This window comes from Bradyrhizobium sp. HKCCYLRH3061, assembly GCF_051168015.1.
Taxonomy (GTDB): Bacteria; Pseudomonadota; Alphaproteobacteria; order Rhizobiales; family Xanthobacteraceae; genus Bradyrhizobium.
The window spans coordinates 1-114438 of sequence record NZ_JBNPUE010000018.1 but is presented as its reverse complement, the minus strand read 5'-3'; the positions used below and the strand labels follow the sequence as shown (position 1 = coordinate 114438).

106 protein-coding genes and 1 pseudogene (1 of these 107 only partly in view) are annotated in these 114438 nt (G+C 65.9%); 82 read left to right on the top strand and 25 right to left on the bottom strand.

All coding sequences use genetic code 11. The features are described from left to right. From ACQR2C_RS25935 to lpxB, 16 genes are all read left to right on the top strand, one after another. Positions 1-432 carry the 3' portion of an FHA domain-containing protein gene (locus ACQR2C_RS25935; protein ID WP_434882418.1) on the top strand. 531 nt of this gene lie to the left of the window's left edge, so the window shows 432 of its 963 coding nt (coding positions 532-963); the start codon falls outside the window, past its left edge; its stop codon occupies positions 430-432. A 90-nt stretch (positions 433-522) separates the two neighbouring features. Further along, positions 523-1044, top strand: coding sequence for a hypothetical protein (locus ACQR2C_RS25930; RefSeq protein ID WP_434846892.1), 522 nt, complete (start codon positions 523-525; stop codon positions 1042-1044). Positions 1045-1198: 154 nt separating this feature from the next. Further along, a complete protein-coding gene (locus ACQR2C_RS25925; protein WP_315799728.1) occupies positions 1199-2188 on the top strand; it encodes a 30S ribosomal protein S2 in 990 nt (329 codons plus the stop codon). 128 nt (positions 2189-2316) lie between these two features. Continuing rightward, positions 2317-3240, top strand: coding sequence for a translation elongation factor Ts (gene tsf / locus ACQR2C_RS25920; RefSeq protein WP_315711597.1), 924 nt, complete (start codon positions 2317-2319; stop codon positions 3238-3240). 74 nt (positions 3241-3314) lie between these two features. Next, entirely contained in the window at positions 3315-4031 is a 717-nt protein-coding gene (pyrH, locus tag ACQR2C_RS25915; protein WP_316181314.1) for a UMP kinase, read from the top strand. A 163-nt stretch (positions 4032-4194) separates the two neighbouring features. Continuing rightward, positions 4195-4758, top strand: coding sequence for a ribosome recycling factor (frr, locus tag ACQR2C_RS25910; protein ID WP_315799731.1), 564 nt, complete (start codon positions 4195-4197; stop codon positions 4756-4758). A gap of 12 nt (positions 4759-4770) precedes the next feature. Beyond that, complete coding sequence (locus ACQR2C_RS25905) at positions 4771-5529, top strand: isoprenyl transferase (RefSeq protein WP_315799732.1); 759 nt, start codon at positions 4771-4773, stop codon at positions 5527-5529. Next, positions 5526-6413, top strand: a complete 888-nt coding sequence (locus ACQR2C_RS25900; RefSeq protein ID WP_434882417.1) for a phosphatidate cytidylyltransferase — start codon at positions 5526-5528, stop codon at positions 6411-6413. Before ACQR2C_RS25905 ends, ACQR2C_RS25900 begins: the two co-directional genes overlap by 4 nt. A 41-nt stretch (positions 6414-6454) precedes the next feature. Then, entirely contained in the window at positions 6455-7678 is a 1224-nt protein-coding gene (gene dxr, locus ACQR2C_RS25895) for a 1-deoxy-D-xylulose-5-phosphate reductoisomerase (RefSeq protein WP_316181312.1), read from the top strand. Between the two features lie 39 nt (positions 7679-7717). Further along, positions 7718-8869 (top strand): RIP metalloprotease RseP, encoded by a 1152-nt coding sequence (rseP, locus tag ACQR2C_RS25890; RefSeq protein ID WP_434840118.1) that lies wholly within the window; start codon positions 7718-7720, stop codon positions 8867-8869. Positions 8870-9043: 174 nt separating this feature from the next. Next, positions 9044-11584 (top strand): outer membrane protein assembly factor BamA, encoded by a 2541-nt coding sequence (gene bamA / locus ACQR2C_RS25885; RefSeq protein WP_316217877.1) that lies wholly within the window; start codon positions 9044-9046, stop codon positions 11582-11584. Between the two features lie 135 nt (positions 11585-11719). After that, positions 11720-12787, top strand: a complete 1068-nt coding sequence (gene lpxD, locus ACQR2C_RS25880) for a UDP-3-O-(3-hydroxymyristoyl)glucosamine N-acyltransferase (protein ID WP_434882416.1) — start codon at positions 11720-11722, stop codon at positions 12785-12787. Continuing rightward, positions 12787-13245, top strand: coding sequence for a 3-hydroxyacyl-ACP dehydratase FabZ (gene fabZ / locus ACQR2C_RS25875; protein WP_315799738.1), 459 nt, complete (start codon positions 12787-12789; stop codon positions 13243-13245). Before lpxD ends, fabZ begins: the two co-directional genes overlap by 1 nt. Positions 13246-13274: 29 nt before the next feature. After that, complete coding sequence (lpxA, locus tag ACQR2C_RS25870; RefSeq protein ID WP_434882415.1) at positions 13275-14084, top strand: acyl-ACP--UDP-N-acetylglucosamine O-acyltransferase; 810 nt, start codon at positions 13275-13277, stop codon at positions 14082-14084. A gap of 4 nt (positions 14085-14088) precedes the next feature. Then, the gene (locus ACQR2C_RS25865; protein WP_434882414.1) at positions 14089-14943 is read left to right on the top strand and encodes an LpxI family protein; all 855 of its coding nucleotides are present in this window, start codon (positions 14089-14091) and stop codon (positions 14941-14943) included. Continuing rightward, complete coding sequence (gene lpxB, locus ACQR2C_RS25860; protein WP_434882413.1) at positions 14940-16133, top strand: lipid-A-disaccharide synthase; 1194 nt, start codon at positions 14940-14942, stop codon at positions 16131-16133. Before ACQR2C_RS25865 ends, lpxB begins: the two co-directional genes overlap by 4 nt. 572 nt (positions 16134-16705) lie before the next feature. Here the strand turns inward: lpxB and ACQR2C_RS25855 are convergent. The 3 genes from ACQR2C_RS25855 to gltX form a co-directional block, all read right to left on the bottom strand. Continuing rightward, on the bottom strand, positions 16706-17383 hold the full coding sequence (locus ACQR2C_RS25855; RefSeq protein WP_434882412.1) for a phosphatase PAP2 family protein: 678 nt from the start codon (positions 17381-17383) through the stop codon (positions 16706-16708). Between the two features lie 361 nt (positions 17384-17744). Continuing rightward, on the bottom strand, positions 17745-19049 hold the full coding sequence (gene gltA / locus ACQR2C_RS25850) for a citrate synthase (protein ID WP_315799743.1): 1305 nt from the start codon (positions 19047-19049) through the stop codon (positions 17745-17747). Between the two features lie 301 nt (positions 19050-19350). Further along, a complete protein-coding gene (gene gltX / locus ACQR2C_RS25845) occupies positions 19351-20775 on the bottom strand; it encodes a glutamate--tRNA ligase (protein WP_434874397.1) in 1425 nt (474 codons plus the stop codon). A 136-nt stretch (positions 20776-20911) separates the two neighbouring features. Here gltX and ACQR2C_RS25840 point away from each other — a divergent pair, with 136 nt between their 5' ends. After that, a complete protein-coding gene (locus tag ACQR2C_RS25840; protein ID WP_434840113.1) occupies positions 20912-22600 on the top strand; it encodes a glutamine--tRNA ligase/YqeY domain fusion protein in 1689 nt (562 codons plus the stop codon). A 30-nt stretch (positions 22601-22630) separates the two neighbouring features. Here ACQR2C_RS25840 and ACQR2C_RS25835 read toward each other — a convergent pair whose 3' ends face one another. Beyond that, entirely contained in the window at positions 22631-22843 is a 213-nt protein-coding gene (locus tag ACQR2C_RS25835) for a hypothetical protein (RefSeq protein WP_315799746.1), read from the bottom strand. A 142-nt stretch (positions 22844-22985) separates the two neighbouring features. Between ACQR2C_RS25835 and ACQR2C_RS25830 the strand changes: the two genes are divergently transcribed. Next, complete coding sequence (locus ACQR2C_RS25830) at positions 22986-25289, top strand: ComEC/Rec2 family competence protein (RefSeq protein WP_434882411.1); 2304 nt, start codon at positions 22986-22988, stop codon at positions 25287-25289. Here the strand turns inward: ACQR2C_RS25830 and ACQR2C_RS25825 are convergent. The 5 genes from ACQR2C_RS25825 to ACQR2C_RS25805 all read right to left on the bottom strand — a co-directional run bounded on the left by ACQR2C_RS25825 (position 25244) and on the right by ACQR2C_RS25805 (position 29667). After that, on the bottom strand, positions 25244-25501 hold the full coding sequence (locus ACQR2C_RS25825) for a hypothetical protein (RefSeq protein WP_434874394.1): 258 nt from the start codon (positions 25499-25501) through the stop codon (positions 25244-25246). The genes ACQR2C_RS25830 and ACQR2C_RS25825 overlap by 46 nt on opposite strands. 169 nt (positions 25502-25670) lie before the next feature. Further along, the gene (locus ACQR2C_RS25820) at positions 25671-26111 is read right to left on the bottom strand and encodes a hypothetical protein (RefSeq protein WP_434882410.1); all 441 of its coding nucleotides are present in this window, start codon (positions 26109-26111) and stop codon (positions 25671-25673) included. 275 nt (positions 26112-26386) lie between these two features. Next, positions 26387-27085 (bottom strand): transcriptional repressor LexA, encoded by a 699-nt coding sequence (gene lexA, locus ACQR2C_RS25815; RefSeq protein ID WP_006611089.1) that lies wholly within the window; start codon positions 27083-27085, stop codon positions 26387-26389. 205 nt (positions 27086-27290) lie between these two features. After that, positions 27291-28502, bottom strand: a complete 1212-nt coding sequence (locus tag ACQR2C_RS25810) for a molybdopterin molybdotransferase MoeA (protein WP_434882409.1) — start codon at positions 28500-28502, stop codon at positions 27291-27293. 211 nt (positions 28503-28713) lie between these two features. Then, positions 28714-29667: a LysR family transcriptional regulator gene (locus tag ACQR2C_RS25805; RefSeq protein ID WP_434874391.1), complete on the bottom strand. Its 954-nt coding sequence runs from the start codon at positions 29665-29667 to the stop codon at positions 28714-28716. An 84-nt stretch (positions 29668-29751) separates the two neighbouring features. On the opposite strand from ACQR2C_RS25805, the gene ACQR2C_RS25800 reads away from it, so the two are divergent. The 3 genes from ACQR2C_RS25800 (at position 29752) to ACQR2C_RS25790 (ending at position 32139) form a co-directional block, all read left to right on the top strand. Next, positions 29752-30684 (top strand): MBL fold metallo-hydrolase, encoded by a 933-nt coding sequence (locus tag ACQR2C_RS25800; RefSeq protein ID WP_434874390.1) that lies wholly within the window; start codon positions 29752-29754, stop codon positions 30682-30684. Positions 30685-30696: 12 nt separating this feature from the next. Continuing rightward, positions 30697-31686 (top strand): alpha/beta hydrolase, encoded by a 990-nt coding sequence (locus tag ACQR2C_RS25795; protein ID WP_434864045.1) that lies wholly within the window; start codon positions 30697-30699, stop codon positions 31684-31686. 93 nt (positions 31687-31779) lie between these two features. Further along, a complete protein-coding gene (locus ACQR2C_RS25790; RefSeq protein ID WP_434882408.1) occupies positions 31780-32139 on the top strand; it encodes a hypothetical protein in 360 nt (119 codons plus the stop codon). Positions 32140-32426: 287 nt separating this feature from the next. On the opposite strand, the gene ACQR2C_RS25785 is transcribed toward ACQR2C_RS25790, so the two are convergent. After that, positions 32427-33056 (bottom strand): HAD family hydrolase, encoded by a 630-nt coding sequence (locus tag ACQR2C_RS25785; protein ID WP_434874389.1) that lies wholly within the window; start codon positions 33054-33056, stop codon positions 32427-32429. Between the two features lie 45 nt (positions 33057-33101). Continuing rightward, complete coding sequence (locus ACQR2C_RS25780) at positions 33102-34238, bottom strand: alpha-hydroxy acid oxidase (protein ID WP_315799755.1); 1137 nt, start codon at positions 34236-34238, stop codon at positions 33102-33104. A 420-nt stretch (positions 34239-34658) separates the two neighbouring features. Between ACQR2C_RS25780 and ACQR2C_RS25775 the strand changes: the two genes are divergently transcribed. Next, on the top strand, positions 34659-35993 hold the full coding sequence (locus ACQR2C_RS25775) for a S41 family peptidase (RefSeq protein WP_315799756.1): 1335 nt from the start codon (positions 34659-34661) through the stop codon (positions 35991-35993). Between the two features lie 250 nt (positions 35994-36243). Here ACQR2C_RS25775 and ACQR2C_RS25770 read toward each other — a convergent pair whose 3' ends face one another. The 5 genes from ACQR2C_RS25770 to ACQR2C_RS25750 all read right to left on the bottom strand — a co-directional run bounded on the left by ACQR2C_RS25770 (position 36244) and on the right by ACQR2C_RS25750 (position 43383). After that, on the bottom strand, positions 36244-38955 hold the full coding sequence (locus ACQR2C_RS25770) for a bifunctional diguanylate cyclase/phosphodiesterase (RefSeq protein WP_434882407.1): 2712 nt from the start codon (positions 38953-38955) through the stop codon (positions 36244-36246). Positions 38956-39107: 152 nt separating this feature from the next. Beyond that, positions 39108-39602 (bottom strand): cyclic pyranopterin monophosphate synthase MoaC, encoded by a 495-nt coding sequence (moaC, locus tag ACQR2C_RS25765; protein WP_434840507.1) that lies wholly within the window; start codon positions 39600-39602, stop codon positions 39108-39110. 2 nt (positions 39603-39604) lie between these two features. Then, positions 39605-40423, bottom strand: coding sequence for an indole-3-glycerol phosphate synthase TrpC (gene trpC, locus ACQR2C_RS25760; protein WP_316236376.1), 819 nt, complete (start codon positions 40421-40423; stop codon positions 39605-39607). Positions 40424-40439: 16 nt separating this feature from the next. Beyond that, complete coding sequence (trpD, locus tag ACQR2C_RS25755; RefSeq protein ID WP_316236377.1) at positions 40440-41453, bottom strand: anthranilate phosphoribosyltransferase; 1014 nt, start codon at positions 41451-41453, stop codon at positions 40440-40442. A gap of 22 nt (positions 41454-41475) precedes the next feature. Continuing rightward, a complete protein-coding gene (locus ACQR2C_RS25750) occupies positions 41476-43383 on the bottom strand; it encodes a peptidylprolyl isomerase (RefSeq protein WP_316236378.1) in 1908 nt (635 codons plus the stop codon). A gap of 222 nt (positions 43384-43605) precedes the next feature. Between ACQR2C_RS25750 and tpiA the strand changes: the two genes are divergently transcribed. Further along, positions 43606-44361: a triose-phosphate isomerase gene (gene tpiA, locus ACQR2C_RS25745; protein ID WP_434882406.1), complete on the top strand. Its 756-nt coding sequence runs from the start codon at positions 43606-43608 to the stop codon at positions 44359-44361. Between the two features lie 37 nt (positions 44362-44398). Here tpiA and ACQR2C_RS25740 read toward each other — a convergent pair whose 3' ends face one another. Both ACQR2C_RS25740 and ACQR2C_RS25735 read right to left on the bottom strand, forming a co-directional pair. Beyond that, on the bottom strand, positions 44399-44923 hold the full coding sequence (locus ACQR2C_RS25740; protein ID WP_434882405.1) for a GNAT family N-acetyltransferase: 525 nt from the start codon (positions 44921-44923) through the stop codon (positions 44399-44401). Positions 44924-44925: 2 nt separating this feature from the next. Continuing rightward, positions 44926-45492, bottom strand: a complete 567-nt coding sequence (locus tag ACQR2C_RS25735) for a helix-turn-helix domain-containing protein (protein ID WP_316183671.1) — start codon at positions 45490-45492, stop codon at positions 44926-44928. Between the two features lie 210 nt (positions 45493-45702). Here ACQR2C_RS25735 and secG point away from each other — a divergent pair, with 210 nt between their 5' ends. The 7 genes from secG to ACQR2C_RS25700 all read left to right on the top strand — a co-directional run bounded on the left by secG (position 45703) and on the right by ACQR2C_RS25700 (position 53513). After that, entirely contained in the window at positions 45703-46086 is a 384-nt protein-coding gene (gene secG / locus ACQR2C_RS25730; RefSeq protein WP_315799765.1) for a preprotein translocase subunit SecG, read from the top strand. 167 nt (positions 46087-46253) lie between these two features. Further along, on the top strand, positions 46254-47885 hold the full coding sequence (locus ACQR2C_RS25725) for a CTP synthase (RefSeq protein ID WP_316183673.1): 1632 nt from the start codon (positions 46254-46256) through the stop codon (positions 47883-47885). 201 nt (positions 47886-48086) lie between these two features. Further along, on the top strand, positions 48087-48413 hold the full coding sequence (locus ACQR2C_RS25720) for an NIPSNAP family protein (protein ID WP_315756696.1): 327 nt from the start codon (positions 48087-48089) through the stop codon (positions 48411-48413). 117 nt (positions 48414-48530) lie between these two features. Beyond that, complete coding sequence (kdsA, locus tag ACQR2C_RS25715) at positions 48531-49394, top strand: 3-deoxy-8-phosphooctulonate synthase (protein ID WP_434882404.1); 864 nt, start codon at positions 48531-48533, stop codon at positions 49392-49394. Continuing rightward, positions 49394-50605, top strand: coding sequence for an MFS transporter (locus tag ACQR2C_RS25710; protein WP_316217896.1), 1212 nt, complete (start codon positions 49394-49396; stop codon positions 50603-50605). Before kdsA ends, ACQR2C_RS25710 begins: the two co-directional genes overlap by 1 nt. A gap of 937 nt (positions 50606-51542) precedes the next feature. Further along, positions 51543-52136, top strand: a complete 594-nt coding sequence (locus tag ACQR2C_RS25705) for a DUF416 family protein (protein WP_434882403.1) — start codon at positions 51543-51545, stop codon at positions 52134-52136. A 327-nt stretch (positions 52137-52463) separates the two neighbouring features. Continuing rightward, the gene (locus ACQR2C_RS25700; protein WP_434882402.1) at positions 52464-53513 is read left to right on the top strand and encodes a hypothetical protein; all 1050 of its coding nucleotides are present in this window, start codon (positions 52464-52466) and stop codon (positions 53511-53513) included. A 412-nt stretch (positions 53514-53925) separates the two neighbouring features. Here ACQR2C_RS25700 and queF read toward each other — a convergent pair whose 3' ends face one another. Beyond that, positions 53926-54402, bottom strand: coding sequence for a preQ(1) synthase (gene queF / locus ACQR2C_RS25695; protein ID WP_434882401.1), 477 nt, complete (start codon positions 54400-54402; stop codon positions 53926-53928). A 196-nt stretch (positions 54403-54598) separates the two neighbouring features. Here queF and eno point away from each other — a divergent pair, with 196 nt between their 5' ends. The 33 genes and pseudogenes from eno to ACQR2C_RS25530 all read left to right on the top strand — a co-directional run bounded on the left by eno (position 54599) and on the right by ACQR2C_RS25530 (position 87314). Then, the gene (gene eno, locus ACQR2C_RS25690) at positions 54599-55882 is read left to right on the top strand and encodes a phosphopyruvate hydratase (protein WP_316178488.1); all 1284 of its coding nucleotides are present in this window, start codon (positions 54599-54601) and stop codon (positions 55880-55882) included. Positions 55883-55914: 32 nt separating this feature from the next. Further along, entirely contained in the window at positions 55915-57054 is a 1140-nt protein-coding gene (locus tag ACQR2C_RS25685; RefSeq protein WP_434882400.1) for a zinc-binding dehydrogenase, read from the top strand. A gap of 120 nt (positions 57055-57174) precedes the next feature. Next, positions 57175-58170: an MBL fold metallo-hydrolase gene (locus tag ACQR2C_RS25680; RefSeq protein WP_434882399.1), complete on the top strand. Its 996-nt coding sequence runs from the start codon at positions 57175-57177 to the stop codon at positions 58168-58170. A 211-nt stretch (positions 58171-58381) separates the two neighbouring features. After that, positions 58382-59551, top strand: a complete 1170-nt coding sequence (locus tag ACQR2C_RS25675; RefSeq protein ID WP_434882398.1) for a serine hydrolase domain-containing protein — start codon at positions 58382-58384, stop codon at positions 59549-59551. A 144-nt stretch (positions 59552-59695) separates the two neighbouring features. Further along, on the top strand, positions 59696-60253 hold the full coding sequence (locus ACQR2C_RS25670; RefSeq protein ID WP_316178495.1) for an NADPH-dependent FMN reductase: 558 nt from the start codon (positions 59696-59698) through the stop codon (positions 60251-60253). A 134-nt stretch (positions 60254-60387) separates the two neighbouring features. Further along, positions 60388-61179, top strand: coding sequence for an aldolase (locus ACQR2C_RS25665; protein WP_434882397.1), 792 nt, complete (start codon positions 60388-60390; stop codon positions 61177-61179). Positions 61180-61205: 26 nt separating this feature from the next. Further along, entirely contained in the window at positions 61206-61916 is a 711-nt protein-coding gene (locus tag ACQR2C_RS25660) for a GNAT family N-acetyltransferase (RefSeq protein ID WP_434882396.1), read from the top strand. Between the two features lie 78 nt (positions 61917-61994). Further along, positions 61995-62312 (top strand): FtsB family cell division protein, encoded by a 318-nt coding sequence (locus ACQR2C_RS25655; RefSeq protein ID WP_316175304.1) that lies wholly within the window; start codon positions 61995-61997, stop codon positions 62310-62312. Between the two features lie 198 nt (positions 62313-62510). After that, the gene (gene pdhA, locus ACQR2C_RS25650; protein ID WP_316178501.1) at positions 62511-63533 is read left to right on the top strand and encodes a pyruvate dehydrogenase (acetyl-transferring) E1 component subunit alpha; all 1023 of its coding nucleotides are present in this window, start codon (positions 62511-62513) and stop codon (positions 63531-63533) included. A gap of 30 nt (positions 63534-63563) precedes the next feature. Next, the gene (locus tag ACQR2C_RS25645; protein WP_315799783.1) at positions 63564-64961 is read left to right on the top strand and encodes a pyruvate dehydrogenase complex E1 component subunit beta; all 1398 of its coding nucleotides are present in this window, start codon (positions 63564-63566) and stop codon (positions 64959-64961) included. Between the two features lie 13 nt (positions 64962-64974). Then, positions 64975-65280 carry a DUF5076 domain-containing protein gene (locus ACQR2C_RS25640; RefSeq protein WP_015666657.1) on the top strand — a complete coding sequence of 102 codons (306 nt, stop codon included), beginning with the start codon at positions 64975-64977 and terminating at the stop codon, positions 65278-65280. Between the two features lie 2 nt (positions 65281-65282). Next, positions 65283-66641 carry a pyruvate dehydrogenase complex dihydrolipoamide acetyltransferase gene (locus ACQR2C_RS25635; RefSeq protein ID WP_434882395.1) on the top strand — a complete coding sequence of 453 codons (1359 nt, stop codon included), beginning with the start codon at positions 65283-65285 and terminating at the stop codon, positions 66639-66641. 39 nt (positions 66642-66680) lie between these two features. Then, the gene (locus tag ACQR2C_RS25630) at positions 66681-66920 is read left to right on the top strand and encodes a hypothetical protein (protein ID WP_315799785.1); all 240 of its coding nucleotides are present in this window, start codon (positions 66681-66683) and stop codon (positions 66918-66920) included. A gap of 32 nt (positions 66921-66952) precedes the next feature. After that, positions 66953-68374, top strand: coding sequence for a dihydrolipoyl dehydrogenase (lpdA, locus tag ACQR2C_RS25625; RefSeq protein ID WP_434882394.1), 1422 nt, complete (start codon positions 66953-66955; stop codon positions 68372-68374). Between the two features lie 136 nt (positions 68375-68510). Further along, positions 68511-69752, top strand: a complete 1242-nt coding sequence (locus ACQR2C_RS25620) for a threonine synthase (RefSeq protein WP_316178511.1) — start codon at positions 68511-68513, stop codon at positions 69750-69752. A gap of 90 nt (positions 69753-69842) precedes the next feature. Further along, positions 69843-70815: pseudogene (locus ACQR2C_RS25615) on the top strand (tripartite tricarboxylate transporter substrate binding protein BugD). Positions 70816-71051: 236 nt separating this feature from the next. Then, positions 71052-72776 (top strand): dihydroxy-acid dehydratase, encoded by a 1725-nt coding sequence (ilvD, locus tag ACQR2C_RS25610; protein WP_434872875.1) that lies wholly within the window; start codon positions 71052-71054, stop codon positions 72774-72776. A gap of 103 nt (positions 72777-72879) precedes the next feature. Beyond that, positions 72880-73596 carry a tetratricopeptide repeat protein gene (locus ACQR2C_RS25605; protein ID WP_409977886.1) on the top strand — a complete coding sequence of 239 codons (717 nt, stop codon included), beginning with the start codon at positions 72880-72882 and terminating at the stop codon, positions 73594-73596. Positions 73597-73643: 47 nt separating this feature from the next. After that, on the top strand, positions 73644-74120 hold the full coding sequence (locus tag ACQR2C_RS25600) for a GNAT family N-acetyltransferase (RefSeq protein WP_434872874.1): 477 nt from the start codon (positions 73644-73646) through the stop codon (positions 74118-74120). A 199-nt stretch (positions 74121-74319) separates the two neighbouring features. Further along, on the top strand, positions 74320-75369 hold the full coding sequence (locus ACQR2C_RS25595; protein ID WP_434882393.1) for a substrate-binding domain-containing protein: 1050 nt from the start codon (positions 74320-74322) through the stop codon (positions 75367-75369). 100 nt (positions 75370-75469) lie between these two features. Further along, positions 75470-76708 carry an urea ABC transporter substrate-binding protein gene (locus tag ACQR2C_RS25590; protein WP_316236396.1) on the top strand — a complete coding sequence of 413 codons (1239 nt, stop codon included), beginning with the start codon at positions 75470-75472 and terminating at the stop codon, positions 76706-76708. A 65-nt stretch (positions 76709-76773) separates the two neighbouring features. Then, a complete protein-coding gene (locus ACQR2C_RS25585) occupies positions 76774-77640 on the top strand; it encodes a branched-chain amino acid ABC transporter permease (protein WP_315711674.1) in 867 nt (288 codons plus the stop codon). Beyond that, positions 77640-78695, top strand: coding sequence for a branched-chain amino acid ABC transporter permease (locus tag ACQR2C_RS25580; RefSeq protein WP_434882392.1), 1056 nt, complete (start codon positions 77640-77642; stop codon positions 78693-78695). The genes ACQR2C_RS25585 and ACQR2C_RS25580 overlap by 1 nt, the downstream gene beginning before the upstream one ends. Before the next feature lies 1 nt (position 78696). Continuing rightward, positions 78697-79425, top strand: coding sequence for an ATP-binding cassette domain-containing protein (locus ACQR2C_RS25575; RefSeq protein ID WP_315711676.1), 729 nt, complete (start codon positions 78697-78699; stop codon positions 79423-79425). Further along, positions 79422-80123 (top strand): ABC transporter ATP-binding protein, encoded by a 702-nt coding sequence (locus ACQR2C_RS25570; protein ID WP_316178519.1) that lies wholly within the window; start codon positions 79422-79424, stop codon positions 80121-80123. Before ACQR2C_RS25575 ends, ACQR2C_RS25570 begins: the two co-directional genes overlap by 4 nt. Positions 80124-80209: 86 nt before the next feature. Next, entirely contained in the window at positions 80210-81724 is a 1515-nt protein-coding gene (locus ACQR2C_RS25565; RefSeq protein WP_316178521.1) for an amidase, read from the top strand. Beyond that, positions 81724-82026 (top strand): putative quinol monooxygenase, encoded by a 303-nt coding sequence (locus ACQR2C_RS25560; RefSeq protein WP_434839826.1) that lies wholly within the window; start codon positions 81724-81726, stop codon positions 82024-82026. The genes ACQR2C_RS25565 and ACQR2C_RS25560 overlap by 1 nt, the downstream gene beginning before the upstream one ends. 265 nt (positions 82027-82291) lie before the next feature. Continuing rightward, positions 82292-82741 carry an urease accessory protein UreE gene (ureE, locus tag ACQR2C_RS25555; protein ID WP_316178523.1) on the top strand — a complete coding sequence of 150 codons (450 nt, stop codon included), beginning with the start codon at positions 82292-82294 and terminating at the stop codon, positions 82739-82741. Next, positions 82734-83411, top strand: coding sequence for an urease accessory protein UreF (locus tag ACQR2C_RS25550; RefSeq protein WP_434882391.1), 678 nt, complete (start codon positions 82734-82736; stop codon positions 83409-83411). The genes ureE and ACQR2C_RS25550 overlap by 8 nt, the downstream gene beginning before the upstream one ends. Positions 83412-83422: 11 nt before the next feature. Continuing rightward, on the top strand, positions 83423-84121 hold the full coding sequence (ureB, locus tag ACQR2C_RS25545; RefSeq protein ID WP_434882390.1) for an urease subunit beta: 699 nt from the start codon (positions 83423-83425) through the stop codon (positions 84119-84121). 3 nt (positions 84122-84124) lie between these two features. Continuing rightward, positions 84125-85831: an urease subunit alpha gene (gene ureC / locus ACQR2C_RS25540; RefSeq protein ID WP_434882389.1), complete on the top strand. Its 1707-nt coding sequence runs from the start codon at positions 84125-84127 to the stop codon at positions 85829-85831. Next, positions 85828-86472 (top strand): urease accessory protein UreG, encoded by a 645-nt coding sequence (gene ureG / locus ACQR2C_RS25535; protein WP_434882388.1) that lies wholly within the window; start codon positions 85828-85830, stop codon positions 86470-86472. Before ureC ends, ureG begins: the two co-directional genes overlap by 4 nt. Further along, the gene (locus ACQR2C_RS25530) at positions 86469-87314 is read left to right on the top strand and encodes an urease accessory protein UreD (protein WP_434882387.1); all 846 of its coding nucleotides are present in this window, start codon (positions 86469-86471) and stop codon (positions 87312-87314) included. Before ureG ends, ACQR2C_RS25530 begins: the two co-directional genes overlap by 4 nt. Here the strand turns inward: ACQR2C_RS25530 and bla are convergent. Both bla and xth read right to left on the bottom strand, forming a co-directional pair. Continuing rightward, positions 87269-88138 carry a class A beta-lactamase gene (bla, locus tag ACQR2C_RS25525; RefSeq protein ID WP_434882386.1) on the bottom strand — a complete coding sequence of 290 codons (870 nt, stop codon included), beginning with the start codon at positions 88136-88138 and terminating at the stop codon, positions 87269-87271. The genes ACQR2C_RS25530 and bla overlap by 46 nt on opposite strands. Positions 88139-88152: 14 nt before the next feature. After that, positions 88153-88944, bottom strand: coding sequence for an exodeoxyribonuclease III (gene xth, locus ACQR2C_RS25520; RefSeq protein WP_434882385.1), 792 nt, complete (start codon positions 88942-88944; stop codon positions 88153-88155). Positions 88945-89120: 176 nt separating this feature from the next. On the opposite strand from xth, the gene ACQR2C_RS25515 reads away from it, so the two are divergent. Continuing rightward, positions 89121-90143, top strand: coding sequence for an aldo/keto reductase (locus tag ACQR2C_RS25515; RefSeq protein WP_434882384.1), 1023 nt, complete (start codon positions 89121-89123; stop codon positions 90141-90143). 476 nt (positions 90144-90619) lie between these two features. Here ACQR2C_RS25515 and ACQR2C_RS25510 read toward each other — a convergent pair whose 3' ends face one another. Both ACQR2C_RS25510 and styA read right to left on the bottom strand, forming a co-directional pair. Continuing rightward, positions 90620-91147, bottom strand: a complete 528-nt coding sequence (locus ACQR2C_RS25510) for a flavin reductase family protein (RefSeq protein WP_434882383.1) — start codon at positions 91145-91147, stop codon at positions 90620-90622. A gap of 16 nt (positions 91148-91163) precedes the next feature. Further along, entirely contained in the window at positions 91164-92411 is a 1248-nt protein-coding gene (styA, locus tag ACQR2C_RS25505) for a styrene monooxygenase subunit StyA (RefSeq protein WP_434882382.1), read from the bottom strand. Between the two features lie 98 nt (positions 92412-92509). Between styA and ACQR2C_RS25500 the strand changes: the two genes are divergently transcribed. The 4 genes from ACQR2C_RS25500 to ACQR2C_RS25485 all read left to right on the top strand — a co-directional run bounded on the left by ACQR2C_RS25500 (position 92510) and on the right by ACQR2C_RS25485 (position 98490). After that, on the top strand, positions 92510-93427 hold the full coding sequence (locus ACQR2C_RS25500; protein WP_434882381.1) for a LysR family transcriptional regulator: 918 nt from the start codon (positions 92510-92512) through the stop codon (positions 93425-93427). A 388-nt stretch (positions 93428-93815) separates the two neighbouring features. Then, positions 93816-94475 (top strand): hypothetical protein, encoded by a 660-nt coding sequence (locus ACQR2C_RS25495; RefSeq protein WP_434847741.1) that lies wholly within the window; start codon positions 93816-93818, stop codon positions 94473-94475. 200 nt (positions 94476-94675) lie between these two features. Then, positions 94676-95416 carry a metallophosphoesterase family protein gene (locus tag ACQR2C_RS25490; RefSeq protein WP_434882380.1) on the top strand — a complete coding sequence of 247 codons (741 nt, stop codon included), beginning with the start codon at positions 94676-94678 and terminating at the stop codon, positions 95414-95416. 758 nt (positions 95417-96174) lie between these two features. Beyond that, complete coding sequence (locus ACQR2C_RS25485; RefSeq protein ID WP_434839837.1) at positions 96175-98490, top strand: ATP-binding protein; 2316 nt, start codon at positions 96175-96177, stop codon at positions 98488-98490. A gap of 17 nt (positions 98491-98507) precedes the next feature. Here ACQR2C_RS25485 and erpA read toward each other — a convergent pair whose 3' ends face one another. Next, positions 98508-98849 (bottom strand): iron-sulfur cluster insertion protein ErpA, encoded by a 342-nt coding sequence (erpA, locus tag ACQR2C_RS25480; protein WP_434847744.1) that lies wholly within the window; start codon positions 98847-98849, stop codon positions 98508-98510. A 112-nt stretch (positions 98850-98961) separates the two neighbouring features. On the opposite strand from erpA, the gene ACQR2C_RS25475 reads away from it, so the two are divergent. From ACQR2C_RS25475 to surE, 12 genes are all read left to right on the top strand, one after another. After that, positions 98962-100128: a deoxyguanosinetriphosphate triphosphohydrolase gene (locus ACQR2C_RS25475; RefSeq protein ID WP_434882379.1), complete on the top strand. Its 1167-nt coding sequence runs from the start codon at positions 98962-98964 to the stop codon at positions 100126-100128. Between the two features lie 8 nt (positions 100129-100136). Then, positions 100137-101933 (top strand): arginine--tRNA ligase, encoded by a 1797-nt coding sequence (gene argS, locus ACQR2C_RS25470; RefSeq protein WP_434882378.1) that lies wholly within the window; start codon positions 100137-100139, stop codon positions 101931-101933. Positions 101934-102028: 95 nt separating this feature from the next. Next, positions 102029-103591 carry an SPOR domain-containing protein gene (locus tag ACQR2C_RS25465; protein ID WP_434882377.1) on the top strand — a complete coding sequence of 521 codons (1563 nt, stop codon included), beginning with the start codon at positions 102029-102031 and terminating at the stop codon, positions 103589-103591. Between the two features lie 42 nt (positions 103592-103633). Then, positions 103634-104662, top strand: coding sequence for a beta-N-acetylhexosaminidase (nagZ, locus tag ACQR2C_RS25460; protein WP_434882376.1), 1029 nt, complete (start codon positions 103634-103636; stop codon positions 104660-104662). Next, positions 104659-105498, top strand: a complete 840-nt coding sequence (locus tag ACQR2C_RS25455; RefSeq protein WP_315751001.1) for a segregation and condensation protein A — start codon at positions 104659-104661, stop codon at positions 105496-105498. The genes nagZ and ACQR2C_RS25455 overlap by 4 nt, the downstream gene beginning before the upstream one ends. Positions 105499-105517: 19 nt before the next feature. Beyond that, a complete protein-coding gene (gene scpB, locus ACQR2C_RS25450; RefSeq protein WP_434882375.1) occupies positions 105518-106615 on the top strand; it encodes an SMC-Scp complex subunit ScpB in 1098 nt (365 codons plus the stop codon). A gap of 281 nt (positions 106616-106896) precedes the next feature. Then, positions 106897-107130 (top strand): twin-arginine translocase TatA/TatE family subunit, encoded by a 234-nt coding sequence (locus tag ACQR2C_RS25445; RefSeq protein ID WP_006614346.1) that lies wholly within the window; start codon positions 106897-106899, stop codon positions 107128-107130. A 112-nt stretch (positions 107131-107242) separates the two neighbouring features. Then, positions 107243-107770: a Sec-independent protein translocase protein TatB gene (gene tatB, locus ACQR2C_RS25440; RefSeq protein WP_315799819.1), complete on the top strand. Its 528-nt coding sequence runs from the start codon at positions 107243-107245 to the stop codon at positions 107768-107770. Further along, positions 107767-108582 (top strand): twin-arginine translocase subunit TatC, encoded by an 816-nt coding sequence (gene tatC, locus ACQR2C_RS25435; protein WP_316178562.1) that lies wholly within the window; start codon positions 107767-107769, stop codon positions 108580-108582. The genes tatB and tatC overlap by 4 nt, the downstream gene beginning before the upstream one ends. 130 nt (positions 108583-108712) lie before the next feature. Beyond that, the gene (gene serS / locus ACQR2C_RS25430; RefSeq protein WP_434882374.1) at positions 108713-110041 is read left to right on the top strand and encodes a serine--tRNA ligase; all 1329 of its coding nucleotides are present in this window, start codon (positions 108713-108715) and stop codon (positions 110039-110041) included. A gap of 103 nt (positions 110042-110144) precedes the next feature. Further along, on the top strand, positions 110145-110504 hold the full coding sequence (locus ACQR2C_RS25425; protein WP_316178943.1) for a hypothetical protein: 360 nt from the start codon (positions 110145-110147) through the stop codon (positions 110502-110504). A 95-nt stretch (positions 110505-110599) separates the two neighbouring features. Continuing rightward, on the top strand, positions 110600-111367 hold the full coding sequence (gene surE / locus ACQR2C_RS25420; RefSeq protein WP_315799823.1) for a 5'/3'-nucleotidase SurE: 768 nt from the start codon (positions 110600-110602) through the stop codon (positions 111365-111367). A gap of 8 nt (positions 111368-111375) precedes the next feature. Here surE and ACQR2C_RS25415 read toward each other — a convergent pair whose 3' ends face one another. After that, complete coding sequence (locus ACQR2C_RS25415; protein ID WP_315799824.1) at positions 111376-111759, bottom strand: response regulator; 384 nt, start codon at positions 111757-111759, stop codon at positions 111376-111378. A 267-nt stretch (positions 111760-112026) separates the two neighbouring features. Between ACQR2C_RS25415 and ACQR2C_RS25410 the strand changes: the two genes are divergently transcribed. Together ACQR2C_RS25410 and ACQR2C_RS25405 are read left to right on the top strand one after the other, a co-directional pair. Beyond that, positions 112027-112674: a protein-L-isoaspartate(D-aspartate) O-methyltransferase gene (locus tag ACQR2C_RS25410; RefSeq protein ID WP_434882429.1), complete on the top strand. Its 648-nt coding sequence runs from the start codon at positions 112027-112029 to the stop codon at positions 112672-112674. Between the two features lie 107 nt (positions 112675-112781). Beyond that, the gene (locus ACQR2C_RS25405) at positions 112782-114233 is read left to right on the top strand and encodes a LysM peptidoglycan-binding domain-containing M23 family metallopeptidase (RefSeq protein ID WP_316218778.1); all 1452 of its coding nucleotides are present in this window, start codon (positions 112782-112784) and stop codon (positions 114231-114233) included. Positions 114234-114438 lie beyond the last annotated feature (205 nt).

The following is a 114438-nucleotide window of genomic DNA, read 5'->3' as shown; positions in this document are numbered from 1 at the left end:
TCGCATTTTCTGCGCCACCTCCTGATCGCGCAGGCGGGTCTGATCGCGTTCTGGGTCTACAGCGAGTTCGCCCAGATTGCCTCGTTCGCCCTGACCTGGACCGCTGTCTTCACCTACGGCTACCTCGTCTCGTGGATCGTTCTCGCCGCGACCTGCTTGCTGCATCTGCGTGAGGTCGGACGCAGCCATATGCTCGCCAAGGGCGTGGTGGTCGGCCTTCTGCTGGTGGTCGCGATCGCGATCCAGACCGTGCAGCGGTCGGAGGCGCTGGCGAATTCCGGCCGTCCCAATGTGAGCCACGTGCTGATGCCGCCGTCCCTGCGCCTGGTTCCGGTGCAGGACGAGGGAACCTTCTTCGAAGACGCCGCGCGGCTGAGGACGAAGCTCGATGCCGACCGTGCCGCGCTGGCGCCGGCCGGTGTGGAGCGCTGACCACAGTTCCATTGTCTTTGCTCCCCGAGATTGAAAGTTCCCTGGTTCCCGTCATAGCCTTGAAGCCCGGGTTTCTACGGGGAGGGGGCGATGAACAGGCGAGCGCTGCTGGGACTGGGAGCGGCATTTCTGGTATCAGGATGCCTGACAGGCAAGGAAGGCACCGAATACGCCGTGGTGTCACAGAAGATCGGGGCGCCGCGTCCCGGGCAGTCCCGCATCATCATCATGAGCTTGAAGGATGCCTGGCTGGACAGGACCACGTGCGACGCCAAGGTCGACGGCGTCGCGCTGAGCCGCCTGATCCCCGGGACCTATGTCTACATCGACCGGCCGGCCGGTCCGCACCACCTCGTCGCCACCCAGACCCTGTTCCCGGGCGACTCGGTGCTCGATTTCAATACCGAACCGGGGCGGACCTATTTCTTCTCGATCAGGCCCAGCGACCGGTCCAGGGCGATGCAGGGCGGCGGCATGGCGTTCGGTCTGCTCGGCATGGGCGTGATGGCCGCGGCCTCGTCCGGCGCCGACAACAAGGGCCCGGTCGACTTCGTTCCGCTCCAGGAGGGCCAGGCCCGGATGGTGATGGCCGAGCTTCTGCAGGCGGAATGAGCCCATTTTCCTTGCGTTGCGCCAAAATCCGGCTATATAGCGCGCCATCTCACACGGAAACTTGGCTCTCTTAGAGGGCGTCCGGTGGCAAGCCGGGCCTTGACGGCCCGTTTTTGCTCACGCGTTTCCGGAGGAATCAACCGGAGAATATCCAATGGCGCTGCCTGAATTCACGATGCGCCAGCTGCTCGAAGCTGGCGTTCACTTTGGTCACCAGTCTCACCGCTGGAATCCGAAAATGGCCGATTTCATTTTCGGAGCCCGCAACAACATCCACATCATCGACCTCGCCCAGACCGTGCCGATGCTGCACACGGCGCTGCAGGCCGTCAGCGACACCGTCGCCAAGGGCGGCCGCATCCTGTTCGTCGGCACCAAGCGTCAGGCACAGGACAACGTGGCCGACGCAGCCAAGCGCTGCGCCCAGTACTTCGTCAATTCGCGCTGGCTCGGCGGCACGCTGACCAACTGGAAGACGATCTCGGCCTCGATCAAGCGCCTGCGCCATCTCGACGAGGTGCTGTCCTCGGGCGAAGCCAACTCCTACACCAAGAAGGAGCGCCTGACCCTGCAGCGCGAGCGCGACAAGCTCGACCGCTCGCTCGGCGGCATCAAGGACATGGGCGGTCTGCCCGACATGATCTTCGTGATCGACACCAACAAGGAAGACATCGCGATCCAGGAGGCCCAGCGCCTCAAGATCCCGGTGGCCGCGATCGTCGACACCAATTGCGACCCGAAGGGCATCACCTATGTTGTGCCCGGCAATGACGACGCCGGCCGCGCCATTTCGCTGTACTGCGACCTGATCGCGCGCGCCGCCATTGACGGCATCTCGCGCGCGCAGGGCGAGCTCGGGATCGATGTCGGCGCCTCGGCGGCTCCGCTCGAGGAGGATCTTCCGGCTGCGTCCGCTTCGACGTTCCAGGGGTTGCCTGGTCCGCGCGGCACGGCCGACGACCTCAAGAAGCTCACCGGCGTGTCCGGTGCGATCGAGAAGAAGCTCAACGACCTCGGCATCTTCCACTACTGGCAGCTCGCCGAGCTCAACCACGACACCGCGCACCAGATCGGCGAAGAGGTCGGTCTCCCGAGCCGGGCCGATGCCTGGGTCGCGCAGGCCAAGTCGCTCGCCGACGCGTAAGACGACACAACACCATTCTGGCCGGCGTCGCACGCCGGCCATCGCGACTGAGATAGGTTTTCCTGGCAGCGGGCGGCGGCGAGCCATCCGCTGCGTCGCGCTTTGGACAGGCAAAAGGACGTTCAACAATGGCGAATATCACCGCAGCGATGGTGAAGGACCTGCGCGAGTCGACCGGCGCGGGCATGATGGACTGCAAGGCCGCGCTCACCGAGAACGGCGGCGACATGCAGGCCGCGCAGGATTGGCTGCGCAAGAAGGGCCTGTCGAAGGCCGCCAAGAAGGCCGGCCGCGTTGCGGCTGAAGGCCTGATCGGCGCGCTGACCTCGGGCAAGAAGGGCGTGGTCGTGGAGGTCAACTCCGAGACCGACTTCGTCGCGCGCAACGAGCACTTCCAGGGCCTGGTCAAGATGATTGCCCAGGTCGCGCTCGACGTCGGGGCCGACGTGGAGAAGATCAAGGCCGCCAAGGTCGGCAGCATCACGGTCGAGGCCGCGATCGCCGATTCGATCGCCACCATCGGTGAGAACCAGACGCTGCGCCGTGCGGCCTCGCTCGAAGTGAGCCAGGGCGTCGTGTCGAGCTACGTCCATGGCGCTGTCATCGAGGGCGCAGGCAAGCTCGGCGTCATCGTCGCGCTGGAGTCGCCCGGCAAGACCGACGAGCTCGCCGTCCTCGGCCGTCAGCTCGCGATGCATGTCGCAGCCGCCAACCCCCAGGCGATCGATGCGGCCGGTCTCGATCCGGAGCTCGTGAAGCGCGAGAAGGACGTGCTTGCCGACAAGTATCGTCAGCAGGGCAAGCCGGAAAACGTGATCGAGAAGATCGTCGAGTCCGGCCTGAAGACCTACTACAAGGAAGTCACCCTGCTCGAGCAGGCCTTCATCCACGACAGCGGCAAGTCCGTTGCTCAGGCGCTGAAGGAAGCCGAAGGCAAGGTCGGTGGTCCGATCAAGGTTGCTGGCTTCGTGCGCTATGCCCTCGGTGAGGGCATCGAGAAGGAAGAGACCGACTTTGCGGCCGAAGTCGCCGCTGCGAGCGGCAAGAAGTAACGACTGGGCACGGTCACGATCCGGCGCGGCGTTCGCGCCGGATCTCAACGCGCGGGATAGGAGAGCATTGGCACATGGCTGAGCCGGTCTATCGTCGCGTCGTGGTCAAGCTGTCCGGCGAATATCTCGCGGGCCCTCATTCCTTCGGCATCGACCAGCCGACCGTCGACCGCATCGCCGACGACCTCATCGCGGCCCAGAAGCTCGGCATCGAGATCGCCGTCGTGGTCGGCGGCGGCAACATGGTGCGCGGCGTCGAGGTCTCGTCGCAGGGCGTGTCGCGTCCGACCGGCGACACCATGGGCATGCTGGCCACCGTCATGAACTGCCTGGCGCTGGAAGCCGCCATCCAGCGCAAGGGCACCCCGGCGCAGGCGCTCTCGGCGTTCGTCATGCCGGAGGTGTGCGAGCTGTTCACGCGTGCTGCGGCGCACAAGTCGCTCGCCGAGGGACGCATCGTCGTGCTCGGGGGCGGCACCGGCAATCCCTATTTCACGACCGATACCACGGCGGTGCTGCGTGCGGCCGAGATCGGTGCCCAGGCCGTGCTCAAGGCCACCAATGTCGACGGCGTCTACAGCGCCGATCCCAAGAAGGATCCGGCCGCCAAGCGCTTCGACCGGCTGACCCATTCGCAGGCCATCGAAGGCGGCTACAAGGTCATGGATGCGACCGCTTTCGCCCTTGCCCGGGAGACGTCGCTGCCTATCATTGTGTTCTCCATTGCCGAACCGGGCTCGATCGGCGCGATGTTGCGGGGCGAAGGGCGCGGCACCATCGTCGCGGGGTGAGCCGCGGTACCGTCGGCGGCCGGTGTTGGACCGATCCCGTGGCTGCGGTAGAAGCGTAAGCGAGACAGGAATTCGTCCGGGAGTCGCCCGAGTCCGACCGCAGGCCCTTCAAGGCCCGGCAGAGCCGGCCGCAGGCCCCCCGGATTGCAGAAAGGAAAGCGTGATGAGCACGGGCAATTTCGACCTCAACGAACTGAAGCGCCGCATGCAGGGCGCGACCCAGGCGCTGAAGCACGAGCTCGGCGGCCTGCGCACCGGCCGCGCCTCGGCATCGATGGTGGAGCCAGTCCAGGTCGAGGCCTACGGCTCGCACATGCCGCTCAACCAGCTCGCGACCGTCTCCGTGCCCGAGCCGCGGCTGCTCTCGGTGCAGGTCTGGGACCGCTCCATGGTCAAGGCCGTCGAGAAGGCGATCGTCGATTCCAACCTCGGCCTGTCGCCCGCGACCGAAGGCCAGGTGATCCGGCTGCGCATTCCCGAGCTCAACCAGGAGCGGCGCAAGGAGCTGGTCAAGGTCGCGCACAAATATGCGGAAGCTGCCCGTGTCGCCGTGCGTCACGTGCGCCGCGACGGTCTCGATACGCTGAAGAAGCTCGAGAAGAATCACGAGATGTCCGAGGACGATCAGGAGCGCTTCGCCGGCGACGTGCAGAAGGCGACCGACAGCGTGATCTCCGAGATCGACCAGTTGCTGGCGGCGAAGGAAAAGGAAATCCTCACCGTCTGAAGGATGCGCTTGATGTCGAAAGCCGCGGCCCCGGTGACGGAGGCGCCGGACCGGTCCGACGCACCGGCCCATGTTGCCATCATCATGGATGGCAATGGCCGCTGGGCTGCGGCCCGCGGGCTGCCGCGCGCGGAAGGGCATCGCCGCGGCGTCGAGGCGTTGCGCCGCGTGGTGCGTGCCTCGCATGAGCTCGGCATCCGCTATCTCACCATCTTCTCGTTCTCGTCCGAGAACTGGTCGCGTCCGGCCAGCGAGATCGGCGACCTGTTCGGCCTGTTGCGCCGCTTCATCCGCAACGATCTCGCGACCCTGCATCGCGACGGCGTGCGTGTCAGGGTGATCGGCGAGCGCGACGGGCTCGAGCCCGACATCTGCGCGCTTCTCAGCGAAGCCGAGGATCTCACCCGGGGCAACACCAAGCTGACGCTGGTGGTTGCCTTCAACTACGGCTCGCGCCAGGAGATCGCGCGCGCGGCGCAGCGGCTGGCGCGCGAGGTCGCTGAGGGCCGGCGCGATCCGGCGTCGATCGATGCCGATGCCATCGGCGCCCATCTCGATGCGCCCGACATTCCCGATCCCGACCTCATCATCCGCACCAGCGGCGAGCAGCGGCTGTCGAACTTCCTGATGTGGCAGGCCGCCTATAGCGAGCTGGTGTTCGTGCCGATCCATTGGCCCGACTTCGACAAGGCGGCGCTTGAGGGTGCGATCGCCGAGTTCGGCCGGCGTGAACGCCGCTTCGGCGGCCTCGCGGCGAAAACCGCCTCGTGACCAAACCGGATACCGCAGCCGTGGGAGACGCCGCCAACGCCGCGCAGCGCAACGAGTGTGCGCAACCCACAAAGGCTGCGGCCAGCAATCTAGTGATGCGGGTCGCGGCAGCGCTGGTGCTGGTGCCGCTGGCGCTCGGCGCCGCCTATGTCGGCGGCATGTTCTGGACCGCACTGGTCACGGTGGTCGCGGTCGGCCTGTATCTCGAATGGTTGATGGTGGTAGGCGAGATCCGCACCGCCAGCGTCGGCACGGCCGGGGCCCTGGCCATCGGCATTGCCGGCGTCTGCTGCGCCTATGGCTTGATCGACTTCGCCGTCGTCGTGCTCGGGCTCGGTCTGGCCGCCGCTACGGCGCTTGCTGCGGGGCGTCGCACCTGGGTGGCCGCCGGCTTCGCCTATGCGTCGGCGGCCGAGCTCGGCTCGGTGCTGGTGCGCTTCGATGCCGCCGAGGGATGGCACGCGCTGGTGCTGGTGTTTCTCGTCGTCTGGGCCAGCGATATCGGCGGCTATGTTGCCGGCCGCAGCATCGGCGGGCCGAAGCTCGCGCCGCGGATCAGCCCGAACAAGACCTGGGCCGGCGCAGTCGGCGGCTTCGTCGCCAGCCTCGTCGCCGCGGCCGCCTGGTCGATGGCCGGCGCCGGCGGACTGGTGACGACGCTCATGCTGGCCGCGACGCTGTCGGTGGTCTCGCAGCTCGGCGACCTCGCCGAATCTGCGGTGAAGCGGCACTTCGGGGTCAAGGACTCCAGTCACATCATTCCCGGCCATGGCGGCCTGTTGGATCGCCTGGACGGCTATGTCGCGGCCATCGTCGTCGCCGCATTGCTCGGTTTGCTGCGCGGCGGCCTCGATGGGGTCGGCCGCGGTCTTCTGGTTTGGTGACCGTCGGCGCAGCCGACCGGTCGATAATGTTTGGTGAGAACATGAGCGCAGTGCCATTGCGGAACAACAAGGCCGGTGTCGCGGAGATGCGCAGCGTCACCGTGCTCGGCGCCACCGGCTCGATCGGCGATTCGACCATGGACCTCGTGCGCGGCGCGCCGGAGCGCTACCGCGTCGAGGCGCTGACCGGCAACAGCAACGTCCAGGGCCTGGTGAAGCTGGCCCGAGAGTTCAACCCGCGCTTCGTGGCGGTGGCCGATCCGGCCGGCCTCGACGAGCTGCGCGATGCGCTGGCCGGCACCGGGATCGAATGCGGGGCAGGGGAGAGCGCCATCATCGAGGCGGCAGCCCGTCCCGCCGACTGGGTCATGGCCGCCGTCTCCGGCGCTGCCGGCCTCAAGCCGGCGCTCGCCGCGGTCGACCGCGGCGCGACCGTGGCGCTCGCCAACAAGGAATGCCTGGTCTGTGCCGGCGATTTCTTCATGGAGCGGGCCGCCCGGGCCGGCGCCTGCATCCTGCCGGCCGATTCAGAGCACAACGCACTGTTCCAGGCGCTGTCCTCGGGCAATCGCGAGGAGCTGGTGCGGGTGATCATCACCGCCTCCGGCGGCCCGTTCCGCACCTGGGCGCCGGCCGATATCGAGCAGGCGACCTTGGCCCAGGCGCTGAAGCATCCGAACTGGAGCATGGGCCAGAAGATCACGATCGATTCCGCCTCGATGATGAACAAGGGCCTCGAGGTGATCGAGGCGTCCTACCTGTTCGCGCTGGCGCCAGACGAGATCGACGTGCTGGTGCATCCACAGTCGATCGTCCACGGCATGGTCGAGTTCTCGGACCGGTCGGTGGTGGCGCAGCTCGGCGCGCCGGACATGCGGATCCCGATCGCCCATTGCCTCGGCTGGCCGGAGCGCATCAAGGGTCCGTCGGCCCGACTCGATCTCGCCAAGATCGGCACGCTGACCTTCGAGGCCCCGGACTTCGAGCGGTTCCCCGGTCTGCGGCTGGCCTATGATTCGCTGCGCACCGGGCGCGGCGCGACGACGGTGTTCAATGCCGCCAACGAGGTCGCCGTCGCGGCCTTCATCGGCGGCCACATCCGCTTTGGTGCGATCGCCCGCCTGGTCGAGGCGACCCTCGAGAGCTGGACGCGTTCAGGTAATTTGGCACCTCTGACGTCCGCGGACGACGCCATCGCCATTGACCATGATGCGCGAAAAAGGGCCGCCGGCCTCTTGCCTCAAATCGCCGCAAAAGCATCTTAACGGGTTGGATGGGCCGCTGGCCCGTCGGGAAGGTCATCGATGTCCGAATTTTTCCACCATATCTTCAATACCTTGAGCCACGGCCTTCTCGGCTACATCGTCCCGTTCCTGTTCGTGCTGACGATCGTGGTGTTTTTCCACGAGCTCGGCCATTTCCTGATCGCGCGCTGGGCCGGCGTGAAGGTGTTGACGTTTTCGCTCGGATTTGGCCCAGAACTGATCGGTTTCAACGACCGACACAACACCCGCTGGAAGATCTCGGCGATCCCGCTCGGCGGCTACGTGAAGTTCTTCGGCGACGAATCCGAGGCCTCGACGCCGTCGGCCGAGGCGCTCGCGAAGATGACGGCCGAGGAGCGCGCCGACAGCTTCCACCACAAGACCGTCGGCCAGCGCGCCGCGATCGTCGCGGCCGGCCCGATCGCCAACTTCATCCTGGCGGTCATCATCTTCGCCGGCATGGCGCTGTATTTCGGCAAGCCGAACACGACCCCGCGGGTCGATGCGGTGCAGCCGGACAGCGTCGCGGCCGCCGCCGGCTTCAAGGACGGTGACATCATTGCCGCCATCGACGGCCGGTCGATAGAGACCTTCGCCGACATGCAGCGCGTCGTCTCGGTCAGCGCCGGCACGGAATTGTCCTTCCTGGTCAAGCGGGACGGCACGGAACTCACCCTCAAGGCGACGCCGGCGCTCAAGGAGGTCAAGGACCTGTTCGGCAACAGCCACCGGATCGGCGTGCTCGGCATCCAGTACAACGCCAAGCCGGACGAATCGCGCTCGATCCCGGTCGGGTTCCTCGAATCGATCAAGATCGGCTTCGAGCAGGTCTGGTTCATCATCTCCACGACCTTCAAGTTCATCGCCTCGCTGTTCGCGGGCGCCGGGAGTGCCGGCGACGTCGGCGGTCCGATCCGAATCGCTCAACTCTCGGGACAGGCGGCCAGCCTCGGCTTCCAGTTCGTTGTGCAACTGTGCGCGACGCTGTCGGTCTCGATCGGCCTGCTGAACCTGTTCCCGGTTCCGCTGCTCGATGGCGGACACCTGTTGTTCTACGGGGTCGAGGCCGTCCGCGGCCGGCCGCTGTCGGAGCGGGCGCAGGAGATGGGGTTCCGAATCGGCCTCGGGCTGGTCCTCATGCTCATGGTCTTTGCAACCTATAACGATATCCTTCACCTCGCCGGGTCCTGAGCGCGGCTTTTTTACGACGTGGCCGTTAGGCAACGTTTTGAAACGAATTTGAAAATTCAGAGAGATCCGGCGTTTGCCGTCGGGTCCAAATTGGCTACAAGCGAACGACAAATGGGAATCTGTCGGGTTCGTAGGGGTACGGAACCGGCAACGGAATATAAGGGCGCGTAGCGCATGAAGTTCGGATTGCGGGTGCGGGGGGGCTTGGCGGCCGCCTTTATCATGTTCGCCGGACCGGTGGCTTTGCCGCTGGCGAGCGTGGTTCTTTCGTCGCCAGCTGCGGCGCAGACGGTCAACTCGATCGAAGTGGTCGGCAACCGCCGTGTCGAGCTGGAGACCATCCGCTCGTACTTCAAGCCGGGCCCCGGCGGGACGCTCGACGCCGGCCGGGTCGATGACGGCCTCAAGGCGCTGATCGAGACCGGCCTGTTCTCGGACGTGAAGATCAACCGCCAGGGTGGGCGGCTGATCGTGACCGTCGTCGAGAACCCGGTGATCGGCCGCGTCGCCTTCGAAGGCAACAAGAAGGTCAAGGACGAGCAGCTCCAGGCGGAAGTGCAGTCGAAGCCGCGCGGCACGCTCTCGCGCCCGATGGTGCAGTCCGACGCCCAGCGCATTGCGGAGATCTACCGCCGTTCGGGCCGTTACGACGTGCGCGTCACGCCGGAGATGATCGAGCAGCCGAACAACCGCGTCGACCTGATCTTCACGATCGAGGAAGGCGCCAAGACCGGCGTGAAGTCGATCGAGTTCGTCGGCAACAACGCCTTCTCGTCCTATCGCCTCAAGGACGTCATCAAGACCCGCGAGACCAACCTCCTGAGCTTCCTGGGCTCGGGCGACGTCTACGATCCGGACCGTGTCGAGGCCGATCGCGACCTGATTCGCCGCTTCTACCTGAAGAACGGTTATGCCGACGTGCAGGTCGTGGCCGCGCTCAGCGAGTACGATCCGGAGCGCAAGGGCTTCCTCGTGACCTTCAAGATCGAGGAAGGCCAGCAGTACCGGGTCGGTTCGGTCGACTTCCAGTCGTCGATCGCGACGCTCGACGGCAACACGCTGCGCGGCTATTCGCGCGTCAGCGTCGGCTCGCTCTATAATGTCGAGAACATCGAGAAATCGGTCGAGGAGATGCAGATCGAGGCCTCGCGGCGCGGCTACGCGTTCGCGGTGGTCCGCCCGCGCGGTGATCGCAACTTCGAGGCCCACACCGTGTCGGTCGTGTTCGCCATCGACGAGGGCCCGCGCACCTATATCGAGCGCATCAACATTCGCGGCAACACCCGCACCCGCGACTACGTCATTCGCCGCGAGTTCGACATCTCCGAGGGCGACGCCTACAACCGCGCCCTGGTGGACCGTGCCGAGCGCCGCCTGAAGAACCTCGACTTCTTCAAGGACGTAAAGATCGTCACCGAGCCGGGCTCGTCGAGCGACCGGGTGGTCCTGAACGTCAACCTGGAAGAGAAATCCACGGGTGACTTCTCGATCTCCGGCGGCTACTCGACCACGGACGGCGCGCTGGCCGAGGTCTCGATCTCCGAGCGCAACTTCCTCGGCCGCGGCCTGTTCGCCAAGGCGTCGGTGACCTACGGCCAGTTCGCCCGCGGCTACTCGCTGTCCTTCGTCGAGCCCTATCTGCTCGACTACCGGGTTGCGCTGGGCCTCGACCTGTATCAGCGCCAGCAGCTCGCCAACAACTTCATCTCCTACGGCACCAAGACGCTCGGCTTCAGCCCGCGCCTCGGCTTCCAGCTGCGCGAGGACCTGTCGCTGCAGCTGCGCTACTCGATCTACCGCCAGGAGATCTCGCTGCCGGCGACGCTGTCGGACTGTAACAACGTTGCCGCCGGTTCCATGATCGGCAACCGCTTCGTGCCGTTCAACCCGACCCCGGCCTTCATCAATGCCAATGGTATCGCCGATCCGAACGGCGGCCTCGGCTGCTTCGCCAACGGCGAGGCCTCGCTGCCGGTCCGTCAGGAGCTGGCGAACGGCGCAACCTTGACCTCGGCGCTCGGCTACACGCTGAACTACAACACGCTCGACAACACCAAGAACCCGACCGACGGCCTCTTGGTCGACTTCAAGCAGGACTTCGCGGGTGTTGGCGGCGACGTGTCGTACCTGAAGACCGCCTTCGATGCGAAGTACTTCACCCCGCTGGTGTCGGACATCGTCAGCATCGTCCACCTCCAGGGCGGTATCCTGAACAAGATCGGCAACACGCAGTTGCGCATGCTCGATCACTTCCAGATGGGTCCGAACTTGGTTCGTGGTTTCGCTCCGAACGGCATTGGTCCGCGTGACATCAATCCGTTCGGCACCCAGGATGCGCTGGGCGGCACCAAGTACTGGGGCGCTTCGCTCGAATTGCAGATGCCGTTCTGGTTCCTGCCCAAGGAGACTGGTCTGAAGGGTGCCGTTTACGCCGACGCTGGTGGCCTGTGGGGCTACCAGGGGCCGACGTCGTGGGCCCAGACCGGCGAGGTCAATGTGGCCGGCTGTCAGCCGCCGTCGCGTAATCCGAACAATGCCGGCACCTGCCTCGGCCTGCAGTTCAACGACCAGAATACGGTCCGGACCTCGGTCGGTGTGGGTCTGGTGTGGGCGTCGCCGTTCGGTCCGCTGCGCTTCGACTACGCGATCCCGCTCACCAAGGGCCAGTTCGACCGGACGCAGGAATTCCGGTTCGGCGGCGGTACCTCGTTCTGAGCCTGGGCCGATCGAATCCGGGTTGGCGTCGACCAACCCCGCCGGTGTAAGAGATGGGAGCTCGGTTCCGGGACACCGGAGCCGGGCTCTGACTTTTTGTCCTGAGAGTACGACTTGTCCCGAGAGTACGACGGAATGGCCCAGCCGACCTTCTTCCAATCGCCGCCGCCCACGACGCTGGCGGCGATCGCAACCGCCGCCAAGGCCACCCTGGTCGACCCGTCCCGCGGCGAGCAGGTGATCAAGGGACTGGCGTCGCTCGACGAGGCCGGCCCGATGCATCTGGCGTTTTTCGACAACCTCAAATACGCCGACCAGCTCGCCGGGACCAAGGCGGGCGCCTGCCTGGTCAGTCCCCGATTCGAGGCGCGCGTGCCGTCCCATGTCGCGGTGGTCCGCGCCAATCAGCCGTTCCGCGCCTTCGTGCAGCTTGCGCGTGAGTTCCATGCCGACGCACTGCGGCCGCAGCCCTGGTTCGGCGACGACGGACTCTCGCCCCAAGCCATCATCGATCCCACCGCGCGGCTGGAGGACGGCGTCATCGTCGAGCCGCTGGCGGTGATCGGCGCCCATGTCGAGATCGGCTCGGGGACGATCGTTGGTGCGGGTGCGGTGATCGGCCCCCACGTCAAGATCGGTCGCGACTGCAATGTCGGCGCCCGCACCGTTATTCAGTGCGCGCTGATCGGCAATGACGTCCTGATCCATCCCGGCTGCAGCATCGGCCAGGACGGCTACGGCTTCATCTTCTTCGGCGCGGATGGGCACACCAAGGTGCCGCAGACCGGGCGGGTGCTGATCCAGAACCACGTCGAGGTCGGCGCCGGTACGACGATCGATCGTGGCAGCCTGCGCGACACGGTCATCGGCGAGGGCACCAAGATCGACAACCAGGTGCAGATTGGCCACAATGTCACAATCGGGCGGCATTGCCTGCTGGCGGCCCAGATCGGGCTGGCAGGCAGCCTCACGATCGGCGACAACGTCGCGCTTGGAGCGAAAGTCGGTATCAACAATCACCTGACGATCGGCGATGGTGCCCAAGTGACCGCGATGAGCGGCGTCAAGGACGACATTCCGCCGAACGGCCGGTGGGGCGGCTTCTTCGCCAAGCCGACCAAGCAGTGGTTCCGCGAGATCGTCGCCGTGGAACGGCTGGTGCGCGATCAGACGGCGGCGAACAGGGACGAGGGGCGGGAGTGATGGACGAGTCACCCATCAGGTTTGCGGACATCGACATCAACGAGATTCTGAAGACGCTGCCGCACCGTAACCCGTTTCTCCTGATCGACCGCGTGAAGAACATCCGGGCCGACTACAGCGGCATCGGCGTCAAGAACGTCTCGTTCAACGAGCCGTGCTTCCAGGGCCATTTTCCGGAACGGCCGGTCTATCCGGGCGTGCTGATGATCGAGGGCATGGCGCAGACGGCGGGCGTGATCGGCATCAAGTCGGTCGAGGGCACGGAAAAGCCGCGCGCGGTGTATTTCCTCACCATCGACAAGTGCAAGTTCCGGAAGCCCGTGCTGCCCGGCCAGACCATCGAGTACCACATGCGCTCGATTGGCCGGCGCAAGACGATGTGGTGGTTCCACGGCGATGCCAAGGTCGACGGCGTCGTCGTCGCCGAGGCCGATGTCGGCGCGATGCTGACCGACTGACGGACTGGTAGAAAGTTGATTGCGTCGAAATGAGCAAGATTGATCCCACCGCACGCGTCGAGGATGGCGCCGTCATCGGTGAGGGCACCGTGATCGGTCCTTACTGCATCGTCGGCCCCAACGTCGTGATCGGGGCCAACTGCAAGCTGATCAGCCACGTCCAGATCATGGGCCACACCACGCTCGGCGATGACAACGTGATCTCGCCCTTCGTCGTGCTCGGCGGCGCGCCGCAGGATCTCAGCTATCGCGGCGAGCCGCATCGGCTCGAGATCGGCTCCGGCTGCACCTTCCGCGAAGGCGTGACGATGAACATCGGCACCACCAAGGGCGGCGGTCTCACCAAGGTCGGCAATGCCGGCTTCTTCATGAACAACGCCCATGTCGCCCACGATTGCGTGGTCGGCGACAACGTCATCTTCGCAACCTCGGCCACACTTGGCGGCCATGTCGAGGTCGGCGATTCCGTCTACATCGGCGGCCTGTCCGCGGTGCATCAGTTCACCCGCATCGGCCACGGCGTGATGGTCGGCGGCGTCTGCGGCGTACGCGGCGATATCATTCCGTATGGCCTCGCCAACGGCCAGTATGCCGCGCTCGAAGGTCTCAACGTCATTGGCATGAAGCGCCGCAAGTTCACCCGTGAGCGCCTCGCCACGGTGCGGGCGTTCTATCAGAAACTGTTCCACGGCCCCGGCGTGTTCGCCGAGCGGCTGGCGGCCGTGCGGCCAATGGCCGGCGAGGATCCCGCCATCGCCGAGATCCTCGCCTTCATCGATGGCGGCCGACATCGCGCCTTGTGCCTGCCCGAGATCGGCAGGCCGGCCATCGAGCCGTAGCGCCATGGCGCCCGCCGCCGACACCTCTCCGCCGATCGGCATGATCGCCGCGGGCGGGGTGCTGCCTTTCGCGGTCGCCGACGCCATCGTCGCGCGCGGCCAGACGCCGGTGCTGTTCGCCCTGAAGGGCATCTGCGATCCAAAGCCGCTAGCGCGCTTCCGGCATCACTGGATCGGCCTCGGGCAGCTCGGCAATGCCCTGAAGCTGCTGAAGGCCGAGGGCGTCCGCGATCTCATGTTCATCGGCAATCTCGTTCGTCCGGCCGTGTCGGAGATCCGCTTCGACTGGGGCACGCTGCGCGAGCTGCCCTACATCTGGTCGGCCTTTCGCGGCGGTGACGATCATCTGCTGTCCGGCGTCGGCCGCATCTTCGAGCGCCACGGCTTTCACATGATCGGCGTCAAGGACGTCGCCCCCAATCTGCTCGTGCCCGAAGGGCGGCTGACGCGGAGCGGGCCCAACGATCTGGTGACCGGAGACATCGCCAAGGGAATGTCCGTGCTCCGCGCCATGGCGCCGTTCGATGTCGGTCAGGCGGTGGTCGTGATCGACGGCCACGTCGTTGCGCTCGAGGATATCGAGGGCACCGACGGGCTGCTGGCCCGCGTGGCGCGGCTGCGCGCCGATCGCCGCATTCGCGCCGCCGCCGGGCGCGGCGTGCTGGTGAAGGCGCCCAAGGCCGGCCAGGACCTCCGCTACGACCTGCCGACCATCGGGCCGCGTACCGTCGAGGGACTTGCGGCCGCAGGCCTTGCCGGCGTGGCGGTGGCTGCCGCCTACACGCTGCTCGCCGATCCCCAGGAGACGGTGGCGGCCGCCGACCGGGCCGGCGTGTTCATCACGGGTGTCACGGCGTGACGCCCCTGCCTCCGGCAGGCCCGGCGATGCGCAGGATCTGCCTGGTCGCGACCGAAGAGTCCGGTGATCGCCTCGGCGCCAGCCTGATGAAGGTGCTGCGCCAGCGGCTCGGCGACGGCGTCGAGTTCTCCGGCGTCGGCGGTCGCGGCATGACACGCGAGGGGCTCGCCTCGCTGTTTCCGATCGAGGAGCTCTCGATCGTCGGTTTCGCGGCGGTGCTGAAGCAGCTGCCGAAGATCCTGCGCCTGATCCGCGGCACGGTAGACGCGATCGTTGCAGCTCAGCCCGACGTGCTCGTCATCATCGACAGCCCGGATTTCACCCAGCGGGTGGCGAAGAAAGTTCATGCCCGCGATGCCGCGATTCCGATCGTGAACTACGTGGCGCCGACCGTGTGGGCCTGGCGTCCCGGCCGTGCCAGGGCGATGCGCGGCTATGTCGATCACGTGCTGGGTCTGCTGCCGTTCGAGCCGGAGGCGTTCCGCAGGCTCGGCGGCCCGCCCTGCACCTATGTCGGCCATCCCCTGATCGAGCAGCTTGCAACGCTCCGGCCGAATGCGGCCGAGCAGCAGCGCCGTGACGCCAAACCCCCGATTCTTCTCGTGCTGCCGGGAAGCCGGCGCAGCGAGGTCGCGCGTCACATCGCCGTGTTCGGTGAGACGCTGGCGCGGCTGCGGGCGCAGGACGTCGCGTTCGAGGCCGTGGTGCCCACCACGCCGCATCTCGAAGCGGCGGTGAGGGCAGGGGTAGCGAACTGGGAGGTCGCGCCGCAGATCGTCACCGCCGAGGCCGAGAAGCGGGCCGCTTTCAGGAGCGCCCATGCGGCGCTCGCCAAATCCGGCACGGTCACGCTGGAGCTCGCGATCTCCGGAGTGCCGATGGTCACGGCCTATCGCGTCGGCGAGGTCGAAGCCTTCATCCTGCGCCGTCTCATCAAGGTCCAATCCGTCATCCTCGCCAATCTCGTGATCGGCGACAACGTCATCCCGGAATTCCTGCAGGAAGCCTGCACCGCCGACAATCTCGCGCCCGTGCTGGCGGATCTGCTGAGCAACGGCCCGATCCGCGCGCGTCAGGTCGAGGCGTTCAATCGCCTCGACGCCATCATGTCGACCGGCGCATCGTCACCGAGCATGCGCGCCGCCGATATCGTGCTGGAGACGATGCGCGGGGGACGGGCAGGGAACTAATCAGGTCGAGTCCGAGCTACAGTCTAAGCGCCGCGAGAGGTGTAAAACGATAGTCGACCAAGACGATCTCCCCTGGGAGGGACAATGCGCCGATGCCGCGTACACGTTCGCATTGCGATGCGCGGAATTGTCTGCGCGAAACCCTCACAGTTTGCCTGCGCCGCTGAACGAGATCATCGGCACCTTGATGACAGAGCTATGGGACCGGAATTTCAGCCAAACTGACATCCGTGTGGCCTTGGACGCAGCCGTGCGAGGTATGCCGCGTTACGCCGCGGGATCAGAGCGACGCAGCCCGACGTCCACAAGGTTGGCGACCGACGATTGGCGTGCCGCCGACGGATAGGCGATGAGTCCAGCGGACTCGCCGACAGAACGCGCCGCGCGACGGTGGGCCTGCTGCCGCCTTGCGGCGACCGCTTTGCCCACCTACGGCGGCTCGCCGAGTCGCTCACTTCAACTGCTCCACAAGAAAGCTGGTCGTTCGTGTGAGCGCGTCCGTTGCCTTGGACACTTTCAACGGGCTGTCGCGGCTCAATCGGCTGCTGGCATTTGTTCCGCGGCTCGAAGCTCTACGAGTGCACCATTCGCACGAGATCTTTTCCGAGCTGTTCCAAGCTCAGAAACAAATTTGAGGCTTCGGCCAAAAAGACGAAAAGGAATGCATGCACCAGATACATGCGGTTGCCGAGCGTAACGAGCATACGTTCGATGACGACGCGCGGATATGAAGGCCTGCCGAAAAGCATGACGAATGCTACGCCAAGGACCAGCGAGCCGATCACGTCGCTTGGATAGTGAAACGCAAAGGCGACCCTGGATAGCGCAACGACGACGGTCGCCCAAAGAAAGCAAAGCCATCCAGCCCATCTGTTCTCGATGAACACCACCGTCGCGAGGCCGAAGAACAACGTCGCGGTGTCGCTGGGAAACGAACTCTGGCGGTCCCAGCTCCAGGGTACGGCGACGGAGTTCACATGAAGCGCCGGGTCCAGGAGAGGACGCGTGTGGACAAAGACGTGAAACTGGAGCCAGACAGACAGCATCGTCGCCAAGCAGACTCCGAACAGTCCTGCCAGCATACGACTCCGGCGCTTTGCACAATCGTCCACGAACCACAGCGCGACAAGCGAGCCGAATATCGGAATTCCTCTGAACAGGGAATTGGTCGCAAGCTCATAGAGACCGGCATGCGTTCCGGCGAGCGCGTTCATTCCAAGCAACAGGTCCTGATCCAAATTGCCAGTCATCTCCTTAGCCAAGTCTAAATATAACTGCGGGACAGCCATCCCTCGCAGACTGCGTCAATCGGCAGCAAGCAGAACATGCGATTTTGGTTAACCCTGCCGCCCGCGGCGTCGTCGTATGCCCGGTCCCCACATGATCATGTCTCCGGCATCAGCCCGAGACGGTCCTCGTCGAGAGGCTACGCCGTGGCGCCGTCCCCCCGTCTTGCTGATCGGTTAGCCGATCGACGGTTGGGACTGCCGCGTTGCCGATCTTTGCGACGCATCCCAAGCTTCGGCGCAAGAGCATCCAGCCGTAACGAAAAAGGCCCATCCAGCGTGCTGGACGGGCCTTTGGTGATTTGATGTCTCGCGGCGGGCGCGATCAGCCGCGCTTGTCCATCTCGACGTAGCTGCGCGTGGTCACGCCGGTGTAGAGCTGGCGCGGACGGCCGATCTTCTGCTGCGGATCCTCGATCATCTCGCTCCACTGGCTGATCCAGCCGACGGTGCGGGCGACCGCGAACAGCACGGTGAACATGGAGACCGGGAAGCCCATCGCCTTCAGCGTGATGCCCGAGTAGAAATCGACGTTCGGGTAGAGCTTGCGGTCGATGAAGTACTGATCGCTGAGCGCGATCTTCTCCAGCTCCAGCGCGACCTTGAGCATCTGATCGTCGGCGTGGCCCGTCTCCTTGAGCACCGCGTGACACATCTTCTGCATGATCTTGGCGCGCGGATCGTAGTTCTTGTAGACGCGATGGCCGAAGCCCATCAGGCGCACGTCGCTGTTCTTGTCCTTCACCTTGGCGATGAATTCCGGAATCTTGTCGACGGTGCCGATCTCAGCCAGCATGTTCAGCGCAGCCTCGTTGGCGCCGCCATGCGCCGGGCCCCACAGGCAGGCGATGCCGGCGGCGATGCAGGCGAACGGGTTGGCGCCCGACGAGCCGGCGATGCGCACCGTGGAGGTCGAGGCGTTCTGCTCGTGGTCGGCGTGCAGGATGAAGATCTTGTCGAGCGCGTCGGCGAGCACCGGGTTCGGCTTGTACTCCTCGCACGGCACGGCGAAGCACATGTTCAGGAAGTTCTCGGCGAAGGACAGCGAGTTCTTCGGATAAACGAAGGGCTGGCCGATGGTGTATTTGTAGGCCATCGCCGCCAGCGTCGGGATCTTCGCGATCATCCGCATCGACGCGATCATGCGCTGCTTCGGATCGTTGATGTCGGTGGAGTCGTGGTAGAACGCGGCGAGCGCGCCGACCGAAGCGACCATGACCGCCATCGGATGCGCGTCGCGGCGGAAGCCGTGGAAGAAGCGCGACATCTGCTCGTGCACCATCGTGTGGTGGGTCACGCGATAGTCGAAATCCTGCTTCTGGGCCTTGGTGGGGAGCTCCCCGTACAGCAGCAGATAGCAGGTCTCCAGGAAGTCGCCCTTCTCGGCGAGCTGCTCGATCGGATATCCGCGGTATTCGAGGACGCCGGCGTCGCCGTCGATATAGGTGATCTTGGACTGGCAGCTGCCGGTCGAGGTGAAGCCGGGATCATAGGTGAACATCCCGGTCTGGGCGTAGAGCTTGCCGATGTCGATGACGTCGGGACCCACGGTGCCGCTCAGGATCGGAAGATCGAAATTCTTGTTGCCGACGGTGAGCGTCGCGGTCTTGCTTGCGGATTTTGCGTCCATCGTTTGTCCCCGATGAGATCGTTAGGCTTGGCCCTTGTTCTTTGTGAGAGATGGCAGGGCGGGTGGACTTTATCTAGTGCGGTGGCTTTGACATTCGCGTCACTGTCGCTGCCAACAGCTTAAGAAGGTCAAATCCGAAACCGTACTGGAATCTTATGCTTACTAGTGTCCTTCGGCCCAAACATCGCTCAACGAGCCCGCCGCAACGTGTGAAGAATGTCCGAGCCGGGAAAACCAGCGGGTGCCGCGCAAATGCGTATCGTATTGCCCTGTGCGCTGCAAGATGGGGGTCCATGAGACCTTATGAGGTGGTCTGGTCCTCCAGGCGGCCCAAGGATTCATCACGCCCCAGGATCGCCAGAACGTCGAAAATGCCGGGTGAGGTGGTTCGGCCGGTCAGCGCCGCACGCAGTGGCTGCGCTACCGCGCCCAGCTTGAGATTGTTGGCCTCGGCAAACGCACGCAGCGCGGCTTCCGTGGCCGGTCCGCTCCAGGACTCGACAGCGGCCAGCGCCTCATGCAGCCGGCCGATCAAGGCGCGGCTGTCCGGCGTCAGCAGGGCGGCGGCCTTGGCGTCGATCGGAAGCGGCCGGTCGGCAAAGATGAAGGCGGCGCCGTCGATCAGCTCCAGCAAGGTCTTGGCGCGCTCCTTGAGGCTCGGCATCGCCAAAGTGAGCTGCGCCCGCGTGGCGTCGTTGAGCTTCGTCTTCAGCGCCGCGCCGTTCGGCACGTAGTTCAGTACGTCCTCGAATTGCCGCACCAGCGCCGCATCGTCGCTGTGACGGATGTAGTGGCCGTTGAGGTTCTCGAGCTTGGCGAAATCGAAGCGCGCTGCCGAGCGGCCGATCGCCGGCAGGTCGAAAGCTTCGATCATCTCCTCGGTGGAGAAGATCTCCTGGTCGCCATGGCTCCAGCCGAGCCGTACCAGGTAATTGCGCAGCGCCGACGGCAGATATCCCATCGCGCGGTAAGCGTCGACGCCGAGCGCGCCGTGACGCTTCGACAGCTTCGAGCCGTCGGGCCCGTGAATCAGCGGGATGTGCGACATCGACGGCACCGTCCAGCCGAGCGCATCGTAGATCTGCTTCTGGCGCGCGGCGTTGATCAGATGGTCGTCGCCGCGGATGATGTGGGTGACGCCCATGTCGTGGTCGTCGACGACCACCGCCAGCATGTAGGTCGGATTGCCATCGCCTCGCAGCAGCACGAGGTCGTCGAGGTTCTCGTTCTGCCAGACCACGCGGCCCTGCACCTGATCCTCGATCACGGTCTCGCCGGTCAGGGGCGCCCGCAGCCGGATCGTCGGCTTGACGCCTTCGGGCGCCTCCTTGGGATCGCGGTCGCGCCACAGCCCGTCATAGAGCCGGGTGCGCCCTTCCGCGCGCGCCTTCTCGCGCATCGCCGTCAGCTCCTCGGCGGTGGCATAGCAGCGATACGCCATGCCGCTGGCGAGCAGTTGCTCGGCGACCTCGCGATGGCGCGCGGCGCGGCTATATTGGTAGATGACCTCGCCGTCCCAACCGAGCTCGAGCCATTTCAGCCCGTCGAGGATGGCGTCGATCGCCGCCGTCGTCGAGCGCTCGCGGTCGGTGTCTTCGATTCTGAGCAGCATCTTGCCGCCGCGGCCCCGCGCATACAGCCAGTTGAACAGGGCCGTCCGGGCACCTCCGATGTGGAGAAAGCCGGTCGGAGAGGGGGCAAAGCGTGTGACGATCGGGGAGGTCATGGGCGGCAGCACGAAATCCAGGCAGGGGCTATGAAGGGCGGGGGGTGTATAGCAGGCCTATCGCATAACTAAAGCCTTCCTTGGGGGAGGCGGATTTGGCAGATAGGCTGCCAAATTCCGGAGCAGGATATTCTTGATGACCACGACGACAGACACGGCGGCGACGGCAGAGGCAGGGCGCGACTTCATCCGCGACATCGTCCAGGCCGATCTCGACAGCGGCAGGCACAAGACGGTCGTCACCCGGTTCCCCCCGGAGCCGAACGGCTATCTGCATATCGGCCATGCCAAGTCGATCGGTCTCAACTTCGGCATTGCCCAGGAGTTCGGCGGCCGCTGCAATCTGCGCTTCGACGACACCAATCCGACCAAGGAAGAGCAGGAATACATCGATTCCATCCAGGCTGACGTGCGCTGGCTCGGCTATGACTGGGGCGACAACCTGTTCTTCGCCTCGGACTATTTCGAGCGGCTCTACGACTGGGCCGAGGGCCTGATCAAGGCCGGGCTCGCTTACGTCGACGACCAGACGCAGGAGGAGATCCGGCTGTCGCGCGGCACGCTCACCGAGCCCGGCAGGAACAGCCCGTTCCGCGACCGCTCGGTCGAGGAGAATCTCGACCTGTTCCGGCGCATGAAGGCCGGCGAATTTCCCAACGGCGCGCGCGTGCTGCGCGCCAAGATCGACATGGCCGCGGGCAACATCAATCTGCGCGACCCCGTGCTGTACCGGATCTTGCACGCCCATCATCCCCGCACCGGCGACACCTGGAAGATCTATCCGAGCTACGACTACGCCCACGGCCAGTCGGATGCGATCGAGGGCGTGACGCATTCGATCTGCACGCTGGAATTCGAGGATCACCGGCCGCTCTACGACTGGTTCTTGGACAAGCTGCCGGTGCCGTCGCATCCGCATCAGTACGAATTCGCGCGCCTCAATCTGACCTACACCCTCTTGTCCAAGCGCGTGCTGACGCGGCTGGTGCAGGACGGCCACGTCTCCGGTTGGAACGATCCGCGCATGCCGACCATCGCCGGGCTGAAGCGCCGCGGCGTGCCGCCGGCGGCGGTGCGCGAGTTCATCAAGCGCATCGGCATCGCCAAGGCCAACAGCATCGTCGATGTCGGCATGCTCGAATTCTGCATTCGCGAGGAGCTCAATCGCACGGCGCAGCGCCGGATGGCGGTGCTGCGGCCCTTGAAGGTGGTTATCGAGAACTACCCGGAAGGCCAGGTCGAGGAGCTCGAGGCGATCAACCACCCCGACGACGCTTCCGCCGGCACGCGCAAGATCGCCTTCGGCCGCGAGCTCTATATCGAGCAGGACGACTTCATGGAGAACCCGCCCAAGAAGTTCTTCCGCCTGTCGCCCGGCAACGAGGTGCGGCTGCGCTACGCCTATTTCATCAAGTGCCGCGACGTGATCAAGAACGATGCCGGCGAGATCGTCGAGCTGCGCTGTACCTATGATCCAGCGACCAAGGGCGGCAACGCGCCGGACGGACGCAAGGTCAAGGCGACGATGCACTGGCTGCCGGCGGCGCAGTCGCTGAAAGCCGAGATCCGCATCTACAATCAGCTGTTCGCCAATCCGAGTCCGAACGCCGCCGACTTTACGGCCGACCTCAATCCCAACTCGTTGGAAGTGCTGACCGACGCCCGCATCGAGCCGGCGATCGCCGCGAGCAATTCGGACGCGCCGATGCAGTTCGAGCGCCAGGGCTACTTTGTGCGCGATCCGGACTCGACGCCCGACAAGCTCGTGTTCAATCGTACCATCGGCCTGCGCGACACGTTTGCGAAGGAGGTCGCCAAGGGCTGAGGCGAGCGGAAGCCGCGGGACGCTTGCAGCTCAGCTGATCGCGTCCTGGCCGGCGTTCGTCAGGGTCGGCACACCGTCGGTGAGCTCGACGAGCCCGCGCTCGGCGAGGAGCGAGAGGTCTTCCTCGGCGACTGGGGACAGCGTGAGCCGGTGGGCCTTGATGTCCCGGAGAGTCCAGCGGAGGTGGATCGCCCTCTCGAGCGCGAGATCGGCGAAGGGGTCGTCAATACCTTTAGCGTCCATACCCCGATAAGCGCGTGCGACGCGAAAAGTTCCAAGCCAAGTGCGCGTGCAGAAAGCCAGGATTCCCGTTCCGTTCTGCTAGGCGGCCTCGCGCAGCTTCCGATAGCCTTCCCGCCCGGTCGGGTCACGGGTGGTGTTGGCAATGGCGGAGCCGGTCAGGCCGCCAGCAGGACGTCCAGGAGGGCGGCGCGGGATCGCGGGCGTGATGGCCGACGTCTGGCCGCCGCGGGGCGCGCTGGCCGGCGGCTGGCCCGCGATCCGGCCCGGCGCGTCATCGGCATTCGCCGCGCGCCTCAAGATCTGGGCGGCCGAGGAGGCCGGGGCGGGCCGGCTGCTGCCCTGGGTGCCGGTGGCATTCGGGGCCGGCATCGCGCTGTATTTCACCGCCGATCACGAGCCTGTGCTCTGGATCGCCGCGATCGCGGCGGCGCTGCTCTGCCTCGTCGCCATCATGATGCGGCGGCATCGGCTGTTTCCGGCGGCCGTGATGATCGCGGCGGCGGCGTGCGGCTTTGCCACCGCGACCATCAAGACCGCGCGGGTGGCGCATCCGGTGCTGGCGCGGCCGCTCTATTCGGTGGCGCTGTCCGGCTTCGTCGAGGCGCGCGACATCCGCGAGCGCAGCGACCGCATCGTGCTGCGCGTCACCGCGATGGAGAGCCCGCGCAACGCGATCACGCTGGCGCGGGTGCGGCTCGCGGTGCGCAAGGGCACGGCGCCCGAGGTCGGCAGCTTCGTGCAGCTCAAGGCGCGGCTGCTGCCGCCGATGGCCCCGGTGCGGCCGGGCTCCTACGATTTCGCGCGCGACATGTTCTTCCAGGGCATCGGAGCCTCCGGCTTCGTGATGGGCGCGATCACGACGGCGCCGCCGCCCCAGGCCGCCGGCTTCGGCCTGGGCTATGCGGCGGCCATGCAGGGCCTGCGCGACGCGATCGACGCACGCATCCGCGCCCGCCTGTCGGGCGACGAGCGGGCGATTGCCACCGCGCTGCTGACAGGCCGGCGCGACGCCATCACGCCCGATGTCAACGACGCGATGTTCGTCTCCGGTCTCGGCCATGTGCTGTCGATCTCAGGCTATCACATGGCGGTCGTGGCCGGCGTCGTGTTCTTCGCCGTGCGCGCGCTGCTGGCGCTGATCCCAGGCCTTACCGTCAGCCACCCGATCAAGAAATGGGCGGCGGCCGCGGCGCTGGTCGCGGCGGCGTTCTATCTGTTGCTCTCAGGCGCGGAGGTCGCGACCCAGAGATCGTTCTTCATGACGGCCGTGGTGCTGATCGCGGTCATGGTCGACCGCCGCGCCGTCACTTTCCGCACGCTCGCGGTCGCGGCGATGATCGTGCTGATCGCAGCCCCCGAGGCGCTGGTGCATCCGAGCTTCCAGATGTCGTTCGCGGCAACGCTCGGCCTGGTCGCGCTGGTGCAGTTCGGCCTGCCCAGGCTGTTCGCGACGCCGGACAGCTCCACGACGCAGCGCGTCGCGCTGTGGGGCGGGCGCGAGCTTGCGATGCTGCTGCTGGCCTCGCTGATCGCCGGGCTCGCGACCACGCCCTATGCCGCCTTCCATTTCCATCGCGTGACGCCCTATGGCGTGCTCGCCAATCTCGCGGCGATGCCGGTGGTCTCGGCGCTGGTGATGCCGGCCGGCCTGATGGGCTTGCTGGCGGCGCCGTTCGGCCTGGATGGCGTCTGGTGGTCGCTGATGGGCCTCGGCATCGACTGGATGATCGCGGTGACGCGCTGGGTGGCGGCGCTGCCCGGCGCGGTCGGGCGCATCCCGGCCTTCGGCATCGGCTCGCTGATCCTGGCCAGCCTGGGCGTCATCGTGATCGGCCTGCTGCGCACACCCCTGCGCTGGTCGGGCGCCGTGGGGCTCGTGGTGGCCACCGCGTGGGCCGCCACGACGCCGCTGCCCGATGTGCTGATCGCCGGCGATGGGCGCGCGGTGGCGGCGCGCGGCCGTGACGGGCGCCTGCATGTGATGCGCACCGGCAAGGATGTGTTCGCCACCAAGGAGTGGCTCGCGGCCGACGCCGATGCCCGGCTGCCGACGGATCCGTCGCTCGCCGATGGGGTCTCCTGCGACGAGGCGGGCTGCGTGGTCGCGATGGCCGACGGCCGCTTCACCGCCCTGACCCTGCGCGCCGAGGCGCTCGCCGATGATTGCACCCACGCCGCGCTGATCGTCACCGCGCGCGCCGCGCCGTCATCCTGCGCGGCGGCCGTCATCGATCGCGAACGGCTGCGGCAGCAGGGCGCCTTGTTGCTGGTGCAGCAGGGCATAGGCTTCGCCGTGACGCCGGCGCGCGCCGGCGGCACTGACCGCCCATGGTGGCCGGCACCCGCCGAGGCCGGCGCGTTCGACACGACGCTGACGCCGCGTGCGCCGGCCGCGCCGCTTCAGGACGCGACGCCGCCGGAGACCGAGCAGAGCGAGCAGGATTGAGTGCCGGGCAGCTCGAACGTGCCGCGATGATACTCGGTGTCGTCTGGTCCATCGAACAGCGATGGACCTTCGACCAGCGTGAACGCGGCGCCCGGATAGCGTTGCCAGATGGCGACGTCATCAGCCGTGACCGTCAGCCATCCGAACGCAAGCATGTAGCGGCCGGGCTCGGTGATCCGTCCGGCCTTGTTCCAATCGATCTTGTTGACCACGGCGGCAAGCTCCCCCGGCAAACAATGCCGGCCGAGGGATGTCGTTCCTATCCGATGCGATGCCGGACGTTCGCCCGAGAGGACTTTGCGCTTGCAGAACCCAAGTTGACCAAGTCTCCCACCGTCGAAAGCGCGCTCACGACCGACAGAAATGCCGACGCGCAGGCCCTCAGGTGATGCTGATGCGGCGAATCGGTGTGGCATGCGACGTCGGCACGTCCTCGCCGATGTCCGGGCGACGCTCTGCCGGCTGCTTGCTGACCGGCAATTGCAGCACGGTGACGCGCTGGCCCTCGCAGAGCTGGGTCACCAGCACGTGGCGGCCGTCGGCGAACTCGATCGCGTCGTGATGGCGATCGGGAATGTGGGTCTCGATGCTGTTGAACTTTGCGACGCGCTCGCGGATCGTCCGGGTCCAGAGCCAGCGGCTGTCGTAGCGGACGTCCTCGGCGAAGGCCAACTCGGTGCCGGGCATCATGCAGACTGCGACGGTCGGCTCGCTCTCCAGGGCGAAGCCGCGGGTGGCGGTGCCACGGAAGGTCATCGAGATCAACGTCTCGCCGACCTTGGCGGGACGGGACGCAACCGCATGGAGGCTGTAGTCACACATCGGATCGCTCCTCGTTGAGAGATAGCCGACCCACGCTCCCCCCGGACAGGCGCAGGCCTCTATCAGAGTGGACATCGATGGTGATGTTAGCGCGCGCTTCGCGGCAATTCTGCGCTGATCTGCATCGCGTGTGCCCGCGGCCGATCACAAGCGTTTGAGCATGCCGCGCTGCACATCATGAGGTGCATTCGCGCGTGACGTATTTTGCTGGGCAGCCTCCAGCTCGGCGGCGAAAGCGCGTGCGCCCGCCGCCGATCGACCGATCCCATTCGCGATCAGTACTTGCGGTACAGCCCGACCAGCTTGCCTTGGATCTTCACCCGGTTCGGCGGCAGGATGCGCACCTCGTAGGCGGTGTTGGCCGGCTCGAGCGCGATCGATGCGCCGCGACGGCGGAAGCGCTTCAAGGTCGCTTCCTCATCGTCGATCAGCGCCACCACGATGTCGCCGGTGTCGGCGGTCTCGTTGCGCTGGATCAGCGCCATGTCACCGTCGAGGATGCCGGCATCGACCATCGAGTCGCCGCGCACCTCGAGCGCATAGTGATCGCCGTTGCCGAGCATGTCCGCAGGCACGCTGATGGTGTGGCTGCGCGTCTGCAGCGCCTCGATCGGGGTACCGGCGGCGATGCGGCCCATCACCGGCACCGCGACAGGGCGCTCGCCATCGTCCAGCGCGGGAGTGCTGGTGCGCACCTTGCCGAGATTGCCTTCGATCACCGACGGCGTGAAGCCGCGACGGTTGCCCGCGGCCTGCGACAGCTCGGGCAGCTTGATCACCTCGATCGCGCGGGCGCGATTCGGCAGCCGGCGGATGAAGCCGCGCTCCTCGAGCGCCGTGATCAGGCGATGAATGCCGGACTTTGAACGCAGATCGAGCGCATCCTTCATCTCGTCGAAGGACGGCGGCACGCCGGCTTCCTTGAGCCGCTCGTTGATGAACCGCAGAAGTTCGTACTGTTTGCGCGTCAGCATTTCGACCTGGTCCCCGGTTTGTTGTTGTCCGAGTCCAGGAGCTGCGCCTTGAGCACAAGCCGGCTGAGAGCGCCCTGGAGTCGGACCGTCATCGCGTCGCCCGCAACATACTAAAAACAAATCATGAACGGACACTATATGTTCGATGTGTGTTCCGCAATCCTAAAAATATGATGAACGGACCGGGCTTTACCGGGGAAGCGGCTCAGTTCGGCAGGCGCAGGATTTCGCACGGGCTGCCGGCAGGCGCCTTCGGCGCAAACGCCGGCCGGATCACCAGCGCCTGCGACAGCGCGAGATTGCCGAGCAGCGACGAATCCTGCTGCGTCACCGGTGTTGCGACCAGGGTGCCGTCGGCGCGCTCCTTGAGCTGCGCCCGCAGATAGTCCTCGCGCGAATCGTTCGCCCCCAACTCGCGGCCGAGCAGGGCGGTCTCGCGCAGCATCACGGCCTCGTCGCGGCCGAGCAGGTGCCGAATCAGCGGCACCATGAACAGGATGGCGCAGACATAGGACGACACCGGATTGCCGGGCAGTCCGATCACCCTGATGTCGCCGAGCCGTCCGTGCATCATCGGCTTGCCCGGCCGCATCGCGATCTTCCAGAACGCCATTTCGACGCCCTCGGCCTCCAGCGCCTGCTTGACCAGGTCGTGATCGCCGACCGAGGCGCCGCCGGTCGTGATCAGGACGTCGGCCTCGGCCGCGCGGGCGCGCCGGATTCCAGCGACCGTCGCCTCCATCGTATCCGCGGCGATGCCGAGATCGATCGGCGTCGCGCCCTCGCTGCGCACCAGCGCCCGCAGCGCGTAGCCGTTGGAATAGACGATCTGCCCCGGGCCGGGCGTCGAGCCCGGCATCACCAGCTCGTCGCCGGTGGCGAGCAGCGCCACCTTCGGCCGCCGCCGCACCGGCAGCGCCGGATGATTCATGCTGGCCGCCAGGGATAGGTCGCGGTCGCTGAGTCGGCGCCCGGCCTTCAGCAGCACCATGCCCTGGTGGAAGTCGACGCCGGCCGGCCGGATGTGCCGGCCTGTGATCGCGGCCTCGGTGATCACGACATGGCCGTCCTCGGCGATCGTGTCCTCCTGGATCACCACCGCGTCGGCGCCTGCGGGGACAACGCCGCCGGTGAAGATCCGCGCCGCCTCGCCGGGCCCGACCACGCGATCGAACGGCCGTCCCGCCGCGACCTCGCCGATCACCTTCAGCCGCGCCTTGGCCTTGGCTGCGTCGGCCGCGCGCACCGCATAGCCATCCATCGCCGACATCGCCTCGGGCGGCTGCGTCCGCAGCGCCGCGAGGTCGCGGGCCAGGATGCGGTGATAGGCCTCGTCCAGCCCGACCATTTCCTCAGCCAGCGGCTCGGTGCCGGCGAGCACCGCGGACAACGCATCGGAGACCGGCATCAGGGCCATGGGATTACCTTCGGACGAAGACGGGCAGATCGACTGAATCGCCTTCTAACCGAACGCGCACGGGGTGGCCAAGAGCCTAAGCCGCTCCCGGCTTTCCGATCGTCTGAAGGTGCGTCGCGTGGCCCGCCGCCTCACGATCGCGCGAGAAACTCTGCAATCATGCCGGGGGGCAGTCGCGATCTGCTCACGTGCACACGGAGTCCAGACGGAGCTATCCGGCAGCCGCGCGACAGGCGGCGCGCTCGGTGGTGTGCAGGATGTTTGCCACCATGTTCCGCAGCCAGACCGATGCGGCATCGCGGTCGAGCTGCAGCGGCCAGACCATCGAGACCGCCGGCAGCCGCAACTTCAACGGCGCCGGACAGAGCGCCAGTCCAAACCGCGGGCCGTAGAGCCTTGCCATCCGGGTCGGGATCGTCGTGATCACCGGTGAGGCGGCCACCGTCGCCAGCACGCTGAGGAAATCCGAGGAGGCCGAGACCACGTTGAGCTCGGTCCCGATCTCATCCAGCGCCGCCTCCAGGCAGCCCTGCAGGCTGTTGGTCAGCGTCACCAGTGCGTGCGGAAGCGACAGATAGGCATCCAGGCCGATCGGTGTTTTCATCGCGATGCGCTTTGGATTGTAGACGCAGCTCAGCGCCTGCTCGAACAGGAACTGGGATCGGTGCCGCAGCGCCACCGCCTCGAAGCAGCCGACGCCGACATCCAAGGCGCCCTCGTCGAGCAGACGATGCACCTCGTTGCGTTCGGTCGGACGGCTGAGAAGCCGCACGCCGGGCGCCGTTCGACGCAGCTCCGCCGTGAGTTCGGGGATCAGCAGCAGCTCGACCTCGCTCGAGAATCCCAAGCGGATGGTGCGCTGCTCGGTCGCTGGGTCGAACTCCGGTGCGGCGTGCAACGCAGCCTGCATCTGGGCCAGCGCCGCCCGAACCGGTCCGGCCAGCACCGCAGCCTTGGGGGTCGGCTGCATGACCGTGCCGACGCGGACGAACAGCTCATCCTGCAGCAGCACGCGAAGCGTCGACAGCGAATGGCTCATCGCCGGCTGCCCGACCTTGAGGCGCGCCGCCGCGCGCGTCACGCTGCGCTCCTGCATCAGTGCGTCGAATGCGACCAGCAGGTTGAGGTCGAAGGAACGAAGATCGAAGTGGTCGATGGACTGCATGAGTTGGATCGATTTGAGGAATGTATGACCTAATCGTAGATGTCGGCCCAGACAAGATCACCGTTCGGATCGAGGCCGCCAAACATGCAGGACATCACGACCTATCGCGTCGGGGACGCCACCATCAGCAGGATTTTCGAGATCGGTCTCGATGCGGTCGAGGGGGAGTTTCTGTTTCCAGGCGTGGACGCCGCCAGCATTGCCCGCGAACGCGGCCGTTTCGGGCCGGGATCGGTCGATCCGCGCACGGGATCGCTGCGCCTGAGCATCCATAGCTGGCTGGTGCGGACGCCGGAGCGGGTGGTGCTGATCGACACGGCCACCGGCAACGACAAGGAGCGGCCCGGCGCGGCCGTTCTGCATCGCCTGAACGAGCCGTTCCTCGACCGATTGCGGGCGGCCGGCGTCGCCCCCGACGATGTCGACCTCGTCCTGATGACGCATTTGCATGCGGATCACGTGGGCTGGAATACGCAGCTTGCCGATGGCCGCTGGATGCCGGTGTTTCCGAACGCCCGGCACGTTTTCTCGGGCCGAGAGCGCGCCTATGTCGCCGCCCTCTCGGCTGGCGACGGCTCCGATGCGGCGATCAGGGACATGGCCGGGCTCGGACCCATGCTGCATCCACCGATGCCGGGGGTCTACGAAGACAGCGTGCTGCCGATCGTCGAGGCCGGCCTCGCGCGCGAGATCACGGTCGATGGCAGCGAGGTCGTCGACGGCTTCCGTTTTCTGCCGAGCCCCGGTCACAGCATCGATCACGCCTGCATCAGCTTCAGCTCGCGTGGCGAGCGCGCGCTGTTCTGGGGCGACGTGATGCATCATCCGCTGCAGGTCGCGCATCCCGACTGGAATTCGGTCTATTGCGAGTTCCCGGATGCGGCGCGGACGTCGCGCCGATGGGCGATGAACCATGCCGCCGAGTCCGGCTCGCTGGTGTTCACGACGCATTTCGCCGAGTCCTCGGCCGGGCGTATCAGTCGCGACGGCGACCGGTTTGCCTGGGACTTCGCCTGATCTGAGATGACCATGACCGACAACGCTCCGTCTTCATCGCACGTCGTGTCCGAGCGCCACCTGATCGCAGGCCCAGCGCCCGACGTGCAGCTTCAGCTCATCAACAAGCGCCGGAACGATCTGCAACGCTTTTCAGCCGAGCGCACGCTGGTGATGATGCATGGCGCCACCTTCTCGTCCGCAAGCCTGTTCGACGTCGCGGTCGGCGGCGCCTCCTTCATGGATGTTCTGGCGCAGGCCGGCTACGACGTCTGGGCCGTCGACGCGCGCGGCTATGGCGGCTCCTGCCGGCCGCCGGAGATGTCGCGCGCGCCGGAGGAAAGCTCTCCATTGGTCAACGCGCGGACCGCCGTGGATGATTTCTCCGCCGCGGTGGACTTCATCCGCTGGCATCGCGACATCTCGCGCGTCAACGTGCTCGGAATGTCCTGGGGCGCCACGATCGCCGGCATGTTCGCGAGCGCGGCGGGCGACAAGCTCGAGAAGCTGATCCTGGTGACGCCGCTCTGGCTGTCGAGCGAGCCGCTGCGCATCGACGCCGGCGGACCGCTCGGCGCCTATCGGATCGTCAGCCCGCGCGCGTTCGAGGCGGCTTGGCGCGGCGCCGCTCCGGAGCGTGCGCGGGACAAGCTCATTCCGGACGGCTGGTTCGATGCCTGGGCGGAGGCGACGCTCGCGACCGATCCGGACTCGCCGTACCCCGGCGCGATCCGCGCGCCTTCCGGCGCGGTGCAGGACGTGCGCGAGCATTGGACTGCGGCCAAGCCGACCTATGATCCCGGGACGATCAAATGCCCGGTTCTCGTGCTCTCGGCGGAATGGGATGTGGATGTCAGCTTCGAGATGGCGCACGACCTGTTCGTTCGCCTCGGGAGCGCGCCATACAAGCGCCTGGTCGAGATCGGGCAGGGCACGCACATGATCCTGATGGAGCGGAATCGGCGGCAGGCGTTCGATGCGGTGATCGGATTCCTGGACGAGCGCGTCGTGCCGGCGAGTTGATCGTCGCGCGGACGATCTGCAGCGGCTCGATGGCTTTCGCGCGGTCCGTTAGAGCGGATGTCGAATCCAGACCTTGGGCTGAACGTAGGCGGCATGGCCGTGCGCGACCGAGGCGAGCGGCGGCGCGAATTTAGGATTCGCTTTTTCGGAATAATCTGCTATGCTGATTTGGTCCCGTGCTCGACAGGAGGGGCGCTTCGCGATCGTCACGAGACGTGGAGCGCGGGATGCGGTGGCCGCGACGTGTCGCAGCGTGCCCTCGGGCATGCGGACGAACGGCATGGCGCGGACGCGAAGTCGCGTGGTCCTGGCATCCCGACGCTGATGCCAAGCCGGCGGGCGCTGATGATCCTGTCGGCGACGGTGGCCAACAAGCCGGGCACCGGGGAGATCGCGTATAAGCGTGAAGACCATCGCGCAGGGAATGCCGGATGTCGGCTGGACCTGTGGTGACTGCCGCCTGCTTTTTTTCTGCAGGCGGGCCATGGGTTGCGGCCTGCAGCCCGGCATTCCCTGCGCCCTCCGACCTGGAGGGTGAACGACAGCAGCATCACTCGGGCATGTCATGCCGCGAGAACGAATTTGCATGATTGAACGGCATTGCTAGGAAACACCGCACTGGCGTTACCCTCCACTGTCGTCCCCGCGCACGGACGACGGCGGAGCTTCGGGCTTGTTCGCGGGCCACGAGAGACAACGACGGCAGCAGGTCAGCCATGACACGTCATGGCGAAACGCGATCAGATCCCCAGCGCCGCCATTGCCGCCGCAACGTCATCCGTCGAGCGCACCAGCACCGCTTGCAGCCCGCTGGCGCGCGCGCCGTCGATGTTTTCCGAGAGATCGTCGAAGAAAACGATCCGCTCTGCCGGCACGCCGATCGCTTTCACGACGTGATCGTAAGCCTCGGCATCCGGCTTGCGCAGGCCGATCGACGACGACAGGAAGATCTCGCGAAAGTGACCGAGCAGATCGGCGTAAACAGGCGAGAAGTGATCGATGTGCGGCTGGTTGGTGTTGGAGAAGGCGTAGAGCGGCAGCTTTTCCGCCGCGCGTGCGAGCAGCGCGGCGATGCCCGGCATCGCGCCGACGAAGATCGCGTTCCAGCCCTCGAGAAACTGCGCGTCGGTGATGTCGATGCCGAGCTGCTGGCGCAGGTTGGCGAAGAACGCGGCGTCGGAAACGGTGCCACGCTCATGGCCGTGATAGATCTCGTCGCGCACGAAGCGCGCCGCGATCTGCTCGGGCGGACAGCCGGCATGCGCCGCCCAGCGCGAGACCACCTGGACGAAATCGATGTCGATGACGACGCGGCCGAGATCGAACAGCAGCGCATCGGCCGCGCCGGGGTGGAGAGCGGAGGAGGGCATGGACAGCGGCGGCGGTGCCTGGTGTGGAAGCGACGGAGCGCCTCCTTAATAGCGATAGGGCTCGATGTCGACCAGCGGAAACGCGCTGACCACGCTCGGCAGGTTGGTGGCGGTCGCCGGATGCAGATAGGATGCGTTCAGCTCCGCGAACGAGGTGACGCCGAGCAGGCCGAGCGCGCGGATGACCTCGTCCTCCAGCAGCTCGAGCATGCGCAGGATGCCGTCCTCGCCGGCGGCCGCCAGCGCCCAGCATTGCAGCCGGCCAATGCCGACGAGATCGGCGCCGGAGGCGATCGCCTTGACGATGTCGGTGCCGCGGCAGAAGCCGCCGTCGACCATGATCCTGGCCCGGCCCTTCACCGCCGCGACGATCTCCGGCAGCACGTGCATCGCGCCGCGGCCATGATCGAGCTGGCGGCCGCCATGGTTGGAGACGTAGATCCAGTCGACGCCGTGATCGACCGCGATCTGCGCGTCCTCGGCGGTCGCGATGCCCTTGATGATCAGCGGCAGCTTGAACTTGTCCTTGATCAGCTTGACGGTGTGCCAGCTCAGCGCCTTCTGATGATCGCCGCCGGTCGCGCGCAGCCGGCTTTCGCGCACATAGCGCTTGGCGATGTCGCGCTCGCGCCGGCTGTAGTGGGCGGTGTCGACGGTGAGGCAGAACGCCGTGTAGCTGTTGGCGACGGCGCGGCTCACATAGTCCTCGACGAAGGCGTCGTCGCCGCGGACATAGAGCTGGAAGATGCGCAGCGCGTCGGGAGCGGCCTCGGCGGTCTTCTCCAGCCCGGGCTCGGACACCGAGCTCAGCATATGAGCGGCCCCGAATCGTCCGGCACCACGGGCGACGCTGGCGGCCCCTGCCGGATCGAAGATTTCGAGCGCGCCGACCGGGGCCAAGACCACCGGCAGGCGCAGCCTGCGGCCGAAGGTTTCGACCGAGGCATCGACCCTGGAGACGTCGCGCAGCACGCGCGGACGGAACGCGATCTCGTCGAGCGCCATCCGGTTCCGGCGCAGCGTGGTCTCGGTTTCGGCGCCGCCGATGATGTAGTCCCAGGCATTCTGGTTGAGCTGGGCGCGGGCCTTGCGGATGAACTCGTGCAGGTTCTGGAACTTCTCGTCGCTCGAGCCGAGCTCGACGTTCCGCCACCCGGCCTCGATCGGGGTCTGTTGGTTCATGGTTGCCTCCCAGCGACTGTCATGTTTCCCGGTTTTGCCGCGGAGCATCGCCCATCGTGCGGTCCGGGTGCAAGCCATTCCGAACTGGAGTTCGCCGGGCGTGCAAAGGCGGTCGCCGCAGCCGCCGGCGGTCAAATCGCGTCATCTTCCGCGGCTCGTCGAAATGTGATGAGGGGTGCCCGTGAAAGACCGGATATGTGCAGTCGGTCCCTGGAGGACAGGCGCAGCCCTGATCTTGATTTCAGCCTGCGAACGTCCATTTCGGATGCGGGCGCCGGCGGTCGGGCTCCGGTACGGCGGCGCAATATCGGCCTTGAAGAAACCGGAAATGTGGTGTGAGTTCGCAACACAAATCGCGCCGGCGACGCGTGCGGACCCTGTGATCGACCGGCCATCCAACAAACGCTCGGGAAGCAAACAATGCGGAAAAACTGGCTGTTCTTGGCGGGCACGATGACCGGCGTCGGTCTGACCCTGATGGTGACGGGTCCCGACGGCGCGCAACTCGTGGCGAAGGCCAAGGCCGCGGCCGGCATGGCCGACACCTATTCGCAGCTCAATTTGTTCGGTGCGGTGTTCGAGCGTGTCCGCGCCGACTATGTCGAGAAGCCCAGCGATCCCGCGCTGATCGAAGGCGCCATCAACGGCATGGTGTCGTCGCTCGATCCGCACTCGCGCTACATGAATGACAAGTCCTGGCGCGACATGCAGGAGACGACGTCCGGTGAGTTCGGCGGACTCGGTCTTGAGGTCACCATGGAAGAGGGCCTGGTCAAGGTCGTCGCGCCGATCGATGACACGCCCGCGTCCAAGGCCGGCATTCTCTCCGGCGATCTCATCGCCAAGATCGACGGCGAAGCCGTGCAGGGACTGACGCTCGAGCAGGCCGTCGCCAAGATGAAGGGCGGCGTCAACACCAAGACCAAGCTCACGATCATGCGCAAGGGCAAGGAGTCGCCGCTCGACGTCACGCTGACGCGCGAGATCATCAAGGTGCGCCCGGTACGCTATCACACCGAAGGCGGCGACATCGGCTATATCCGCATCACATCCTTCAACGAGCAGACCACCGAGAGCCTGCGCAAGGCCGTCGCCACCATCTCCAAGGAGATCCCGCAGGAGAAGCTCGCCGGCTACGTGGTCGACCTGCGCAACAATCCGGGCGGCCTGCTCGACCAGGCGGTGTCGGTCTCCAGCACGTTCCTGCCGCGCGGCGAGGTGGTTTCCACCCGCGGCCGCAATCCGGAAGAGACGCAGCGCTTCACCGCCCGCGGCGGCGATCTCACCAAGGGCAAGCCGCTCGTGGTGTTGATCAATGGCGGCTCGGCCTCGGCCTCGGAGATCGTGGCCGGCGCGCTGCACGATCACAAGCGTGCGACGCTGGTCGGCACGCGCTCGTTCGGCAAGGGCTCGGTGCAGACCATCATTCCGCTCGGCGCCGGCAATGGCGCGCTGGCGCTGACCACGGCGCGCTACTACACGCCGTCGGGCCGCTCGATCCAGGCGCAGGGCATCGCGCCGGACATCGAGGTCAAGCAGGACGTGCCGGACGAATTCAAGGATCGCGGCGATCTCAAGGGGGAGGCCGGCATGCGCGGCCATCTCTCGGCCGCCGACGGCACCGAGCAGACCGGGTCGCAGTCCTACGTTCCGCCGGACGAGAAGGACGACAAGGCGCTGCACGCCGCATTCAACGTGCTGCGGGGCGTCACGGTGAACGCCGATGTCCGCGCCAAGGCGGCGGTGCCGAACTGATCTGCGAAGTGGGCGGGTGCGCGGCTTGCGACGCTCGATGCTCACACCCGACGGGGCGGCCCTGAGGCCGTCCCGCCGTGGTTTTCGACCAGCGTGTATTGGCGGACACGGAGCATGTCCGTCTGTGTCCGATAGATCATGGCGGAGCTGTGGACTTCAAGCGGCGAACGGGACGACTGGTCGGCAGGGTTTGAATCTGGCTTGCGGAAACGCCTCAAATTGCAACGGTATTTATCGGTTCGGAACCGGCTCAGGCGGCGTCCGAGCGCGAACGGCGGCCGGATGAGCGATTGGTGCGCTGCGCGCCGAACAATTGCCGCACGTCGGCCGCCGGCTTCGGAGGGCTGAAGAGATAGCCCTGCATCTCCGAGCAGCCGAGCCGTTTCAGCACCTGGCGCTGCGCCTCGGTCTCGACGCCCTCGGCGGTCGTCGACATCTTGCGGATGGCGGCAATGTTGACCACGGCCTGCACGATCGCCGCGGAGCCCTCGCTCTCGGTGATGTCCTGGACGAAGCAGCGGTCGATTTTGATCTTGTCGAACGGAATACGCTGGAGATAGCTGAGGCTCGAATAGCCGGTGCCGAAATCGTCGAGCGCGATGCGGACGCCGAGCGCGCGCAACTGGTGCAGGGTGTCGAGCGCGTCGTCGTCGCGGATCAGCACCGCTTCGGTGATCTCGAGCTCCAGCCGATGCGGCGGCAGGCCGGAGGTCGCAAGTGCGTTGGCGACCTTGAGCGCCAGGGTGCCGCTCTTGAACTGCACCGGCGAGACGTTGACGGCGAGCCGGATGTCGTCCGGCCAGCTCACCGCCTCGGTGCAGGCGACCTGGAGGACGCGTTCGCCGAGCAGGTTGATGAGGCCGGTGTCCTCGGCGATCGGAATGAACTCGGCCGGCGAGACGCTGCCGCGCACCGGATGCTTCCAGCGCACCAGTGCCTCGCAGCCGACGATGCGGTCGTCCTGCAGGCTCAGGCAAGGCTGGTAGTAGACCTCGAGCCGATCGTCGGCGATGGCCTGGCGCAGGTCGACCTCGAGCTGGTGGCGCGCCTTGACCTGGGCGTCCATCTCGGGCTCGAAGAAGCGCCAGGTGCGCCGTCCCGCGCCCTTGGCGGCGTACATTGCCAGATCGGCGTTCTTCATGATCTGGTCGAGATCGGTGCCGTGCTCGGGGATCAGCGCCACGCCGATCGAGGCGTCGGCGGTGAGCTGATGGCCGAGGCAGTCGCGCGGCGCGCGGATCGCGCCGAGAATGTCCTCGATCAGCTGTTCGACGTCCTCGCGGTTGCGGATCGCCGTCTGAACCACGGCGAACTCGTCGCCGCCGAGGCGGGCGACGAATCCCGTGGTGCCGACACAGGCGCTCAGGCTCGCCGCGACGGACTTCAACAGCTCGTCGCCGACGAGATGGCCGAGCGAATCGTTGACGCCCTTGAACTCGTCGATGTCGATGTAATGCAGCGCGAGGCGCCGGCCTTGGGGGACGCCGGTCAGCTCCTCCTTGAGGCGCTCGTGGAACAGGGTGCGGTTCGGCAGATCCGTCAGGGCGTCGTAGTGCGCCAGATGCGTGATCTGCTCCTCGGACCGTTTGCGCTCGGTAATGTCCTCGTGGGTGGCGAGCCAGCCGCCGCCCGCGATCGGCTCGTTGACGATCTGGATCCAGCGACCGTCCGTGGTCTCGATGATCTGCGAGGTCTTGCGGCCGATGTCGCGCAGCACCGCATCGGCATATTCGCCGTCGTCGCCCGCGAGCGAGCCGGTCGCCTTGCGGTGCGCGATCAGCTCGCGGAACGTGCAGCCTGGTTTCACGACGTCGGCCGACAGGCCGTACATGTCGACGTAGCGCTGGTTGCTGATGACCAGGCGCTCCGATGCGTCGAACAGCAGGAGGCCCTGGGTCATGTTGTTGACGGCCTTGTCGAGCCGTTCCTTCTCCAGCGTCAAGCGGCGGCTCGAAACGTCGTGGTCGCTGATCAGCCGGCGCACGACGACGTAGAGCATGCCGGCGATCAGCAGCACCGATGTCACGCCGACGGCGATCAGGAAGCGCATCTGCTCGCGCCAGTCAGCGAGCGCCGCCGAGACCGTTGTCGTCGCGGTCACGATCAAGGGATAGCTCGTCAGCCGGTGCGATGCGCCGATGCGGTGCTCGCCGTCGACGGGGCTGCTGAAAATGCCCGTGGTGTTGCCATCGCCGGCCAGGATCTGGCGGAAGATCGGCGCGTTCTTGTAGTTCTGGTTCTGCATGCCCTCATGGCGTGGATGGCGGGCCAGAAGGGTTCCGTCGCGATGCATCATCGAGATCGCCGCGTCGGGCCCGAGCGCAACGGAGGCGAAGAACCGCTCGACATTGATGGGTTCGAGACTGCGGCTGATGATGCCCAGGAACTCGCCGCTGGGACTGGTCAGTTTCAGGGCGATGACCGCGACATAGGTGCCGGTGATCCGGCCCACGACCGGTTCGATCAGCAGTTGCGGCGCAGTCGGATCGGATTTCAGCCGCTTGAAAAATGTGCGATCGGCAATGTTGACGGGCGGCACCGGCCAAGCCGCTCCGGAGTTGATCAGGTTGCCCTCGGCGTCGAAGATGTTCAAACCGCCGACGTAGGTCACCGCGCTCAGCTTGTCCTTCAGCATGGCATTGACGGCGGCACTTCCCATCTGCTCCTTGAAGCGGGCGCCGGTGTCGATGTGGTTCTGTCGGACGTAGTTGGCGAGATCGCGCTGGATCGCGCCGAGATCCTCCATCTGCTGATCGAAATGACGCGCCAGCAGAAGGACGGTGTTCTCCAGCTCGCGCGTCGCGCTGTTCAGCGCGCGTTCCCGGAAACTGTCGGCCATGATGGTCGTGCCGATCGCGATGGCTGCAATCAGCACGAGGCCTCCGCCGACCAGCCAGCGGATCGGTCCACCGCGGTCGGTCGAAGCTCTGAGGGCATTCCGTGGACTGGCGTTGGTCGTCATCGGCCCCTGAATACGCTTGCGATAGGCGCTTCGGGATGGACCGCTACGACGTCCCTCCCACAACCATTGCTATAGGCCCGCTATGGAAGTGAGGTTAGGAAGTTGAGTTAGCGAACAATTAATTCGAAGTTGTATTTGACTTGGTAATCTCTTCAGGCGCGATAGTGCCCGGACTTGCCGCCGATCTTCTCGGTCAAGTGGATACCTTCGATGCGTACGCCGCGCTCGGCCGCCTTGATCATGTCGTAAATGGTCAGGCAGGCGACGGACACGGCCGTCAGGGCTTCCATCTCCACGCCGGTCGGCCCGGTCACCTTGACGGTGGCGCTGACGACGCAGCCGGGTAGCGCGGCATCGGGCGTGATGTCGACGGTGACCTTGGACAGCGCCAGCGGGTGGCACAGGGGAATCAGCTCGGAGGTCCGCTTGGCGGCCATGATGCCCGCGATGCGGGCAGTGCCGAGCACGTCGCCCTTCTTGGCGTTGCCGGACAAAATGAGCTCGAGCGTCGCCGGGCTCATGACGACGCGGCCCTCGGCGGTCGCGGTTCGCTCGGTCGCGGCCTTGTCCGACACGTCGACCATGCGGGCTTCGCCGCGGGCGTCGATGTGGGTGAGGGCGGGAGCGTCGGGCGACTTGTCGGACATGGTCACTCAGCCGCGCTGGCGGAGGCGGCATTGCGCGCGAGCAGCGCGCGCGTCGCCGCCGTGACGTCCGCCTGCCGCATCAGGCTCTCGCCGACCAGGAAGGTCTGGATGCCGACGCGCGCCAGGCGCGCGAGGTCTGCGGGCGTGAAGATGCCGCTCTCGCCGACCAGCAGGCGCTCCTTCGGCACCAGCGGCGCCAGCGCCTCGGAGGTCGCCAGCGTGGTCTCGAAGGTGCGCAGGTTGCGGTTGTTGATGCCGATCATCGGCGAGCGCAGCTTCAGCGCGCGATCGAGCTCGGCGCGATCATGGATTTCGATCAGCACATCCATGCCGTGGGCGAGCGCGGCAGCCTCGATGTCCGCAGCGGCGGCATCGTCCAGCGCGGCCATGATGATGAGGATGCAGTCGGCGCCGTGAGCACGCGCTTCGATCACCTGGTAGGTGTCGAACATGAAGTCCTTGCGCAGCACGGGCAGGGCGGTCGCGGCCCGCGCGGCGACCATGAAGTCGAGATGGCCCTGGAACGATGGCGTGTCGGTCAGCACCGACAGGCAGGCCGCGCCGCCGGCCTCGTAGGCCTTTGCGAGCACCGGCGGATCGAAATCGGCGCGGATCAGTCCCTTGGACGGCGAGGCCTTCTTCACCTCGGCGATCAGCGCGTAGTCGCCGTTTACGTGCTTGGCTCGGATCGCCGTCACGAAGCCACGCGGCGGCGAAGCGACGCGCGCGCGGGCCTCGAGTTCGGGCAGCGCGCATGCCCTCTTGGCTGCCGCGATCTCCTCGCGCTTATACGCTTCGATCTTGGTCAGGATGTCCGACATGGCACGCTCCGGTGGATCAGCTGTTGGAGACCTCGATCAGCTGCTTCAGCCGCGCCGCCGCGGCGCCGCTGTCGAGCGAATCGCGGCCGATTGCGACCCCGTCCTTCAGCGTCTTGGCACGGCCGGAGACGACCAGCGCCGCCGCAGCGTTCAGCAGAGCGACGTCGCGATAGGGGCTCGGCAGGCCGTCCAGCACGCTCTGCAGCGCCACCGCATTGGCCGCAGCGTCGCCGCCCTTCAGACCGTCGCTGCCGCACAGGCCAAGCCCGGCCTCCTCGGGCGAGACCTCGAAGGTGCGGATATGGCCGTTCTCCAGCGCGGCGACGAAGGTCGGGCCGGTCAAGGTGATCTCGTCGAGCCCGTCGGAGCCGTGCACGACCCAGGCGGCCTCCGAGCCGAGATTCTTCAACACGTGGGCCAATGGCTCGACCCATTGCCGCGAGAACACGCCGACCATCTGGCGCCTGACGCCGGCCGGATTGGACAGGGGACCGAGCAGATTGAAGATCGTGCGGGTGGCGAGCTCGACCCGGGTCGGTCCGACGTTCTTCATCGCCGGATGATGCGCGGGCGCGAACATGAAGCCGATACCGGCCTCATGCACGCATCGTCCGACCTGGTCCGGCTTCAGGTCGATCTTGACGCCGAGCGCGGCGAGCACGTCGGCGGCGCCAGAGCGGGACGACAGTGCGCGGTTGCCGTGCTTGGCGACCGGCACGCCGGCGCCGGCCACGATGAAGGAGGCGCAGGTCGAGACGTTGACCGAGCCGGAGCCGTCGCCGCCGGTGCCGACGATGTCGACCGCGCTCGCCGGCGCATCGACGCGCAGCATCTTCGCCCGCATCACGCTGACGGCGCCGGTGATCTCCTCGATCGTCTCGCCGCGCACGCGCAGCGCCATCAGCAGCGCGCCCATCTGCGACGGCGTCGCCTCGCCCGACATCATGCTGTCGAAGGCGGACGCCGCCTCCTCGCGGGACAGCGGCGCACCGGTCGCGACCTTGCCAATGATCGACTTGAGATCGTCCATCACGCGTGCCCCTAGCAAACCGTCACTGATTGTTGCCGCCGACCACCTGGGCCACGGCGGTCTCGTTGATCGTCGTCCCGATGTCCTTCTCGAGCTTCATGACGTAGGCCGTGCCTTGCTCGTCGGCGAGCGCGCGCTGCAACTGGTCCTTCAGCTTCTTGGTGTCCTCGGACGCGAGGTCGACCTTCGGATCGATGATGTCGGTGACACGGAACACAATCCACTGCCGGCCGCCATCAGCCTCGGTCTGGCCGACGCCGTCCTTGGCGGTGCGGAATGCGGCGGTGATCGCTCCGGTGGGGACGCCGGGCACCGAGGCGTCGCGCTTGAACGCGCTGGCCGTCTCGACCTTCACGCCCAGCGATGTCGCCTCATCGGCGAGCTTGCCCCCCTCGTTGAGCTTCTTGACCAGCTCGGTGGCTTTGGCGCGCAGCTTCGCTGCGACCTCGTCGTCGCGCCAGCGCGCGGCGACCTGATCCTTGACCTCGTCGAGGGCGCGATCGCGCGGCGGGGTGATGCCGAGAACCTCGAACCAGACATAGCCGCCGCGGAACGAGATCGGCTCGTTGTCGACACCGACGTCGCTGGTGAAGGCCTGCGCAACGACATCGAGGCCAAGCGGGATGTTCGAAACGGGCTGGCCGTTGGGTTGCTTGCCGGACCTGTCGACCGCTTCGAGCGTAACGGCATTGAGACCGAGCTTCTTGGCGGCCTCGGCCACGCTGGCGCCGCCGCCGCGCTCATCTTCCATCTTGTCGCGAAGATTGGCGACTTGCGACTTGGCGCGGTCGGCTGCGATCTCTTTCTTGATCTCGGCAGCGACGCTCTCATATTCGGGCTGCTGGCCCGGCTGAATCGCGCTGACCTTGACCAGCGCCACGTTGAACGCGCCCTTGACCGGCTGGCTGACCTCGCCGGTCGGCAGCGAGAAGGCGGTATCGGCAACGACAGGGTCGAGAATCGCCGATTTCGTCACCAGACCGAGATCGAGATCGGCCGGGTTGAGGTTGCGCTCCTTGGCGAGCTCGTCGAACGTGACTTCACCCGCGGCGATCCGGGCGCGCGCCGCCTGTGCCTCCTCCATGGTGGGGAAGGTCATCTGCTGGACCTGGCGCTTCTCCGGCGTGCCCATCAGCGCCTTGCGCTGGTCGAACAGCTTCCTGGCGTCCTCGTCAGAAACGTCGGTCGACTTGCCGATCTCTTCGGGTGTCACCACGACGAACGAGATCTTGCGATATTCCGGCGCCTTGAACTGGGCTTTGTGCTCATCGAAATAGGACGCGAGAACCTCGGGCGAGGGCGCATCGATGGTGCCGGCCTGCGCCGCGTCGAGCTTGATGTAATCGATCGAGCGCTGCTCGTTCTGGAAGCGGCTCAGCGCCTCGAGCATCGTGTTGGACGGCTCCAGCCCGGCCGCGATCGTGCCGGTGATCTGCCGCCGCAGCGACTGTCGTCGCTGGTCAGCCAGATAGCGCTGCTCGGTGAAGCCGAAATTGCGGATGATGGCCTGGAAACGCTGCGGGTCGAATGCCCCGTTCGGGCCCTTGAAGTTGGGATCGCTGAGGATCACCCGCATGGTCTCCGCATCGGACTGGGCGAGACCGAGACGGCGAGCCTGCTCGTCGAGGGCGGCTTCCGCAATCGTCTGCTGCAGCACGGAGCGGTCGAGCCCGAACATGTGGGCCTGCTCGGTGGTCAGCGGACGGCCGAGCTGGCGGCCGATCTGCTGCAGCCGGTCGGTATAGATCTGCCGGAACTCGTTGATCGAGATCTCCGTGCGTCCCACGGTTGCAGCCGTCGACTGCCCGAAGCCGCGGAAGATGTCGGCGATGCCCCAGATGCCGAAACTGACGATCAAAACGCCCATGACCACCGCCATGATGGTCTTGCCGAGCCAGTTTGATGAGGCCTTGCGTAATCCTCGAAGCATGGGTCCAGTCTGTCTGCAGGAAAAAGGATGAAGAGGCCGCGCCTTAAAGCAGATTCCGCGAAAGGCCGTCGCCGAGTTGAAACGGCTTATAAAGAGGCAGCCGCCCGGTCGCAACCTCGGCCCTGAGGCCGATTGAAGCGGTGAGAAGACGGCTCCCGCTCTGGTGCTCCTCGAAGGGCTCTGCTAGCCGATGTCCGTCACAACATTTGCTGGAATCCCGCCATGACCGACCGCATCCGGCCGCTGATCGCCGGCAACTGGAAAATGAACGGCCTGAAGGCCTCGACCGCCGAGTTCGACGCCATGCTGGCCGGAGCCGCCGAGGTCACCGGCAAGGCCGACCTGCTGGTCTGTCCTCCCGCCACCCTGGTGGCAGGCTTCGCCGAGCGGGCGCGCGGCACCCACGCGATCGCGATCGGCGCGCAGGACTGCCACCCTAAGGCCTCAGGAGCCCATACCGGGGACATTTCGGCGGAGATGCTGGCCGATGCTGGCGCCAGCGCCATCATCGTCGGCCATTCCGAGCGGCGTGCCGATCATGGCGAAAGCGATGTTGTGGTGCACCAGAAGACCGAGGCGGTGTGGCGCGCCGGGCTGGTCGCGATCGTTTGCGTGGGCGAAACCCAGCAGCAGCGCGATGCCGGACAGACGCTCGACATCCTGCGCGGCCAGCTCAACCTCAGCCTGCCGCAGGACTCACGGGCCGACAACCTGGTCGTGGCCTATGAGCCGGTTTGGGCGATCGGCACCGGCCTCACGCCGACCGCCAAGGATGTCGAGCAGATTCATGCCTTTATTCGGCAATTGCTGATCGACAGCTTCAAGGAGCAGGGGGCGCGCATGCGTATCCTCTATGGTGGCTCGGTCAAGCCCTCCAATGCGGCCGAGCTGATGGCGGTCGCGAATGTCAACGGTGCGCTGGTCGGCGGCGCTAGCCTGAAAGCGGCTGATTTTCTCGCAATTGCGAAGGGCTGTTGAGAGCCGAGGTGAGCCGGGCGCTCTGATACCCTGCGCCTCATGCCGCTTCTCCAATCCGCTTCCAATAGATCATCGTGCCGGTGAGGCCGCCATGCGGCTTCACGGCATAGTCTGGAATGATGCCGCTCAGCTGGAAGCCGACGCCTTCATAGAGTGATGAGGCGCCGCCATCTTCGGCGGTGTCGAGCACGAGCATCGTGCGGCCGTGCCCGCGCGCGAGGGCTTCTGCCGCATCCAGCAGAGCACGTGCGACGCCGCGCTTACGATGGCTCACGCGGGTCATCATCTTGGCGATCTCGGCGCGATGTGGCTGGTTCGGCGGCAGCTTCAGCTGCAGCGTCACCGTCCCGATCAGGTCCTGCCCGTCAAAGGCCCCCAGCACGATTCGTTCGCCGCGCTCCGCGGCCGCGAGCGAGTCCTGCCAGAAAGCATCGGCATCGCCGGAGCTGAGCGGGTGCATGAAGCTGACGGACCCGCCATGGGCCACTGTTTCGATCAGCATCGCGCTCAGCGCCGCGCGAATGGCCGGCGTGTCGGACAAGGCTGCGATTCGCGGTAACATGCTCAACTCCGGGCAAGCGCCACGACGTAGACGCAGGGTGCGTCCGATTCGTTGGCAAAGGTGGTGTCGATCGGTGGGCCGAAGCCGAGGCAGTCGCCGGGGCCGAGGACGTGGCGGTCCGCGCCTTCCGTGATGGTCAATTGTCCGCTTTGCACCCAGAGAAGCTGGCGGATGTGGATGTATGAAGAGGCCGGCAAGGTCACGCTTCGGTGCGCCGGCATCTCGACCGTTACCAGCTCGATCGGATGATCCGGCCTGAGAAAGACCTGGCGCCTGACATAGCCCGTCTCCGGATCGCGCCAGACCGGCTGCTCGGCCGCCTTGGACAGGCGCTCCGACTGGGCTTCGGCGCGGAGCATCAGGCCGGCCAGCGTGAGGTCGAACGCGCTTGCGAGCTTGACCAGGATGACCGCGGTCGGGCTGACCTCGGCACGCTCGATCTTGCTGATGGTTGCCTTCGACACGCCGGAGCGTTCGGCGAGGTCGGCCAGCGACCACCCGCGGGCGTCGCGTTCCAGCAGCAGGCGGCGCGCGAGCCGTTGGCTGAAATCGTCCACTATTTGATCCATTCGTCTCTGATAATGGATATCGAGGCGGACGGCAAGGGGCGACCCCGAGGGCTACATCGGCGCTTGTGTGAAGCGTGCTTGCGATTATCTGCGGGGTGGCGTTGCTCGACACGATCGTGTAACACCGCGCAAATTTCCGAATAGCCCGCGAAGCTCTCGCGATCCCGGCCTCCGGCCGGGGCCTGCGAGGGCTTGTGACGGAAGGTCACCATGCAGACTGTCTTGATCGTCATTCACCTCATGATCGTCGCCGTCCTGATCGGCGCGGTGCTGTTGCAGAAGTCCGAAGGCGGCGGCCTCGGCATGGGCGGCGGCGCCGGCTTCATGTCGAGCCGCGGCACGGCGAACCTGCTGACGCGCACCACGGCGATCCTGGCGGTCGGCTTCTTCCTCACCAGCCTGGCCCTGACCTGGCTGGCAGGATACGATCGCAAGCCGGCCTCGATCCTCGGCACCGTGCCTGGGCAGACCCAATCGGGCGGGGCGACCCCGGTGGCGCCGACCAGCGGTGGCGTGCTCGACCAGCTCAAGAAGGCCGACGAGCAGCAGGCCCCCGCGGCACCGAGCGCGCCGCAGGCCCCGCAGTCGCAATAAAGCGGGCAAGCCATGCAGGAACGCAGTTGGCGTCCTGCATCATAAAGCGGTCTCAAGTCCCTGAGGCCATTCATATTTTGAAGTCACCCACAGGCCCGCGACGACGTTGCGGGCCGACCACGATTCGTTTTGGCGAATCGCATCAGCGGCATTAAAGGTAGGGTCCCATGGCGCGGTACATCTTCATCACCGGCGGCGTGGTTTCCTCGCTCGGAAAGGGTCTGGCTTCAGCCGCGTTAGGCGCGCTGCTGCAGGCCCGCGGCTACAAGGTCCGGCTTCGCAAGCTCGACCCCTATCTCAACCTCGATCCAGGCACGATGTCGCCGTATCAGCACGGCGAAGTGTTCGTGACCGACGACGGCGCCGAGACCGATCTCGATCTCGGCCATTACGAACGTTTCACCGGGCGGCCCGCGACCAAGGCCGACAACATCACCACCGGGCGGATCTATCAGGACATCCTGACCAAGGAGCGCCGCGGCGACTATCTCGGCGCGACCATCCAGGTCGTTCCGCACGTGACGAACGCGATCAAGGATTTCGTCCTGTCCGGGAATGACGAGTACGATTTCGTGCTGGTCGAGATCGGCGGCACCGTCGGCGACATCGAGGGTCTGCCGTTCTTCGAAGCGATCCGCCAGCTCGGCAATGAGCTGCCGCGCCATCACGCGATCTACATCCATCTCACGCTGCTCCCGTACATCCCGAGCGCCGGCGAGTTGAAGACCAAGCCGACGCAGCACTCGGTCAAGGAGCTGCGCTCGATCGGCATCCAGCCGGACATCCTGCTGTGCCGCACCGACCGCCCGATCCCGAAAGAGGAACGGCGCAAGCTCGGCCTGTTCTGCAACGTGCGCGAAAGCGCCGTCATCGAGGCGCGCGACGTCGACAACATCTATGCCGTGCCCGAGGCGTATCACGCCGCCGGTCTGGACGACGAGGTGCTGGCCGCGTTCGGCATCGAGCCGCGGGTGCCGCCGGCGCTGTCGAGCTGGCACACGATCAACGAGCGCGTCCGCAACCCGGAAGGCGACGTGACGATCGCGATCGTCGGCAAGTACACGGGCATGAAGGATGCCTACAAGTCGCTGATCGAGGCGTTGTCGCATGGCGGCATCGCCAACAAGGTCCGCGTCAAGCTCGACTGGATCGAGAGCGAGGTGTTCGAGAACGAGGACCCGGCGCCGTTCCTCGAGCACGTCAACGGCATCCTGGTGCCCGGCGGCTTCGGCCAGCGCGGCGCCGAGGGCAAGATCCGGGCGGCGCAGTTCGCGCGGGAGCGCGACGTGCCGTATTTCGGCATCTGCTTCGGCATGCAGATGGCGGTGATCGAGGCCGCGCGCAATCTCGTCGGGATCGCCGAGGCCAACTCGACCGAGTTCGGTCCGACGAAGGAGCCGCTGGTCGGTCTGATGACCGAGTGGCTGCGCGGAAACGAGCTGGAGAAGCGCTCCAAGAGCGGCGATCTCGGCGGCACGATGCGGCTCGGCGCCTATCCCGCGGCGCTCAAGCGCGGCAGCCGCGTGTCCGAGGTCTATGGCGGCGCGACCGAGATCTCCGAGCGCCATCGCCACCGCTACGAGGTCAACACCGCCTACAAGGACCGGCTCGAGCAGCACGGCCTGAAATTCTCTGGTCTCTCGCCCGACGGCGTGCTGCCAGAGATCGTGGAGTACGAGGACCACCCCTGGTTCATCGGCGTCCAGTTCCATCCCGAGCTGAAGTCGCGCCCGTTCGAGCCGCATCCGCTGTTTGCCTCGTTCATCCAGGCCGCGGTGGTGCAGTCGCGACTGGTGTGAGCGGGAGCTGCTCTTCCCGCGCAAGCCGTCATTGCGAGCGCAGCGAAGCAATCCAGGGTCCTTGCGCGGCCCTGGATTGCTTCGTCGCTGACGCTCCTCGCAATGACGGTCGGGGCGAGAGCCGCGGCCTTTGACGACTGCGCCGATTGTTGCGACAAGGCTCCCTGATCGTTTGAAGCAACAGAGATCAGGGAGGATCACATGATCTACGAGAGCCGCATCTATCGCTGCATTCCGGGCCGGCTGCCGGCGCTGCTCAAGCGCTTCGAGACGACGACGCTGAAGCTGTGGGAGAAGCATGGCATCCGCCCGGTCGGCTTCTTCACCACCCTGATCGGCGAGTCCAACCAGGACCTGACCTATTTCCTCGCCTGGGAGTCGCTCGCCGAGCGCGAGACCAAATGGACCGCGTTCATGACCAATCCGGACTGGATCGCGGCGCGCGCCAAGAGCGAGGAGGACGGCCAGATCGTCGCCAACATCACCAGCCAGTTCCTGGTGCCGACCGCGTTCTCGGCGCTGAAGTAGAGGCCGGGGAGGGGCGGGGATGACCGATCCCCGCAACCCTGCTATTCGCGGGGCCGCACCGGGTTGATCCGGCGGCCTGCGCCGGGTCATGGTCGCGCGCACAAAGAGGATGAAGTTGTGAACGCTCCGATCTCCGCCGCGCCGGTCGTCAGCCTCGGCTCCGTCAAGTTTGGCAATCAGCTGCCGCTCGCTGTCATCGCCGGGCCGTGCCAGCTCGAGAGCCGCGCCCACGCGCTCGAGGTCGCCTCGGCGCTGAAGGAGATCGCGACGCGCCTGAACATCGGCCTCGTCTACAAGACCTCGTTCGACAAGGCCAACCGCACCTCTGGCTCCGCCGCGCGCGGGCTTGGCCTTCAGCAGTCGCTGCCGATCTTCGCCGAGATCCGCGCCTCGCTCGGCCTTCCCGTGCTGACCGACGTCCATGACGCGAGCCAGTGCGCCGAGGTGGCGCAGGCCGTCGACATCCTGCAGATCCCCGCCTTCCTGTGCCGCCAGACCGACCTGCTGCTCGCGGCCGCCGCGACCGCCAAGGTGATCAACGTCAAGAAAGGCCAATTCCTGGCGCCGTGGGACATGGCCAACGTCGTCGCCAAGATCACCGGCGCCGGCAATCCGAACGTGCTGGCGACCGAGCGCGGCGTCTCGTTCGGCTACAACACGCTGGTCTCGGACATGCGGTCGCTGCCGATCATGGCGCGCACGACCGGGGCGCCGGTCATCTTCGACGCGACGCATTCGGTGCAGCAGCCGGGCGGGCAGGGCACCTCCTCGGGCGGCCAGCGCGAATTCGTCCCGGTGCTGGCACGCGCGGCCGTCGCGGTCGGCGTCGCCGGCGTGTTCATCGAGACCCATCCCGATCCGGATCATGCGCCCTCCGATGGACCGAACATGGTGCCGCTCGCACAGTTCGAGGCCTTGTTGAAGACGCTGATGGACTTCGACCGGCTCGCCAAGGCGCAGACGGCAGACGCCATCAGCTGATGCACCAGCCCGTCGCCAAGCCCGCAGACAACAAGTTTCCGCCAGCCGTGAACATCATCGCGCTGGCGGGCTTCTCGGCGGCGCTGTCGACGCGGGCGCTCGATCCGGTGCTGCCGCATGTCGCCGAGGATTTTTCGATCAGCATTGCGACGGCGGCCGGCATCGCCGCCGGCTATGCGCTGATCTATGCGCTGATCCAGCCGGCGATCGGCGCCGCCGCCGATCTGTTCGGCAAGGCGCGCCTGATGACGCTGTGCCTCGCGCTGCTCGGCGTCGCCAGCATCCTTGGCGCGCTCGCGACCTCGTTTCCGCTGCTGTTCGCCTCGCGCATTCTCGCTGGCGTTGCCTCGGGCGGCGTGTTCCCGGTCGCGCTCGGATTGACCAGCGATCTCGTCGCGCCCGACAAGCGCCAGGTTGCGATCGGCCGGACGCTGGCGGGATCGATGGCCGGCAACCTGCTCGGCGCCACGGCATCCGGTATCATCGGCGACTTCATCGGCTGGCGCGGCGTGCTCGCGATCCTCGGCGCGCTCGGACTGATCGCCTCGCTCGCGGTGGCGGCCGGTTTCCGCGGCGCCAAGGTCACGCACGTGCCGACCACGGATCTCGCCGCGCTGAGGAAGGGCTACCGCACCATCTTCACCAACCCCAATGCGCGCTTCTGCTTTCCGGCGGTGTTCGTCGAAGGCTGCTGCGTATTCGGGCTGTTTCCGTTCATCGCCTCGTTCCTGTTCGACCTCGGCGAAACCTCGCTGTCGATCGCCGGAATCGTCATCGCGGGCTTTGCGGTCGGCGGCCTGTTCTATACGTTCACGGTGTCGAGCTTCCTGCCGCGGCTCGGCGTCAAGGGCATGATGATCGTGGGCGCGGGACTGGTCGGCCTGCAACTCGCTGCGCTCGCCTTCGGCCCCGGCTGGAAGCTGCAGTTCGCCTGCATGCTGATGATGGGCTGGGGCTTCTACATGATCCATGGCTGCCTGCAGGTGTTTGCCAGCGAGCTGTCGATCGGCGCCCGCGCCACTGCGATGTCGCTGCACTCGTTCTTCTTCTTCCTCGGCCAGACCGTCGGCCCCATCGCCTACGGTTTTGGCGTGGTCCATGGCGGCAAGCAGCCGACGCTGCTCGCCGCCGCTGTCCTGATGGTCGCGCTCGGCTTCGCCTGCGCCGCGCTGCTGCGCCAGCGGCCGCCGGCGGATGCGGCGACGAGCTGACCGCCCTGTCGGGCACAGGTGCATGCTCATTGCATCTGAAGACACCGAGCCATAGCCGCAGGAACGCCTGCTCATTTGTTGCTCCGTCATGGCCGGGCTTGTCCGGCCATCCACGTCGTCCGGCACGCTGAGAAGGACGTGGATGCCCAGGCCTTCGCCGCGCCGAAGCGGCTTCGGCCGCGCAGGCGGGACAAGCCCGGGCATGACGACGTGGAGACAGGCGAGCGCATAAAGGCCCATCGTTTGCTGCTTTAGCCCTGGGCGCACACCGCCGCCATCTCGCGGCGCATCTGCGTCCGAGCTTTGCCTTTGGACATGCCCTCTTTCCGAAAAGAGGGCACGGGGAATGCCGGGAGCTGGCCGCCCCCATGGCCCGCCTGCAGAAAAAAATGCAGGCGGCAGGTACCACAGGTTCAGCCGAGACATCCCGGCATTCCCCGCGCGATGGTTGGGCGGCTTATACGTACTCTCCCCGGGGACCGGGCTGTCTTGCCCCCGTGACCGGCGGATCATCACCACCAGCGTGACCTCAGCGTCGGGAGGCCAGGACCATACGACTTCGCCGGCGCATCAGGATCGTTCGTCCGCGCGAATGATCACGCTGCGACCCGACACACCCACCGCATCCCGCCTCAACGTCCGTGACGACCGCGAAGCGCCCCTCTGATCGAGACAGGACGGCGACAGTCAATCATGGATTCTGATAAAACGAAAGTGAAATATTTTTCGCGGAAGGACTGGACAGGGGTGATCGGCTTGAACACGCTGACGAAATCAGTTTCTGGGCGCGTGCGGTTTGACAGTCGAACAAGACGTGGGAGCCGACCCGTGGGGCGAGGCGCGCCCGACGGGCAACTCGCCAGCATGACAGCGTTGGAGACGGCGAGAGCTCAACCCACGATCGCTTGCTCCGCAACTTTGTGAAAGTGATGATCAGATGATGAAGCTGATCCCCAATGAAGCCGCCACAAAGCTCCTGTCATTCTCCGCAGGAAAGAAGCTCGCTTTTCTGATTCTGCTCTACGAGAGAATGATGCCCGAGCTGCGTTCTTTTTGCCTCACCGAGAACAGAGACTTCTCCATTTTTCACACAGCACGAGAGGAGTATTGGCGATCACTTCTGGATGGTTCGCGTCCTATGTCTTGGGCCCAGCTTCGTCAGGATATTCTAGATGCGATCCCCGACACCGAGGACTTTGGTTCGCTGGAAGTCTCATTCACATTGAACGCAGCTCTGGTTGCAGCAAATATCGCGGACTTTATGGTTGATGCACGAGACGTCCATATCGTCGAAGCCATGCAGTATCCTCTGGAGTCGCTGCATGCTTACGTGAGCGATCAAATGGGACTGGTCGCCTACGATAAGGCGATCAATAACATCGTAGGCGGCCACCCGCTCGTGCAGAAGGAGGCGCAGACTGAGGAAGGAGACGTCGCATTCTTGAGCACGATCGAGGATCCCCCGTGGTCGGAAAGCATGTATTCCTTGGTGCGGGCGAGGGCCGAAGGCCAGCACGGCTTGCTCAGTTGAAAGGCTGAGGTTGGGCGGACTTTGATCGTCGTGAGTTAGATTCTTCACGGCAGGGCGAACTACGGTGGAAGTGCACTCAATATGTAAGGGGCAGGTTACAGGTTAAATGCACCGTCACCGTAACCTGTCGGCGCCATCATGATGAATGCCACGCTGGTCATCAGATATGGGAAGCCAATATGGCGCCCACGAGCGGTAATTACGTAAGTATTTGATAAGATTGAGATATTTGCCGGAATCGGCGAGATATCCACCGGTTGCCCTAACGAAATTTGCGCTAACTAACTAGATGGGCTATAGAGTACCCACGTCACCAAAGGCCGAGCCGTGTCCGACAAGTCGCCCATCGAAATTCTCGAAGCCATGAAGCGGCACCAGGCCAACCTCCTGGAGCAAGCGGCTGCCGTCGAGCGTGACATGGCCGAGATGGCCCGGCTTGCGGAACTGGCGAAGAAGTACAACTTCGTGGTTACGGCGCCCGCCCAGCAAGCGCCGCTTTCCACCGGTTCTTCTCTGACGCTCTCGGAGCTCATCGAGCACTACAAGACAAACGAGCACTCCCCCTACCACAAGCTTTCTCACGCATCCCGGAAGCACTACTCCGACATTCTGCGCCTGGTTGAAGGGGATTTTGGCAGCAAGCGCCTTTCGGACATCGCACCGTGGGAATTCTCGACCTGGCACAGCAAGTGGAGCAAGGGCGGCAAGCTGGCGATCGCCTACGCCAAAATCACCATGGTCAGGACATTGATGGCCTTCGGGACCGAGGTGCTTAAGGACGACCAGTGCGGTCGCCTTTATGGCGTTCTCTGCACTATGAAGTTTCAGGTGCCGGCGGCGCGAACGGAGCGCTTGACTTTGGATCAGGCCAACAACGTCCGCGCAGCCGCACGTGCGATGAAGCGACCTTCAATTTCCCTAGCCCAAGCTTTCCAGACAGACGTCGAACTGATGCAGAAAGACGTCATCGGCGAGTGGGTGCCCGTTGCGGATAAGACTGTCTCGGACATCACTGACGGGGAATTAAAGTGGGTTCGGGGACTCCGCTGGAGCGAGATTGACGTCAACTTGACCCTCCGCCATCCGAGCACCTGGGCGGGCAATATCGAGTTCAATCTTCGAAAGGCTCCCAATGTTCTTGAAGAGTTGAAGATCCAGTTTGGCTTCAACCCCGAGGGTTCTCGGTCTCAGCTTCCCGCCTCAGGCCCCATCATCGTTTCCGAGCACAGCAAGCTACCCTGGACCGCGCCTGAGTTTCGCAGGTGGTGGCGTCAGGTTGCCGATGCTTGTGGCGTGCCGAGCAACGTCAGGAATTCCGACAGCCGCAAGCGACGGGTTCAGGAGAAGGACACGGAGCAGAAGCGCAAAGCGAAATAAGACGGCGGCCGAAGCCGCCGTCTGAATCCCGTCTGCATCAGGCCGTGTCACTGTTGCAGGGGGCAGCCACCGTGAGGGTGGTAGTGGTATCCGCAAGGACCACAAGCGCGTCTAAACCGGGGCAGGCACGGAAGGCCCCGGAAGGAGGTGGATCATGAAGCCACCATAGAGTAGGCGTGGCGCCTCACCGGCCAGGGTGGGGCGTCACGCCAATTGTAGTAATTCATTGGATTTATGCAAGGATTCGGCATTTCGCTATTGGCCGGTTAAGGTGCCTTGCCTTATCAGCAATTAATTGAATCACATTCGTCGGTGAGAAGGCGTGCCATTTATGCGCTTTCCGGGTTTAAGGCCTGCGGCCTTGCCCCGGAATGACGGTGGTTGTGACGCAGGTGGATGAGCAAGCGGCTCCTCACCCCCGTCCGCGATATGGCGCCACGCCCTGATCGGGCACCCACAGGCCCTTCGGCAGCTTGCCGGTCTGCCAGAACACGTCGATCGGGATGCCGCCGCGGGGGTACCAGTAGCCGCCGATGCGCAGCCATTTCGGCTTGAGCTCGGCGGCGAGGCGCTTGCCGATCGCGACCGTGCAGTCCTCGTGGAAGGCGCCGTGGTTGCGGAAGCTCGCGAGGTACAGCTTCAGCGACTTGGATTCGACCAGCCAGGGGCCTGGTGCATAGTCGATGACGAGATGCGCAAAGTCCGGCTGGGCCGTCACCGGGCAGAGCGAGGTGAACTCCGGCACCGTGAAGCGGGCCAGATAATCCGTGTCCTTCTGCGGGTTGGGAACGCGGTCGAGCTTGGCCGTCTCCGGGCTGTCCGGCTGGGTGACCGGGCGGCCGAGCTGGAGCTCGGCTGATGTGTCGGATTTTGTGGATCTTTTCGCCATGTCTCGGGCCAGGGATGAGGTTGGGCGCCGTCTTAGCCAATCCGGCAGCCGCCGTCACTCGCCGCGTCGGGCAGCCACCTCGTCATTTGGCCGCGACTTCTGCCCGACATCTGCCCGACTTGGCCTTTTCGCCCTCCCGTCCCTGCGGTAGAAGCGGCGCAGCAATGTCCACCCGAAAAGCCCGCAAGAGGACCTCATGACCGCCATCGTCGATATCATCGGCCGCGAAATCCTGGACAGCCGCGGCAATCCCACGGTCGAGGTCGACGTCGTGCTGGAGGACGGCTCGGTCGGCCGCGCCGCCGTGCCGTCCGGCGCCTCCACCGGCGCCCATGAGGCGGTCGAGCTGCGCGACGGCGACAAGCACCGCTATCTCGGCAAGGGCGTGCTCAAGGCCGTCGAGGCCATCAACGACGAGGTCTATGAGGCGCTCAGCGACATGTCGGTGCAGGACCAGGTCCAGATCGACCAGATCCTGATCGAGCTCGACGGCACCGAGAACAAGAGCCGGATCGGCGCCAACGCCATTCTCGGCGTCTCGCTCGCCTGCGCCAAGGCGGCGGCGATCTCCTACGACATGCCGCTGTATCGCTATGTCGGCGGCACCTCGGCGCGCACTTTGCCGGTGCCGATGATGAACATCGTCAATGGCGGCGTCCACGCCGACAATCCGATCGACTTCCAGGAATTCATGATCATGCCGGTCGGCGCGCCGACCTTTGCGGAGGCGCTGCGCTGCGGCTCGGAAATCTTCCATACGCTGAAGGGCGAGCTGAAGAAGGCCGGTCACAACACCAATGTCGGCGACGAAGGCGGCTTCGCGCCGAACCTGCCGTCGGCGGACGCAGCGCTGGACTTCGTCATGAGCGCGATCGGCAAGGCCGGCTACACCGCGGGCGAGGACGTCATGCTGGCGCTCGACTGCGCCGCGACCGAGTTCTTCAAGGACGGCAAGTACGTCTACGAGGGCGAGAACAAGTCGCGCTCGCGTTCGGAGCAGGCCAAATATCTCGCCGACCTCGTCGCGCGCTATCCGATCGCCTCGATCGAGGACGGCATGTCGGAGGACGACATGGACGGCTGGAAGGAGCTGACCGATCTGATCGGCCACAAGTGCCAGCTCGTCGGCGACGACCTGTTCGTGACCAACGTGAACCGTCTGGAGGACGGCATCCGTAACGGCCGCGCCAACTCGATCCTGATCAAGGTCAACCAGATCGGCACGCTGACCGAGACGCTCGCCGCGGTCGAGATGGCCTACAAGGCCGGCTACACCGCCGTGATGTCGCACCGCTCCGGCGAGACTGAGGATTCCACGATCGCCGATCTGGCGGTCGCCACCAATTGCGGGCAGATCAAGACCGGCTCGCTGGCGCGCGCCGACCGCACCGCCAAGTACAACCAGCTGCTGCGGATCGAGCAGGAGCTCGACGCGCAGGCCAAATATGCGGGCAGGGCGGCGCTGAAGGCGCTGGCCTGATCCGGAACGCAACACGGAAGAGGGAGGCACGCATGGGTGTCGAGACAGGCCTGCAACTGCGGACGCTGATCAAGCGCAGCGGCGAGCTCGAGCTCTCGCTGGTCGACGTGCCGACCCCCGAGCCGGGCCCGGACGAGGTCGTGGTGCGGATCGAGGCGGCGCCGATCAACCCGTCCGATCTCGGCCTGCTCGTTGGCGCTGCCGACCTCACGACCATGCAAGCGTCCGGCACCAAGGACCGTCCGGTCATCATCGCGAAGGTGCCGGAGGCGGGGATGCGGGCGATGGCCGCCCGGGTCGACGAGTCCATGCCTGTTGGCAACGAGGGGGCGGGCGTCGTGGTCAAGACCGGATCCTCCGACGCCGCCAAGGCGCTGATGGGCCGCACGGTCGCGGCGATCGGTGGGGCGATGTACAGCCAGTATCGCTGCCTGAAGCTCTCCGAATGCCTGCCGCTGCCGGCCGGCACGACCCCGGCCGAGGGCGCCTCCTGCTTCGTCAATCCGCTGACCTCGCTCGGCATGACCGAGACGATGCGGCGCGAGGGCCATACGGCGCTGGTGCACACCGCGGCCGCGTCCAATCTCGGGCAGATGCTCAACAAGATCTGCCTCAAGGACGGCATCCCGCTCGTCAACATCGTGCGCAGTGCGGCGCAGGCCGAGATCCTGCGCGGCCTCGGCGCCAAATACGTCGTGGATTCGACCTCGCCCACCTTCATGGACGAACTCATCGCGGCGCTGGTCGAGACCGGCGCGACCATCGCCTTCGATGCGATCGGCGGCGGCAAGCTCGCCGGCCAGATCCTCAACGCGATGGAAGCCGCGATCAACAAGTCCGGCAAGCACCCGTACAGCCGATACGGCTCGAACGTGCACAAGCAGGTCTACATCTACGGCAGCCTCGACGTCAGGCCGACCGAGATCACCCGCGGCTTCGGCATGACCTGGAGCGTCGGCGGCTGGCTGCTGTTTCCGTTCCTGATGAAGATCGGCAAGGCGGATACCGAGCGGCTGCGCCAGCGCGTCGTCGACGAGCTGAAGACGACCTTTGCCAGCCACTACACCAAGGTCGTTTCCTTGTCCGAGGCGCTCGATCCGGCCAACCTCGCCGTGTACGCCAAACGGGCCACCGGCGAAAAATTCCTCATCGACCCCAACAAAGATAAGTGACCTAACGTCGCTCCTCGGACGTTGCTGACGGGCTTGCGTTTGGCCCGCATGCGGAGACAATCCGCCCCGTTTGTCTGGGGGGCGGCGTCAGCCGCATGAAGCACTGAGGAGAGATTTGTCATGACCCGATTGGATCGCCGTCGATTTCTGGCCGGTGCGGCCCTCGCCGGAGCTGCAACCGCCTTGCCGCCGCTGGCCGGACAGGCACGCGCGGCGGTTGCGCCCGCCGGCGCGCAGGCCCCCGGCTTCTACCGCTACAAGGTCGGCGACTACGAGTGCACCTCCGTCAATGACGGCGCGCGCACCTTCCCGATGCCCGACACGTTCGTCGTCAACACCGCCAAGGACGACGCGCTCGCGGCTGCCGAAAGCGCCTACATGCCGAAGGGCATGATCACGATCCCCTTCAATCCGCAGCTGATCAACACCGGCTCCAAGCTGGTCCTGATCGACACCGGCAACGGCGCTGGCGCCTTCGAGGCCAGCAAGGGCGCGGTTGGCCGCACGCTGCAGAACCTCGCTGCCGCCGGCGTCGATCCGAAGAGCATCGACGTCGTCGTGCTCTCCCACATGCACGGTGACCACATCAACGGCCTCAAGCTCGCGGACGGCTCGCTGGCATTTCCGAACGCCGAGCTGAAGGTGCCGGCCAAGGAGTGGGCGTTCTGGAATAGCGACGAGAACGCCGCCAAGGCGCAGACCGACTTGATGAAGGGCAACTTCGCCAACTTCAAGAAGGTGTTCGGCGGGCTCGAAAGCAAGGTCACTCAGTACGAGTGGGACAAGGAGGTCGCGCCCGGCATCACCGCGCTCGGCACGCCCGGTCACACGCCGGGCCACACCTCGTTCGCGGTCGCTTCCGGCAATGCCAGGGTGCTGATCCAGGCCGACGTCACCAACGTCCCCGAGCTGTTCCTGCGCAATCCGGATTGGCACGTGATGTTCGACACCGATGCCGCGATGGCGCAGGAGACGCGGCACAAGTTCTACGACATGGCCGCCGCCGAGAAGGCCAAGGTGATCGGCTTCCACTTCTCGTTCCCCTCCGTGGGCTATGTCGAGAAGGACGGCGCCAAGTACCGGCTGATCCCGGCGCCGTGGAATCCGGTGATCTAACTTCCGTCATTGCGAGCGAAGCGAAGCAATCCAGGGGCTCGGTCGGGACTCTGGATTGCGTCGTCGCTTCGCTCCTCGCAATGACGGGGATGGAGTGTGCCAGGCCGTCTTTCGATGCGGCCTGCTTGTTTTGCATATGCGAAATGCCGGGCTTCCCGCCGCTCCGGCGAACGCCTATGTCAGGCGTTCCCGGGACTCCGCAGGGCCTTGCATGTCGATCGACCTCTCTCCCACCACCGCCGATCTCTCCAACTGGCGCACTGCGCCGTTCAGCCGCTGGGCCTTTCACAACATCCGCGCGATCCTGCCGGTCGCCGACGTCGAGAGCGCGCCCGGCAGCGCCTGGCCGCTGCCGGCGAGCCCGGTTGCGTTCGAGGATTTCAGCGTGCGGCTGCCCAAGGGCGGCACGCTCGATCTCGACGGTTTCCTGAAGGCGACGGCGACCGACGGGCTGCTGATCCTGCATGACGGCCGCATCGTCTTCGAGCACTATGACGGCGGCACCGACCGCGACACGCCGCACATCCTGATGTCGGCGACCAAGTCGATCACCGGCCTCATGGTCGGCATCCTGTCCGGTCGCGGCGAGCTCGACATCGACGCGGAGGTCACGCGCTACGTGCCGGAGGTGGCCGCCACGGCCTATCGCGGCGCCACGATCCGGCAGCTCATCGACATGCGCGCCGGCATCGTCTTCGATGGCGCCGGCCTGCAGGCCTATGCCGATGCCAGCGGCTGGGAGCCGGTCGCGCCGGGCACGACGCCGAACCTGCACGATTTCTTCGCGACGATGCGCGCCCAGTCGGCGCCGCATGGCGGCGCCTTCAGCTACGTCTCCTCCAACACCGATCTGCTGGGCTGGGCGATCGAGCGCGCCACCGGCCGCAGCTTCGCAAGCCTCGTCAGCACGCTGCTGTGGAAGCCGATGGGGGCGAGCGGCGAGGCCTTCATTACCCTCGATCGCAAGGGCGCGCCGCGCTGCACCGGCGGGATCTGCGCCACCTTGCGCGATTTCGCGCGCCTTGGGCAGCTCGTGCTGTCAGGCGGGCGGCGCGGCTCGCACGCGATCATCCCCGAGGCCTGGCTCGACGACATCAGGCACAATGGCGACATCAAGGCCTGGCGCGACGGCCAATGGCGCGACAGTTTTGCCGCGATCAGCCGCAACATGCACTATCGCAGCGGCTGGTACGTCACAAACGACGCGCCGCAGCTGATGTTCGCGATGGGCATTCACGGCCAGAACCTGTTCGTCGATGCCGCCAACGGCATCGTGATCGCCAAGCTGTCGAGCTGGGCTCAGCCGGTCGACGGGCAGGCGATCTGGCTGACGCATCAGGCGGTGGCTGAATTTGCCCGCTGCCTCAAAGCTACGGCTTGAGCTCGCCGCGGCGAAGGTCTGGAACATTGGCGCCCTGCTCGCGATGAAACGCTGAGTTTCGCGACACGCTGTTTTCATGCACTTGCATGGTCTTGCCCATGTGTCTTAAGTGCACCCCTCACGTTCCCCTGCAAAGGATGCCCTATGCCTGCTCCGTACGCCATCGTCGCCCTCGTCGGCAGTCTCCGCAAGGAGAGCTTCACCCTGAAGATCGCCAATGCGCTCGCCAAGCTGGCGCCGGCCAGCCTGAAGATCGACGTCACCACGCTCAACGGCCTGTCGTTCTTCAACCAGGATCTCGAAGCCAATCCGCCGGCCGACTGGCTCGCCCTGCGCGACAAGCTGAAGGCCTCGAACGGCGTCCTCATCCTGACGCCGGAATACAACCGCTCGATCCCCGGCGTGCTGAAGAACGCGATCGACATCGCCTCGCGCCCCTATGGGCAGAGCTCGTTCCTGGGCAAGCCGGTCGGCCTCATCTCCAATTCGCCGGGCCCGCTCGGCGGCGTGGCGGCGGCCAAGCACCTGCAGAACATCATGCCGGGCATCTCGGGCCCGATCATGGGGCAGCCGGAAATCTACCTGAATGGCGTCGGCGACGCGTTCGACGCCCAGGGTGAGCTCGTCAAGGATTCGCTCAAGACGGTGCTGCAGCAATATCTGGATGCCTTCGCCGCCTTCGTGGCCAAGCAGAACGGCTGACCTTGGTCGTCGCCGTGCGGCGGTCGCCAACTGCATGACGGCTATGATGTGGGCAGGGCGTTGACGCGCCTTGCCCGATCCGTTTCAAGGCCATGCCGGACCTGCGCAAGGATGCGCATTGCCAAGGAAGCATGATGGCCCATTCGTTCACACCCGCGTCGTCGTCGAGGCCCGGCCCGAACCAGCCGGATCTCGACTCGGAGGCCGTCTGGCAGGCGCGGATCGACCTCGCGGCGTGCTTCCGGATGGCGGCGCGGCACGGGCTCGAAGAGGGCATCTGCAACCACTTCTCGGCGCTGGTGCCTGGCTATGACGACCTCTTCATCGTCAATCCCTACGGCTATGCCTTTCGTGAGCTGACGGCCTCGAAGCTGCTGGTGTGCGATTTCGACGGCAACGTCATTGCCGGCGATGGCCGCCCGGAAGCGACTGCCTTCTACATCCATGCCCGCATCCACAAGGCGTTGCCGCGGGCCAAGGTCGCGTTCCACACCCACATGCCCTACGCCACCGCGCTGTCGATGACCGAAGGCGACCCGCTGATCTTCGCCGGGCAGACGGCGCTGAAATTCTACGGACGAACCGCGGTCGACGCGAACTACAACGGGCTGGCGCTCGACGCGCGGGAGGGGGACCGCATCGCCGGGGCGGTCGGCAACGCCGACATCGTCTTCATGAAGCATCATGGCGTCATGGTTCTGGCGCCGACCATCGCTGAAGCCTGGGACGATCTCTATTATCTCGAGCGCGCCTGCCAGGTGCAGTGCCTGGCGCTGTCGACCGGCCGCAAGGTCACCGCCGTCGCGCCGGCAATCGCGGAAGCCGCCTCTCGCCAGATGCGCGAAGGAGATGCGGAATCGGCTCGGTTGCACCTTGAGGCCATCAAACGCATGCTCGATCTCGAGGAGCCGGTCTACCGGAGCTGAGGACTGATCGTCTGGAGGCTGGTGCGATGTCCAGATTGGAGCTTTCTGCCGAGCAGCGCGCAGCGCTGGATCGTCCCGTCTGGTCAGCCCTGACCACCGGGCACCGGGCGCTTGCCGAGGGCGCCGCGCATGCCCGTCGCTATCCTGCGGCGATTGCACCATTTGCCGCCATGTCGGACGACAGCGATGCCGCATGGTCGGAGCTCGCCGACTTCGCCAAGAAGGACGTGGTTGCGATCGTGACTCCCGCTCCTCCGGGCGACCTGCACGGCCTTGCCGCCTGGTTCAGCGCCAGCGTCCGCCAGATGGTTGCGGTCGAGGCCGAGGCCCCTGTTGGGGATGCCGTGATCGAAACGCTCGACCAGCGCGACATCCCGGCGATGCTGGAGCTGACGGCGCTGACCAAGCCCGGCCCGTTCCTGGCCAGGACCCACGAGCTGGGCCGTTATATCGGCATCCGCGACGGGCAGCGCCTGGCTGCGATGGCCGGGGAGCGCATGCGCCTCGACGGGTTCACGGAAATCAGCGCGGTCTGTGTCCATCCGGACTCTCGCGGCCGTGGCTATGCCCAGAGGCTCGTGACGGCCCTGATGACGGCCATCAGGGGCAGGGGCGAGACGCCGTTTCTCCACGTCATAGAGGACAATCATGCCGCGATCGCGCTGTATGAGCGTCTCGGCTTCGTGTCGCGAGCCACCTTGTGTTTCACGGTGCTTCGGCAATCCGTCAGCCCGTGACGGGTGATGCGACCTTCGTAAAGAAGCCTCGCGGGGCGGATTAGCAGATCCTTAACCAAGGCGCCCCATCTTCCGGCCATGGTCTCCCGCGCGCGGCTCAAATCGTTCCTGACCGGGCTCGCCCTCTACACGATGGCGGCCGCCATCATCGGCTATTTCGGCATCAACGCCTATACCGGCCGCTACGGCCTGACCGCGCGCCAGGAGCTCGACCAGGAGATCATTGCGCTGACCTCCGAGCTCGCCCGGCTGAAGCAGGAGCGGGCGGAGGGTGAGAAGCGCGTGTCGCTGCTGCGCTCCGACCGGGTCGATCCCGACATGCTCGATGAGCGCGCCCGCTTCCAGCTCGGCTACGCCAACCCGCGTGATCTGATCCGGATCAATCGGCCGCAGTGACGCGGGGCCGTTGGTCGCGGTGCCCCGAACTTCGGCAGACCGCGGCATCAGGAATTTCAAAAACACGCTCATGCGCATTCGTTTATTTCGCGCTCGTTGCAGTGCGGCAAAGCAAAATGAACCGCAATTCACGCAGTCCTTTTACGTGCCTTTGAGTTGAGCTAGAGAGAGCTACTTTTTCTCTCATCCGGAATTGCCATGGCCGCACCGAAGAAGACCGCCGCAAAGGAACAAGGGCAGGACAGAGATAACGGCCCGCCGCCGGAATTCACCAGAGAACAGGAATTGGCTGCGCTGCGCGACATGCTGCTGATCCGCCGCTTTGAGGAAAAGGCGGGTCAGCTTTATGGCATGGGTGCGATCGGCGGCTTCTGCCATCTTTACATCGGCCAGGAAGCGGTCGTGGTCGGCATGCAGATGGCGCTGAAGCCGGGCGACCAGGTCATCACCGGCTATCGCGATCACGGCCACATGCTGGCCACCGGCATGGATGCCAAGGGCGTCATGGCCGAGCTCACGGGACGCCGCGGCGGCTATTCCAAGGGCAAGGGCGGCTCCATGCACATGTTCAGCGTGGAGAAGAACTTCTTCGGCGGCCACGGCATCGTCGGCGCCCAGGTCTCGCTCGGCACCGGCCTTGCGCTCGCCAACCGCTACCGCGGCAACGACTCGGTCAGCGTCGCCTATTTCGGCGACGGCGCGGCCAATCAGGGGCAGGTCTATGAGAGCTTCAACATGGCGGAGCTCTGGAAGCTGCCGGTGATCTACGTCATCGAGAACAACCGCTATGCCATGGGCACGGCGGTGTCGCGCGCCTCGGCGCAGACCGACTTCTCCAAGCGCGGCATCTCCTTCAACATCCCGGGCGAGCAGGTCGACGGCATGGACGTTCGCGCCGTGAAGGCCGCCGGCGAGAAGGCGGTCGCGTGGTGCCGCGAGGGCAAGGGTCCGTACATCCTGGAAATGCAGACCTACCGCTATCGCGGCCACTCGATGTCGGACCCGGCCAAGTACCGTACCCGCGAGGAGGTGGAGAAGGTCCGTCACGACCAGGATCCGATCGAGCAGGTGCGCAACCGCCTGCTGGCGGCCAAGGTCAGCGAGCAGGATCTCAAGACGATCGATGCCGATGTGCGCAAGATCGTCAACGAGGCCGCTGATTTCGCCCAGGCCGATCCCGAGCCCGATGTCGCCGAGCTCTACACCGACGTTTATCGCTGAGCGCGCGCAAGCTGTTTCTCTGGAGCTGATATGCCTATTCAAGTTTTGATGCCTGCGCTGTCGCCCACGATGGAAAAGGGCAATCTCGCCAAATGGCTGAAGAAGGAAGGCGAGGCGATCAAGTCGGGTGACGTGATCGCCGAGATCGAGACCGACAAGGCCACGATGGAGGTCGAGGCGACCGACGAGGGCACGCTCGGCAAGATCCTGATCCCCGAAGGCACCGCCGACGTCGCGGTCAATACGCCGATTGCGACCATCCTCGCCGACGGCGAGACCGCCGCAGATCTCGGCAAGGCGGCAGCGCCTGCAGCCGAGATGAAGGCCGCGCAGTCGGCGCCGCCGGCCGAGCCGGCTGCTTCGGTTTCGGCATCGCCTGCGCCGACCGGCGTGGCTGCGCCGCAGAGCGTGGCCGAGCCCGATCCCGAGGTGCCCGCGGGCACCGAGATGGTGACGCAAACCATCCGCGAGGCGCTGCGCGACGCGATGGCCGAGGAGATGCGCCGCGACGGCGACGTCTTCATCATGGGCGAGGAGGTCGCCGAATATCAGGGCGCCTACAAGGTCACCCAGGGCCTGCTGCAGGAGTTCGGCGCCCGCCGCGTGATGGACACGCCGATCACCGAGCACGGTTTCGCCGGCATCGGCGTCGGTGCCGCGATGGCCGGCCTGAAGCCGATCGTCGAGTTCATGACCTTCAACTTCGCCATGCAGGCGATGGACCAGATCATCAACTCCGCGGCCAAGACCTTGTACATGTCCGGCGGCCAGATGGGTTGCTCGATCGTATTCCGCGGTCCGAACGGCGCTGCCGCCCGCGTTGCCGCGCAGCACAGCCAGGACTACTCGTCCTGGTACTCGCACATCCCGGGCCTCAAGGTGATCGCGCCGTATTCCGCCGCGGACGCCAAGGGCCTGTTGAAGGCCGCAATCCGCGATCCCAATCCGGTGATCTTTCTCGAGAACGAGGTGCTCTACGGTCACTCCGGCGAGGTGCCCAAGCTCGACGACTACGTGATCCCGATCGGCAAGGCGCGCATCGCCCGTAGCGGCAAGGACGTCACCATCATCTCGTGGTCGAACGGCATGACCTACGCGCTGAAGGCCGCCGATGAGCTCGCCAAGGAGGGCATCGAGGCCGAGGTGATCGACCTGCGCACGCTGCGTCCGATGGACACCGAGACCATCGTCGCCTCGGTCAAGAAGACCGGCCGTGCGGTGACGGTGGAAGAAGGCTGGGCGCAGAGCGGCGTCGGCGCCGAGATCGCCGCGCGCATCATGGAGCACGCCTTCGACTATCTCGATGCGCCGGTGACGCGCGTATCCGGCAAGGACGTGCCGATGCCTTACGCGGCGAACCTCGAGAAGCTCGCGCTGCCCTCGGCGGCGGAGGTCGTGCAGGCCGCCAAGTCCGTCTGCTACCGCTAAGGGACATCCCACCATGGCCGGACCCAAGGAGCAGCCGCTGCCGCCCGACGTCATCGGCCGCGAGGACGCCACCGAAGTGTTGCGCGCCTTCGTGCTCGATGGCGGGCTCTCGATCGCATTCCAGCGCGCCTTCGAGGAGCCCGACGTGTGGGGGCTGCTCCTGGTGGACGTCGCCCGACATGCTGCGCGCGCCTATGCGCGCGAGAGCGACTATTCCGAAGACGAGGCGCTGCAGCGCATCGTCGAGATGTTCGAAGCCGAGCTGGCTCGGCCGACTGACACGGGCACCACCAGCCCCAGGTCGAAACAAGGTCACTGATCATGCCGATCAACATTCTGATGCCCGCGCTGTCGCCGACGATGGAGAAGGGCAACCTCGCTCGTTGGCTCAAGAAGGAAGGCGACCAGGTCAAGTCCGGCGAGGTCATCGCCGAGATCGAGACCGACAAGGCCACGATGGAAGTCGAGGCGGTCGATGAGGGCACGCTCGCCAAGATCCTGGTGCCGGAAGGCACGCAGGACGTGCCGGTCAACGACGTGATCGCGGTGCTCGCCGGCGAGGGCGAGGACGTCAAGGCGGCCGGCAGCGCGCCGGCGGCGGCGGCTCCCAAGCCCGAGGCGAGGCCGACGGTGTCCGCGGCGGCGCCCGCCGCCACACCTGCACCTTCCGCCGCGCCCGCGCCGAAGCCGGCCGCGGCTCCTGCGCCGGCCGCTCCCGCGGCTGCGCCCCAGGTCAACGGTCACGCGCGCATCTTCTCGTCGCCATTGGCACGTCGTCTCGCCAAGGATGCCGGCATTGATCTCGGCCGCATCACCGGCACCGGCCCGCACGGCCGCGTCGTCGCGCGCGACGTTGAGGACGCAAAGTCCGGCAAGGGCCTGAAGGCTGCGCCGTCGGCGGCACCTGCCGCGGCAGGCGCGCCGGCGCTGGCGCCGTCGATGTCGGACAAGCAGATCCTGGCGCTGTTCGAGCCGGGCTCCTACGAGGTCATCCCGCATGACGGCATGCGCCGCACCATCGCGCAGCGCCTGACCGCGTCGGTGCAGAACGTCCCGCACTTCTATCTCACGATCGACTGCGACATCGGCAAGTTGCTCGCCGCCCGCGAGGAGATCAATGCGGCCGCGCCGAAGGATAAGGAGAAGAAGCCGCTCTACAAGCTGTCGGTCAACGACTTCGTTATCAAGGCGATGGCGGTGGCGCTGCAGAAGATTCCGAACTGCAACGTGAGCTGGACCGAAGGCGGCATGGTCAAGCACAAGCATTCGGACGTCGGCGTCGCGGTGGCGATGCCGGGCGGGCTGATCACGCCGATCATCCGCAAGGCCGAGACCAAGACGCTGTCGGCGATCTCGGGCGAGATGAAGGACTTCGCCGCGCGCGCCCGCTCGCGCAAGCTGAAGCCGGAGGAATATCAGGGCGGCACCACGGCCGTGTCCAACCTTGGCATGTACGGCATCAACCACTTCACCGCCGTGATCAATCCGCCGCATGCGACCATCCTCGCGGTTGGCACCTCGGAAGAACGCCCCGTGGTGCGCAACGGCAAGATCGAGATCGCCAGCATGATGAGCGTGACCCTGTCGTGCGATCACCGCGCCATCGACGGCGCGCTCGGCGCCGAGCTGATCGGCGCGTTCAAGCAGCTGATCGAGAATCCCGTCATGATGATGGTGTGACGTTGCGATCCGGAGCGGGATGGCAGACGGGGCCAGCGCATGCGCATCAGAACGCGGTGGCCCTGGATCACGGCACTGGTGAGCGCCGCGTTGTTTGCCAACCCGCTCGGGATCGACGTCATCCATTCTGCTTTCTACTCCGGCGAGGCGCTGTCGCGCGGCATCTGGGCGCCGATCGTGCTTGCCGGATTTGCGATCTGCGCCGTGCTGGTGCTGCTGGAGGCAATAGTTCGAGCCTTGATCTGGCGACGTTCCGTCGGCAGCACCACGACCATCTGATTTCCAACTGCTTCAGTTGAATGGGAGCCGTAATGGCCGACACATCCTTCGACGTCATCATCATCGGCTCCGGCCCGGGCGGCTACGTCACCGCGATCCGTGCCGCGCAGCTCGGCTTCAAGACCGCGATCATCGAGAAATCCTACCTCGGCGGCATCTGCCTGAACTGGGGCTGCATCCCGACCAAGGCGCTGCTGCGCTCGGCTGAGATCTATCACTACATGCAGCACGCCAAGGAATACGGCCTGTCGGCGGAAAAGATCTCCTACGATCCAAAGGCGGTGGTGCAGCGCTCGCGCGGCGTGTCGAAGCGGCTGAACGACGGCGTCGGCTTCCTGATGAAGAAGAACAAGGTCCAGGTGATTTGGGGCCGTGCCGCGATCGATGCGCCCGGCAAGGTCACCGTGACCAAATCCGACGTGGAGGCGCCGAAGGGCGCGCTCGGCGAGGGCACCTATCAGGCCAAGCACATCATCGTCGCGACCGGCGCCCGGCCGCGCGTGCTGCCGGGCCTCGAGCCGGACAAGAAGCTGGTCTGGACCTATTTCGAGGCGATGGTGCCAGAGAAAATGCCGAAGTCGCTGCTGGTGGTCGGCTCCGGCGCGATCGGCATCGAGTTCGCGTCGTTCTTCCGCACCATGGGCTCCGAGGTCACCGTGGTCGAGGTGCTGCCGCAGATCCTCCCCGTGGAGGACGCCGAGATCGCCGGCATCGCCCGCAAGCAGCTGGAGAAGCAGGGCCTCAAGATCATGACCGGGGCCAAGGTCACCAAGCTCGACAAGAAGAGCGACAGCGTGGTGGCGACGATCGACGACGGCAAGGGCAAGACCGAGTCGGTCGAGTTCGACCGCGTCATCTCGGCGGTCGGCGTGGTCGGCAACATCGAGAATCTCGGGCTGGAGAAGCTCGGGGTGAAGACCGACCGCGGCTGCATCGTCATCGACGGCTACGGCAAGACCAACGTGCCCGGCCTCTACGCGATCGGCGACGTCGCGGGTCCCCCGATGCTGGCGCACAAGGCCGAGCATGAGGGCGTGGTCTGCATCGAGGCGATCAAGGGTCTGCATCCGCACCCGATGGACAAGAACCTCATCCCGGGCTGCACCTATTGCCATCCACAGATCGCCTCCGTCGGTCTCACCGAGGCCAAGGCGAAAGAGCAGGGGCGTGACATCCGCGTCGGCCGCTTCCCCTTCGTCGGCAACGGCAAGGCGATCGCGCTCGGCGAGGACCAGGGTCTGGTCAAGGTGATCTTCGACAAGAAGACCGGGCAACTGATCGGTGCCCACATGGTCGGCGCCGAGGTCACCGAGCTGATCCAGGGCTATGTGGTCGCGATGAACCTCGAGACCACCGAGGAAGAGCTGATGCACACGGTGTTCCCGCATCCGACCCTGTCGGAGATGATGAAGGAAGCTGTGCTCGACGCCTACGGCCGCGTGCTGAATATGTAATCCGCTCACCGGCCGTCATGCGCGGGCTTGACCCGCGCATCCATCCCCTTCGAAAATCCTTGCGAAGGGGATGGATTGCCGGGGCAAGCCCGGCAATGACGGAGATGACCAGACGGGCACAACAAGAGGCTCCGCCGTGAAATCCAGCGACAATCTCACCACCGAGCGCCCGACCTTCGTCACCCATCTCGAATGCGCGATGGAAGGCGATCATTATCCGGCGGACCAGGTCCACAACCTCTCCAAGGCCGGCAAGCCGCTGCTGGTGCGCTACGATCTCGCAGGGGTGAAACAGGCGCTGACCAAGGACGCGCTGGCGCAGCGTCCGGCCGACATGTGGCGCTATCGCGAACTGCTGCCGGTGCGCAAATGCGCCGACATCGTGAGCCTCGGCGAGGTGATGACGCCGCTGATCAATCTGCCCAAGCTGTCGAAGAAGCTCGGCGGCGGCGAGATCATCGTCAAGGACGAGGGCCGGCTGCCGACCGGCTCGTTCAAGGCGCGCGGCCTGGTGATGGCGGTGTCGATGGGCAAGGCGCTCGGCATCAGGCACATGGCGATGCCGACCAACGGCAATGCCGGCGCGGCGCTCGCGGCCTATGCGACCTCCTGCGGCATCAAGACCACCATCTTCTGCCCGGCCGACACGCCAGAAGTGAACGTCAGCGAGATCGAGCTGCAAGGCGCGACCGTGTATCGCGTCAACGGCCTGATCGATGATTGCGGCAAGATCGTCGGCGAGGGCAAGGCCAAGGTCGGCTGGTTCGACACCTCGACCTTGAAGGAGCCGTATCGGATCGAGGGCAAGAAGACGATGGGCCTCGAGCTTGCCGAGCAGCTCGGCTGGGACGTGCCCGACGTGATCTTCTATCCGACCGGCGGCGGCACCGGCCTGATCGGCATGTGGAAGGCGTTCGACGAGCTGGAGAAGATCGGCTTCATCGGCGCAAAACGTCCGCGCATGGTGGCGGTGCAGGCCTCCGGCTGCGCGCCGATGGTGCGTGCCTTCGAGCAGGGCGTCGAGCACGCCACGCGCTGGGAGGACGCCCACACCATCGCGTCCGGCATCCGCGTGCCCCAGGCCGTCGGTGATTTCCTCATCCTGCGCGCCGTGCGCGAGAGCAAAGGTTTCGCCATCGCGGTCGATGACGAGAAGATTTCATCTGCGCTCACCGAGGTCGCGCGCGAGGAGGGGCTGCTGTTGTGCCCGGAGGGCGCGGCGACCTATGCCGCCTACAAGCAGAGCCTGGCCGACGGACGCGTGACGAAAAACGATCGCGTCATGCTGTTCAATTGCGCGACAGGACTTAAGTATCCGCTGCCGCCGGTTACCCGCACGCTCGATCGTCACCAGCCGATCGACTTCGGGCAGTTCTAACTAACAACCAGCACCGCGGCCTCGGGCACATGCTCCGGCGCAGACGCATCAGCGTCTGTGACCGGCGCGTGCGACACAAGGGAGGACGTGATGCGACGAGCTCTTTGCGCCGTGCTGTTTGTATGTCTCGTGCTGACGTTGCCGGCGCGGGCCGACAATTATCCCTCGCGCGCGATCACCGTGATCGTGCCGTTCGCCGCCGGCGGCCCGTCGGATGCGATGATGCGCATCCTCGCCGAGCACATGAGACAGACGCTCGGGCAGCCCATTCTGATCGAGAACGTGACCGGGGCGGGCGGTTCGATCGGCGTGGGACGCGCGGTGCGCTCGAAGCCCGACGGCTACACCGTGAGCTTCGGCCATCTCGGCACCCATGTCGCGAACGGCGCCGTCTACCGGCTCGGCTATGACCTCGAGGCCGATCTTGAGCCGGTGGTGCTGCTGCCGAGCAATCCGATGATCATCGTCAGCAGGAACAACATCCCGGCCAAGACGCTGCCGGAGTTTCTCGCCTGGGTAAAATCGCAGCCGAATCCCATATCAGCGGGCACGGCGGGCAACGGCTCCGGCAGCCACATCGCGGGGCTCTATTTCGAGCAGGTCACCGGCCTCAAGCTGCAATATGTGCCGTATCGCGGCACGGGGCCGGCGATGAACGATCTGGTCGCTGGCCAGATCGACCTGATCGTCGACCAGACCTCCAACGCCATCAACCAGGTTCGTGCCGGGACGATCCGCGCCTACGCCGTCACCGACGCCAAGCGGCTCGAGTCCGCGCCGGAGATTCCGACCACCGACGACGCCGGCCTGCCGGGTTTCCACATGACCCTGTGGTCGGGCCTCTGGCTGCCGAAGGGCGTCAGCAAGGAGATCGTCGATACGCTCAGTGCGGCGGCGGTGGCCGCGCTGGACGAGCCGGATGTGAAAAACCAGTTGAAAAACCTGGGGTTGCAGATGCCGGCGGCCGATCAGCGCGGCCCCGCCGCGCTTGGAACTTTGCAGCGGGCCCGAGATCCGCAAATGGTGGCCGATGATCCGCGCCGCAGGGGTGGTGCCGGAGTAGGCGCCCTCAGTTCCTGCCAACCAAGGATGGTTGCGCATCGGCCACGAATGTTGCGACGTCGCCACAGTTTGCGAAGTTTTGGTAACAATCTCCGGCGCTCCGCAAACGCGCCGCTTTTTAGCCACACCTGGTCGTGAAATACTTTGATCAGAACATAACCAGTGCGTGTGAGGCTGCCGAAAATCCACTTGCCGGATTTTGAGCGTTCTCCGCAGCACCGGGAGGCCAAAACAGCGATGGACGCGAAGACCGACATCAAGCGCAGGCTGCCCAGCCGTCATGTGACGGAAGGGCCCGAGCGTGCGCCGCATCGGTCCTACCTCTACGCCATGGGCCTCACCACGGCGCAGATCCATCAGCCCTTCGTCGGCGTCGCCTCGTGCTGGAACGAGGCTGCGCCCTGCAACATCGCGTTGATGCGGCAGGCCCAGGCGGTGAAAAAGGGCGTCGCCCACGCCGGCGGCACGCCGCGCGAGTTCTGCACCATCACCGTGACCGACGGCATCGCAATGGGCCATGACGGCATGCGCTCGTCGCTGCCGTCGCGCGAGGCGATCGCCGATTCCGTCGAGCTCACGATTCGCGGCCATTCCTACGATGCGCTCGTCGGCCTCGCCGGCTGCGACAAATCGCTGCCGGGCATGATGATGGCGATGGTCCGGCTCAACGTGCCCTCGATCTTCATCTATGGCGGCTCGATCCTGCCCGGCAATTTCCGCGGCCAGCAGGTCACGGTGCAGGACATGTTCGAGGCTGTCGGCAAGCATTCGGTGGGTGCGATGTCCGACGAGGACCTCGACGAGCTCGAGCGCGTGGCCTGTCCGTCGGCCGGCGCCTGCGGCGCCCAGTTCACGGCCAACACGATGGCGACGGTGTCCGAGGCAATCGGGCTGGCGCTGCCTTATTCGGCCGGCGCCCCCGCGCCTTACGAGATCCGTGATTCCTTCTGCATGACCGCCGGCGAGAAGGTCATGGAGCTGATCGCCGCCAACATCCGGCCGCGCGACATCGTCACGCGAAAATCCCTGGAAAATGCCGCTGCGGTTGTGGCGGCGTCCGGCGGGTCGACCAATGCTGCGCTGCATCTACCTGCGATTGCACACGAGGCCGGCATCAAGTTCGACTTATTCGACGTCGCCGAAATCTTCAAAAAGACACCTTATATCGCGGATTTGAAGCCGGGTGGCCGCTATGTCGCCAAAGACATGTTCGAGGCTGGTGGCATTCCGCTCTTGATGAAGACGTTGCTCGACCATGGCTATTTGAACGGCGACTGCCTCACAGTCACCGGCCGGACGATCGCCGAAAACCTCAAAGGCGTGAAGTGGAATCCGCACCAGGACGTGGTGAGGCCGGCCGACCAGCCGATCACTGCAACCGGAGGTGTGGTCGGTCTGAAAGGCAATCTCGCGCCGGAGGGCGCGATCGTGAAAGTCGCGGGCATGTCGAACTTGAAATTCTCTGGGCCGGCCCGCTGCTTTGATCGGGAAGAGGACGCCTTTGACGCCGTCCAGAAGCGTACCTATCGCGAAGGCGACGTGATCGTCATTCGCTACGAGGGGCCGCGCGGCGGTCCGGGCATGCGGGAAATGCTGCAGACCACGGCGGCGCTGACCGGGCAGGGCATGGGCGGCAAGATCGCGCTGATCACCGACGGCCGGTTCTCGGGCGCGACGCGGGGCTTCTGCATCGGCCATATCGGACCGGAGGCGGCGGTCGGCGGACCGATCGCGCTGGTCGCGGATGGCGACATCATCGAGATCGACGCCGAGGCGGGCATCCTTAACGTGAAGTTGAGCGATGCCGAGCTGGCGACACGCAAGACCAAGTGGACGCCGCGTGAGACGCATCACACGTCAGGTGCACTTTGGAAATATGCCCAGCAGGTGGGGCCGGCCGTGGCGGGCGCCGTGACCCATCCAGGTGGTGCGCAAGAGAAGTATTGCTATGCGGACATCTGATCGGATCCTTTTCGCATTGATGCTGGGGGTTGCCCCGCTCGCGTTGCCGACGCCATCGTTCGCGTTCGATGGCGCTCCGGTCAACCAGGAGCCGGCGATCCCCGTGGCTGGACAGCAGGCTGGCGCCGGCGCGCTGCGCAAGGCGCTGCCCGCGACGACGTCCTCGACCTCGCCCACGCAGTCCCTGACGGCGCTGCAATACGCGGCGGAGGAAGGTCACCCGATTGCGCAGTTCAAGCTCGGCCGCATGTATGCGGCGGGCGATGGCGTTGCGCGCGACGACATGCGCGCCTTCGACTATTTCAGCCGCATCGCCAATGCGCATGCGGAGGACAGTCCGTCGGCGCCTCAGGCGCAGATCGTCGCCAATGCCTTTGTCGCGCTCGGCCGCTATTACCTGAGCGGCATTCCGAACACGAAGGTCAAGGCCGATCCGGATCGCGCGCGGGAGATGTTCTCCTATGCGGCGTCCTATTTCGGCAATGCCGACGCCCAGTACGATCTGGCGCGGATGTACCTGAAGACCGCAGACGCCTCGCGCGACGACTTCCGCTATGGCGCGCGCTGGCTCGGCCTCGCCGCACAGAAGGGCCAGCACCAGGCCCAGGCGCTGCTTGGTCAGATGCTGTTCAACGGCGACCGGTTGCCGCGCCAGCCGGCGCGCGGACTGATGTGGCTCACGCTGGCGCGCGACAGCGCCGGTCCGGACGAAGCCTGGATCAAGGAGAGCTACAACCGCGCCTTCGCCAAGGCCTCGGACGATGACCGCGCCTCGGCGCTGCAGATGCTCGAGAGCTGGGTGCAGGGCAAGCGCGAGTAGCAGGAGCGGAATGCATCGCGTTCCCTCCGTTCGACAGAGGGACTGCGATGATCATCCGCGATGCGACGGCTGACGATGCCGAGGCGGCCTGCGCCGTGCTGCGCGCCTCCATATCCGAATTGTGCCTGGCGGATCACCGCGGCAACCCTGATATCCTGGCGCGCTGGCTCGCCAACAAGACACCGCAGAACGTCGCGGCCTGGGCGGACGGGCGAGGGCGATCGTTGCTCGTCGCGGTCGAGGATGATGTGATTCTCGCCGTCGGCGGGCTCGCCCACCCCGGCGAGATCACGCTCAACTACGTGTCGCCGCGCGGACGCTTTCGCGGCATCAGCTCGGCTCTGCTGGCGGAGCTGGAGCGGCGGGCGGCCGCACTGGGCGCGCGTGACGTGGCCCTGCTGAGCACCGAGACCGCGCACCGATTCTATCTCGCCCGCGGCTACGCGGATGTCGGCGTGCCCGCCGGCAAGTTCGGCACCGCGGCCTCCTATCCGATGAGCAAGACCCTCGCCACTGCGCCGTGAGTCGCGAGCCATGGTGAGACATCGAGGCCATGGCCGCGGATGCCTAACGAATAGGCGTTGGCGCGCCGATGTTTTGATCAGCGTCAGGTTCCATAACCAAAATCGGCGATCTTTGGTACACGAACGACCGCGATGACGCCAAAACGCGCTTGGCACGATTCGTGAGTGCAAGTCCCCTGCAACAGCAGAGGCGGCACGTTTGCGCAGCGTTCGGATCGGCCTGATCATTCCTTGGCGCGGCTCGGCAGGGTTGTGGGCACCCTCCGCAGAAGCCTGTGGTCGGCTGGCCGTGACCGAGCTGAACCAGGCCGCCGGCATCCGCCGCCGGCAGGTCGAGCTGATCGTCGTCGACGCCGGCGCGACCGCCGCCAGCGCGGGCCGCGCGGCGGCGGAGGCGGTCGACGAACTCGCCGTCGACGGCCTGGTCGGCATGCTGCCGAGCTACGCGCGCGATCCCGTCGCGCAAGCCGCGCGCGGCCGCGTGCCGTTCGTCTACACGCCCCAGTTCGAGGGCCTGCCGGCGAACAGCGATGTGATGACCACGGGCGAGACCGCCGGCGAATTACTGGGGCCGGCGGTGCAGTGGCTCTCCGAGATCAAGCGCGCCCGGCGCTTCTTCCTGTGCGGCAACGACTACATCTGGCCGCGCTCGTCGCTCGGCATCGCCAGGCGCTTGATCGCGCGCTTCGGCGGGACCGTGACCGGCGAATGCTACGTGCCGGTCGGCGTCCACGATTTCGACGAGATGCTCGACCGCATCAAGACCACGCGCAGCGACGTGGTGCTGCCGGTCTTTCTCGGCTTCGACTGCATCGCCTTCAGCCGCGCCTTCTGCGCCGCCGGTCTCAGCCGTCACGTGCTGCGATTCTCGTCCGCCTTCGACGAGACCATCGTCTACGGGCTCGACAGCGGCGAGACCGAGAATGTCTATGTCGCCTCCAGCTATTTCGCCTCGCTGCGTTCGCGCAACAACGGCGCGTTTCTCGAGCGCTACTACACGGCCTTCGGTGACAATCCGCCGCCGCCGAACGGCTATGGCGAGTCCTGCTACGAAGGCATTCACGCGCTCGCCGCGCTGATCGAGCGCGCCGAGAGCTTCGACGCCCGCGATCTCAGGCGCGTCTTCGGGCGCACGCTGCAGCGGCGCACGGCGCGCGGCAACGAGGCGCAGCCGGTGGTTGGCGGGCGCCATCCGATCCATCTCGCCGAGCTGGATGGCTACGACTTCGCGGTCGTCGCCTCGCGCTGAGGCGCAGGGCGCGCTCCAAAAAACACTTGCCTTTTCAAATATTGTAATTTTAAACTTCTCGCGGATCATGAACCAGCATCATCAACCCATGGGGACCTTTATGACTCTCTCCCGACGTCGTTTCCTGCAACGCTCGGCCATCGCGACCTCGACATTGATCGCGGCACCCGCCGTGCTGCGCTCGGGTGCGCTCGCGGCCGAGAACCCGATCACGGTCGGCAGCCTGCACGACCAGTCCGGTCCCATCGGCACCTCCGGCACGCCGATGGTCTACGCGCTGCAGCTTGCCGTTGAGGAGATCAACGCCGCGGGCGGCCTGCTCGGGCGTCCCTTGAAGGTGATCCACTACGACACTCAGTCCAACATCCAGATGTACTCGCAATACGCCCAGCAGCTGGCGGTCAAGGACAAGGTCGACGTCGTTCACGGCGGCATCACCTCGGCCTCGCGCGAGGCGATCCGTCCGACCTTCGACCGCTTCAAGGTGCTGTACTTCTACAACACGCTGTATGAAGGCGGCGTCTGCGACCGCAACACCTTCTGCACCGGCACGACGCCGGCGCAGACGGTGGAGAAGCTTGTGCCGAGCGCGATGAAGAAGTCCGGCAAGAAGGCCTACATCATCGCGGCCGACTACAATTACGGTCAGATCACCGCGAAGTGGATGACCAAATACTGCAAGGACAATGGCGGCGAGATCCTGGCGACCGACTTCTTCCCGCTCGACGTCACCAATTTCGGCTCGACCATCTCGAAGATCCAGGCGGCCAAGCCCGACCTCATCCTGTCGGCGCTGGTCGGCGGCAACCACACCGCGTTCTACCGGCAGTGGACCGCGGCCGGCATGAAGGGGAAGATCCCGATCGCCTCCACCACCTTTGGTCTCGTCAACGAGCCCTCGACATTGGATGCGGCGGAGAGCGATGGGGTCATCGGCGCCTACGGCTATTTCGAGGAGCTGACCACGCCGGCCTCCAAGAGCTTCGTCGAGAAGATCAAGAAGGCGCATCCGGATTCGCCTTACATCAGCGAGCTCGCCTCATGCACCTATGAGGGCGTCATGCTCTGGGCCGAAGGCGTCAAGAAGGCCGGCAGCATCGACCGCATGAAGGTGATCGAGGCGCTCGAAAGCGGCCTCGTTTTCGACGGCCCGAGCGGCAAGGTCTCGCTGGACAAGCAGACCCATCACACCGTCCGCAACGCGTTCCTGGCCGAGGTGAAGGACCGCAAATGGTCGGTGCTCGAGACCTACACCGACGCCAAGCCCGCGGACACCGCGAGCGTCTGTGACCTCGTCAAGAACCCGAACGACGTCAAGCAGTACATCATCAATCTCTGACGCGTGCCGGGTCCCGCCATTCGGCGGGACCCGGTTTCATTGGACTGCCCTGAAAGACCTGACGCATGGCGATCTACGTCATCCTCGCGCTGGATGTCCTCAACGGAATCTCATCGCTGTTCCTGCTCTGCCTGGGACTGGCGATCATCTTCGGCATGATGAAGATCATCAATCTCGCCCATGGCGAGTTCATCATGCTCGGCGCCTACGCCACCGTGATCTCGGCCAATGCCGGGGTGAACATCTGGATCGCGATGCTGATCATCGCGCCCCTGTTCGTCGGCATCGTCGGCCTCGTGATCGAGCGCTGCCTGATCCGGTTTCTCTACGGCCGCCTGGTCGATTCCATGCTCGCGACCTGGGGCCTCAGCCTCCTGATCATCGGCATCATCACCACGATCTACGGCAATACCCAGCAGGGCGTGCCGACGCCGCTCGGCGGCTTCTCGATCGGCTCGTACCAGTCGAGCTACTATACGCTGTTCCTCGCGTTGATGGCGGCGGTCATGATGGCCATCATCTACGGCGTGATGCGCTACACCCGGTTCGGCCTGGTCGCCCGCGCCACGATGCAGAACCCCGCGATGGCCGCCACGCTCGGCGTCAACCCGGCCCGCGTCTACATGAGCACGTTCGCGCTCGGGGCCGCCGTGACGGGTCTCGCCGGCGGCCTGCTGGCGCCGGTGTCCGGCATCACGCCGGTGATGGGCGGCGCCTATGTCGCCAAGGCCTTCATGACGGTGGTTGGCGGCGGCGCGGCGATCCTGTCGGGCACGCTCTCGGCGGCGAGCCTGTTCGGCTCGGTCAACCAGATCGGCGCCTATTTCACCACGCCCGTCTATGGCGAGGTGATCGTCTTCACCACCGCGATCGTGCTCATCCGTCTGCTGCCGCAGGGCATCTCCGGGCGCTTCTTCAAGGGGAACCTGTGATGGACAAGCGCCTTCGCCTCGCTCTCCAGGCCGCGGGGACCGTCGTCACCATTGGCGTGATCGCGATCATGCCGAGCGTGATCGAGTTGTTCGGCCTGATGCAACTGACGTTGTTCGCCGCGATGTCGGTTCTGGCGCTGAGCCTCGCCTTCATCTGGGGCTATGGCGGCATCCTGTCGTTCGGCCAGACAGCGTTCTTCGGCCTCGGCGGTTATGCCTATGCCATCGCGGCGGTGAACTTCCAGGACTCGACGCCGGCGATCCTGTTGGCGATCGCGGTGCCCGCGCTGTTCGCGGCCATCCTCGGCTACTTCATCTTCTTCGGCCGCATCTCCGACGTCTATCTCGGCGTCATCACGCTGACCGTCACCCTGATCCTGTTCAACTCGGTCAACTCGACCTCGGGCGACGCCTACAAGATCGGCAAGGCGCTGCTCGGCGGCTTCAACGGCATGCCGGCGGTGCCGACCTTCAACATGCCGTTCGATCCGTCGACCGTGCTGTCCCCGGAGCAATCGTGGTGGACCACCGCCTATGTGCTGCTCGGCGTGTTCCTGCTGCTGCGGTTGCTGCTGGCGCTGCCGGCCGGGCGCATCATCGTCGCGGTGCGGGAGAACGAGGTGCGGGCGTCGCTGCTCGGCTACGATCCGCGGCTGGTGAAGTGCCTGACCTTCATCCTCGGCGGCGCCATCGCCGGTCTTGCCGGCGCGCTCTACGTCAACTGGGGCGCCTTCGTCAGCCCGACCATCTTCAGCCTGTCGCTGTCCGCCGAGATCATCATCTGGATCACGGTCGGCGGGCTCGGCACCTTGCTCGGGCCGATCATCGGCTGCGTCGTGATCGAGTACATCGTCGCCTATATCGGCTCGCAGCAGCTCCTGAACTCCAACCTCGTTCTCGGCGGCGTACTCGTGGTGTTCGTGCTGCTCCTGCCGAAGGGCATCTTCCCGACCGCGCGTGATCTGGTGATGCGGCTGATCCCGGACAAGAAGCCGAAGACCAATGGTCCGCCGGTCCCGTCAGCGGCGGCGCCGCATCCTGCAGGAGCCGAGTGACATGGCCGACCTCGTTCCTCTGCTCAAGGCCGAGCACCTGACGATGCGCTTCGGCGGCGTAGTCGCCAATGACGACATCACGTTCACCCTGCAGGAGATGGAGCTGCGCTGCCTGATCGGCCCAAACGGCGCCGGCAAGAGCACGTTCTTCAAGACGCTGACCGGACAACTGGTGCCGACGTCGGGCAGCATCGCGTTCCGCGGCATGCCGATCGCGGGAAAGCTGTCGCACGAGATCGCGCGCATGGGCATCGGCATCAAGACCCAGGTCCCGAACGTGTTCAACGGCCTCTCGGTGCGTGAGAACATCTGGATGGCGGTACGGCGCAAGGCAACGCCGCGGCAGCAGGGGCCGGCGGTCAATGCCGTGCTGGAGATGATCCGGCTGACCGACTACGCCGACAGTATCGTCGCGACCTTGTCGCACGGCCAGCGCCAATGGGTCGAGATCGGCATGGTGCTCGCCGCCGAGCCGGAGCTGATCCTGCTCGACGAGCCCGCCGCCGGCATGACCGACGAGGAGACCTTCCACACCGCCGCGATCATCCGCGAGATCAACCAGACCCGGGCCATCGTCGTCGTCGAGCACGACATGGAGTTCATCAAGCAGATTGCCAAGCGCGTGACCGTATTCCACCAGGGGCGCGTGCTGGTTGAGGACACCGTCGACAAGGTGCTCGCCGACCAGCGCGTGCGCGACGTCTATCTCGGCAAGAAGGTGGCGGCATGAGCGCGCTTCTCGAGGTCAAGGGGCTCAAGTCCGGCTATGGCCGGATTCCGATCCTGTTCGGCGTCGACCTGACGGTGGCCGACGGCGAATATCTCGGCATCCTCGGCCATAACGGCATGGGCAAGACCACGGCGCTGCGCACCTTGATGGGGCATCTGCCGACCACCGACGGCTCGGTGGTGTTCGCAGGCCGAGCCATCACGCATCTGAAGCCGCACGAGCGCTCCCGGCTCGGCATCGGCCTAGTGCCGCAGGGCCGCGAGATCTTTCCGGACCTGTCGGTCATGGAAAATCTGCGCATGGGGCTCGCTGCGGCGCCGAAGGAGGACCGCAGTGTCATCGATGCCGTGCTGCAGGATTTTCCGCGCCTGGTGCGGCTGCTCGACCGCCGCGGCGGCGCGCTGTCGGGCGGCGAGCAGCAATTGCTGGCACTGGCGCGCTGCCTGTGCACAAAGCCCAAGCTGATCCTGCTGGATGAGCCGACCGAAGGCATCCAGCCGTCGATCATCGAGGAGATCATCGAGACGCTGCTGGCGTTGAAGTCGCGCTGGAAGATGTCTTTGATCGTGGTCGAGCAGAACCTCGAATTCATCACGTCGTTATCGGATCGCATCCTGCACATCCAGAAGGGGCGTATCACCGAGGAACTCGACCGTGAGACTCTCCTGGCCCGGGAAGGTCAGATGATCCCGAGCTAGAGCCCGTACCGGCGCGCGCGCGCCGGCCCATTGAACTGACAATTTGCTGTCTCTGCCCAGCTTGTCCTCACAAGAAAGGATGACTCATGTCCATCAAACGCCCGAATGCCGAGGAAGTTGCCGATCTCGCCGCCAGCCTGCACATGAACATGACGGTCGAGGAGGCCGCCGAATATCTGTCGCTGATGGGCGGCATGTTCGACCAGTACGACATCATCGATGAGCTGCCGAACCCGCTGCCGCCGGTGAAATATCCGCGCACGCCGGGCGCCAAGCCGATGCCTAAGGAGAACAAGTACAACGCCTGGGCGATCAAGACCGAGGTGAAGGGTGCGTCGTCCGGCAAGCTCGCCGGCCGCACGGTGGTGCTGAAGGACAACGTCGCGCTCGCCGGCGTGCCGATGATGAACGGCTCGACCACGCTGGAAGGCTTCATTCCCGCAGCCGACGCCACCATTGTCTCCCGCATCCTCGATGCCGGCGGCACCATCGTCGGCAAGGCCGTCTGCGAGCACTTCTGCCTGTCCGGCGGCAGCCATACCTCCAATCCCGCGCCGGTGCACAATCCCTGGAAGATGGGCTATTCGGCCGGCGGCTCGTCCTCGGGCAGCGCTGCGCTGGTGGCGGCCGGCGAGGTCGACATGTCGATCGGTGGCGACCAGGGCGGCTCGATCCGCATTCCCGCGTCCTATTGCGGCATCTACGGCATGAAGGCGACGCACGGTCTCGTGCCCTACACCGGCGTCATGCCGATCGAGTCGACGATCGACCACACCGGGCCGATGACCAAGTCGGTCGCCGACAACGCGCTGCTGCTCGAAGTGCTGGCCGGCGCCGACGGCCTCGATCCGCGGCAATATGCGCCGAAGGTCTCGGCCTACACCGAGGCGCTCGGCAAGGGCGTCAAGGGCCTCAAGATCGGCGTGCTCAAGGAAGGCTTCAGCGCGCCGAACATGGAAGAGGGCGTGGTCAGCAAGGTCAAGGCCGGCGCGGAGCGCTTCGCCAAGATGGGCGCGTCGGTGTCGGAGGTCTCGATCCCCGAGCACATGCATGCGCTGGCGGCGTGGAATCCGATCACGCTGGAAGGCTTCCTGGTGCAGATGATGCTCGGCAACGGCATGGGCTTCAACTGGAAGGGCCTCTACGATGTCGGCCTGCTCGACGCGCATTCCGGCTGGCGCACTCGCGCTGACGATTTGTCGGTGACGTTGAAGCTGACCATGCTGGTCGGGCAGTGGGGCCTCGAGCACTACCGCGGCCGCTACTACGCCAAGTCGCGCAACATCGCGATCCAGGCGAAGGCGGCCTATGACGCGATGTTCGGCTCCTACGACCTCTTGCTGATGCCGACCCTGCCGTGCGTCGCCACGCCGATCCCGGCCAAGGACGCGCCGCTCGCCGAGGTGGTGCAGCGCGCCTTCGAGATGACCGCGACGACGAGCCCGTTCGACGTCACCGGTCATCCCGCGATGACCGTGCCGTGCGGCCTCTCGGATGGCCTGCCGGTCGGCCTGATGCTGATCGGCAAGGACTACGCCGAGTCCACGATCTACCAGGCGGCGGCGGCGTTCGAGGCCGACGGCGACTGGAAGACCTTCTGATGATCACCATCACCGCGGTCATCAGGGCCAAGGCGGGACAAGAGGCCACGATGCGCGACGCCCTCGTCGCCGTCGCGGCCCATGTCGCGGCCAACGAGCCGGAGACGATCGGCTTCTTCATCTCGCAGAGCGAGACCGAGCCGGGTCTGTTCACGACCTATGAGCGCTTCGCCGACAAGGCCGCGATGGACCGCCACAACGGCTCCGCCGCGGTCGCGACCTTCTTTGGCATCGCCAAGCCGATCCTCGACGGCGAGGTCATTCTCGTGACCTCGCAGGAGGTGTCGGCGACGCTGCGGTAGGGCGCGGCGAGAGATGACCACACCAACCGTTCTTCGAGATGGCCGCCAAGGGCGGGCTCCTCTCGACGAGGGCTTCGGGTTTGGCCGGATGAAAGTCTTCGGCCAAAGCGAGCCTCATGCAAAATCGTACGGGGCTTGCGGCCACACCGCATGCAAGTCCCGCCCTCTATCTCGATCCTCATGGTGAGAAGCCCGTCCTTTGGCGGGCGTCTCGAACCATGAGGCCCCAAACGACGAGCGCAGAACAACAAGAGGAACATCGCCGATGCTCCGTCTGCACGGCATCCTGGGACGCGCGAGCGACAAGGCTTATGCCGGCCGCATCCACGCGCTGGAGCATCGCGGTGGCATCGAGTTGCTGTTCGTGCCGCCGGAGGATGCCGGCCGCAAGCGCTTCCGCCTGACCACCGATCGCGGCACCGACTGCGCCGTCAGCCTGGATCGCGACGAGGAGCTGGTCGACGGCGCGCTGCTGCATCTCGACTCCGATCGCGCCATCATCGCACGTTTTGGCGAGCAGCATGTGCTGCGCCTCAAGGCGCGTGACGAGGCCAGCGCGCTCAAGCTCGGTTGGCATGCCGGCAATCTGCACTGGCGCGTCCGCTTCGAGGGCGACAGCCTCGTCGTACTGCTCGACGCCCCGATCGAGACCTACCGTGCGCGGATCAAGCCGCTGCTCGACGCCGGCGAAGTCGTGGAGCGCGCGCATGTTTGACCGCGGCGAGACGCTGGCCCTGCTGCAACTCGGCGACAGCGCCTTTCCCGCCGGCGGCTTTGCCTTCTCCTGGGGCATCGAGGGCCTCGCGGCCGACGGCCTGCTGTCCGGTCGCGCCGACCTCGACGGCATTATTGCCGATCACCTCGCGCATCGCTGGGCCGGCATGGATCGCATCCTGCTGCGCCGCGCCTGGCACGCCAACGACATTGCCGCGATCGCCGCCGTCGATCGCCTCGCCGAGGCGACAACGCCGTCGGCCGAGATGCGCGAGGGCTCGCGGCGCGCGGGCAGGGCGCTGCTCGGCGTCTGGGTCAAGCTCGTCGGTCCGTTATCTCAAGCGTACCGTGCCCGCGTTTCTTCCGACGCGCGGCTTGGCCATCTGCCCGTAGTCCAGGCCATCACAGGCCACGATGCCGGCCTTGGTCTCGACGCGGCCGAACTGGTCTCCGGCTGGACCCTCGTCACCGGCCTCGTCAGCGCCGCTGTGCGGCTCGGCCTGATCGGCCACATCGACTCGCAGCAGAGTCTAGCACGCGCCCGCGCGCGTCTCGCCGAGCTGCTTGCCAACACACCCGACGACGACGCGATGCCGTCGAGCTTCACGCCCTTCATCGATATCGCCGTGTCGCGCGGGCCGTTGCGGCACGTGCGCATGTTCACGACCTGAGGTGCCGCGCCATGATGAACCTGTCGCCGACCGAGCTGGATCGTCTCGTGATCTTCAACGCCGCGCAGATGGCGCGGCGCAATCGCTTGCTGGGCATCAAGCTGAGCCATCCCGAGGCGGTCGCCTACATCACCGATGAGTTGATGACCGCGGCGCGACGCAATCTGCCCTATGCCGAGATCCGCGACATGGCCGGCCGGTTGCTGACCACCGACGACGTCGAGCCCGGCGTCGCGCAGATGATCCCGATGCTCTATGTTGAGCTGATGTTCGCCGAGGGCACCAAGGTGATGGCGCTGTTCGAGCCGATCCAGCCGGCCGAAGGCGCAGCCGCCGAGGAGATCGTACCCGGCGAGATCATCGCCGGCGGCGACGACATCGCGATGTTCACGGAGCTGCCGGCGGTCACCATCGACGTCGTCAACACCGGCGACCGCGACATCCAGGTGCGCAGTCACACCCACTTCTTCGAGGTCAATCGCGCGCTGCGCTTCGACCGCGCCGCCGCCTGGGGCATGAAGATCGATCGCCCCGCGGGGCTCGGCATGCGCTTCGAACCGGGGATCTTCAAATCGGTGCGGCTGGTGCCGATCACCGGCGACCGGATCGTGCGCGGCCAGGCCGGGCTGGTCAATGGTCCGCTCGATGCGCCCGGCGCGCGCGACGCCGCGCTGAAGCTCGCGCAGTCGCGCGGCTATCTCGGAGCCTAGGTCATGGCAACACTGACACGGCAAGCCTATGCCGAGCTGTACGGCCCGACCAAGGGCGATCTCGTCCGACTCGCCGACACCAGCCTGCTCGCCGAGATCGAGCATGACTACACGACCTACGGCCATGAGCTGCTGGTCGGCGCCGGCAAGAACTTGCGCGACGGGGAGGCCGTCGCGGCGCACCGGACGTCGCAGCACAAGGCCCTCGACGTCGTCGTCAAGAATGCGACCATCGTCGATGCCGTGATCGGCATCGTGAAGGCCGACATCGGCATCCGCGACGGCCGCATCGTCGGCATCGGCAAGGCCGGCAATCCCGACATCATGCCGGACGTGCATCCGGACATGGTCGTCGGCCACACCACCGCGCCGATTGCCGGCGGCCCCTTCATCGTCACAGCCGGCGCGATCGAGAGCCACGCGCATCTGATCTCGCCCGAGCAGTCGGATCACGCGCTGGCCGGCGGCACCACCACGATGGTCGGCAACGGTTCGGGCCCGGTGTTCGACGTCGGCTCCGGCTCGGGCCCGAACTTCGGTCACTTCCTCAGGTCGATCGAGTTCTCGCCGCTGAACTACGCGCTGTTCGGCCGGGGCGGCTCGAGCCCGGAAGCCGTCGAGGAGGCCGTTGCGGCCGGCGGCATGTCGGTCAAGATCCACGAGGACTTCGGCGCATCGCCCGACGTGATCGACAAGACCCTGATCGCGGCGGACCGTCACGACTTCGCGGTGCATCTGCACACCGACTCGATCAACGAATACGGCTTCTGCGAGGATACGATGGCGGCGGTCGATGGCCGCACCATCCACATGTACCACGTCGAGGGCGCCGGCGGCGGCCATGCGCCCGACCTGCTCAAGGTCGTGTCCTGGCCCAACGTGATCCCGTCCTCCACCAATCCGACCAATCCCTACACGTCGTATGGCATGGAGGAGGGCGTGCCGATGACGATGATCTGTCATCAGCTCAACTACAATTCGCCCGAGGACGTCATGTTCGGCGAGTCCAGGGTGCGCGCGCAGTCGATGGCGGCGGAGGATTTCCTGCACGACATGGGCGCGATCTCGATCTTCGGCACGGATACGCAGGGCATGGGCCGGCTCGCCGAGAACGTCGCCAAATGCTGGCAGCTTGCGAGCGTGATGAAGGACCGCATCGGCCGGCTGCCGGAGGAGACGACGACGCGCGCCGACAATGAGCGCATCAAGCGCTATATCGCCAAGCTCACGATCAATCCGGCCATTGCCGTCGGCATTGATCATGTCGTCGGCTCCATCGAGGTCGGCAAGATGGCCGATCTCGTGCTGTGGCCGCGCGCCTCGTTCGGGCTGAAGCCCTACATGGTGATCAAGAACGGCTTTCCGGTCTGGGCCGCGATGGGCGACGGCAATGGCAGCCTCGGGCTGTCGGAGCCGATGATCCAGAAGCGGATGTGGGGCGCGCTTGGCGCAGCGCCGCAGCGTCTCGGCGTCAACTTCATGTCGAAGCTCGCGGTCGACGCCGGCATCCGCGGCAGGCTCGGGCTCGGCCGCGAGACGGTGCAGATCAAGAACGTGCGCCGCCTGCGCAAGACCGACATGGTCCGCAACGCGGCGATGCCGCATGTCGAGGTCGATCCGCAGACCTTCGAGGTCCGCGCCGACGGCAAGCTCTTGATGTGCCCGCCCGCGACAACCGTGCCGCTCGCGAGGAGGTTCATGCTGCGATGAGCCGTCTCGCTCTCACCCGCGCCGATGCGCCGATGACGGCCGCGCGCGTTGGCATCGGCGGCCCCGTCGGCTCCGGCAAGACCGCGTTGGTCGAGCAGCTGATCCCGGCGCTGCAGGCGCGCGGCATCGACATCGCAATCATCACCAACGATCTCGTCACCGCCGAAGATGCCGAGCGCGTGCGGCGCTCCGGCCTGATCGACCCCGAGCGGGTCTCGGCGGTGGAGGCCGGCGCCTGTCCGCACACGGTGATCCGCGAGGATCCGACGCTCAACATCGAGGCCGCCGACGAACTGGAGCGGCGCTTTCCCGGCGTCGAGCTGATCCTGCTGGAGAGCGGCGGCGACAATCTCGCCTCGACCTTCTCGCGCGACCTCACCGATTTCTGGATGTTCGTGATCGACGTCGCCGGCGGCGACGACATCCCGCGCAAGCGCGGCCCTGGCGTCATCCGCGCCGATCTCCTGGTCATCAACAAGGTCGATCTCGCCCCTCATGTCGGCGTCGATCTCGCACGCATGCAGCGCGAGGCCGCCGCTGTGCGCGACGGCCGGCCGGTGCTCTTGACCAACTGCCGGCGCGGTGAGGGCGTTGAAGCGATCGTCGACCTGCTCGAGCGCGAGGTGCTGTTCCGCACGTGAGCGCTTCAGCCCCAGAGCCGCCGCGGCTCGATCTCTCCTTCGCCCGCCGCGGCGGCCGCACCGTGATCGATCGCCGGCTGTTTGCCTGGCCGTTCGTGCTGACGCGCAGCTTCCACACCGATGCCGCGCGGCCGGATTGCCTCAGCGTGATCCTGCAGACCGGCAGTGGCGCCGTGCACGGCGAGGACCGGTTGACGCAGCGCTTCACGCTATCTGCGGGTACAGCCGTTTGCGTGGCCACGCAGGGCGCCACCTCAGTACATCGCGCCGAGCCGGGCGCACGTGCCAAGGAGCAGGTTCTGCTCCGGGTCGCGACCGGCGCCAGGCTCGACTATCGGCCGGAGCCGCGCATCCTCTTTCCCGGGGCGGCCCTGTGCCAGGTGCTCGACCTGAACTGCGCCGCCGATGCATCGGCGCTGGTGACCGACGCCTTCACGATGCATGACCCGGACGGGCAAGGACGCTTGTTCCGCGAGCTCGACTCCGCGCTCGTCGTGCGCCGGACGGGCGAGGAGCCGCTCCTCATCGACCGCATGCATCTGCGCGATCCTGATGTCGCGGTCTTCAACGGTCATCGCGCGTTCGGCTCGGCCGTTCTGATGCTGCCGCCGACGAACGATCTCGCCGCGCTCCGCCAGCGTCTCGCCGATGCGCTGTCCTGCATCGACGGCCTCTACGCCGCGGCAAGCCTGCTGCCGGAGAGCGCCGGTCTCGGCGTGCGCCTCGCCGCCCGCGAGATGCGCCAGCTGCGCACCGGATTCGACGCGATCGCCGCGATCTATCGCGAGGCGGCGGCTCAGGCCCCGAGCGCGCCGGCGACGGCGCGGCCGACCGCTGCGTGAACCGCGTTGCGCTTCTCGTCGCTGGCCTTGGTCTCGGTGAGATAGCTGCTCACGAGGACCGGCGCGCGCCCTGTCGGCCAGATCACGGCGACATCGTTGCTGCTGCCGTTGTCGCCCGCGCCGGTCTTGTCGCCGATGCGCCATTCGCCGGGCAGGCCGGCGCGCAGCTTGGCGCCACCGGTCTTGCAGGCGATCAGCCAGCCATTCAGGACATCGCGCGACGCCGCCGACAGCGCAGTGCCGGTGGTCAGCTTCGCCAAGGTCTGGGCCATCGCCGCGGGCGTGGTGGTGTCCCTCGGATCGCCGGGCACGCTTTCATTGAGCGCGGGCTCGATGCGGTCGAGCCGGGTGATGGCGTCGCCGAAGCCGCGGATGGCGCGGGTCAAGCCGGCGGGGCCGCCGAGCGTCGCCAGCAGCAGATTCGCCGCGGTGTTGTCGCTGAGCGTCACGGTCGCCTCGCACAATTCGCCGACCGACAGGCCCGACGTCCCCACATAGGCCTTGGTGACCGGCGCATAGGACAGGATGTCTCCTTGCGCGATCGGAATGCGGCGTGCCAGCTGCTCGGTGCCGGAATCGACCTTGGTGAGGATCGCGCCCGCCAGCAGCGCCTTGAAGGTGCTGCACATCGGGAATCGATCGTCGAGCCGATGGCCGCCGAGCGCGCCGCTCGCGGTGTCCAGCAGGGCCACGCCGAGCCGCCCGCCGCTGTCGGCTTCGATGCCGGCGATTGTCGCCTGCAGGTCGGCGGCGAGCGCCGGCTTCGCCACCAGCAGCGGCACGAGTGCGAGCGGAAACAATTGCCGCCGTGTGTAGATCGTCATCGACTGTCCTCGAGTTACGCCGTCTCGAGATCGAAATCGGCCCACACCGGCACGTGATCCGACGGCTTCTCCCAGGCCCTGACATAGCTGTCGACGCCGACCTCGACCAGCCGGTCGCTGGCCTGCGGCGACAGCAGCAGGTGATCGATCCGGATCCCCATGTTCTTCTGCCAGGCGCCGGCCTGATAGTCCCAGAACGTGTACTGCCCCGGTGCGTCGGTGACGGCGCGCAGCGCGTCGGTGAGCCCGAGGCCGAGCAGCGACTGGAAGCTCTCCCGCGTCTCGGGACGGAATAGCGCGTCCTCGACCCAGGCCTCGGGGTTGGAGACGTCGTCGGCGGCGGGGATCACGTTGAAGTCACCTGCGAGGATCAGCGGCTCCTCGGTCTTCAGCCGTTCACGCGCGTAGTCACGAAGCCGCGACATCCATTTGAGCTTGTAGGGATATTTTTCCGTGTTCGGCGGGTTGCCGTTGGGCAGATAGAGGCAGGCGATGCGCACCACCCCGCTCTTGAGGCTGACCACGCCCTCCAGGAAGCGCGCATGCACGTCCCCGGCATCGCCATCGAGCCCGGACTTCGTTTCGTCGAACGGCAGCTTAGACAACAGCGCGACGCCGTTGAATGTCTTCTGACCGTGGGTCACGACGTTGTAGCCGAGCGCCTCGATCTCCAGCCGCGGGAATGCGTCGTCCGTGCACTTGATTTCCTGCAGGCAGACGATGTCCGGGGAGCATTCCTTGAGCCAGGTCAGGAGGTGATCGATCCGCTGCCGGACCGAATTGACGTTCCAAGTGGCGATACGCATGGCCTGAGGTTCCCGGGGGGAAAGAGAAACGGCCCCGGTTAGATCAAGCCGCGACCACTCCGGTCAAGGCGAATGGCGTGGGAATCACAGGCGTCGCAACAATGCCATGCACGGTGCGGCATGGTCGGGGGCGCGCGCTGCGCGTATTCATGCGGCCAACACCCAGGGAGATCATGATGGACCATCGACGTCTCGGCCATTCCGGCCTGCGCGTGCCCGCGCTCAGCTTCGGCACCGCGACCTTTGGCGGCAGCAACGACTTCTTCAAGGCCTGGGGCGGGACCGACGCCGACGGCGCCTCCCGGCTGATCGACGTCTGCCTCGATCATGGCCTCTCGATGTTCGACAGCGCCGACGTCTATTCGGACGGCCTGGCCGAGAGCATTCTCGGCCAGGCCATCAAAGGCAAGCGCAACCGCCTGCTGATCTCGACCAAGGCGACGTTCCCGAAAGGCAGTGGCCCGAACGACTATGGCTCCTCGCGCCAGCATCTGATCGAGGCGATCGACGGCTCGCTCGCGCGGCTCGGCGTCGACCACATCGACCTGTTCCAGCTGCACGGCCAGGACTACAACACGCCGGTGGAGGAGACGCTGTCCACGCTCGACCAGCTCGTGCGCGCCGGCAAGATCCGCTACATCGGCTGCTCCAACTTCTCCGGCTGGCACCTGATGAAGTCGCTGGCCGCCTCCGACCGCTACGGCTATCCGCGCTATGTCGCGCATCAGGCCTATTACTCGCTGCTCAACCGCGACTATGAGTGGGAGCTGATGCCGCTCGGCGTCGACCAGGGCGTCGGCGCCGTGATCTGGAGCCCGCTCGGATGGGGCAAGCTGACCGGCAAGATCCGCCGCGGACAGCCGGCCAAGCCCGGCACCCGCGCCCACGACATCGCCGGCACGGGACCGCATTACGAGGAGGAGCGGCTGTATCGCGTCGTCGACGCGCTCGACGGCGTCGCCAAGCAGACCGGCAAGACCATTCCGCAGGTGGCGCTGAACTGGCTGCTGCAGCGCCCGACCGTGTCGACCATCATCGTCGGCGCCCGCAACGAGAGCCAGCTCATGGAGAACATCGGCGCGCTCGGCTGGAGCCTGACGGCGGAGCACGTGGCCACGCTCGATGCCGCCAGCGACATTCCCGCCGCCTATCCGGTCTGGCATCAGCGCGGCTTCCCGATGCTGAACGAGCGGCGCTAGCCGACGAGCGAAACTGCTGTGGACCATCGGCCGCAGGCCTCGTGCCTGCGGCGCCGATGCATTTGACGACGTCCCCCGGCCGGCACTAAAATCACGCTTCGATCGTCACGTGGCCGCGCTCCGGTCATTCTGGAGCCGCCACAACGGGGGGCATCGACCCCGGACCGATCGGCGGTTGAGCCTCACGACTGTGCCGGACCCGCAGTCTTCAATGTGACGATGTTTGGCTCACTAAGTCGTCCCGGCGAACCGCATCCGATTTGTGCTGAAGAGCGAAACTCTTGCTCCTCACCCTGAGGAGCCCGCCGCAGGCGGGCGTCTCGAAGGGCGAGGCCCACACTGTGGCCTCATGGTTCGAGACGGCGCTCCGCGCCTCCTCACCTTGAGGGGCCGCTCCGAGAGCGGCGCTGCACCTTGATCATGCGAAGCTGCTTACGGCGAACGATGGTGGCGTATTCGGCTCGCCGGCTGTGCGATCAAATGCTCCATCCCTCTGCCGGATACGCCAGCGCCTCCGCCGGCTTGATCTCAGCGCCCAGCCCGTTGCAAAATCGGCTGGCATAGAACGCCAGCGGCAGGCCGTCCTGGTGCCGGCACCAGCGCACTTCGCCGATGAACAGCGTGTGGTCTGCGATCTCGATCGCGTTGACGACCTCGCAGCCGAACTGCGCGATCGCCTGCGGCAGCAGGAAGAAGCCATCGCGTTCGTCGAAGCTTGGTGCGCCCTGCGGCAGCGGTGCGCCGGCGAAATGCCGGCCGATCGCGACGTCATCCGCCGCGAGCACGTTGACCGCATAGCGGCCGGAGGTGCTCACCGCCTGCCAGGTGCGGCCGTGCTTCAGCGAGACCAGCACCGTCGGCGGCTGCATCGAGACCGTGGTGAAGCTGTTCGCAGTCATCCCGACCGGTGCACCCTGGGCATCGCGGCTCGCCACGACAGTCACGCCTGTCGAGAATCGCGACGCGGCTGCACGAAAGCTGGCCGGGTCCGGACGATGGCTCATCGGCTTCTCTCCGCCATCACGCTGCGAGCCTTGCCCGGTCATCGATCCAGGCATGAATGCGCCGATCGCTCGCCAGCCGGTCCCACTGCCGCTCCGGATAGTTGAAATTGTCGGTGAACTCGTCGCAGAGCGAGCGATCCTGCGCCATGGTGAAGATCAGCCGGCCCATCGCCTCCGACGGCGGCTGCAGCATCAGATTGGTCCAGCGCGCCGCGGCGAGCACGCGGTTCTCGCGCGCGCGATCGACCGTCTCGACGAAGCGGTCGTCGAACGCCACGGCGTCAACGATCGCCTTGCCGAGCTCGAACGCCGCATAGGAGGCCATGTTGGCGCCCTGGCCCATCATCGGATCGACCACGGAGTGCACGTCGCCGAGCGCGATCGCGATCTTGCCGTCGTCGAAGCTGACCGAGGAGCGCCGCACGGTCGGCACCACGGCGCCCTGCAGGAGGTCCAGCGGCTGCAGATCGAAGCGGTGCGTGTCGATCCGGTTGTAGGTGTGCGGATGGTGCCTTTCGAGCTTGTCGAGCATCGTCTGCCGGAAGGCTGAGGGATCGGCGTCGTAGTTGAGCGACACCAGCTCGGCCATGTCGCCGCCGGGGATGTTCTCCATCAGCAGCGCCGTCTTCATGCCGCCGAAGGTCAGCGTCGGAATCACGATCATCTCGCCATGCCCCGGCGAGACCGACAGCGTCACGCCGCGCGGATCGTCGCCCTCGGGGCTGCCGTGATCGACGCCGTCATACAGGCCGACACAAAGCAGGCGCTGCGGCTGGTTGTAGGGCGACAGCTCCGGCCGGTGGCTGAACATCCGCCCGAGCGCGCCCTTGCCGGTGGACACTACCAGCAGGTCGAAGCGCGCCACCAGCGCCGGAATGTCGTCGTCCTGAATGCTGGCATATTCGATCGCGCCGCCGCGATCCTCGAAATCCTTCATCAGCGCCGGCAGGTAGATCCGGTAGTCGACCGCGCGGCTCGGCTGCTTGAATGCGCCGCGAAAGAGCAGGGGGCTGCCCGGAAAATTGAAGAAGTGATCATGGTGGTGGTAGACGACATCAGGATCGTCCCAGTGGTTCACGCCGAGCTCGTTCTCGCGCGCGACCGTGATGCCGTGGTGCGCCACGGTGTTCATCAGCCGCGTTGCAGCATAATGCTCCGGCTCGCGGTCGGTCAGGACGGTCGCCTGGATGCCGTGCTTCTGCAGGTAGAGCGCGAGATGCAGCCCTCCGATGCCGGCGCCGACGATGCCAATCGACTTCTCCATGGGTCTCCCTCCCGTCTGATTTTTTTGAGAGGCTAGACCAGTCCTCCCGATGCCGTATACGGAATGGCAAGAATAAAACTCATTCCGGGGAGGAATGGATGGACCGGATCGACGCGCTGCAGACCTTCATCCGGGTCATGGAGGCCGGCAGCTTCACCCAGGCGGCGGCCGATCTCGGCCTGGGCCAGCCGGCGATCACCAAGCGCATCGCGCTCCTGGAGGAGCAGTTCGGCTGCAGGCTGTTCGTGCGCACCACGCGTAAGCTGCGGCCGACGCCCGAGGCCGACCGGGTGCTCAAGCTCGCCAAGGACATCGTCACCTTGTTCGAGAGCGCCGGCGTGCCATCGCCGAAGCGCGTCGGCGCGCCCTCCGGCACCCTGCGCATGACGGTGCCGACCTCGTTCGGCCGCTTCTTCTTCGCCGACATCTTTGCGGAGTATGGCCGCCGCTATCCCGAGGTGCGGCTCGACATCCGCTTCACCGAGCAGTTCGTCGACCTCGTCGAGACCGGCACCGAGCTCGCCATCCGCATCGGCGTGCTCTCATCGAGCTCGCTGGTCGCGCGCCGCGTCGGCACGGTCAAGCGGCTGCTGGTCGCGGCGCCATCGCTGCTCGCCAGACACCGCCCGCCGCGCCTGCCCAACGATCTGCGCCAGCTGCCCTGCGTGACCTATTCGCGGCTGTCGCCGAAGAACGAATGGAGCTTCGAATCCGAGACCGGCCGCCACGTCGTCGGCATTGCGCCCTCGCTCACCTGCGACGACGCCGACATCATGACCCAGGCCGCACTGGAGGGCCTCGGCGCCGCCGTGCTGCCGGACTGGTGCGCGGTGGGCCACATCGCCTCCGGCAAGCTCGTCCACCTGCTGCCGGACTACGATGTGCCGTCGCTGCCGCTCCACGTCGTCTATCCCGACCCGCAATGGATGTCGCACCGCGCCCGCCTGTTCCGCGACCTGATCATCGAGCGCGCGGACGTGTTCGCGATTGGTGCGGCAATGGCCACAAGAGTGTAGCGATGTTTGAACTCATTGTAGGTGAGGTCAGAATGAGCGCGGTGCCCGTGAATGCGCCCTCTCCCCTTGCGGGAGAGGGCATGGAGGACAGCGCGGCAAGCTCGGTTGGGTGAGGGGATGTCTCCACAAGCCGCGATCGCGGAGAGATACCCCTCACCAGAATGAGTGCGTCGAGAAGCCGGTGCAGCCCTCTCCCGCAAGGGGAGAGGGCGCTGTATCAGGCAGCGCACGCTGCTGCGCCATCGATTTCCTCTGCAGATCCGATCAGCGCAAACGCTTGTTAACGCTGAGGATGAACATCACCGGCGCTCTGATTGACGCACCGTCTCATCTGCCCGCAATCTCCGCGCGATTGCGCAAACAGTCATATTGCAGGGGCAGGGGATCGATGGACGAGGCCGTGAAGCCGGGCATTCCGCTGTGGTTCAAGCTTGCCTATAGCGCGTTCTGCGCGGTGCTGGTGCCGACCTATCTGATGGCCTACGGCCCGACCAACTTCCTGTATTTCTGCGATGTCGCGCTGTTGACCACGCTGGCCGCGGTCTGGCTGGAGAGCCCGCTGCTCGCCTCGGCGCCGGCGGTGGGAATCCTCCTGCCGCAGGCGTTGTGGGTTGTCGATTTCCTCGGCACCGCCGCCGGCCTGCCGATCACGGGCATGACGGCCTACATGTTCGACGCCAAGCTGCCGCTGTTCACCCGCAGCCTGTCGTTCTTCCATTTCTGGCTCCCGTTCGTGCTGGCCTGGCTGGTCTGGCGGCTCGGCTATGATCGCCGCGCCTTCGCGGTCTGGACCGTCGCCGCCTGGGCGCTGCTGTCGGTGTGCTACTTCCTGATGCCGCCGCCACCCGCGACCAGCGACCTGCCGGTCAACATCAACTACGTGTTCGGCCTCAGCGATGCCCTGGCGCAGAGCTTCATGCCGGGTCCGGCATGGTTCGCGATGCTGCTGATCGGCCTGCCGCTCGTGATCTTCTATCCGACCCACCGACTGCTGCTGCGCTATGCAGGCCGCGCGCCGGTGTTGACGGTTGTTCCCGCAAGGTTGTGATCCGCGCGTCTCTTTGAGGATCGTCGGCACGCGCCGCCCGCTGGCGTCGCTTCGGACACCGGCCTCTCCGCCGTCATTGCGAGCGAAGCAATCCAGAGTCCCACGCGCGGCCTGGATTGCTTCGCTTCGCTCGCAATGGCGAAGATGCTAAGGCTTTGCCTTGAACGGACCGATCGAACCGCGTGACGAAGGAGACGACGATGCGGCTGGCAGTGATTTCCGATGTGCATGGCAATCTGCCGGCGCTGGAGGCGGTGCTCGCGGACATCGAGACACGCGGGGTCGATGCCACCGTCAATCTCGGCGACTGCGTGACCAGCCCGTTGTGGCCGCGAGAGACATTCGACCTGCTGGAGTCGCTGCAGTTGCCGACCGTGCGTGGCAATCATGACCGCTGGATCGAGGAGTTTCCGGAAGAGAAGCTCTCTCCCGCCGGTCGCTTCGCTCGCGCGGCGCTGACCGCCGAGCAGCGCCGGGTGTTGCACGCGCTTCCGCCGCGGATCGCGCTGGACCACGGCATCCTCGCCGTTCACGGTACGCCCGACGATGACTGTGCCCTCCTGCTCGAGGAAATGCTCGACGATGGCCGTTACGTCCCGGCGCGCCGCGACGTGCTGGCCGCGCGTCTGGTCAATCTCGGCGGCGCCACGCTCGTGTTGTGCGGCCACAGCCATCGGCAGGCGATGGTGCAGGTGCCGCGCGGTCCTCTGGTGGTCAATCCCGGCAGCGTCGGCTGCCCTGTATTCGGCGACATCCCGATCGCGGCGCAGCTCGAATATCGCTCTCCGCACGCCCGCTATGCGGTGCTGACCGAACGTCGCGGGCATTGGCAGGCCGAGCTGCTGGCGCTGGCCTATGACTGGGATCACGCGGCGGCGCGCGCCGCCGAGAGCGGTTTTCCGCATTGGGCCAGTGCATACGCCTCCGGCGCGGTGCTGTGAGGGATCGGCGAACAACGACGTGGTGATTGCGATTCCGCGTGCACGTCGGGCAAATCGATCCACCGCACGACCATGTTGGCGATGCCAATGGGCGCAGCCTGCGTCGAACAAGCGTGCGCCGAGAGACTAATTTCATGAGCGCCTTCAAGCTGATTTGCCCTGTCCAGTCCTGCTGCGAAAAATATCGCTGTTTCGTTTTTCCGGAATTCATGCTTCGATGGGCCCGTCCCGCCCCGGCACGAGGGGCGTATCGCGATCGTCACGACACGCGGGGTGGGATGCGATGGGCGCTTGGGGCTGCAGCATGGCTGATGCCGTGCGGACGAACAGCCCTGGCGCACGCCGAAATCGCATGGTCCTGGCCTCCCGACGCTGAGGCCAAGCCGGTGGGGACGATGATCCGCCGGTGACGGGGGCAAGACAGCCGGTCCCCGGGGAGAGTGCGTATAAGGCGTAGAGCCGTCGTGCAGGGAATGCCGGTTGACCGGCTGGACCTGTGGTGACTGCCGCCTGCTTTCTTTCTGCAGGCGGGCCATGGGTTGCGGCCAGCACCCGGCATTCCCTGCGCCCTCGACCTGAACGAGGGGGACATGGACGATCATGACTCGGGCACATCGTGCCGCGGGAACGACGAGTTGCATCCAGCCCTGTCAGCGCGCGCATTCGGAGGTTCCGTAATTCTACGGGCGGGACAATTAACGCGGCTGAAGCAGCCGATCGGGCATGGCAAGGGATCACAAGGAAGGTTCTGCGCGCTCATGAATTGGCCTGGGGATCCCACGCGCTCGAAGCGAACGGCCGGCGGCAGCCCGCTGGGGGCCTTCTTCCTTTGGATCGGCGGCTTCGGGGCCATCGAAGGTCTCGACGACGAAGCGCTGACCGAGCGCGATCGCCGGCGCATCCGCGCGCGGCAGGTCGATGCCGTCGCGCGCCTCGTCCCCGTGACCATCGGCATCAACTTCGCCAACGCCGCCATCATCCTCGGCGTGTTCTGGAACACCGTCTCCAATCTCTTTCTCTTCGCGTGGGGCGCCGCGATCGCCGTGGCCGGCGGCATGGCGCTGCGCGGCTGGTGGCGCGCGCGCAAGTCGCGGCCGCAGGAGGCGTCCGAACGCGCCACCTCCCGGATGACGCTGCAGGCGTTTTTCTTGGCGACCATCTGGGGATCGCTGCCGCTGATCGTGATGCCGCAGGTCGATCCGCATCTGCAGATCATCGTGGGCTCGCTGATGACCGGGATGATCTCCGGTGGCGCGTTCGCGATGTCGAGCGTGCCGCGGGCTGGTCTCGCCTACACCTGGACCCTGATGCTCGCCTCGGTCGGCTCGCTTTTTCTTTGCGGCGGCGCGACCTATCTCGTGCTCGTCGTGTTCCTGCTGCTCTACACCTCGTTCATGGTGCGGCACCTGGTGTCGCACGGCAACGTGTTCCTGGAAAACCTGAAGGCGCAGATCCGGCACGAGCGCCAGAACGAGACGATCTCGCTGCTTCTGAAGGAATTCCAGGAGAACGCCGCGAGCTGGCTGTGGCAGACCGATGCCGAGGGCCGTCTGATCGACGCGCCGCAGCGCTTCGCCGACGTGGCCCAGCTTCCGCTCGATCAGCTCAAGGGCGAGCGGCTGATCGATACGCTGAAATATCTCTGCCCGACGGATACGGCGACGCTCAAGACGTTCGCCGATCGGATGGCGCAGCGGCTGTCGATCCCGGAGATCCTGATCCACGTCGTGGTCGCCGGCGGCGAGCGCCGCCGTTGGGCGCTGACGGCGCGGCCGGCGCGGGATCACGAGGGCAAGTTCGCAGGCTATCGCGGCTTCGGCCGCGACGTCACCGAGCGCTGGCGCGCCGAGCAGGCGGAAGCTGAAAGCCGCGCCAAGTCCGACTTCCTGGCGATGATGAGCCACGAGATCCGCACGCCGATGAACGGCGTGCTCGGGCTCGCTTCGACCTTGCTGGAGACCAAGCTCGACGACGAGCAGCGTCATGCGGTCATGACGATCCGCGAGTCCGGCGACAACCTGCAGCGCATCCTCAACGACATCCTCGATCTGTCCAAGCTCAACGCCGGCAAGCTCGAATTCGAGACGGTGGAGTTTTCGCCGGCGGCGCTGGTCGAGGCGGTTACTGCCATCATGGGCGTCAACGCGAAATCGAAGAGCCTGCTGGTCAACGCGGATATCGATCCGAAGCTGCCGCCGGCGCTCAAGGGCGACGTGGCGCGCATTCGTCAGGTGCTGATCAATCTCGCCTCCAATGCGGTGAAGTTCACCGAGCAGGGAGGCATCACCATCGCCGTGGCCTGCCGCGCGCGCGACGATCAGAAGGCGACCATCGAGTGGCGCGTTTCCGACACCGGCATCGGCATTCCCGCCGATCGGGTCGGCAAGCTGTTCACGGATTTCGCCCAGGCCGATGCCTCGATCAACCGCCGCTTCGGCGGCACCGGGCTCGGGCTCGCGATCTCCCGGCGGATCATCGAGCAGATGGGCGGGGTCATCGCGGTGTCGTCGGTGCAGGGCGAAGGCTCGACCTTCCGCTTCAGCCTGACCTTGCCGTGGAGCGACAAGCAGGTGTCCGATCAGCGCGGCGACCGCGTCGGCGCCGGCGACCTCAAGGCGCGGATCGAGGCGCTCGGTCGTCCCTTGCGCGTGCTGATCGCCGAGGACGACGCCACCAACCGCATGGTGGTGTCGAAGATGCTGCAGGAGTTCCCGGTCGACAAATGCATCGTCCCGGACGGCTTGCAGGCAGTGAAGGCGGCCGACGAACGGGAGTTCGACCTGGTGCTGATGGATGTCCGCATGCCGGAGATGGACGGCATCACCGCGACCCGGGCCATCCGGGCGAAGGGCGGACGGCTTGTCGCGCTGCCGATCATCGCGCTGACCGCGAATGCCTTCCCCGACGATATCAAGCAGTGCCGCGAGGCCGGCATGACCGACTTTCTGGCCAAGCCGTTGCGCAAGCCGGCGATGGTGGCGGCGATGCTGAAGGCGATCGGCACGCCCGCGCCGAACGTCGAGGCGCCGGCGCTTGCGCCGTCCGATGTCCCGGCCGCGACGGCGGAGGCCTGAGCCGATAACGAGGGGCGCTAGACCGAGAAACTGGTGCCGCAGCCGCAGGAGGCGGTGGCGTTGGGATTATTGACCCGGAACGAGGCGCCCATCAGGTCGTCGACGAAATCGACCTCCGAGCCGGCGAGGAACGGCACCGAGGCCGGATCGACCAGCACCACGGCGCGATCGCGCTCGATGACGAGGTCGTCTTCGGCCTTGGCACGATCGATGTCGAACTTGTACTGGAAGCCGGAGCAGCCGCCGCCTTCGACCGAGATGCGCAACATCGCGCCGGCGCTCTCCTTGCCGAGGATCTCTCCGATGCGGCGGGCGGCGCGTTCGCTGATGGTGACGGGGCCGGTCGAGGCATCGGTCATGGCAGGAGGTCTCCGAGGGTCGTGCGTCATGCCCTATTCATTTGGTCCCGGGCACTCCCCATAGTTATGTGGGCTCCGCCGAGGAATCAAATCGCAAAAGGAACAATTGCCCGTGTCGGTCGGAATGGCTGCCCCCCGCGCTCCCTATTCCTGCGATCCCGATCGCAGCCGGGGCCGCCTGTTCGCCGAGCCGCCGTCCCGAACCCGCAGCCCGTTCCGCAGGGATTGCGACCGGGTGATCCATTCGACCGCCTTCCGAAGGCTCAAGCACAAGACCCAGGTGTTCGTCTTCCACGAAGGCGACCATTACCGCACCCGTCTGACCCATTCTTTGGAAGTCGCCCAGATCGCCCGCGCCCTGGCCCGCCAGTTCGGCCTCGACGAGGACCTGACGGAGACGCTGGCCTTGGCGCATGATCTCGGCCATCCGCCGTTCGGCCATGCCGGCGAGCGCGCTCTGAACCGCTGCATGGCGGAGCATGGCGGCTTCGACCATAACGCCCAGACATTGCGCATCGTCACCTCGTTCGAGCAGCGCTACCCCGATTTCGATGGTCTCAACCTGACCTGGGAATCGCTCGAAGGCATCGTCAAGCACAACGGGCCGTTGCAGGCGCCGATCCCGCCGGGAATCGCCGAGTTCAATGCCCGATTTGACCTGGAGCTGTGGAGCTACGCCTCGCTCGAGGCCCAGGTCGCCGCGCTCGCGGACGACATCGCCTATGACGCCCACGACATCGACGACGGGCTGCGGGCCGGCCTGTTCACGGTCGATGACCTCCAGGAGATTCCGCTGCTCGCGGCGATGATCGCCGAGATCGACCGGCAATATCCGGCGCTCGACCCGATCCGGCGCGGCGCCGAGCTGGTGCGCGAGCTGATCTCCTACCTGATCGCCGCCGTAGCGGCCGAAGCCGAGCGCCGGATCTCGCGGGCGCAGCCGATGTCGCCGCACGACATCAGGCGGCACAGCGGGCCGCTGGTGGCATTTCCGGCCGATGTCGCCGAGCACGAGGCGACAATCAAGGGGTTTCTCTGGCAGCGGATGTACCGCCATGAGCGGGTGATGCGGGTGATGCGCGACGCCGAGCGCATCGTCGCCGACCTGTATGGCCGCTACCACGAGGACGGTTCGACGCTGCCCGCAGGCTGGCTGGACGGTTGCGACGGCGAGGGCGATCGGGCTCGCCGCATCGGCCATTTTATCGCCGGAATGACGGACCGTTTCGCCTTAACCGAGCACCACCGGCTTTTTGACTCGACTCCGGATTTGCGTTAGGCGGCGGCATGGTCGAACAAGCTTCCACCCCTTACCTTTTTGCCGACATGCTCGCGCGTGTCCACACCATCTGCGCCATCATCGCCAAGCAGGGCGGCTGGCCCGAGGGCATCGATTTCTCGCGCGTGGTGGTCGAGCCGCCGCGCGATCCGAGCCATGGCGACATGGCCACCAATGCCGCGATGGTGCTCGCCAAGGAGGCGAAGGCCAAGCCGCGCGAGCTCGCCGAACAGATTGCCGAGCGCCTGCGCGCCGACGAGCTGGTCGCCAAGGTCGACGTCGCCGGACCGGGCTTCATCAACCTGACCCTGCAGCCGACCGTCTGGGCGCAAGCGCTCGGCACGATCCTGCGCGAAGGCGCTGCCTACGGCCGCGTCGCGCCGGTGTCCGGCGCGCCGAAGGTCAACGTCGAGTACGTCTCGGCCAATCCGACCGGGCCGATGCATGTCGGGCACTGCCGCGGCGCCGTGTTCGGCGATGCGCTATGCAGCCTGCTGCAGTTCGCCGGGCGCGACGTCACGCGCGAGTACTACATCAACGACGCCGGCGCCCAGGTCGACGTACTCGCGCGCTCCGCCTTCCTCCGGTATCGCGAGGCGCTGGGTGAGGATATCGGCGCCATTCCGGACGGGCTGTATCCCGGCGACTACCTGAAGCCGGTCGGGCAGGCGCTGGCGGCCGAGCACGGCGACAAGCTCAAGGCCATGCCTGAGACCGAGTGGCTGCCGATCGTACGCGACAAGGCGATCACGATGATGATGGCCGAGATCAAGGACGATCTCGCCGCGCTCAACATTCGTCATGACGTGTTCTTTTCGGAGCGCTCGCTGATCGCCGGTGCGACCAACAAGGTTGCCGACACGATCGAGTTCCTGCGCGAGCGGGGCGACGTGTATGAAGGCCGTCTGCCGCCGCCGAAGGGCGCGCCGCCCGAGGACTGGGAGGATCGCGAGCAACTGCTGTTCCGCGCTACCGCCTATGGCGATGACGTCGATCGTCCCCTGATCAAGTCGGACGGCAGCTACACCTATTTCGCCTCCGACATCGCCAATCACCGGCACAAGTTCGAGCGCGGATTCGCCGACCTGATCGACGTGTTCGGCGCCGATCACGGCGGCTACATCAAGCGCATGCAGGCCGCGGTGAAAGCGGTGACCGCCGGACAGGCGGTGCTCGACGTCAAGGTCGTGCAGCTCGTCAAGCTGTTGCGCAATGGCGAGCCGGTGAAGATGTCGAAGCGCTCCGGCGACTTCGTCACCTTGCGGGAAGTTGTTGATGAAGTGGGGCGCGATGCGGTCCGTTTCATGATGCTCTATCGCAAGAACGACGCCGTGCTCGATTTCGACCTGGCCAAGGTGATCGAGCAGTCGCGCGACAATCCGGTGTTCTACGTCCAGTACGGTCACGCGCGGGGGCATTCGATCTTCCGCAATGCGCGGGAGAGCGTGCCCGAGCTGCCGGAGGAGGAGGGGGCACGGCTGGCGTTCCTCCGCGACGCCAACCTCGAAAAACTCTCCGACTCGGCCGAACACGACCTCTTGAAACGCCTGGCACTGTACCCACGTACGGTGGAGAGCGCGGCCCTGGCGCATGAGCCGCACCGGATCGCCTTCTACCTGTATGAACTTGCAAGCGAATTTCACGCCCTCTGGACGCGGGGGCGGGATTTGCCCTATTTACGCTTCATTATCGATGATGATGCAGAATTGACCAAGGCACGTTTGGCCATGGTTCAGGGCGTCGTCTCGGTTCTGGCGTCGGGACTTGCGATCTTGGGCGTTAATGCTCCTGATGCAATGCGCTGATTGGGGGAAACACACGACTTCAGTTGGGGGCCTCAATCTGGCAGGGTCCGCCTTAGGACGCATATGCGGCTCACCCGCAGGGACGCTTCATCACGATGGCTGATCGTTACCAGGACAGACCCTTTCCCGCTGATGGTTTTGGCCGTGGTGGAAACCAGCAGGCCGATGCCGATCCGCTCGCCGAACTCGCTCGCCTGATCGGGCAGAACGATCCTTTTGCCGCCTCGGGCCGGGCCACCCCGCAGTCTCAGCCGCGGCCGATGGCGCGCCCCGCGGCGCCCGCGCCAGAACAGCCGGTCCCCGGCATGCCTTCGGCCGGTGCCCCGGCCTGGATGCAGCGAGCCCAGCCTGCCGCCGCCAACCCCTTCGCCGACATGGGCCGCGAGCCGCCGCAGCCGGCGCCCGCACCGCCGGCCTTTCCGGCGGGCTATCAGGATCCGCGCGGCCAGCCAGGCTTCCCTGATCAGGATTTCGCGCCCGCGCCCGCTCCCCGGCAGCAGCAGGGTTATCCGAACGCGGAGTTCGCCGATCAGTTGTCCAAGCTCGACTACAGCGTCGGCGAGTCGCGCCACGGGTTCGCCGAGAATGATCGCGACTACAACCGCGACAATGGCTTCGATGACGACGAGCCGGACTCCTCGCGCTATGACGATGCGCTGTTCGGGCAGATGGGCTCGGGACAGCAGGGGTTTCAGGGCGACAACGATTTCCAGGACAGCCAATACGGCTATCAGGACGGTTACGACGAAGGCGAGGAAGAGGAGCGGCCGCGGCGGCGCAGCGGCATGAGCACCGTGCTCGCGGTGCTGACCCTTGCGGTGGTCGGCACCGGCGGCGCCTACGGCTACAAGACCTACATCTCGTCCGGCCGGACCGGCGAGCCGCCGATCATCCGCGCTGACAACAGTCCGACCAAGATCATGGCCCAGCAGGATCCGACGCCGAAGGTGCCGGATCGGCTGCTCGGCAATGACGGCGGCGAGAAGCTGGTGTCCCGCGAGGAGACGCCGATGGATCTGAACACCCGCGGCGGCAATCCGCGCGTGGTGTTCCCGCAGATGAACCAGAATGCGGCTCCGCCGCCGGTCAGCGCCGGGGCGGCCCCGATGTCGCAGATGGCCAATGCCAATGGCATTTTGCCCAACAGTGATCCGCGTCCGATCAAGACGCTGTCCGTGACGGGAGGCAATCAGGCCGCCGCGGTCGATCCGCCGATGCCTGCGACGCCTGCAACCAAACCGGCGGCGACGCCGAAGGGCCGTAAATCGCCGGCCAACGCCAACGCGTCGGCCGCCAACGACAGCCCGATGCCGCTGACACCGCAGCCGGCCGCGCCGGCGAGCGCGCCGGCCCGGATCGCCGCCGCCGTGCCGGTCACCGAGCAGACCCAGAACGATCGGACCGGCGGTTATCTGGTCTCGATCTCGTCGCAGGCCAGCGAGGCCGAGGCGATGACATCGTACAAGGCGGTGCAGGACAAGTACGGCGCCGTGCTGGGCAAATACGAGCCGATCATCAAGCGGATGGATCTGGGTGAGAAGGGTGGCGTCAGGTACCGCGCGGCCGTCGGGCCCTTCGCGACGAAGGAAGAGGCCAACAAGATGTGCGGATCGTTGAAAACTGCCGGCGGACAGTGTTTCCCGTTTAGCAACAATTAAGGCTCGCTTGACCGCCTCCGAGGCGGGGTCTATGCGGCCCGCATGACCATGCGGGCTTTCATTACCGGCATCTCCGGACCTGATCTCAGCGACGCCGAGCGCGCGTTCATCCGCGAGTTCAGGCCCTGGGGCTTCATCCTGTTCAAGCGCAACGTCCAGTCACCCGCCCAAGTGACTGAACTGGTTGAGGAATTAAGGGCCTGCGTCGGCCGCGCCGACGCTCCCGTCCTGATCGACCAAGAGGGTGGCCGGGTGCAGCGGCTGGGGCCGCCGCATTGGCCGGCCTATCCCGCCGGCGTGGTGTTCGACCGTCTCTACGACCTTGATTCGGCCGCAGGCCTCCGTGCCGCCTGGCTCAGCGCCCGCCTGATCGCCGATGACCTGATCGCGCTGGGCATCACCGTGGATTGCCTGCCGCTCGCCGACGTCCCCGTCGCTGGCGCCGATGCCGTGATCGGGGATCGGGCCTATGGCACGACGCCAGAAAAGGTGGCGGCGATCGCCAGGGCGGTGACGGAGGGGCTGGAGCAGGGCGGCGTGCTGCCGGTCCTGAAGCACATTCCGGGGCATGGCCGGGCCACCGCCGACACCCATTTCCGGCTGCCGACCGTGGACGCGCCAGAAGCGGAACTCGATGCAACCGATTTCGCCGCCTTCGGGCTGCTGGCCGACCTCCCGATGGCGATGACTGCACATGTTGTGTTTAGCGCGATCGACGCCGCCCATCCGGCCACGACTTCTGCGACAATGATCGAACGGGTGATTCGCAAACGGATCGGGTTCCAGGGTTTGTTGATGAGTGATGACGTTTCCATGAACGCATTGGCCGGATCGATCGCCGAGCGCACGCGTGCGATCGTGGCGGCCGGCTGCGACATGGTTCTGCATTGCAACGGCAAGCTCGACGAGATGCAGGCCGTGGCCGCCGAGACGCCGGAGCTGGCCGGCCAAGCCCTGATCCGCGCCGATCGTGCACTTGCGGCGCGCAAGGCACCCACAGGCTTCGATCGTGACGCCGCGCGCGGCGAGCTCGACGCCCTGATCAACCGGCTGGGACCCGCGAGCGCATGACCGCTGAAATTCTGTCGTTTGAAACCGGCCGTCCCACGACGGAGCTGGCTGAGGCCGAGCCGGCGTTGGTCGTCGACGTCGAGGGCTACGAGGGCCCGCTCGACCTGCTGCTCGCGCTGGCGCGGCAGCAGAAGGTCGACCTCGCCAAGATCTCGATCCTGGCGCTCGCCGACCAATATCTTCAGTTCATCGAGGCCGCCCGCAAGATCCGGCTGGAGCTCGCCGCCGACTATCTCGTGATGGCGGCCTGGCTCGCCTTTCTGAAGTCGCGCCTGCTGCTGCCCGAGCCGCCGGCGCAGGAAGGTCCGAGCGCCGAGGAGATGGCCACGGCACTGGCCAACCGGCTGCGCCGGCTGGAGGCGATCCGCGAGGCCGCCAATCGCCTGATGAACCGGCCGCAGTTCCAGCGTGACGTGTTCCCGCGCGGCAACCCGGAGGCCATCGCGGAGGTCCGTCGTCCCAAGTTCACCGCGACCCTGTTCGACCTGCTTTCGGCCTATGCCATCCAGCGGCAGTCGCGCGTCGTCACGTCCGTTCATATGGCCAAGCGCACCGTCTGGTCGCTCGCCGAGGCGCGCGCGTCGCTCGAACGGCTCGTCGGCATGACGGAGGTGTCGGACGACTGGGGGTGTCTCGACGACTACCTGCTGGACTACGTCGTCGAGCCTGCACAGAAGGCCACCGTCTTCGCATCGAGCTTTGCGGCCGTCCTCGAACTGGTGCGCGAAGGCAAGCTCGAGCTGAACCAGAAGCAGGCGTTCGCGCCGCTGTATTTTCGTAAGCGTCCACCGATCCAGCCCGGCGCCATGGCTGCGCCGGACTTGACGGTTGAGTAACGAAGAAGGAGACCCTGCCATGGCAAGCTTGGCGGAACTGCGCATGGAAGAGCCCGACGAGATCGCGATCGAGCCCGCGGCGCGCCCCGAAGAGTTGCGCATCCTCGAGGCTCTCCTGTTTGCCTCGGCCGAACCGCTCGAGCAGGCCGCGCTCGCCAAGCGTATGCCTGAAGGTGTCGACATCAAGGCCGCACTGGCGCAGCTGCAGGCGGAGTACGCCAATCGCGGCGTCAATCTCGTGCGCGTTGCCAACAAATGGACCTTCCGCACCGCCGGCGATCTCGCCTGGCTGATGACGCGCGAGAGCACCGAGACGCGCAAGCTGTCGCGTGCGGCGATCGAGGTGCTGGCCATTGTCGCCTATCATCAACCGGTGACGCGCGCCGAGATCGAAGAGATCCGCGGCGTCGTCACCTCCAAGGGAACGCTGGACGTTCTGCTGGAGACCGGCTGGATCAAGCCGCGCGGGCGCCGCAAGACCCCAGGCCGTCCGCTGACCTTCGGCACCACCGATGCGTTCCTGGCCCAGTTCAGCCTCGAGACCCTGGGCGATCTGCCAGGCCTGGAAGAGCTGAAGGGCACGGGCCTGCTGGATTCCCGTCTGCCGACCGGCTTCACCGTCCCGACGCCATCGGACGATCCGACGCTCCGGGAGGACGAGGAGCCGCTGGATCCGGGCGATCTCGATCTGGCGCTTGCGCCGGCGGTCGAGGCCGAACCTGGCGACGCTGAGGAGGCAGAGGCCGAAACGGCGGAGATGGAAACAGTCGCAGCCGAGACGGCGGCGGCCGAGGCTGCCGAGGGCGAGATGGGAACCGCCGAGACCGCGGTTCAGGACGACGCCTCGTCGCAGGTCGCCGTTGGCGATCTGGAACTGCCCGGCACCGATGCGGAAACCGACACGACGGAGGTGGACTTCGCCGTCGAGGAGACCGAGCTCGAGCAGGAGGACGAGGCCGTGACCGAGCTCGTCGAAACTTCTGCCGAGGCTCAGGCTCAGGTGGAGGACGAGGCAGAAGCAGAGGCCGAAATCGACGCGGCAGACCACGAGATCGACGCCGCCGATGACGAGCACGATCGCGATACCGACGAGGACGGCTCGCCGCACCGGGAGTAGCGGCTTTGGCGTCGTTAACACTCGCGTTATTACGTAGGTCCGGCCGCGATTTGGCGGACCTTAAGTGCTTGTTTTTGGGGGCGCTGACGCCTACCTTCCGGCCAGATCGGGCTCTCCGCGCGCCGCTTTCGGCTGATTGCCGCCTTGGTTCGTGTTGCTGTTTCGCAATCGAATGCTAGAAGCGAAGTGTCGCGGTCAAGTCCATGGATATGACGCGGTTTCGGCGGTAGCGTCGACGGGCAGTCGGGTGAAGGCTGCGCCGGTGTTTGGAGGGTTGCAGGATGGGTTCGCTTAGCATTTGGCACTGGATCGTCGTGATCGCGGTCGTCCTGCTGTTGTTCGGGCGCGGCAAGATTTCCGATCTGATGGGCGACGTCGCGCAGGGCATCAAGGCGTTCAAGAAGGGCATGCAGGACGACGACAAGGCGCCGGAGAAGACCGAGCCCGTCAAGTCGATCGATCATGGCGCCACGCCTTCGGCCACCCGCACGGATGTCGGCAGCAAAGCCGTTTGATCTGCGCGTGAAAGGCGCGGGCGGCGCGCCCCCGCAGGGACGGCACCGGGACCTGTTCAGGCAGGCCCGGGCAGGCGGGATCAGAGGCGTCGTCGCGTAGGCGGATTGTTTCATGTTCGATATCGGCTGGAGTGAGCTGCTCGTCATTGGGGTCGTCGCGTTGATCGCGATCGGTCCCAAGGAGCTTCCGGGCGTCCTGCGCATGGTCGGGCAATGGATCGGCAAGGCGCGCCGGATGGCCTCGGAGTTCCAGGGCCAGTTCCAGGAGGCGATGCGCGAAGCGGAAATGGCCGACCTCAAGAAGAGTTTCGACGAGGTCCGTGAGGCCGCCAGCGGTTTCACCCCGACCGGCGTGATCTCCTCGTTGCAGCGCGACGTCGACAAGGCTCTCGATATCGAGGGGATCGACAAGCCTACTGAGCCGGCGCCCGCACCGGACGCGGCCGCTGCTTCGTCCGAGCCTCCTTTGATGACCCCGACGACCCCCGAACCGCCGCAGGCCGAGACCTTCGTGGAGGCTGAAGCTCATCAACCGGTGGGCGAGCCGCTGGCGATCGTACGTGAAATCAAGCCCGAGCCGCAGCCCGAAATGTCTGCGTCAGCAGAAGCTGAACGCCTGAAGGACGCCAAAGCGTCATGACCGTCGAAGATATCGAGGCCAGCAAGGCCCCGTTGATGGACCACCTGATCGAGCTGCGGTCGCGGCTGATCAAGGCGCTGCTCGGCTTCGGCGTGGCCTTCATCTTCTGCTTCTTCTTCGCCAAGCAGATCTACAACATCCTAGTGCTGCCGTTCGTCTGGGTGGCAGGTGCCGAGAACAGCAAGTTCATCTACACCCAGCTGCTCGAATATTTCATCACGCAGCTCAAGCTGGCGATGTTCGGCGCCGGCTTCATCTCCTTTCCGATCATTGCGACGCAGATCTACAAGTTCGTGGCGCCCGGCCTCTACCGCCACGAGCGCAATGCTTTCCTCCCTTACCTGATAGCGACCCCCGTCTTCTTCGTGCTCGGCGCCATGCTGGTCTATTTTGCGGTGTGGCCGATGATCGTGCGCTTCTCACTCGGCATGCAGCAGCTCGGCGGCCCCGAGACGGCGCAAATCGCGTTGATGCCAAAGGTCGGCGAATATCTGTCGCTGATGATGTCGCTGATCTTCGCCTTCGGCATCGCATTCCAGCTCCCGGTCATCCTGACCCTGCTTGGGAGGATCGGCATCGTCACCTCGCAGATGCTGAAGGAGAAGCGGCGCTATTTCATCGTGATCGCCTTCATCATCGCAGCCGTCCTGACGCCGCCCGACGTGCTCAGCCAGGCCTCGCTGGCATTGCCGCTGCTGGCCCTCTACGAGGGCGCGATCATCGCGGTCGGCATCGTCGAGAAGCAGGCGGCTGCGGCCAAGGCGGGCTCTTCGTCGGGCTCCGGCAACTTGCCGACCACGCCAGCGGAATAGGGCAGGCCCGCAAGCCCGGGCTCCATCCCGGGCGTTGCCTGTTCCCATCCGCCGCCTTTCGCGGTAGTGCAGGCCGGCCCGTGATCCACGGCGACTCGCCGACATCTTTCGTTCCCAGGACCGAACGACCATGCACGACATCAGATCGATCCGTGACAACCCGCAAGGTTTCGATGCGGCGCTGACGCGCCGGGGTCTGTCGCCCCAGTCGTCGCAACTGCTGGGCATCGACGAGCGGCGTCGCGCGGCGATCCTGGCGTCCGAGCAGGCGCAGGCCCGGCGCAACGCCGCTTCCAAGGAAATCGGCGAGGCCAAGAAGGCCAAGGACGAGGCGCGTGCGAGCGCGTTGATGGAGGAGGTCGCGAGGCTCAAGACCACGATGCCGGAGCTCGAGGCCGCAGCGAAGCAGGCCGACCAGGAGCTGGCGCGCGAGCTGTCAGCGATTCCGAATCTGCCGCTCGACGAAGTGCCCGACGGCAAGGACGAGCACGACAATGTCGAGCGCCATGTGTTCGGCGCCAGGCGCAACTACGCGTTCGCGCCCAAGCCGCATGACGACATTGGTTCACCGCTCGGCATGGACTTCGAGGCGGCCGCAAGACTGTCGGGCGCGCGGTTCGTCGTCCTGAAGAAGGGACTGGCGCGGCTGGAGCGCGCGCTTGGGCAATTCATGCTCGACCTGCACACGACCGAGCACGGCTACACCGAGATCAACCCGCCGCTGCTGGTGCGTAACGACGTCATGTTCGGCACGGGACAATTGCCGAAGTTCGAGGACGACCAGTTCTGGGCCGTGAAGGGCGAGCTGATTGCGGAGCCGGATGATCGCCTCAAGACCGAGCGGCTCGGACTCATTCCAACTGCTGAGGTTGCCCTGACCAACCTCGTGCGCGAGTCCATCGTCGACGAGAAGGAGCTGCCGATGCGGCTCACGGCGCTGACGCCGTGCTTCCGCGCCGAGGCAGGCGCGGCCGGCCGCGACACCCGCGGCATGATCCGTCAGCATCAGTTCACCAAGGTCGAGCTGGTCTCGATCACGACGCCGGAAACCAGCAAGGACGAGCATGAGCGCATGCTGGCCTGCGCCGAGGAGGTGCTGCGCCGGCTCGATCTGCACTATCGCGTCATCACGCTGTGCACCGGCGACATGGGCTTCTCCTCGCAGAAGACCTACGACATCGAGGTCTGGATGCCGGGGCAAGGCGATGGCGGCGCCTTCCGCGAGATCTCCAGCTGTTCGGTGTGCGGCGACTTCCAGGCGCGCCGCATGGATGCACGCTATCGCGGAAGTGACGGCAAGCCGCGCTTCGTGCACACATTGAACGGCTCGGGCACGGCTGTCGGCCGTGCGCTGATCGCGGTCATGGAGACCTATCAGCAGGCCGACGGCTCGATCGCGGTCCCCGACGTGCTGCAGCCCTATATGGGCGGCCTCAAGGTGGTGGCCGCCGAGCCATAGCGCCGCGGCAAATTGCATCCGCCCCCGTCGCCGCCATTGCGTGGCGGCCGGCGGGTCGTATCCTCCGGTTCTGTTCAGCAATTGCTTTTCAGAAACCGGCAACATGGTCCTGCATCGGGATATTTTCTGGATCGGGCGGCAATGGGCCGTCACCGGCTCCGGCATCCAGGCGGTCGATCAGCGCCTGAAGGGAGCGTTCGACGTCGATTGCTCGAGGGTCTGGGACGAGGGTCTGCACGACTCGCTGCGCGATCAGCCCTGGTTCAACCCGGTCGACTTCGAGAAGGCGTTGAGTGTCGCGCGGGCCCGGTTTGCAGCAGTGCCGCCGACCGAGCCTTCAGCAGTGCCGGCGCCTCCTGCTCAGCAGGCAGCCGGCGTATCCGGCACGTCCAGCCTACCGTTGAGGCTGGGCATACGAGGGCAGCTCGCCAGGTTCCTGCCGCAGTGGCGGATCCGGCATTGACCGGGTGATGCCGGCGAGCGCTCGGGTTTGCCTCGCTGCTGCACAGCAGATAAGACACCCCCGAACGATGCTTTCGAAGAGACGGAAGGTTGGCCATGCGGATTCTCTGCACCAATGACGACGGGATCCATGCGCCGGGTCTCAAGGTGATCGAGGAGATCGCACGGGCCCTGTCCGACGACGTCTGGATCGTGGCGCCCGAGCTCGACCAGAGCGGCGTGTCGCATTCGCTCTCGCTCAATGATCCGTTGCGGCTGCGCGAGGTCGGCCCGCGCCACTTTGCCGTGCGCGGCACGCCGACCGACTGCGTCATCATGGGGGCCCGGCATATCCTGGGGGCGAAGCTGCCCGACGTGGTGCTGTCCGGCGTCAACAAGGGCCGCAACGTTGCCGAGGACGTGGTCTATTCGGGCACCATCGCCGGCGCGCTCGAAGGCACCATTCTCGGCTTGCCGTCGTTCGCCCTGTCGCAGGAATTCAGCATCGCCACTCGCGACAAGCCGTCCTGGGACACCGCGCTCAAATTCGGCCCGCAGATCGTGCGCAAGGTGCTCGAAGCCGGCGTGCCGAGGAATACAGTGATCAACGTCAACTTCCCCGCCTGTGCACCGGAAGAGGTCAGGGGCGTCGTGGTCACCCGCCAGGGCAAGCGCAATCTCGGCTTCTTGAAGGTCGATGAGCGGCGCGACGGCCGCGGCAACCCCTATTTCTGGATCGGCTTCGACCGGGCAGCTTCGCTCGATTTGCCCGACGAGGGGACGGACCTCGCAGCTCTCGCGGCGCACTACGTGTCAGTGACTCCGCTTCGCCTGGATCGCACGGACGAGGCGTTCTCCGGCAAGCTCAGCGACATTCTCGGCTGAAGCGCCTTCTACCCCTGCGGCTCAGCGCCACGCAGGGCATGATCGATCGCCTTTCCGAGCGTCTCGAGCTGGAACGGCTTCTGCAGGGCCGGCCGGTCGCGATATTCTTCCGGCAACCCCGACGAGCCGTAGCCGGTTGCGAAGATGAAGGGCCGGTTGCGCGCCTTGATGAGATCGGCCACCGGCGAGATGACCTTGCCGTTGACGTTGACGTCGAGAATGGCAACGTCGAAATAGGTGCTCTCGGCCAGCCGCATCGCTTCGCCGATTTCGCCGGCCTCGGCCGCGACGGTGTAGCCGAGCTCTTCCAGCATGTCGGCCACCATCATTCGGATCATGACTTCGTCTTCAACCAAAAACACAGAGCCGCGCGGCGGCCGCGGTGCAGTCATGATGTCAGTCCTTGCCCATATCCGATTTGACGCTCGCAAATAACGGCTTATGGCGCAACGTCAACAATGTCGTCTTTCATGGCCGTGCGGCGTGGGCACGATCGCCCATAAGGTGAACGAACCGGACCCGACTTGGTTCCTCGTGCGGAACGCGGTCGTCGTCGGGACCATGACGGTGCATCCTGGTTGCGACGGGCGCGCGGAAAATCGGTGCGCAACCCTCGCCCGGCAGGTAAATTGCGCAGGAGCCCACCAACCGACATCCCGATGCCCCCAGCTGCTCCTCCCGAGAAAATGATGTTTCAGCTGACCCTGCGTCGGCGCGGGATCAGCGATCAGGCGGTGTTGCGTGCGATGGAAGAGGTGCCGCGGGAGGAGTTCGTTCTGCCGGCCGACCGCCCGGACGCCTATCGCGACAGCGCGATGGCGATCGCCTGTGGACAGACCATCAGCCAGCCCTTCGTCGTCGCCTACATGACCGAGCAGCTCAAGCTGCAGAAGTCCCATCGTGTCCTCGAAATCGGGACGGGGTCGGGGTACCAGGCCGCGATTCTGTCCAGGCTGGTTACCAACGTCCTGACGGTGGAGCGCTTCCGGACATTGGCCGACAAGGCCAGGGAGCGGTTGGAGAAGCTCGGCTGCTTCAATGTCGAGGTCATGCTCGGCGATGGCTACGCGCTGCCGCCGGGGGGCGGCCAGTTCGACCGCATCATCGTAACGGCGGCGATGGATGAGATTCCCCAGAGCCTGCTCGACCGGCTGGGGCCGGACGGTATCCTGATCGCGCCGGTCGGGCCGCAACACGGGGTGCAGACGCTCGTCAGGATCACGCGGACGGGTGATCGTTTCGACCGAAAAGAGCTCGTCGACGTGCGATTTGTGCCGGCAATTCCGGGAATTGCGCGCGAACTCTAAAGAGACGGATCAGCAGGCCGCACAACGCTTTATTCGCGGCTTAAGCGCTTATTTACCGCGGCTGTGTTTACTCGAATTCGTTGTTTGTTGCGTACGAGTGAGTAACCATGCCCGCCACTGTCGAGTTGCTTCGCTCGCGCCGCCTGCCGCAGGTTGCGGCGTTGGCGCTGATGTCATTCGGCGTCGCCGGCTGCAGCGCCGACATGTCGACGCGGCTGTCGCAGACGCAAAATCCGTTTTCAAACCCGTTTGCATCCGATTCCACCGGGTCGGTGCAGGCGCAGCCGCCCCGGCAGCACCAGCAATACAGCCAGTCCTACACGCCGGCTCCCGCGCCGGCGCCAGCCTATTCGTCCTCGGCGCTGCCGCCCCCGGCGGTCGGGGCTCCGCAATCCTATCCGACGGGCGGCGGTGCCGGAGGCATGTCGTCGGGCGGGCGCGGCGTCGCATCCTATGCGCCACCCGCTGCGGTCCCCGTCGCAGCGCCCGCCGTCGCCGCACCCCAGGCCTATGCACAGCCGGCGCATTCCTATGCTCCGCCGGCCCAGCCGCGGCTCGAGACCACCGGCACCGTGCCGCCGCGTTCGGTCGCGGCCGCGCGTCCTGCCAGTGGCACCAAGATCATCGTCGGCACCAGCGATACGCTCGACATCCTCGCCAAGCGCTACCGCGTGACGCCGGCTGAGATCCTGGCTGCCAACGGCTACAAGGGGCCGCGCGCGTTGTCGCCGGGCCAGCAGCTGATCATTCCGCATCCTGGCGCGGTGGCGGCTGCGCCCGCGGCCCAGCCCGTTGCTGCGGCGCCAATGATCGCGCCGAAGCCGGTGGCGGCCGCAGCACCGTCCACCGTCCACTTCGTCAACCGCGGCGAGACACTCGCCAGCATCGCCCGCCAGAATCATCTGACGGCGGCTGAGCTCGCCCGCGCCAACAACATCGATCAGGCATCGCCGCTGAAGCTCGGGACCAGGCTGACCGTCCCTGGCAGGGCCGTAGCGGCAGCCGCGCCGGTGGCCCCGGTCGCAACCGTTCCCCAGGCGGTTGCGACCGTGCCGGCGCCAGCGCCGACGACGCGGGTTGCGGCGGCAGGTCCGGTCCAGAGCGCCCGCCTGGCCCAGGCCAATCCGGCGCCCGAGAAGGAGGAGGAGCCGGCGCGGCCGGCCGAAACCACCAGCTCGCTGCCGACCTTCCGCTGGCCGGCTCGCGGCAAGGTGATCACGAGCTACGGCGCCAAGACCAACGGCAAGTCCAACGACGGCATCAACATCGCCGTGCCCGAGGGCACCCCGGTGAAGGCAGCCGAAGATGGCGTCGTCGCTTACGCCGGCAATGAATTGAAGGGCTATGGCAACCTGGTCCTGGTGCGGCATTCCAACGGCTATGTCACCGCATATGCCCATGCGAGTGAGCTGATGGTGAAGCGCGGTGATCCGATCAAGCGCGGCCAGGTCATTGCCAAGTCGGGTCAATCGGGAGAAGTCGGATCGCCGCAGCTCCACTTCGAGATCCGCAAGGGGTCGTCTCCGGTTGACCCGCTGCAATTCCTCAACGGGGCGTGAGCCGCGACGCCTGCCGTCCTCACATGCAAGGGCTCGCCTCTGGGCGAGCCCTTGTCGTTTGAGGCGGGATATCAGCCAAAGGCGTCGTTGCGAGCGCAGCGAAGCAATCCAGGGTGGTGTGCGGGACTCTGGATTGCTTCGCTGCTGTTTAGCCCGGAGACATAGCTTACACCTGTTCGGGGACATGGTTGACACTTTTGGGGTC

Coding starts and splice junctions, on each gene's coding strand:
- eno (WP_316178488.1), top strand. CDS start 54,599: ATGACCGCCATCGTCGATATCATCGGCCGCGAAATCCTGGACAGCCGC.
- pdhA (WP_316178501.1), top strand. CDS start 62,511: ATGGCCGCACCGAAGAAGACCGCCGCAAAGGAACAAGGGCAGGACAGA.
- ACQR2C_RS25585 (WP_315711674.1), top strand. CDS start 76,774: ATGGCGATCTACGTCATCCTCGCGCTGGATGTCCTCAACGGAATCTCA.
- ACQR2C_RS25685 (WP_434882400.1), top strand. CDS start 55,915: ATGGGTGTCGAGACAGGCCTGCAACTGCGGACGCTGATCAAGCGCAGC.
- erpA (WP_434847744.1), bottom strand. CDS start 98,849: ATGACCGATGCCTCGACCGGCCCCGTCACCATCAGCGAACGCGCCGCC.
- ACQR2C_RS25840 (WP_434840113.1), top strand. CDS start 20,912: ATGACCACGACGACAGACACGGCGGCGACGGCAGAGGCAGGGCGCGAC.
- ACQR2C_RS25415 (WP_315799824.1), bottom strand. CDS start 111,759: ATGACTGCACCGCGGCCGCCGCGCGGCTCTGTGTTTTTGGTTGAAGAC.
- ACQR2C_RS25645 (WP_315799783.1), top strand. CDS start 63,564: ATGCCTATTCAAGTTTTGATGCCTGCGCTGTCGCCCACGATGGAAAAG.
- ACQR2C_RS25655 (WP_316175304.1), top strand. CDS start 61,995: ATGGTCTCCCGCGCGCGGCTCAAATCGTTCCTGACCGGGCTCGCCCTC.
- pyrH (WP_316181314.1), top strand. CDS start 3,315: ATGGCTGAGCCGGTCTATCGTCGCGTCGTGGTCAAGCTGTCCGGCGAA.
- ACQR2C_RS25500 (WP_434882381.1), top strand. CDS start 92,510: ATGGACCGGATCGACGCGCTGCAGACCTTCATCCGGGTCATGGAGGCC.
- gltX (WP_434874397.1), bottom strand. CDS start 20,775: ATGACCTCCCCGATCGTCACACGCTTTGCCCCCTCTCCGACCGGCTTT.
- lpxD (WP_434882416.1), top strand. CDS start 11,720: ATGGCCCAGCCGACCTTCTTCCAATCGCCGCCGCCCACGACGCTGGCG.
- ACQR2C_RS25785 (WP_434874389.1), bottom strand. CDS start 33,056: ATGCCCTCCTCCGCTCTCCACCCCGGCGCGGCCGATGCGCTGCTGTTC.
- ACQR2C_RS25665 (WP_434882397.1), top strand. CDS start 60,388: ATGGCCCATTCGTTCACACCCGCGTCGTCGTCGAGGCCCGGCCCGAAC.
- queF (WP_434882401.1), bottom strand. CDS start 54,402: ATGGCGAAAAGATCCACAAAATCCGACACATCAGCCGAGCTCCAGCTC.
- secG (WP_315799765.1), top strand. CDS start 45,703: ATGCAGACTGTCTTGATCGTCATTCACCTCATGATCGTCGCCGTCCTG.
- ACQR2C_RS25925 (WP_315799728.1), top strand. CDS start 1,199: ATGGCGCTGCCTGAATTCACGATGCGCCAGCTGCTCGAAGCTGGCGTT.
- ACQR2C_RS25515 (WP_434882384.1), top strand. CDS start 89,121: ATGGACCATCGACGTCTCGGCCATTCCGGCCTGCGCGTGCCCGCGCTC.
- bla (WP_434882386.1), bottom strand. CDS start 88,138: ATGACGATCTACACACGGCGGCAATTGTTTCCGCTCGCACTCGTGCCG.
- ACQR2C_RS25865 (WP_434882414.1), top strand. CDS start 14,089: ATGGCGCCCGCCGCCGACACCTCTCCGCCGATCGGCATGATCGCCGCG.
- ACQR2C_RS25905 (WP_315799732.1), top strand. CDS start 4,771: ATGTCGAAAGCCGCGGCCCCGGTGACGGAGGCGCCGGACCGGTCCGAC.
- ACQR2C_RS25720 (WP_315756696.1), top strand. CDS start 48,087: ATGATCTACGAGAGCCGCATCTATCGCTGCATTCCGGGCCGGCTGCCG.
- nagZ (WP_434882376.1), top strand. CDS start 103,634: ATGACCATGCGGGCTTTCATTACCGGCATCTCCGGACCTGATCTCAGC.
- ACQR2C_RS25705 (WP_434882403.1), top strand. CDS start 51,543: ATGATGAAGCTGATCCCCAATGAAGCCGCCACAAAGCTCCTGTCATTC.
- ureB (WP_434882390.1), top strand. CDS start 83,423: ATGATGAACCTGTCGCCGACCGAGCTGGATCGTCTCGTGATCTTCAAC.
- ACQR2C_RS25565 (WP_316178521.1), top strand. CDS start 80,210: ATGTCCATCAAACGCCCGAATGCCGAGGAAGTTGCCGATCTCGCCGCC.
- moaC (WP_434840507.1), bottom strand. CDS start 39,602: ATGTCCGACAAGTCGCCCGACGCTCCCGCCCTCACCCACATCGACGCC.
- ACQR2C_RS25510 (WP_434882383.1), bottom strand. CDS start 91,147: ATGAGCCATCGTCCGGACCCGGCCAGCTTTCGTGCAGCCGCGTCGCGA.
- ACQR2C_RS25590 (WP_316236396.1), top strand. CDS start 75,470: ATGACTCTCTCCCGACGTCGTTTCCTGCAACGCTCGGCCATCGCGACC.
- ACQR2C_RS25580 (WP_434882392.1), top strand. CDS start 77,640: ATGGACAAGCGCCTTCGCCTCGCTCTCCAGGCCGCGGGGACCGTCGTC.
- ACQR2C_RS25600 (WP_434872874.1), top strand. CDS start 73,644: ATGATCATCCGCGATGCGACGGCTGACGATGCCGAGGCGGCCTGCGCC.
- ACQR2C_RS25490 (WP_434882380.1), top strand. CDS start 94,676: ATGCGGCTGGCAGTGATTTCCGATGTGCATGGCAATCTGCCGGCGCTG.
- ACQR2C_RS25455 (WP_315751001.1), top strand. CDS start 104,659: ATGACCGCTGAAATTCTGTCGTTTGAAACCGGCCGTCCCACGACGGAG.
- ACQR2C_RS25775 (WP_315799756.1), top strand. CDS start 34,659: ATGCGGAAAAACTGGCTGTTCTTGGCGGGCACGATGACCGGCGTCGGT.
- dxr (WP_316181312.1), top strand. CDS start 6,455: ATGAGCGCAGTGCCATTGCGGAACAACAAGGCCGGTGTCGCGGAGATG.
- ACQR2C_RS25640 (WP_015666657.1), top strand. CDS start 64,975: ATGGCCGGACCCAAGGAGCAGCCGCTGCCGCCCGACGTCATCGGCCGC.
- ACQR2C_RS25405 (WP_316218778.1), top strand. CDS start 112,782: ATGCCCGCCACTGTCGAGTTGCTTCGCTCGCGCCGCCTGCCGCAGGTT.
- rseP (WP_434840118.1), top strand. CDS start 7,718: ATGTCCGAATTTTTCCACCATATCTTCAATACCTTGAGCCACGGCCTT.
- ACQR2C_RS25710 (WP_316217896.1), top strand. CDS start 49,394: ATGCACCAGCCCGTCGCCAAGCCCGCAGACAACAAGTTTCCGCCAGCC.
- ACQR2C_RS25805 (WP_434874391.1), bottom strand. CDS start 29,667: ATGCAGTCCATCGACCACTTCGATCTTCGTTCCTTCGACCTCAACCTG.
- ureG (WP_434882388.1), top strand. CDS start 85,828: ATGAGCCGTCTCGCTCTCACCCGCGCCGATGCGCCGATGACGGCCGCG.
- ACQR2C_RS25810 (WP_434882409.1), bottom strand. CDS start 28,502: ATGGCCCTGATGCCGGTCTCCGATGCGTTGTCCGCGGTGCTCGCCGGC.
- ACQR2C_RS25570 (WP_316178519.1), top strand. CDS start 79,422: ATGAGCGCGCTTCTCGAGGTCAAGGGGCTCAAGTCCGGCTATGGCCGG.
- ACQR2C_RS25410 (WP_434882429.1), top strand. CDS start 112,027: ATGCCCCCAGCTGCTCCTCCCGAGAAAATGATGTTTCAGCTGACCCTG.
- ureC (WP_434882389.1), top strand. CDS start 84,125: ATGGCAACACTGACACGGCAAGCCTATGCCGAGCTGTACGGCCCGACC.
- ACQR2C_RS25735 (WP_316183671.1), bottom strand. CDS start 45,492: ATGGATCAAATAGTGGACGATTTCAGCCAACGGCTCGCGCGCCGCCTG.
- ACQR2C_RS25635 (WP_434882395.1), top strand. CDS start 65,283: ATGCCGATCAACATTCTGATGCCCGCGCTGTCGCCGACGATGGAGAAG.
- ACQR2C_RS25575 (WP_315711676.1), top strand. CDS start 78,697: ATGGCCGACCTCGTTCCTCTGCTCAAGGCCGAGCACCTGACGATGCGC.
- argS (WP_434882378.1), top strand. CDS start 100,137: ATGGTCGAACAAGCTTCCACCCCTTACCTTTTTGCCGACATGCTCGCG.
- ACQR2C_RS25630 (WP_315799785.1), top strand. CDS start 66,681: ATGCGCATCAGAACGCGGTGGCCCTGGATCACGGCACTGGTGAGCGCC.
- xth (WP_434882385.1), bottom strand. CDS start 88,944: ATGCGTATCGCCACTTGGAACGTCAATTCGGTCCGGCAGCGGATCGAT.
- ACQR2C_RS25835 (WP_315799746.1), bottom strand. CDS start 22,843: ATGGACGCTAAAGGTATTGACGACCCCTTCGCCGATCTCGCGCTCGAG.
- ACQR2C_RS25790 (WP_434882408.1), top strand. CDS start 31,780: ATGGCCGTGCGCGACCGAGGCGAGCGGCGGCGCGAATTTAGGATTCGC.
- ACQR2C_RS25670 (WP_316178495.1), top strand. CDS start 59,696: ATGCCTGCTCCGTACGCCATCGTCGCCCTCGTCGGCAGTCTCCGCAAG.
- frr (WP_315799731.1), top strand. CDS start 4,195: ATGAGCACGGGCAATTTCGACCTCAACGAACTGAAGCGCCGCATGCAG.
- ACQR2C_RS25830 (WP_434882411.1), top strand. CDS start 22,986: ATGGCGGAGCCGGTCAGGCCGCCAGCAGGACGTCCAGGAGGGCGGCGC.
- surE (WP_315799823.1), top strand. CDS start 110,600: ATGCGGATTCTCTGCACCAATGACGACGGGATCCATGCGCCGGGTCTC.
- ACQR2C_RS25550 (WP_434882391.1), top strand. CDS start 82,734: ATGTTTGACCGCGGCGAGACGCTGGCCCTGCTGCAACTCGGCGACAGC.
- tpiA (WP_434882406.1), top strand. CDS start 43,606: ATGACCGACCGCATCCGGCCGCTGATCGCCGGCAACTGGAAAATGAAC.
- serS (WP_434882374.1), top strand. CDS start 108,713: ATGCACGACATCAGATCGATCCGTGACAACCCGCAAGGTTTCGATGCG.
- ACQR2C_RS25750 (WP_316236378.1), bottom strand. CDS start 43,383: ATGCTTCGAGGATTACGCAAGGCCTCATCAAACTGGCTCGGCAAGACC.
- bamA (WP_316217877.1), top strand. CDS start 9,044: ATGAAGTTCGGATTGCGGGTGCGGGGGGGCTTGGCGGCCGCCTTTATC.
- fabZ (WP_315799738.1), top strand. CDS start 12,787: ATGGACGAGTCACCCATCAGGTTTGCGGACATCGACATCAACGAGATT.
- lpdA (WP_434882394.1), top strand. CDS start 66,953: ATGGCCGACACATCCTTCGACGTCATCATCATCGGCTCCGGCCCGGGC.
- gltA (WP_315799743.1), bottom strand. CDS start 19,049: ATGGACGCAAAATCCGCAAGCAAGACCGCGACGCTCACCGTCGGCAAC.
- ACQR2C_RS25855 (WP_434882412.1), bottom strand. CDS start 17,383: ATGACTGGCAATTTGGATCAGGACCTGTTGCTTGGAATGAACGCGCTC.
- ilvD (WP_434872875.1), top strand. CDS start 71,052: ATGGACGCGAAGACCGACATCAAGCGCAGGCTGCCCAGCCGTCATGTG.
- ACQR2C_RS25820 (WP_434882410.1), bottom strand. CDS start 26,111: ATGTGTGACTACAGCCTCCATGCGGTTGCGTCCCGTCCCGCCAAGGTC.
- ACQR2C_RS25680 (WP_434882399.1), top strand. CDS start 57,175: ATGACCCGATTGGATCGCCGTCGATTTCTGGCCGGTGCGGCCCTCGCC.
- scpB (WP_434882375.1), top strand. CDS start 105,518: ATGGCAAGCTTGGCGGAACTGCGCATGGAAGAGCCCGACGAGATCGCG.
- ACQR2C_RS25795 (WP_434864045.1), top strand. CDS start 30,697: ATGACCGACAACGCTCCGTCTTCATCGCACGTCGTGTCCGAGCGCCAC.
- ACQR2C_RS25675 (WP_434882398.1), top strand. CDS start 58,382: ATGTCGATCGACCTCTCTCCCACCACCGCCGATCTCTCCAACTGGCGC.
- ACQR2C_RS25485 (WP_434839837.1), top strand. CDS start 96,175: ATGAATTGGCCTGGGGATCCCACGCGCTCGAAGCGAACGGCCGGCGGC.
- ACQR2C_RS25740 (WP_434882405.1), bottom strand. CDS start 44,923: ATGTTACCGCGAATCGCAGCCTTGTCCGACACGCCGGCCATTCGCGCG.
- trpC (WP_316236376.1), bottom strand. CDS start 40,423: ATGTCGGACATCCTGACCAAGATCGAAGCGTATAAGCGCGAGGAGATC.
- ACQR2C_RS25780 (WP_315799755.1), bottom strand. CDS start 34,238: ATGAACCAACAGACCCCGATCGAGGCCGGGTGGCGGAACGTCGAGCTC.
- styA (WP_434882382.1), bottom strand. CDS start 92,411: ATGGAGAAGTCGATTGGCATCGTCGGCGCCGGCATCGGAGGGCTGCAT.
- ACQR2C_RS25425 (WP_316178943.1), top strand. CDS start 110,145: ATGGTCCTGCATCGGGATATTTTCTGGATCGGGCGGCAATGGGCCGTC.
- ACQR2C_RS25770 (WP_434882407.1), bottom strand. CDS start 38,955: ATGACGACCAACGCCAGTCCACGGAATGCCCTCAGAGCTTCGACCGAC.
- ACQR2C_RS25800 (WP_434874390.1), top strand. CDS start 29,752: ATGCAGGACATCACGACCTATCGCGTCGGGGACGCCACCATCAGCAGG.
- ACQR2C_RS25445 (WP_006614346.1), top strand. CDS start 106,897: ATGGGTTCGCTTAGCATTTGGCACTGGATCGTCGTGATCGCGGTCGTC.
- ACQR2C_RS25930 (WP_434846892.1), top strand. CDS start 523: ATGAACAGGCGAGCGCTGCTGGGACTGGGAGCGGCATTTCTGGTATCA.
- ACQR2C_RS25725 (WP_316183673.1), top strand. CDS start 46,254: ATGGCGCGGTACATCTTCATCACCGGCGGCGTGGTTTCCTCGCTCGGA.
- lpxA (WP_434882415.1), top strand. CDS start 13,275: ATGAGCAAGATTGATCCCACCGCACGCGTCGAGGATGGCGCCGTCATC.
- ACQR2C_RS25660 (WP_434882396.1), top strand. CDS start 61,206: ATGTCCAGATTGGAGCTTTCTGCCGAGCAGCGCGCAGCGCTGGATCGT.
- ACQR2C_RS25560 (WP_434839826.1), top strand. CDS start 81,724: ATGATCACCATCACCGCGGTCATCAGGGCCAAGGCGGGACAAGAGGCC.
- tsf (WP_315711597.1), top strand. CDS start 2,317: ATGGCGAATATCACCGCAGCGATGGTGAAGGACCTGCGCGAGTCGACC.
- ureE (WP_316178523.1), top strand. CDS start 82,292: ATGCTCCGTCTGCACGGCATCCTGGGACGCGCGAGCGACAAGGCTTAT.
- tatB (WP_315799819.1), top strand. CDS start 107,243: ATGTTCGATATCGGCTGGAGTGAGCTGCTCGTCATTGGGGTCGTCGCG.
- ACQR2C_RS25465 (WP_434882377.1), top strand. CDS start 102,029: ATGGCTGATCGTTACCAGGACAGACCCTTTCCCGCTGATGGTTTTGGC.
- ACQR2C_RS25495 (WP_434847741.1), top strand. CDS start 93,816: ATGGACGAGGCCGTGAAGCCGGGCATTCCGCTGTGGTTCAAGCTTGCC.
- tatC (WP_316178562.1), top strand. CDS start 107,767: ATGACCGTCGAAGATATCGAGGCCAGCAAGGCCCCGTTGATGGACCAC.
- trpD (WP_316236377.1), bottom strand. CDS start 41,453: ATGGACGATCTCAAGTCGATCATTGGCAAGGTCGCGACCGGTGCGCCG.
- lexA (WP_006611089.1), bottom strand. CDS start 27,085: ATGCTGACGCGCAAACAGTACGAACTTCTGCGGTTCATCAACGAGCGG.